The sequence below is a fragment of the Glutamicibacter sp. NPDC090743 genome (assembly GCF_044769125.1).
Taxonomy (GTDB): Bacteria; Actinomycetota; Actinomycetes; order Actinomycetales; family Micrococcaceae; genus Glutamicibacter.
Window position 1 is genome coordinate 339,554 of sequence record NZ_JBIVXE010000003.1, and the last position, 115,060, is coordinate 454,613.

Genomic DNA, 115,060 nt, shown 5'->3' on the forward strand with positions numbered 1-115,060 from the left:
AAGGCCTCAAGCAGGGCCTTGATGTCTTCTTCCGTGTTGTACAGATAGGTGCTGGCGCGGGTCGTGGAATTCACGCCCAGGGCGCGGTGCAGCGGCTGCGCACAGTGGTGGCCCACGCGTACCGCAATGCCGCGCGAGTCGAGGTACTGGCCGACATCATGCGGGTGCACCCCGATCACTTCAAACGGGACAGTACCGATACGCTGCGCGTCGGCCGGACCGAAAACGCGCACGCCTTCGATTTTCGAGATGCCCTCATAGAGCATCGCTCCGAGGTGCTCTTCCCAGGCCGCGATACGGCCCATGCCGATTTCATCCAGGTAGCTGACTGCGGTAGCCAGGCCGTGGGTCTGGGCGATGCGCTGGGTACCGGCCTCGAAACGCTGCGGCGATGGCATGTACTCTGCGTGCTCCATGTCCACCACGGTGATCATCGATCCACCCGTGAGGAACGGTGGCATTGCGTTGAGCAGTTCTTCACGCCCGTAGAGTGCGCCGATTCCGGTTGGGCCGAGCATCTTGTGGCCGGAGAAGGCCATGAAGTCAACGTCCAGGGCTTTCACGTCGACCGGCAGGTGAGGCACGGACTGGCATCCGTCCAGCACGGTCAGGGCGCCGACCTCGCGGGCAGCGTCAACGAACTTCTGGGTATCGGTGATGGTGCCCAGCACATTCGAAACGTGGGTGAAGGCAACGAGCTTGGTTTTCTCGGTAACCAGCTCATCAAGCAATTCGTAGCGCAGTGCACCGTCTTCGGTGACTGGCACGTAACGCAGCGTAGCACCGGTGCGGAAAGCCAGTTCCTGCCACGGGATCAGGTTCGCGTGGTGTTCAAGTTCGGTGGTGAGGATTTCATCGCCCGGGCCCAAGCGGAATCGGGCCGCGGCCTCTCCCCCGCGCCCCAAGGAGGCATTGGACATCGAGTAGCTGATCAGGTTCAGCGCTTCGGTGGCATTAGCAGTCCACACCAGTTCGTTGGTGCGTGCACCGATGAACTTGGCGACCTTCTCGCGGGCTTCCTCATAGATCTCGGTCGCTTCAACTGCCAAGGAATGCGCACCGCGGTGTACTGCTGCGTTGGCGTTCTCGTAGTAGTGCTGCTCGGCTTCATAGACGCAACGCGGCTTCTGGCTGGTGGCGCCGGAGTCCAGGTACACAACGTCAACGCCGTTGACTTGGTGCTCCAGAATTTCAAAGTCGGCCTTGATGCGCTCAACTTCTCCAGCTGTCAACGCCTCAAGGGCTTCTGGCTGACCGGTCATCGTGTGCACGTGGTCCTCCGAATAATTGTCATGGATGCCCGGCAGGCCGTGGCAAAGAATCGTCACAGGCCTATTAGGCAAGGGGTACATTGGGTAATTATTCCACTCCGGGCCTCGAAGCACATCTAAGTTAGGCCTTAGTAAGGAACGCCTCGGTCCATAGCTTTCTTAATTTAATGAAGTCGAGGACCGCTGCGGACCGTTCAAGTCCCCAGCGGTCCCCACTTGGCTTCACCGCGCCCCATAGGGATCAGCGGTCAGCTGATATGGAATTTTGCCTGGGCAGCTTCCAATCCCGAGTTCATCAGCAATTCCACTGCGTCAGCGCAATTGTCGATCAGAAACGGAAGATCGGCCTTTTCGGTCTTGGAGAAGTCCTGCAAAACCCATTTGGCAGTATCCATGCGGCCCGGAGGGCGCCCAACGCCTGCGCGCACGCGCAGGTAGTCCTTGGAGCCCATGGCCTTTGAGATATCCCGCAGGCCGTTATGCCCGCCTTCACCGCCACCGCGCTTGAGCTTGATGGTATCGAAGGGAATGTCGATCTCGTCGTGCACGACAATCAGCCGGGCGGCATCGATGCCGAAGAACTTCGCCGCGTTAGCTACCGGCCCGCCCGAAAGATTCATGAAAACCATGGGCTTGGCCAGCACGATGCGTGGACCGCCAACCCCCATGCGTCCTTCGACAACCTGGGAACGCGAGGAGTGGGTCTTGAATTTCGAGCCGACTCGATGAGCCAGCTCATCGAGCACCATCTGCCCGATATTGTGTCTATTGCCAGCGTAGCCGGACCCGGGGTTCCCGAGTCCGGCTACGAGCCAAGTTCCATCACTCATGACGCTCAGCTAAAACCTAGTTCGCTGTAATTAGGCAGCGATGATCAGGTCCATGTGATCAACGGTGCGGTTCAGCGCGTGGATCTGGATGTCCTTGATGGTGGTCTTCACGGTCTTGCCTTCGATGTTCAGAACCAGCTCAACACCGCGGTCGCGAACGGCCAGGGTGGTTTCGCGGCCTGGAAGCAGTACGTGCTGTGGCTCGGAGCCTGCACCGTAGACAACTGCTGGGATCTGGCCATCGCGGCGAGCCTGGCGGGCAGCGCCCTTGCCGAAATCGCTACGTACAACGGCGTCAAGGTTGACAGATGCCATGATAATTCTCCTTAGGAAATGAATGCTTCGTTAAGGCCCTTGCGTGGACTCGGGAAGCATCCAACATCTAGGAGATGAAAGAGCTTTTCCGGCCTTGTCGATAACGGTCCCACCATTGCTGGTGTTTCCCTCGCCTGGGCACAGTCAACAATTCTACCAGCTGCCATCGCCAACGGGAAAACCTGTAGCGAACGCCACTATTCCTGGATTCCGCTCAACGGCTTTGGAAAATAAAAGTATCGTCCAGCGTAAAGCCGTGGGCGTCATCGCAGCGATAACCGCGCAGCCACGGCACTCCATCCACCATCCGCAGATAGAATCCGCGCGGGAATTCCTGATTGCCGGGTGCCGCGGAAGCGACGGTCAACGAATCAGCCGGCTTCTTCCCATCACTGAGCACTGAATGGCTGGAAGACGCTTGGTCCAGAAAATCCAGTCGCAGATACGGGCCGGTCATGGCGGGGCATAGCTGCATTCCCCTGCTGACGGCGCGCTCGAATATCCGGGGCAATGTTGCTCCGGCGTCCAAGCCCAGCTGTTGCAGATTGCGGCTTATCAGGGGGAGGTTGTTCGCCGGCACAACCTCATTGAAAATCCGGTGGGCTAACAGCATTTTGGCGTAGTCGTTAAGCTGAACCCCTGCTAGGACCATGCGTTGCAGTAGCTCACCGCGTTCCAGCCCTCCCACAGCGATCTGGCGTATTCCAAATTCCATGCTGCCTCTCCTGGTGCTTGAACCACCATAAATAATAGTTTTCCGTGTCCGCATAAGGCACCTTCACCGGCATTTTCTCGGGCGGAGTATATGGCAATCTGAAATCTTTGAAAACTCGGAGTTTCAAAAATTAGCCGAGTCAAGATCACATATGTCCCGTATGACGAACGGCTTACGAGATGCTTTCACGCGAACTGAAAACGAGGCATCTACTTTTTGGGAGCGGCCATTTTTTCTCTTAGCCATTTGTCGACAGGTAACCCAGCGTTGCTACTGACGGCGATAAGAATTCCAAGCGTTGTCGGTTCAATTCCGACTTGTAATCCGATCAACAGCAGTGCTGCGGCGAAGGCACACACTAGTCCGGACAGTTCAAAGGCTTCAGTCCTAGACATTGGTTCAGTCTCGCAGATTAGTTAATAGCAGATCAACGTCGCTTTGGGAGACGTGCCCTAGTCGCCCGCCATCGCTCGCAGAGCAGCTAAGTGCCCGTCGAAGGCCCTCCGCCCTTGGGCTGTGAGCTTGACCGTCGTCGTCTGGCGAGCATCCTTGCGTAGCGGGGAAGCCTGCTTGCTAGTGACGAGATAACCGATTTCGACAAGATTTTTTACGGTCTTAGATAGGTTTGCTTCGCTGAGCTCGAGTGTTGTGGCAATGGTAGTGAAGTCCGCCTCGGCCAGCGGACGCAGCATTGCACAGAGGCGCAGCCGGGTTGGTGCGTGGATCGCCTCATTGAAGCAAGGCTCAGCCCGCACGATACACCTCAGCAGCATAAGCGCGGTCATACTGCACGACGATGAGCGCTGTAGCTGCACCTGTCGTAACTGCTAGGGCGAGAACCCAGCCGATCTGACCGAGCAGTGTGAGCACTAGGCTGATCATTAGCGCAAAGAAGAAAATCATCATTAGTGCAATCAATATCCAGAGCCCACGCGGACCGGCTGGGCGGGTGATACCTAGGCCGCTGCGTTTGCGGAAAAGCACCTCAACACCGACGAAGATCCCGATACTTAGCACCAGAGGCAACCATACCCATTCCAGCCCGAGAGCAGGGACCATGATGATAAGCGCAGCGCCCAGGCCCTGCGCTGGTGCGGTCCACCACGTTTCCGCCGTGACTTTTTCGCCGATCCGGGCACGGTCTGCACTGATCGCCCGAAGCGACTGGCGCACTGATTCCGAACTCTGAGCGTTCTCCGACTGACTTTCCATGCAGTAAAGTCAATCACTTTCCTTATGGTTGAGCAACCCTGAATTGTCATGGCGATCATCTGAGTGGCATTCGTTCCGCAAAAGGTTCCTCTTACGGGCACTGTCAATGATCGCTTAACCGCCTCTGGCCGGCACCCGAAGGTGCCGGCCAGAGGCTTTGCGAAACGAGGGCTGCTAGGCGCGGCCGTCAAACAGGTTCGTGACCGAACCGTCGTGGAATACTTCCGAGATCGCGCGGGCGATCGTCGGGGCAATCGAGAGCACGGTCAGGTTCTCGAAACGCTTCTCTTCAGGGATTGGCAGGGTGTTGGTGACAACAACCTCGCGGGCACCGCAATCAGCCAAACGCTGGGCAGCCGGATCCGAGAAGACCGCGTGGGTAGCCGCGATGATGACGTCCTTGGCGCCAGCTTCCTTCAGCACACGCACAGCGCCTGCGATGGTTCCGCCGGTGTCGATCATGTCGTCGATCAGGACCGCGATGCGGCCCTCCACCTGGCCAACCACGGTCTTGGACTCGGCCTGGTTAGGCACGGTCAGATCGCGGGACTTGTGGACGAAGGCCAGCGGGGTGCCGCCCAATCGATCTGCCCACTGCTCGGCAACGCGCACGCGGCCGGTGTCAGGGGAAACCACGGTGACTTCATTTACATCGACCTTGGACTTGATGTAGTCAGCCAGCAGCGGGAAGCCGAACAGGTGGTCCACCGGACCGTCGAAGAAGCCCTGGATCTGCGCGGTGTGCAGATCGCAGGAAATCACGCGGTCAGCACCGGCGGTCTTGAACAGGTCGGCAACCAGGCGGGCCGAGATCGGCTCGCGGCCGCGGCCCTTCTTGTCCTGGCGTGCGTAAGGGTAGAACGGTGCCACGACAGTGATGCGGCGGGCCGAAGCACGCTTCATCGAGTCAATCATGATCAGCTGTTCCATCAGCCAGTTGTTCGTTGGTGCTGGGTAGGACTGCAGCAGGAAAACGTCCTTGCCGCGAACCGACTCATCCGAACGCACGTAGATCTCGCCGTTGGCGAAGTCGTAGGCGTTCAAAGGCAGCAGTTCGGTGTCGAGTTCCTTGGCTACTTCTGCAGCCAGCTCAGGGTGCGCACGACCGGTGGCCAGCACCAGCTTCTTGTCGACGTTATGGCTGATTTCACTCATGGGGTTTGCTTTCTCGCTCGCTTCGCTATCACGTATGAGGTTGTTGTCGAGGAAATGAAGTCTGTAGCTGAATTACTCGGAAGCCGAAGAGTTCAGCGAGGACTTGAACGCTGCGTCAGCCGAGGAGGTGCCTGGGCGCTTTTCCAGCGTCCACCCCTCGGAGTTGCGCTGCGGTGCCACAGACAGTGCCAAGGCACCGGCCGGGACGTTCTTGCGGACGATGGCTCCGGCTCCGGTGTAGGCGCCGTCCCCGATTTCAACCGGGGCAACGAATACGGTGTTGGAGCTGGTGCGCACATGCGAACCGATCTTGGTGCGGTGCTTCTTTTCGCCATCGTAGTTTGCGGTGATGTTGCCGCAGCCGATATTGGTGAATTCACCGATTTCAGCATCTCCGGCGTAGCCGAGGTGCGAGAGCTTGGAGCCACGGCCAATCGTGACGTTCTTGGTTTCGTAGAAGGCGCCGATCTTGCCATCCGCACCGAGGTCGGTGCCGGGACGCAGGTAGGCGAACGGGCCAACCGAGGCGCCATCAGCGATGCGCGAGTCGGTGGCGTCGGTGCGCTTCACGGTAGCGCGCTGGCCAACAATCACGTTGGTCAGGGTGCTGTCCGGGCCAACAGTGGCATTGGCGCCGATGATGGTCTCGCCGTGCAGCTGGGTGCCTGGCTTGAGGGTGGCGTCCTGGCCGATCATGACGTCAGCGTCGATCCACGTGGTCGCCGGATCAACGATGGTCACGCCCTGGCGCATCCAGAATTCGGTCTTGCGCTCGTTGTAGATGCGGGCCAGATTGGAAACCTGGACGCGGTCGTTGGCGCCCTCGATCTGCCAGCGGTCAGCGATCTGCGAGGAGGCGACGCGGCCACCGCGTGCGCGGGCGATGGCGAGCACATCGGTCAGGTACATTTCGCCCTGCGCATTTTCGGTGGTGACCTCGGTCAGCGCCGAACGCAGGATCTGGGCATCGAAAGCGTAGATGCCGGAGTTGATTTCCTTGATCAGCAGTTCTTCTGCCGAAGCGTCCTTCTGCTCGCGGATTCCTGCAACCTCGCCCTGTTCATCGCGCAGGATGCGGCCGTAGCCGTTAGGGTCATCCAATTCGGTGGTCAGCACGGTCACGGAGTTGCGGTTCGACTCGTGCGTAGCAACCAGTTCCTGGAGCACCTCGCTGGTGAGCAACGGCACATCGCCATAGGTCACCACAACGGTGCCTTCAAGCGATGGGTCCACAGCTTCCAAGCCCAACTGCACGGCGCGGCCGGTACCCGGGATTTCATCCTGGTCGGCAATGGTGATGGAAGGGAACTGTCCCAGAATGTGCTCTGCGACCAGATCGCGCTGGTGGCGGACCACCGCTACCAGGTTCTGCGGCTCCAACGCGGAAGCCGCGTAGAGTGCGTGGCCAATCATGGACCGACCTGCGATTTCATGCATGATCTTCGGCTTCGCCGATTTCATGCGAGTGCCAGCGCCGGCGGCTAGGACGATGACAGCTACTGGTGCGTTGACCTGATCACTCAAGTGCATTCTCCTGCAAATTGGATTCAAGGTTTTGGGCAGAGAAGTAAAACCTCAAAGCAAGTCTATCGCGAGCTTCGGGGTGCGCTGAAACTGGTTAAAAAATAAAAGCGCCACTTGCGTGACGCTTCATCATTGGTTCCGCCCCTAGGATTCGAACCTAGAATGCACAGCTCCAAAGGCTGGCGTGTTGCCATTACACCAGGGCGGAAAATGGCTTGCTCAGGTCATGCCCGACAAGCACGCTAATTATTCTGCCATGATCAGCCCAATGTGCGAAATCGCAAAACACCGTAGCAAAACTCACTTTTATTCTCTGCTTTAAACTGCCCAAGCCCCCTGGCACGGCACACGCTCAGATGGTCCCGCCAGGGCCTCGATTTGCTCCCGGAACGTAAAATGGAAATTGTGGCTCATTTACTCGGGGGCGAAGCCCTACATCTGGAATATCCCACCCATGTCGTTTTCGACTCGGTAACCATCGGCATTTCCGATGGCGACCGCATCGGCCTGGTGGGTCGCAACGGCGAAGGCAAGTCCTCGCTTCTCGGCATGCTCTCCGACAGGATCGAGCCCAACTCCGGGCGTGTTACCAAGCGCAACGGCCTGCGCGTGGGCGTGCTGGACCAGTCGGACACCCTGGATCCCGAAGCGACCGTGCACTTCTGCGTGGTGGGCGAGATGGACGACCACGAGTGGGCCGGCGAAGCGCGCATTCGCGACATCATCTCCGGGCTGGTTGCAGACCTGGACTGGGAAGCGAAGGTCAGCACCCTCTCCGGCGGCCAGCGCCGCCGCGTGGCTCTGGCCGCGCTGCTGGTGCAGGACTGGGACGTCGTCATCCTGGACGAACCGACCAACCACCTGGATGTCGAAGGCATCTCCTGGCTCGCCGAGCACATCAATAACCGCTGGTCCAAGAACGCCGGCGGCCTGATGGTCGTCACCCACGACCGCTGGTTCCTCGACGCGGTCTGCACCACCACCTGGGAAGTGCACGACCGCCTGGTCGAGCCCTTCGAGGGCGGTTACGCCGCCTACGTGCTGCAGCGCGTGGAACGCGACCGCATCGCCGCGGTCACCGAAAACAAGCGCCAGAACATGATGAAGAAGGAACTGGCCTGGCTGCGCCGCGGCGCCCCGGCCCGTACCTCCAAGCCGAAGTTCCGCATTGAGGCAGCCAACCAGCTGATCGCCGATGTCCCGCCGGCACGCAACCCGCTGGAGTTGCAGAAGATGGCCACCAGCCGGCTGGGCAAGGACGTCATCGACCTGCTGGACACGGAGGTCTCCTTCGGCGCCAAGCAAGTACTCAAGCCCTTCACCTGGCGCATCGGCCCGGGCGAACGCACCGGCCTGCTCGGTGCCAACGGTGCCGGCAAATCCACCTTGCTGGGCCTGATCGCCGGGACCGTGGAGCCAACTGGCGGCAAGATCAAGCGCGGCCAGACCGTGAAGCTGGCCGTGCTGGACCAGCAGTTCCGCGAACTGGAGCAGATCGGCCAGGACAAGGTCCGCGAAATCCTCGCCCGCTACCGCACCACGTTCAACGTGGATGGCAAGGACCTGACCCCGGCCCAGCTGCTGGAGCGCTTGGGCTTCTCCTCGGCACACCTGTCGACCAAGGTTGCTGAACTCTCCGGCGGCCAGCGCCGCCGCTTGCAGTTGCTGATGATCCTGATGGATGAGCCCAACGTGATGATCCTCGATGAGCCCACCAATGATGTCGATACCGACATGCTGGCGGCCCTGGAAGACCTGCTGGATTCCTGGCCCGGCACCTTGATCGTGGTCTCCCACGACCGCTACCTGCTCGAACGCGTCACCGACCAGCAGTACGCGATCCTGAACGGCAACTTCCGCCACGTGCCCGGCGGCGTGGACGAGTACCTGTTGCTGCGAGCTGCCGAAGGTTCCACTGGCGGGTCCAATCCTTCGCAGGCTTCTTCCGAAACTGCCGCCAAGCCTGCTGGCCCTTCGGGCGCAGAGCTGCGTGCCGCGCAGAAGGAACTGAATGCCAATGAACGCAAGGTCGGCCAGCTAGAGGAAAAGATCGCCAAGGTCCACGCCAAGATGGCCGATCATGACCAGAGCGACTATGAAGGGCTGGGCAAATTCACCGCTGAGATCAACGAGTACCAATCGCAGATCGACGAGTTGGAAGAGCGCTGGCTGGAACTGTCCGAGCTGCTCGGATAGCGCTTCTGCCTTGACGCCGGCGAAGGGCTCGGAAACTTTCGGTTTCCGAGCCCTTCGCTGATCCACGAGTTTTTGCCCCATCCGCCAAAGATCGTGGCAGACTGGCGAACATGGGAATTGTGATCATGGAGGGCCGGTTGTTGTGCGCGGACGCGGCTGAGGCTGAATTGGTGGAGAAATTGCTGCCGGAGCATATACGCCTCACCAAGGCGGAAAACGGCTGCATTTCTTTCTCTGTCACGCAAACCGGCGATCCCTGGGTCTGGCTGGTGCACGAGGAATTCGAAGACAGTGCCGCTTTCCAGGCCCACCAGCAGCGGGCCGCGAAGAGCGAATGGGGCCAGGCTACCTCCGGATTGCAACGAATCTACAAGATCAAGGGCTTATAGCCAGGTACATTTTGAAGCCCACATGCGACGCGGTAAATCCTAGCCCCTCGTAAAAGCGGTGCGCGTCCTGGCGTTGCGCGTCGCTTGTCAGCTGGACCAGCGGAATTCTCTTGCTTTCGGCTTCGGAAATGGCCCAGCGGATCATTTCCGTTCCCAGGCCCCCGCCGCGCAACGCGCTGGCCACGCGCACTGCCTCGATCTGCATCCGCTTCGCTCCCCTGCGCGCAAGACCAGGCAACATGGTCAGCTGCATCGTACCGGCAATGGCTCCGTCATTGCCCTCCACCACGATCAGCGTATGCGCTGGGTCTGCGTGAATCTCGTTGAAAACCTCCAGATACTGTTCCCCGGCGTCCCCAGCGTCCGCATGCTCTGCAGGACGGATCTCATCATCTGCCATCAAGGCAATGATCTGGGCAAGATCCGTAGCCCGTGCTTCGCGCAGCAGGTAGTTCTGGCCGCGTGCCGACAAGCTGCAGGCGCCCATGGGCTCCTCGCGCACCTCAGGCACGGGCCCTGGGCGCACGCGCCGCACCCACCGAGAAGGCCATGACGATGATTCCGGCCGCTTGCAGTGCCCAGCCAAGAATTCCGGCCTGCATCAGCGTGATCATCAAGACGCCAGAAATAATGAGCACAAGTGCTAGTGCGCACACATAGATTCCACGTTTATCAAGTCCCATGGCCACAGCCTATGCCCCAGTGTGCCAGCGCTCAAGGCTTTCCGGTGATTCTATCGGCCAGCACGGCCAGCGGCGAGGAGCTCCCCCGCCCCTTCAGTTCGCTTCGATCTGCGGCACCATAGGCTGCATAGAGCCCCTTGGTTGCCAGCCAGCGCAGTGGTTCCGGCTCCCATTTGCGCACCTGGTGATTGACCCACGGCAGATTGGCCAATTCAGTGCTTTCCCCGAGGATCAAGTCGCGCAAGGTTCGTCCGGCCAGGTTCGCTGCGCCGACCCCGGTGCCGACATAGCCGCCGGCCCAGCCCAGTCCGGTCGCCGGGTCCAGCCCGACGGTAGCGGCCCAGTCCCGCGGCACGCCCAGTACCCCGGACCAGGCATGATCGATTCTCGAATTCCGGGTCTGCGGGAACATGCGGTGCAGAATTTCCTGCAGTCCCTCCACAGTGCTTTGCGGCGTCTGGCCATCGGCATCCGTGCGCGAACCATATTTATACGGCACTCCCCGGCCTCCAATGGCAATGCGGTTATCCGCGGTGCGCTGGGCATACATGTAGACGTGGGCGTAGTCCCCCAGCACCTCGCCGTTGTTCCATGCCAGTTCGTCCCAGATGGATGGAGCTAGCGGTTCGGTGGCAATCAAGGACGAATTCATCGGGAGCCACAAGCGCTTGTGTCCTGCTAGCCCGGCAGTAAACCCTTCGGTGGCACGGATGATGTACTCGGCGTCCAATGACCCACCGTCGAATTCGATGCGGCGTGCGCGCAGTGTGGTGGCGCGGGTGTTTTCATAGATCCGTACGCCGAGCCGCTCCACGGCTTCGGCGAGTCCGCGTACCAATTTTGCAGGATGGATTCTGGCCGCGTGCGGATGCCACAGCCCGGCCCGGGCATTGGCGACGTTGATCTTGCCTTGCGCTGCCTCGGCTTCCAGCAATTCGGTCTGCGTGTGTTCCCATTGCGCGTCGGCCATGGCATCGGCGCGCAAGCGCTTTTCCTGGGCAGGGGTGTAGGCAACTTCGAGTTCGCCGCCCTGCAGGATATCTGCATCGATCCCCTCGGCAGCGCACACCTCGATGACCTCGGCGACGGTCCGGTTCATGGCCAGCTGGAAGTCATTGACTGCTTGCCTGCCATGGGATTTCAGGTAGCGTTCGCGGCCAGCGGTGATGGTGTTGGTCAGCCATCCCCCGTTGCGCCCCGAGGCGCCGTAGCCCACGTGCCGGGCTTCGAGGATCGTGATGCGAAGATCCGTGTTGGTCTTGGCCAGGTAATAGGCGGTCCACAGTCCGGTGAACCCGGCACCGATGATGGCGACATCTGCGGTGCCCTGACCGCGTAATTGCTGGCGTGGCTCTGGCAGGCCGATGTCTTCCCACCAGTGCGAAACGTGTCCATTGAGCATGTTGTATTCCGCCCCAGATCCAAAATGAATGGCTCTCAATAATTGCTTTGGGATTCAGCCTAGGGCCGGGCCCAGGGAGCAACAAGAGGGGTGGCGGAAAATGATGCAAGAAATCCCTGCCCGGCCCAAGGCCAGACAGGGACTTCCGGAAAAATTATTCGGAAACGGTAATGTGCGCTCCGGCCGCTGGAGCGGTCACCGGGATGGTAGCGACGCCCACCTCATCGCCCAGCTGGGCCATGACCTCTTCAGCATGCTCGGCATCTTCGACCAGCAGAGCCAAGGTCGGCCCCGAACCGGAAACCATGGCTCGCAGGGCACCGGCGCCTTCTGCCATATCGCGCATGGTGCCTAGTTCCGGGGCAAGGGCCAAGGAAGCCTGGGTCAGGTCATTGGCCAGTACCTGGGCCAACGCTGGCGCGTCCGAAGCCATCAGCGCTTCGATGACCGCTGGATCGATTTCCTGCGGGACTTCGATCTCCGTGCCGGAACGCAAGCGATCGAGCATGCCATAGACTCGCGGGGTCGACAAGCCAAAGCTGGCCGGGATCAGCACCCAATGGGTCTTGGCACGAGTCAGCAACGGGGCAAGCTTGTCGCCGATGCCCAGGCCGATGGCGGCCCCGCCCATCAAGGCGAAAGGCACGTCAGCACCGAGGCGTGCGCCCAAGCGGCCGAGTTCTTCCCGGTCCAGCCCGGTTCCCCACAATTCGTTGCAGGCTACCAGCGTGGCCGCCGCGTCTGCAGAGCCTCCACCCATTCCGCCGGCGATCGGGACGCGCTTGGCGATGTGCAGGTTCGCTCCGAGGCTGCAGCCCGTGTGCTCGCGAAGCAGCTGGGCTGCCTGGTGCACCAGATTGCCTGCACCCAGCGGAAAGCTTTCCGGTTCGGAGACCACAGGGGAATTCGGTTCCAGGCTCAGCTGCAATTCCCCGTCGGTGCGCAGCGTCGCTTCAATCTGCTCGGCCAGGGAGACCGCGACGTAGAGGCTCGCCACTTCGTGGTATCCGTCTTCGCGAGGAGGACCGACCTTGAAGTAGCAGTTGATTTTGCCCGGTGCGGTCGCGATGACACGCTGCTTAGACATGCTCATGCCTCGCTAGCTGGAGCTTCAGCGGGAATATCCTGTGCGGCACGGGCAATGTCGATGTACTGGTCAATATCCAGCTTCTCGCCGCGTTCCTTCGGATCAATGCCCGCTGCTACCAGGATCTGTTCGGCACGAGCACCGGAGCCTGCCCAGCCGGAGAGGGCAGCACGCAGCGTCTTGCGGCGCTGGGCGAAGGCTGCATCGATGATGGCGAAGACTTCCTTGCGATCCGGGGCATCGCTGCGGTCCTTGTCGCGGGTGAACCCCACCAGGCCGGAGTGGATCTTCGGAGCTGGCCAGAAGACGTTCATGCCGATCACGCCAGCCTTGCGCATGGTTCCGTACCAGGCGCCCTTCACCGATGGGACGCCATAGATCTTATTGCCCGGGGTGGCGGCCATCCGGTCGGCAACTTCGTCCTGCACCATGACCAAGCCATTGCGGATGGACGGGAAGTGCTCCAGCAGGTGCAGCACCACCGGGACGGCAACGTTATAGGGAAGGTTGGCGACCAGCGAGGTTGGCTCGCCGGGAAGTTCGGTGACCTTCATGGCGTCGGAAAGGATCACGGTCAGATCGTCTTCTCGGCCAGGGCGGAACTCGGCCATGGTCTGCGGCAGTCGCTTTGCCAGGGGTGGATCGATCTCCACGGCCACGACCTTGGCGGCGGCATCCATGATGCCCAGGGTCAGGGATCCTAGGCCCGGGCCTACTTCCAGCACTGTTTCGGATGGGTCGACTTTGGCGGCGGCGACAATGCGGCGGATGGTGTTCCCATCGATCACAAAGTTCTGCCCCAGCGTCTTGGTAGGGCGGATTCCCAGCTCTTCGGCCAGACGACGGATTTCGGTGGCCCCAAGCAGCGGCAAAGATTCCTTAGACATCACAAATCCAATTCTAGTTCAGCTAGATTGATCCAAACATAACAACGCGACGCATCCACCGTGATGGTGGACGCGTCGCGTTGTTATTCGGCTTTTGCTTTTAGCGCAGGCCCAGCTTGGACGAGCACGATGGCCAGTGGCCCCAGCCACCTGATCGACGCAGCACTTCAGCTGCAGCGATCTGCTCCTGCGGAGTTGCCTGGTGCGGCAGCGGTGCGTACTTGGTGCCACCCACATTGCGCCACGACGATGCAGAGAACTGCAGTCCGCCGTAGTAGCCGTTGCCGGTGTTGATCGACCAGTTGCCACCGGATTCGCACTTGGCCAGGGCAGCCCAGGTCGAGGAGATGCTGCCCGGGGTTGGAGTGTTCTTGGAAGTTGAAGTTTCCTTCTTCTCTTCCTTGGTGCCGACACGGATTTCCTCGGCAACGGGCTTCTTGGTGACCTTGGACTTGAGGACTTCTTCCTCGCCCTTCTTGCCGTTGCGGGTTTCCTGGCGCAGGGTCAGCTCACGCTCGCCCTTCTTGCCTTCGGTCTTGACCTCGGTGTCGCCCTTATCCAACGAGCTGTCCTTGACCTTCTTGGTCTCGAAGTCGATGTCGCGCGTTTCGTCCCACGTCTTGACCGTTACGTCGATCACCTCGACAGTGGTGCCCGCGGCCAGCTTGACGCTGTCCTTGACGTCCTTGTCGGTTTCGTCCTTGATCTTGACGTTGATTTCGTCGTTGCCGTCGAACTTGATCTTCTCGTCGGCAAGCAATTGCTTGACGGTCAAAGCAGTCGTTGCGATTTTCTTCTTCTTGTCCTTGACGACCAGGGTCATTTCCTTGGGCGTGATGACTTCCAATTCATCGCTCAAGGCTGCGAGCTGCATGTCCTCATCGAGGGAAACCTCGGAATCCTTATCCAGGTCGAGCTGTTCAACCACGTCGGCAACGGTCATGCCGGTAGTGTGCACAACGCGCTCGGTGCCATCCACGGTTACTTCGATCGACTTGTTGCGCTTGATATCAACAAGCTGCTGGTCGGCAAGCTCGGAATCCAGTGCTGCGGAGATCTCGTCGCGCTCAGCCAAGGCAACGTCCTGCTGTTCCAGCAGTGCGCCAACGGTGGCAGCACGGGTGGTGATTTCCTGGCGCTGGCCGTCCACCGACATGACGACCGATTTCTGGCCAGAAATATAGAAAACAGCACCGGCAATAACCACAGCTACGGCGAGCGCCTGAGCCAGGTATTTCACCCAGGTCTTCTTGAGCAAGTGAGTCACGGTAATGAGGTCCCCATCGTTTGTAGACCCAACTGCGGGAATCCTGTCAGGATCTCCGGTTGGGCCCGGCAGTGTTCGCTGCCTGTCCTTCAGTCAAAGTTGCGCCGTGTTTCCACTTGCAGCAAGGCGTGAGGATCAGGCTGTCCTGAACACACCGTGCCGAAAATAGGCGGGGGCGGTACCGGACATCTCATCCACCGTAACCGAATTGTTATATTTGTGGCAAGTGTCCTGTAACGAGACACACAACCTCCGGGTCTAGAATTCTCCGTACACTTCTCGCGTATTCGCATCGATCCGGGTGCAGAATTCGGCCAGATCGATCCCCTTGGTTTCCGCCAAGAACCTAGTCGTGTACGGAATCATGTAGCTGGCGTTCGGGCGGCCCCGGAAGGGGTGCGGCGTCAAGAACGGTGCGTCGGTTTCCACCAGAAGCAGTTCTGGATCCGCCAGCGCCAAGGCCTCGCGAAGATCATGCGAATTCTTGAATGTCACAGTTCCGGAGAACGACATGTACCAGCCGTTGTCGTTGCAGATCCGGGCTAATGCCGCGTCCCCAGAGAAGCAATGGAAGACCACTTTCCCCGGCAATGGCGCGTCCTTGAGCACACGAACCACGTCCTCATGGGCATCCCGGTCATGGATCTGCAGGGCCTTGCCCTGCTCCACCGCAATGCGCAGATGCTCCCGGAAAGAATGCTCCTGGGCGCCCCGTCCGTCTTCACCGGTACGGAAGTAGTCCAACCCGGTTTCGCCAATTGCACGCACCCGCGGATCCGCGGAAAGTTCTTCGATCCGCGCGATCGCTCCTTCCAGCTCCCCGCGTTCAGCCAGACGCGCGGCATCGTTGGGGTGAATGGCTACCGCGGCCAGGATATTCGAGTACTCGTTAGCTACCTGGACCGCGTATTCCGATGACTCCACGTCGCAGCCGACCTGGATCAGCCCTTTCACGCCAACAGCTGCCGCCGCCGCCAGGGCATCGGCAGCCGTGACCTTCACAGTTCCGTCAAGGAAATCCAGATGCGTATGGTTATCGACCACTGGCACTGGAAGCGCTTCTGGCGCTTCCGGGTACTGCAAATTGCGCTGGCTTCCGCCCTTTTCATTGCCAGAAGCACGCGACCGCTCCCCCTGCTCTGCTGCAGCGGCTTTTTCCGTCGGGCGGTAGGCCTCGGGAACCAGGGTGGGATCAGTGTGCTTCTTCTTGGACACGGTTATCCTTTGCGCGTGAGTACTGGGATCGAATCTGTGGTTAATTGTGGCACCACTAGGGGTAGCAACGACAATCAGGTGCTCAGCTCCCGGTAGTTAGGCTCTGTTGCTGGACAAAAGATCCCCATATGATGTGATGCAAGACCCAATTGAATGTATGCCGCGGCGATCGATCTTGCCAACGATTCGTTCTTCAGGAGGAACCGCGCATGAGTGCAAACCGAACAGTGCCGTCGCTTGATTCGGCATTCCAGTCCAATTGCCAGCGCATTTTCGATGCTGTCCAGAGCGTCATCACCGGCAAGCCGGAGGCGGTGACTAGCGCATTGACGGTCCTGCTGGCACAGGGCCACCTGCTGGTGGAAGACGTTCCCGGGGTCGGTAAGACCATGCTGGCCAAGTCATTGGCGCGCAGCGTCAATGGTTCGGTGCACCGCATCCAGTTCACCCCGGACCTTTTGCCCAGTGACGTCACCGGTGTCTCGGTTTACTCCCCGCAGACTCACGAATTCACTTTCCATCCCGGACCGGTCTTCGCCAATATCGTCATCGCCGATGAAATCAATCGCGCGAATGCCAAGACCCAGTCGGCATTGCTGGAATGCATGGAAGAAAAGCAAGTCACCGTCGATTCGATCACCCATCGGCTGGAGCAGCCTTTCATGGTTGTGGCCACGCAGAACCCGGTGGAATCCGAGGGCACATTCGCCCTGCCCGAGGCGCAGCGTGACCGATTCATGGCACGGCTTTCGCTGGGTTACCCACAACGCGATGCCGAAATCACCATGCTCACCGGCCGGCACCAGTTCGACCCATTGGAAGCACTGCAAGCCGTGGTGCAGCTGGCTGATCTGGGATACATGATTGAGCAGGTTAAAGCGGTGACGGTCACCGAACGGCTAGGCGCCTACGTAGTGGATCTGGGCCGAGCCACACGCGAGCACCCGCAGGTGGCGCTGGGGGCCTCGCCTCGCGCACTGATTCAGTGGGTTCGCGCGGCCAAAGCCCATGCCGCGATTCATGGACGCGACCACGTCTTGCCAGAAGACGTTCGCAGCGTGGCCCAGATGGTGCTGAACCACCGGTTGATCCTGACCCGGCGAGCGGTTGCGGACGGCTTGGATGCCAGCGCCGTGATCCAAGAGCTTGTTGCCAGCACCCCCGTGAGCTAACGGGCAGCCATGGAGAAGATTACCCGCTACGATTCGCGCGATGCCCTCTCCTGGACGCGCACCGAAAATTCGGCGACAGTCCTGCGGCGTTGGCACCTTGACCTGTTCACCGTGCGCGGTTGGTGCACTGCCGGAGCTGGCGGCCTGCTGGTGTTCGTGGCATATCTCCTGGGCCGGCACGAAATGATGGCTTTGGGCCTGGCCCTGGTGGCGTTGGCTTTGGCGAACTGGGGTTTGGCCTTGCGCCTGCGCGGACGCACGATTATCCACCGGGAGCTGCTCTCGGCGGTTCCCAGCGTTGGCGAGGTCAGCAAGTTCCGCTTGTCGTGTGCTGAGCGTTCCGTCATCCAGGAACAATTGCCGGAGGATTTCGGGCCCGGCCCACGATTCCAGGCCCCGGGTTCCATCGAATACGAATTGTTGTTCCGCACACGCGGGATCCACCTTGTGGGACCAGCCCAGCAAATAGTCGTGGACCCCCTGGGGCTGATACAGGGAATGGTGCGCACCGGAGCGAGCCTGCAGATCCCCGTGCGTTCCCAATTGCACCGGTTGGATCGTTTCGCCCCGCTCGGCGAACGAACGCTCACTGGCGATGCGAAATTCTCCAGGAGCACCACCACCGACTACTACGATGTCGCGACGCGCGACTACCAGCAAGGCGACTCCGTCCGCCAGGTGCACTGGAAAGCCAGCGCCCGGCACGGAAAGCTCATGGTCCGCCAGGAAAACCACGTGGCAACCGCGCAAGCGCTTCTGGCCCTGGACACTTCCTTCGAGCATTGGAATCACAGCGGATCGGATCTGAGGATCTCGTTGCCGCAGGCTCACGCCGAAGCACTCACCAGCAGCCGCCGCTTTGAAAATGCGTTGTCGTTGGCCAGCAGCATCGGCCTGAGATATGCCACTAGCGGCTACCAGCTCGCCTTCCGGGACCTCACCGGGGCCTCGTTGGCGCAACGAGACCCGCAAAGCGTCTCCGAGCTCGGCGCGCTGAACAGTTTTGAAGACTTCCATGCCGCAACTTCGGACCTGGCCTTGGCCAACGGAACAGTTGAAGCCAACGGTTCCGAGATTCTGGGCAATACCCTGCGCAAGGAGCTCTTGGTGTTCCGCGAAGAACCGGTCATCATGATCCTCGGAGAGCTCACTGCGCCGCAGGCAGCTTGGCTGGCTACGCTCTCGCGCACCGTGCGCAATGTCGAGGTTTTCCTGCTGGTCAGCCACCCTGAACGCTATGGGCAGATACAACTTGAATTGGCTCGCACCAGTTGGAAAGTGCATATTCTTCCCGGCGATATGGCGATAGACGAGATGTGGGGATGATGAGCGCTGGCCGTGCTGGGGCAAGCACTCTAGCCCCGACTCCTGAAAATCCGGACCCGAGCGGTGGCTCGGCTCCCGCGATGCGGCTTCTGCTCGTGCGGGTTGTTGCTGCCTGCTGCCTGGCAGTCGCTGTATTAGCGGGTGCCGCCTCGCTGTCCGGGGTCATTGAAGGCTCCAGCTGGTTCCCGGCCTTGGTCCTCCCGGTCTTCGCCGTGCACCTGTGCGCCGGTCTGCTGCGCGCAGTCCGCCGCTTGCGCTGGAGTGCTGTTCCTGCTGCGGCAATCGTCGCCGTGGCATCCATTGCGCTCAGCGATGCCCGGGAAAGCAACATCTACGGTTTGCCTCTCGCCCAATGGGTCTGGAATGTGCTTGGTGAAGCGGGAATCCAGCTAGCTACCCAGGTGCCGCCGGTAGCCAATTCCCGCTCTGTGGCTTTCAGCGTATTGTGCTTCACTTTGGCAATCAGCCTGATCGTGGAAATGCTGGCCAGCTCGCGGCGCATGGCCATGCTGATCATCATTCCCTTGTCTCTGGCACCGATCATCGCGTCGCTGTTCAAGCAGGAAGGCGCCGGAATTGGCTATCTCGCGCTGCTGTTGTCGGCAGTGCTCGGCTATATTGCGCTGATTCCGTATCTCTTTGCCCCTGCATCTTCCAAGCATTCCCAAGTGATGCTTCCTGCGCCCAGGACGCTGGGAATTCTGGGTGTCAGCGTGATGGCCTGTGTCGGTGCCCTCTTGGCGGCCAGCATCTGGATGCCTGGTTTCCGCAGCGGCATGTTCTCCGAGGGGCAACGTCCTTCGGGTGATCTGCTGGCCAGCAATGTCGATCCGCTGATCAACCTCGGAAGAGACCTCCGCTCGAACAGCGGTGTTCCCATCCTGGACTACTACACAACGGCTGAAGAAGCGCCTTACCTGCGCACTCAGGTGATCAAGGATCTTTCCTCAGACCGCTGGGAACCAAGCGAAAGCTCCATGCAGCACACGCTTGATGGCACCTCCGCGGTGTCAACGAATTTCAGCACGTTCAACAGCACCGACGAAGTCTTGCGAATGACTTGGCCTGATGGCATCAACAGTCCGGTCCTCCCTTTGCCCAACCAATCCTATTTCGTGCAGGGCATCGTCGGGGATTGGAACTGGACCTACGAGACCTCGGTGGCTAGGCTCACTGGCGACGCCATGGCATCGACCAACGACATTTCAGTGGCCTACGCGGATTTGGCCATCAGCACGCAAATGGTCCGCAACGTCGGGCACATGGGAGTCGACGCCAGCGACCAGCTGCCCGAGGAATACCTGCGTCTTCCGCAGGATCCTGACAACGGATTGGAACCGTTGCTGCAGCAAACCCTCGATGAGGTTTTCGGCAAGAAGGGGAAGCCTGCCAACGACATTGATACCGCCGTGGCTTTGCAGCATTTCTTCCGTTCCGGGAATTTCGTGTACTCCGAACGCACCCCGCTGCGCGAAGGCTACGACGGGGCCAATCGTCGAGTTGTTGAAGCATTCCTGGCCCGGCGCCAGGGGTATTGCGTGCACTTCGCCTCGGCGATGGCCCTGCTGGCTCGTGAAGCCGGAATCCCTTCGCGCATTGCCGTGGGGTATGCACCCGGTGAAGCCAGCGGAGACACTCTCGAAATCACCGGGGACACCGCCCAGAGCATGCTGGAACGGCGCCTGGAAGAAGGTACCGAGCTCACCGGATATACCGTCAGCGGGAAACAGTCCCACGCGTGGCCAGAATTGTATTTGAACGGGCTGGGTTGGATTCCGTTCGAGCCCACACCGGGTCGGGGCTACTCGCCAAGTTACGCGCCGGAACCAACTCCTACGTCGAACCCGCAAGAAAGCACTGCACCCCAAGTGCCCACCGAGCGCGGCAACCCGAGCCTGCCGGCCAGCGCCGCGCCTTCTGCGCCGGCACCGTCCGCAGATTCTGGGACCCAGGGCGCAAAGGCAGTGTGGCTGTTGCCAGCGGTCTTGTTGCTGGCCTTCCTCGCACTGGGTCTTGCTCCGTGGCGGCGCCATCGCCTGCGTGAGGAGCGGCTAGGACGCGTGCGCCGTGGCGGCGCTGATGCCGCTCCAGCTCTGCTGGCCGAGCTGCAGGCTATTGGGGCCGATTACCGGGGGCCGGCCGGCAGCCACGAGTCGGCCGGTGACTACACTACCCGGCTGGGCGAAGACCATCCCCAAGTCGCCAAGGATTTGCAGTCCCTGAAAACTGTCATCCAAGAGAGCTTCTACGCCAACAGGCATCCCAGCGCTGATGATGCCGCTCCGCTGCTTGACGCCTTGCACGCGATCCAGGGCAATTTGCGCGGCGAGCTGTCCTTTATCCAACGAATCAGGGCATTCTTGTTCCCTGCTTCGGTGCACCCGCGTCATTCGCGCTCGGAAGAATCCACGCGAATCGACATGTAGCCATCGGTTTAACCGGCCAAGGCCCGACCGGAAGAATCCGGTCGGGCCTCGGCGCGAGCTGGAGAATCTACTTCTTGGCTGCGTAAGGATCGGCAATGCCGATGTACTGCACGGTGGTGTATTCCTCCAGGCCTTCGGCGCCGCCTTCGCGGCCCAGGCCCGACTGCTTCACGCCACCGAATGGTGCCGCGGCGTTGGAGATCACGCCAGCGTTGAATCCAACCAGGCCGAATTCGATCTGCTCCGAAACACGGAACATGCGGTTGAAGTCCTGCGAGTAGATGTAGGAAGCCAAACCGTATTCGGTGGAGTTGGCCAGCTTGATAGCCTGGGCCTCATCCTTGAACGTGGTCACTGGTGCCACTGGGCCGAAGATTTCCTGGCTCAGGATCTTGGCGTCGTTGGCGACATTGGCCAGCACGGTTGGCTGGTAGAAGTAGCCCGGGCCGTCAACTGGCGCGCCGCCGGTGATGGCAGTCGCGCCGGCGGCGACGGCGGCTTCAACCAGCGAGTGGACTTCGTCGCGGGCCTTTTCCTCGACCAGCGGGCCTACCGTGGTGTCGGCTTCGGTGCCGCGTCCTGGCTTCAGGGCCTTCATCGCTGCAGCGAACTTGGCGGTGAATTCCTCGGCAACGTCCTCATGGACCAGGAAGCGGTTAGCAGCGGTGCAGGCTTCGCCCATGTTGCGCATCTTGGCTGCCATGGCGCCCTCGACAGCAGCATCCAGATCGGCATCCTCGAAGACGATGAATGGTGCGTTGCCACCCAACTCCATCGAGGTGCGCAGGACCTTGTCTGCGGCGTCCTTCATCAGCTGCTTGCCCACCGGGGTCGAGCCGGTGAAGGAAACCTTGCGCAGGCGGTCATCTTGCATCAGCGGGCCGGAGATCTTCGAGGCCGAAGCGCCGGAGACCACGTTCAGCACGCCAGCTGGAAGGCCTGCTTCCATCATCGTGGCTGCGAAAAGCTGGGAAGTCAGCGGGGTCAGCTTGGCTGGCTTGAGCACCATGGTGCAGCCTGTCGCTACTGCCGGGCCGACCTTGCGGGTAGCCATGGCCAGCGGGAAGTTCCATGGGGTGATCAGCAGGCATGGGCCAACCGGCTTGTGCTGGACCAGGACCTTGTTCTTGCCCTCGGGGGTGGTGAGGTAGCGGCCGTAGTGGCGTACGGCTTCTTCGGAGAACCAGCGCAGGAATTCGGCGCCATAGGTTACTTCGCCATAGGCCTCGGCCAGTGGTTTGCCCATTTCCAGGCTCATCAGCAGCGCAAAGTCATCCTTGCGCTCGGTGACAAGGTCGAAAGCACGGCGCAGGATCTCCGCGCGTTCGCGTGGTGCGGTCAGTGCCCATTCGGCTTGGACTGCGTCAGCTGCATCCAGTGCAGCCATTGCGTCTTCGCTCGTAGCACTGGCCAGCGTCAGCAACTTCTCGCCGGTAGCCGGGTCGAGCACGTCGAAGGTGCCACCGTCGGAGGCATCCCTCCATTCGCCATTAATCAATAGGCCGGTTGGCACCTTGGCAAGCAGTTCCGCTTCGCGCTGGGCAGTAATCGACATACGAGCATCTCCTGATAGAAAATAATGAAAACTAATCGTCTTTGATGTCTACGCTATTCCTGGCAGGTGGTGGCTGTAAATTGCCGTCTGCACGATAAACGCGAGCATTCATTGTGCATTTAGCCTATGCGACTTCGGCTATTTTCCCGCTTCGTGACGTGCTGCCAGAACAGCTTCATAAAGCTCGCGTTTCTGCACGCCGAATTTTTCGGCGACTTCGGCCACGGCCTGCTTCATGCGCATGCCTTCCTCCACGAGGGCTGCAACCTTGGGAAGCAAATCCTCGATGGATGCGGCCTCGGCTTCCGGGGCTCCGTGGACAACCACAACAATTTCTCCGCGCACGCCATCTTCTGCCCATGCGCGCAGATTTGCCAGTGAATCTCGACGGACCTCTTCAAACTTCTTGGTCAGCTCGCGGGCTACGGCGGCCTGGCGGTCTTGGCCAAATGCTTCGATAGCGGCATCAAGGAAGTCGCTCAGCCGGTGAGGAGCCTCGAAGAACACCATGGTGCGATCTTCGGCGAGCAAGGAATCCAGGCGCTTGCGGCGTTCCCCCGCCTTGCGCGGCAGGAAGCCTTCAAAGGTGAAACGGCCAGTTGGCAATCCGGACAGGGCCAGCGCGGTGAGCACCGCAGAAGGGCCCGGTACCGCGGTGACACGGATGCCAGCACTCAAGGCAGCGGCCACCAATGGGTAGCCGGGGTCCGAAACCGCCGGCATTCCTGCATCGGAAACCACCAGCACAGTCGCGCCCTCGGCGGCCAGGTCAATCACCTCGGAGAGCTTGTGAGCCTCGTTGTGCTCATGCAGACTCATCACCCTCGCAGTGATTTTAATGCCCAGGGCATGGGCCAGGTGGTGGAAGTTTCTGGTGTCCTCCGCGGCGATGATATCGGCACTGGCCATAATCTCCCGCAGACGCGGGGAGGCGTCGGACAAATTGCCAATCGGGGTGGCTCCCAGGACGATTACGCCCTCATTATCTGAGTTCTGCACATTCTTAAGCCTACGCGACGCAGGAAAAGCCCACTTTCTGGACTTTCCACCGGTAGCATGAATTGGTGATGGGCACCTCGGTTTTAGACACTCCGGACTCCGGCCACGTACGCTCGGCGCGACAGGCCTTCACTTTCGAGAGCCTGAAACAGCGGCTCCTGCCTGTGGTGGCTCCCAGCGGCCCGCTGATGTGGATCATTCCGCTGGTCGTGACACTCATTGCCGGCCTCTTGCGCTTCGTCAACCTGGCGCACCCGCACCTGCTGATCTTTGATGAAACCTATTACGTCAAGGACGCTTTCGCGATGCTGCAAAGCGGATACGAGCGCGAATGGGCTGACGACAGCGATGGGAAGTTCATCGCAGGCGACCCGCAGCTGGAAGCTGAATCTTCCTTTGTCGTCCATCCGCCGCTGGGCAAGTGGATGATCGGTGTGGGCATGCTCCTCTTCGGTGATTTCAATGGCTTCGGCTGGCGTTTTTCCACAGCGCTGGTCGGCACCCTCTCGGTCCTGCTAGTCACCCTGTGCGCCCGCTTGCTCTTTGGTTCCCACGTCCTTGCCGGCATCGCCGGTTTGCTCATGGCCATCGACGGCCATTCCATAGTCATGTCGCGCACCGCGTTGCTGGACATCTTCTTGATGTTCTTTGTGCTTGCCGCGTTTTATGCCCTGCTCAAAGACCGGATACACGGCAGAACCGTGCTTGCCCGGAAGCTTTCAGTACCCGAGGGTAACCGGCCAGATGACTTCTTGCTCGTTCATGGCCCCATGCTCTGGTGGCGCCCATGGCGGCTGATCGCAGCGATCATGCTCGGTGGCGCAGTTGGCATTAAATGGTCGGCGCTGTCCTTCGTAGCTGTATTCTGCCTCATGGCGGTGCTTTGGGACTTTGGTGCGCGGCGCACCGCAGGAGTTCACAAGTGGCAGTCGGCGGCATTCATCCGCGACGGAATCTATTCCTTCTTCACCATGCTGCCGCTGGTGCTGCTGACCTATTTGTCCACGTGGACCGGATGGCTGATCACCCAGGGCGGCCGATACCGCCATTGGGCCGAGGAGAATCCCGGCGAAGGCATTAGCTGGCTGCCCTCGCCGTTGCGTTCCTTGTGGCATTATCACCAGGCTGGCTACGAATTCCATACCGGGCTCGACTCCGAGCATGGCTGGCAATCCTCGCCGTGGACGTGGCCCTTCGCCGGACGTCCAGTGCTGTTCTACTTCGAAGGCTACGACAAGGGAGCCAACGGCTGCGGGCTGGAACGTTGCACCGAGGTCATTACCGACCTGCCTAACCCGTTGATGTGGTGGGCCTGCACCATCAGCATGTTCTTGCTGATTCTGTGGTGGATTGGCGCCCGTGATTGGCGCGCCGGAGCGGTCCTCTCATCGGTGGCGGCCGGGTTCCTGCCGTGGCTGATGTACCCAGAACGCACGATGTTCTTCTTCTACACCCTGCCACTGGTTCCGTTCATGGTGCTCGCGTTGACGTATATGATTGGCAGGTTCATTCCACGCGACCCTAATTCCAGTGCCGCGCACCGATCACGCATCATCGTACTCACCATATTCATGGCGCTATTCCTAGTCACGTCGGCCTTTTTCTGGCCGATATGGAGTGGGGAAATGATCGCGGATGACTACTGGCGCTTGCACGTGTGGCTCCCCAGCTGGGGCTAGGCCGCCCGTGGCTTGGCCACCTGTTTCCATGAAATAGGCCACTAAGACGACCATCAAATTCCAAAGGACAATTCTTCAATGCAAGAAGTAACCGTCGAGCTACTCACTGATCTAGCACCAGAAGTAAACACGACGAGCCTACTCCTTGATCGCGTAGCACGCGGGGCGCAACGACCACTGTTCAGCGTGCAGCGCGACGGCACCTGGCATGATCTCAGTGCCGGTGATTTCCTCATTGATGTCAAGCGCCTGGCAATGGCGCTGATCAATGATGGGCTGCAGCCCGGTGACAAGGTCGCCATTATTTCCCGTACCCGCTATGAATGGGCTTTGGCCGAGGAAGCGGTGTGGTTCGCCGGAGGCGTGACGGTCCCCATCTACGAAACCTCCAGCGCCTTCCAGATCGAATGGATCCTGCGCGACTCCGGTGCGCGCGTGGTTTTCGCCGAAAACCACGAGCTGCGCGCCAACGTCCGCCAGGCGGCGGCTCAGCTGGGCGAACCGGTACGCACACACATCTTTGAAGGCTCCGACACGGCGGACAAGACGCTTATTCCCTCCGCTGGCCTGCATCAGCTGATGGTTCCTGCCAACCAAGTCGATGAGCAGCTGGTCGAATCCCGCCGTGCTTCCATGACCCTCCAGGACGTGGCCACGATGGTCTACACCTCGGGTACCACCGGGCGTCCCAAGGGCTGCAACATGACCCACTCGAACTTTGCCATGGTGGCGCATAATCTGGCCGGCCATATGCTCGAAGTGCTCGGTGAAGAGCGCCGAACGCTGATGTTCCTGCCGCTGGCCCACGTATTGGCTCGTGCCGTCCAGCAGACCTGCATCCACGGCGGATCGGTGATTGCGCATTCCAGTTCCATGGCCGATCTGGTCGAGGACATGTCCGCGGTCAAGCCCGGCTTCCTGCTGGCCGTGCCGCGCGTCTTCGAGAAAATTCGCACCACCGCTTTGGCCACAGCCGAACGTGGCGGCAAGGCCGAGCTGTTCCTCAAGGCAGAACAGGCAGCCATCGAGGTTTCCAAGATCCGTGATGCGCGTGCGCGTGGCCTCAAGACTCGCATGCCCTTGGGCCTGCGTGCCCGCCACACCTTGTTCAGCAAGGTCCTCTACCCGAAGTTGCAGGCCGTCTTTGGCGGCCACTGCGGTTATGCGATTTCCGGAGCCAGTGCATTGAACCCGGACTTGGCGCATTTCTTCCGCGGCGCTGGCATTGAACTGCTCGAAGGCTACGGCCTGACCGAAACCACCGCCCCAGCCACCGTGAATCAAGCATCACGAATCCGCGTGGGCACCGTGGGTCGTCCGCTTCCCGGCACCTCCATCAGGATCGCCGATGACGGTGAAATCCTGGTCAAGGGCATTGGGGTTTTCGCGAGTTATCACAACAATCCTGCCGCCACGGCTGAAGTCTTCGATGAAGACGGCTATTTCAAGACTGGTGATACCGGTGTCCTGGATGATGGAGGATTCCTCCAGGTCACTGGCCGCAAGAAGGAACTGATCGTCACCGCCGGCGGCAAGAACGTCTCCCCTGGCCCGTTGGAAGAGATGGTCCGCGCCGGACGCATCGTCTCCCAGTGCGTACTGGCTGGCGAACAGCGCCCATTCATTACGGCCATGATGACCCTGGATCCCGAAGAACTGGTGCTGTGGGCCAAGGCCAAGGGGCTTGAATCCATGACCCTGGCTGAGGCGGCGATCAACCCAGCAGTGATCGCCGAAATCCAGAGCTACGTGGATACCGCTAACTTGACCGTTTCCAAGGCTGAGTCCATTCGCAAGTTCGTGGTCCTGCAAGAGGAATTCACCGAAGCTTCCGGGCACCTGACCAACTCGTTGAAGCTCAAGCGCCAGAGCGTTCTCGAAGAATTCGAAGGCCGCGTGGAAGCCCTCTACCGCCAGTAATTCCCACTGGGTAAAGCAATGGGGAGCAGTTCGCCATGAACTGCTCCCCCAGTGCTTTAAGCCTTGTGCCAGCTAGTTGCCAATGCCGAACGCACGGGCCTCCTGGCGCAGCCGGGCCGCCTCACGGCGGCGGCCGGTTGGCCAGCAACTGATCAATACAGCGACGATCGTGGCCAGCACCAGCACGGCGATGCCGATGGCGCTATCGAGCCAGTACTGCTCTGGGTACAGGCGGATCAGCGTATCGCTGACGTTGAAGGTCCAGGTGCCGTCGGAGAAGAAGAGGGCATGGAACTGGGTGAAGAAATTGTCCCATCCCACAATCGCGGAGACGGCAAGCGCAGCAATGCCCGCCAAGGCCAAGATCGCTCCCGAGAACAATGCACGCCGTACGCCGCCTGCATAGCGCTTGGCGAGGTACCAAACACCGATGATCAAGATGACCGCTAGAACAGCTCCGAGGATATAGGCGAACCCGATGAGGTTCTTCACGTCCACCATGTGCTGGACCTCCCCTTCGGTGAACATGCTTGAACCGGTGGAAAGCTTCAGGCCGGCCAAGTATTCGGGGCCGGCAAAGTTGTTCAGGTAATCCACACCGTAGCTGCCGTAGGTCAGGCGTTCAGAATCGGTGAAACCAAAGGAATCGCTTGGGAATCCAGGGCGGCCGTAGGACAGTGCCAGGAAAGCCGGCGTGGCAACCAAACGGATGGCAGCGATCAAGGTCAGCAACGGGAAGACCAGAGCCACGATCACCTGGGCAGTACGGCCCAGGGCCGGCTTCGAGTTCAGTGCCCGTTCGCGCGCAACCCGGCGCTTCACGGCCGCTTCGGAAGGTTCCGGTTCTGGCGCGTAGCTGCCAAAGACTCGGTTACGTGCTTGGGCAACGGCAGCCTTTGTTGTTGGCAGGGATCCGGTCTTCGGAGCAGCAGACACCGGTGGCACGCTTTGCGCGGTGGTTGCCTTCTCGCTGGCTTGCGGCTCAGCGGACTTTCCAGCACCGGCGGCGGCTTCGCTTTGCACCTGCTTCTCAGCTTCGATTTCGTGCGGCAGCTTGATGGCGCGAATGACATCTTCTACTGGCTCTTTAGCGGCCGGCTTCGCAGCGGGCGCCTTGGCGGCAGGCTTCGCGGCCGCAGGTTTGGCCGCAACTGGCTTGGCGGCTGCCTGCTTGGACGCCGCGGGCTTGCCGGGCGCTGGCTTGACCGGCTGCTTGGTTGCCGGGGCTTTGGCCGCAGCAGGCTTGGCCTCAGCTGACTTGGCCGCAGGTGTCGCGGCAGGCTTGTCTGCCGCTGGCTTCACGGGGGCAGGCTGCGCCTTGGCTGCAGGAGCTGCAGTTGGGTTCTTGGTCTCGGCGTCGGTTTTGCCGGACATCGCGCGGCGGATGGCCTCTTTGCGGGCTTCTTCCTTTTGGGCAGCGGCGTTTGCCTGGGCCTGGTTCTTGTGCTTTTCCAGGCGCGCAGTAAGCTCTTCAGCTTTTTGGCTCAGGCTGGTCTGTGGGCCTGGCATGTTGCCAGTGGCAGCCGGTGCCGGCTGGCCCGTAGTTCCTTGCCCTCCAGTGGGGTTTTTCGCCGCCTCAGCCATGAGGAGTCCTCCTGCAATTCGCGCGATGGTGTGCTGTTTTGGGGTTGCTTCACGGGCCGAGTACGGCCCATGCGCCTTTAGCATATCCAGCGAGTCGAGTCATCTGACGGATTACCACACCACAATTGGATTTCAGCTAGGACACAAAGAGGCGCTGCAGATGCCGCCAAAGTGCCGATGCAGGTTCAAGAATTCTTCGAGAAGAAGGTCTAGGCTTCTTCGTCGCCAGCTGGGAGCACAGCCAAGCGGACGCGAGTGTCAAAGCGCTGTGCACGGATATCGCGGGGACGGACTGAATCAATGGGCGAATCCGATGCGTGGCGAGGTTCGCGAACCTTTGGTTCTCGATCGCGGACGGCATTCACCAACGCGTTCAGCTCATCTTCTGGTTCAAGCACATCCGGGATGGCGCCACGGATCAGGCTCCACCCGCTGGGAACTGTCAGACGGTTCGCATGGCGGGCGCACAGGTCATAGCAGTGCGGTTCCGGGTACGTCGCCAAAGGCCCAAGAACAGCAGTTGAATCTGCGTATACGTAGGTAAGAGTAGCGCGGGCCGTTTCACGGCAGGCTGGGCGAGAACAAAGACGAAGACCTTCCACGTTTGCCATTCTACTCGGCTGGTCAGCACATCCTTGGGATCTTCGCCCAATTGCGGGCTGATGGGCACCGGCACAGTGTCGCAAGCGCTAGGCTGAGTTAATGAACTCCAAGTTGCCTGATCCGCCAAGCGGTTCCCGTCGCCACCGCCACGGACGCGGGCGGCGTGGCCCGCTGATGCCCATGCATCTTCCTGCTTACCGTTCACGGCCGGAACGATTTGATGATGCCGTGATGGCCAGTGCGCAAAGGCTCTCGGAACGCTGGCCCGGAGAAATTGAAAAGATCGATTTCCTGATTGATCCGGTGCCCAGTGACAAGCTGCTGGAACAGGCTGCTGCACTGGGCGAGCGGGTGCCGCTTGCATCATCAAAATCAGCTTCGGCTAGCCGCCCAGCGCGCATCATCATTTATCGCTTGCCCATTGAGCAGATTGCGGAAAACACCGGCGAACTCTTGGATCTGGTCCATCAGTGCGTGGTGCACGAGGTCGCGCAGCTTTGGATGAAACCCATCTCGGAAGTGGACCCCGCATATTTCCCTGAGGATCCGGACTACTAGGGCCATCTTCTCTAGCTGGCCTGGATCCGGCTTTCACGTCCCGGCGCATCGGAGGCCAGGCCAACGCGCACGGCACCGATCCATACCAGCGCAGCACCAACCAGGTGGGCGACCACAAGCAGCTCTGGCAGGCTGGTCATGGCCTGGATCGCTCCGAGCAGCCCCTGTCCGGCCAATACCCAGAGGTAGAGCTTGGCTTTGTGCGCCACGTCCGGTACTTGTTCTTTTCTTGCTTGACGCCACATCACCAAAGCAACAACCAGTGCGCCCACGGCTGCTGCGGCATGCACGAGAGTGATCTGCAGCCAGTCGAAGCCCATCCGCGGGACCTCGGCCGAGTCTCCGGCATGCGGACCTGAGCCGGTCACCCCGGTGCCAATGATGACGAGCAGGGCGCTGAGAACAACTAACCAGGTTCCCAGCGACTTCAGCGAATCCGTACTGGCTTTTGAGCCGGCGTTTCCCAGATTCTGCACCTTGTCCCAGGTGGCCGCAGCGGCAGTGAGCAGCAAGGTCGCAGCCAGGAAATGGGCGGCAACTACGTAGGGGTTCAGTTTCACCCAGACGGTGATCCCGCCAATGACCGCATTGAGCACAACAAGCCAGAACTGGAACCACGCCCATCGGGTGATGCCCGGAACTGGTTCGCGTTGCAGTCGGGCGGCAATGATGACCCAACCAACCGCTGCGCACAGGACAAAGGTGAGTAGCCGATTGACGAACTCGATGGTCGCGTGAATCCCCATTTCAGCGGTTGGCGCGATGGAGCCGCCGGTGCAGGTTGGCCAGTCGGGGCAGCCTAGTCCTGACCCGGTGACTCGAACGACACCGCCGCCGACAATAATCAGAATCGCTGCGATCATTGCCGATAGCGAAGCTGCCTTGAGCGAACTACGTTCCAGCGTGATTCGCTCAGCCAGCCATGCGAAAGGGGTCTTCAATTATCCAGTTCCTTAATGGCGGATTCCTAGCCGCCGATGTTCACCACAATGCCGTCGCGTCCGGCATTCGCCTGTGGCATGGCAGCCCAAGCGATGGAACGTTCGGAACCGAGCACCAGCTGGGCCAGGTAAGCGTTGGCATCTGTCGAGAAGATGACTGCTTGGGCATCTTCGGAGACAGATTTCGGATCAAAGACAACATTCTGCCCGGCCTTGATCTGGAGTTTCTTCGGTTCCTCCAGCTTGCCGTCCTTATTAACCACCACTGCTTCCACCGCTGAGTCTGCAGCTACGGCGGCGATGGCGAATTTCCCAGTGCCATTAGCCGACAGCGGCATGGCCTGCGTACCGGCTAGCGCGTTGGAGCTCACCGCCCAGGCAGTGTCCGAGGAGTCCTTCGGGTCCGCACCGCGAACCATCTTCACCGCTGCGGTGACCGGAGCATCGGACTCGACAACTACCGTGTAATAGCCACCAGCCAGCTGGGTCAGATCCACAATCTTCGTCGCGTCGGAGTCGACGGCGAGGTTATCGTCGAAGCTGGCGGCGACTTCGCCGTCTTCGCCCAGGACCTTCACCTTGAATCCAGCGCCCGAGGAGCCTGTTGCCGCAACGTGCAGCTGTGGAACCAACGACTTGTTGTCCTTGCTGAGCTTGGAAATATTCTCCTTGCTCTCGATCCACACTCCCGGAATCACCTGGCTATTGGAAGCCGTCGCGTTGGCGCTGACCAGTTCAACACCCGACGGGGTCAAACCGCGCAGGGCGGCCTGTTGGACCGATGCAGTGATTTTTCCGCCAACACTCGTGATTTCAGCCGAAACAGAATTCAGGTTCTGCGCGTAGCCGCCGAGCACGATGGCCCGGCTCTCCCCCGCTGCCAGGACAATGTTCTGCAGCGTCGAGGTGTCGATCAAGCCGTCTGGACCTCGAAGCCGCAGGGATACCTGGGCAGTGGTATGCGTTGGGTTGGCCAAATGCATCACGCTGGTGGATCCGGTACTTGTCTGCAGGCCGGTGAATCGCCAGTTGGACGCCGGGGCCTGGCACGTTGCGGCAGCAAGCCCTGCCAGGTCGCCATCCTTGGCTTGGTAGCTGCGCACGGCGCTGCCCTTCGAAGCGAGTTCGCCCAGTGGCTGCAAGGTGTAGACCTGGGCGTCATCGATATCGTTGGCAGTTGAAACCTTGCTGGCGCGGCCGGTCAGGCCCGCATCATCAGCGCCACGGGCCTCGGCAGCTTCATCCTCAGCGATGCGTCCAGTCAGCTCATGCGCGCCGCTGCCATCGAGCTTGCTGAAGGAGGAGCCCGGAATGCGCTTGGCCAGATCCGAAACGGCAATGCTGCGCAGGTTGCTGGAAATGTCCTTGGCACCTGGCGCAAACTGCGCATCGGTGCCTTCCACGCCCTTGAGCAGCTGCGGGGTTGCCGAGCAAACGCTGCTGGAGTCACCTGCGGGCAGGTTCGTCACGGCAGCTGGCAACGACTTTTCGGCCGGTGCCGGGGCAAAAATTGATCCGGCACCCACTGCAGCGCCGGCAGCCGCAACGGCAACCAGGCTGAGCAGAACCGCTCCGGTCTTCTTGCGCGTCGGCGCGGCTGCCGCATCCTTGGAGGCCGCGGCGCGGGCCTTGTCCAGCTTCTGGCGACGCTTCGAGACGTTGCCGTCAGCCGATTCCGCCTGCGGCCCGGCTGCAGGCGCAGCCAGCGCACTGGCAGCGGCAAGTTCTTCCTTCGCGGCGTTCCGCGCACGAACCTTCTCCAGCCGATGGCGGCGCTTGGCAGCCTTCGGATCTTCCGGTTCTGATGCCTTTGCGGCTTCTTCTCCAGGCTTCGGGCCGTCCGGCTGGTTCTTCTCAGCCTTGGTGGAACCAGCGCCCGCTGCGGCACCAGTGGCTGCCACGCCTGCAACTTGCGCAGCTGCGCCTTGCTGCCCCGAGGAGTCCCCGGCATCGTTCTGCTTCCCGGAAGCCCTAGCCGCTTCTGCGGCCGGCGGCTTGACTGGTTCGGGAACAACTACAGGGTCTTGGGCTGCAGGCTTCTTCGGTCCAGCGTCCTGGGCGGCACCAGGCCCCGTCTTGCTTCCAGCCGCGGCTGGGCCGGCGTTCTTGACAGGCTCGGCGCCCTGGGAGTGTTCCGGCTGCGCAGCTGCATCAGTGGTGCCCGCGGCGGCTGCATCAGCTGCAGGCAGTTTGGCGTGCGCAGCCTCGGGCTGCTCCGATCCGGCTTGAACGGAGTCCGGCTTGGGAGCCGGCTTCTGTTCCGCCGGTTCGCCTTGAGCCTTCGACTGGGCAGCCTGCGCGGTGGGCACCGTTTCCTTGGCGTCCTTGTTCCCTGACTTCGCCTCAGGCTGCGGCTTTGCCTTTGGTTCTTCCCGCTGAGCGGCCTTGGCTTCAGCCTTCGCCGCTTTCTCGGCGTTCTTCGCTTCGGCCTTGGACCGGGCCTGGGCTTCCTTGGCGCGGGCCTTGTCCAATTTGGCATCGACCTTGGCCCGGGCCTTGGCAGCCTTTGTCTCAGCACGCGATAGTGTCGCCGACACTGGGGTGGTGTCCTTGGCTTCTGGTTGCGCGGAGGCCGGTTTCGGGGCCGGGGTCTGTTCAGTTGGCTTGTCAGCAGAATCCGCTGAGTTCACGTTCTTCTCGTCGCTCACTACTTCTTCTCCTGCTCGGCATCGGCGTCCGAAATCCGGTCGCTGAGCTTCGGGGTCAAGTTCTCACGCATCTCGCTGGCGCGTTCGCGTGCCTCGCGTCGGCTCAGTGGCATGGTGCCGGTAGCCGGGCTCTGGACTTCGGCGGCCGCCAAAACGGCCGAGCCGTCGGCGAGTTCTTCATTTTCGTCGCGTGGTTCACGGAAGCGGTATTCGTTGTTGCGGTAGTTGGCGAATCGCCGCGCGCTTGGCACCGGAATGGCCAAGAGGACGGTAATCAGCAGAACTATCGCGCTGAGCACCAGAACCGGTATGGCCGTGGAGTCCTTGTGCGACAACGTCAGCTTGCCGCCCTCGGCAGGAAGCTCGTAAGCCTGGGCCCATCGAGTTTCCGAATCCTCGGGATAGGACACCGAACGCAGGGATTCGCCATCAACGCTGGCCCGCAGCTTCGGATCCGACGCTGTTGCAAGGACCAGGGTCCGCTTGGCATCAGAAGCCGGAATTTCCAGATTGGCGATCTTGCCACGCTGGGTCGGCAATACGCTCACGTCACCGTTTTCAGCGACAACGCGGGCAAATCCAGCGCCCTGATTCTCTTCATCGGCTTCAAAATCCACTCGCCACAACCAGCCGCTGTCGGTCTGGCCGACCGATGCCAGCCCAGTTGCCGCATCCAGGATGCGCACGGTCGCTGGGACAGATTCACCAGTCTCGTTGAGCACGACAAAGCCCACGCCCAAGTCGCGCAGCGATTCGCGCGAATCCAATGCAGACTCGGAGAGCAGCATCGCTACTGCTTTGCTCTGAACCTGCGCGGTGGCAGAAGCTTCATTGCGTTCAGGATCCAGCAGCGGTCCGGTTAGCTGCTTGACCTGCGAGTAGCGGCTGATGCTGTCCAGGGTTTCGCCGGAGCCCGAAACCAACTGGCTGTCGATTTCACCGGAGGAACGCGGGCTGAGCACCAAGGTGCGCTTCTGGAATTCGGAGCGTCCCGCATCGGCTGCCGTGGCAGGCAGGGTGCGAGGCTGGGAGCTGTGCACCTGCTGAGCCGAATTCAGGGAAGTCAGCGTTTCGGACTCCGCGGCAGGATTCAGCTGGGCACCAAGCAGCACGGCGCCGGAAGCGAGAACCGCGATCACGCTGAATGCGGCCATCAGGCTCATCGCCGGACGAGAACCCTGCGTCCGCATCGAGCGCGGCTGATCTTCATGGCGCAGGGCAGCTAGCGCGTTGGCGGCAGCTGCAAGCAATGCAAACATGGCAAAGGAGACGAACGGACCGGTGTAGGCGCTCACCGCGGTGTGCGAGTCCAAGGTGAACGGGACAAAACCGACGGCCCATCCCGCTGCCAGCGACAGGACTGCGCCCCACAGCAGGCGGCGGGAGTTCCGGCGCATGCTGGAACTGTGGCTGAGCGAAGAACTCAAGGTCCCGAAAGCAGCCAGCAAGATGATTGGAGCCCCGACCAGCAGTGCGGCGACCAAAGCCCACGGACCGGCGGGCAGGAAGTCCCAACCCACCAGCGAGGCGTTGGCGTCGAAGGATTCCGGGAAGCCCAGCAGCATCTGCCATGGGGCAGCTGGCGAGAACGCGCGCGCCGCGCCGGGCTCGGTGAACAGCAGCCGCAGATCGCCTAGGCCGGCAAACAGCAGCGGAAGATTCCACACGATTGCAGGCAGCGGGATCCACCACAGGCTGCGTGCGCGGCGCACCGAGAAGATGGCCAAAACGTAAATCAGGATGCTGGCGGTCAGGAAGAATGAAACGGAACCGGCGGAGATTACCCAGAGCAGCAAGGCGGCGCTAGCCGAAGCGGTCCATGCGGATACGGATTGCTGCTTCGGGTTCTTGGGCTTCGCGCCTTCGATGGCCACATGGGCATTCATGGCACGGATAATTGCCAGGAAGAACAGCGGCAGCAAGATGTGGATCAATACTGAGCCGACTCGTCCCGAGGCCAGCGAAGAGACCAGCGAAGGCAATAGGGCCCAGATCAATGCGGCGAAGAACCGGACAGCACGCGAACGGCTCACCGCGCCAATGCCCCACCACGCGGTCAGGGCGGCCAACGGCATCGCGGCGAAGAAGAGATAGATCGAAGCTTCGTTGGCATGGTTGAAAGTCACCAGCGAGAAAAGCCAGAACAGCACATCGGAGTTATCCGGCGGAGCGCTCAATCCGGTGGTGATGTTCTGCCACCACGATAGGGCGTTGGCGCCGATTTCCTGGTTGCTGTTGGACAGCGGGCGCAGCGCGCCGCCGGACAAAGCAGTGGATCCAAGCAGGCTGCGCCAAGCAACCAGCGAAGCGGCCCCGGAGAGCAAGAGCGCCAGAATCAGCGAGAGTACCGCGGTGGTGCGCGGCGGACGGGCGATTCGCACGAAGTCGGAGAAGTTGTCACCGCTAGGTTCAACCATCGCGTCGGCGCCACTGCCATCCCCGTAGACCTCGCCGTCGGCACGCCCGGTATTCACATTGCGGCGGTATTCGCGCACCTGTGCGCCGGAGACCATCAGCTTGCGGACCTGGCGGCGTGGAATTTCGCGGATCTGGGCGACGTTGCGACGTGAAGCGGCCAGCTTGCCCGGGGAGAACAGTCCGCGCAGGACCGAAGCCAGGTGGCTGAAGCCATGGCCCGGGTCCTTGGCCAGCAATGCTACGAGGAAGTGGCCGATGCCGCCGAGCAGCAATCCAATCCACAAAAACGGCAGTTCCAAAGGCGAAGCGAACTTCAAGCGCTGGAAGACTTCCGAGCGCTTGGCTTCGCGCGGGCCTGCCAGCGAGTCGACAACCTCGACTTGGTGGTACATCTTGGCACTTGGCACCACGACCACGCGGTGACCGGCCAGGCGGTTGCGCCAGCATAGGTCCACGTCGTCGCCACGGCCCGGAATTGCCGGGTCGAATCCGCCCAGCTGCTCAAAGACCTCGCGCCGGATAAACATGCCGGCCGAGGACACGGCGAAGTAATCGCTTCGTCCGTCGTACTGCCCCTGGTCGACTTCGTCGATATCGATCATGGTCAGGCGCTGGGCCTTGCGGTCCACGCTCAACCCCACCTCGACCAGATGGCGCGGGTTATCGATGTCCAGCAGCTTGCAACCGGCAATGGATACCGATTCGGAGGCCTCAACGGTCCGAGTCAGCTGTTCCAGCGCGTCGGGAGCAGGCATGGAGTCATCGTGGATAATCCATAGCCATTCATCACGGTCCGAACGCGCTTCAGGAAGTTGCGACACCGCTACTTCCAGCGACAGCCCCAGGGATCCTTCATCGGCCACCAGCAAGGCGGAGTTGGACGGCAAGTTCGCCCGCAGGACCTCTAGCGATGCGTCAGAGGACGAAGCGTCAACTCCGACGAAGCGTTCGATAGGCCGGGACTGGTTTCGCAGTGCGGCCAAAGTGCGTGGTAAAAAGTCAGCGCCATCGTGCGAAGCAACGATGGCGGTGACGTGAATTGGCGGACGAATTAGATTGCTCGTTTCCGTAGACGGCGACGTTCGCGCTCTGAGAGCCCTCCCCAGATTCCGAAGCGCTCGTCATTGCTCAAGGCATATTCTAGACATTCCGAACGGACAACACATGCGCCGCAGACGCGTTTCGCGTCGCGAGTCGATCCGCCCTTTTCAGGGAAGAACGCTTCGGGGTCAGTCTGTGCGCACAGAGCACGGGCCTGCCAGCCCAGCTCGCCCTCGTCAACTTCGCCGCCAACACCAAGCCAAACTGCCTTGATGGTTTCGCGCACTTCGTCATCCTCGTCGAGCTCAGGAGCCCACGAGCCAACCGAGGAGATTTCTTCGGTGTCGGATAACGTGTCGTGCTCTTTCAGGAAGCTGTCGGCCGCGGTCTCCAGATCGGCTGCAACTGCAACCCGTTCGGACTCACCGGCTTGAGGATCGACAAACCAGTCGGATGGTGCGTCCTCCAGCCCATATTGAGCCGACGCAACAGCCGAGGTCGAAAATTCGGAGTACCCCTGCTCCAGATTCGCCATGGTGATGTTGACCTTTCGATTGGTTTGAGGAGATCGGGCCGTCATTGCTCCCGATCCATCCGGCAGCATTTATTCCATCGAACTAGCGAAAAGTGATGAACCTGCCCGGACTCACCATCTAATTACAGCCGTGTAACTCCGCTAGAGTCAAGCGGGGAGGTCATTCTAAGAAGAGTTCTCAGGAAACTCCCGGCACAACACGCCGTCAAAAGACGCACATGAGGTGGGCGAGTCCCGTCTTGGCTGAATTCTCGGTGAATTCTCAGTAATTAAATTTAAGGACATCCAGTGAGCAATAGCCTACAATCACGAACATTTGTCGAGAATCTTCTCGCGCCGCGACGCAGTTCAGCCTCCCCATGGCTCACCTGGTACTCCGTCGGCGGGGAACGCATCGAGCTGTCCGGACGGGTATTTGACAATTGGGTCGCTAAAAGCGCCAATCTCTTGGGCGAGGTTTTCGACCTCGATGAAGACTCGATCGTGGTGCTCGATTTGCCGGCGCATTGGAAGTCCCTGGTCGTGGCCCTGGCCGCGCTGCACCATGGCGCCACGCTGGTCGATGCTGGGCATGATGATGCACAGCAGGCATCGGTGTGGGTGACAGCCCAACCGGATGATGAGCGCATCCCCAGCAGCTCTGAAATCCTTGCCGTGAACCCGGCAGCTCTCGCGCTGTCCTTCGGCTCGGATCTCGGCCCTGTCGCAGAAGACTTCAATGCCTCCGTGCGTACCTACGGGGATCAGTTCTATCCCTCGCCAGTAACTGGTGATGCCTCAGCCATCGCAACCAATGGTGACGCCCCGGTCAGCCTTGCTGCGTTATTCGATACCGAAGCTAAGGCGCAAGGAACAATTCTAGTGCGTGCGCAGCAACCCGTGCTCTCCTTGCTGCCCTTCGCCATTGGCCAGTGGGCAGCGGGTGACGGAATTGTGCTAGTAGAAGACGGGATGGAAGTGACCCAGCGCCTGCGCGACGGCGAACGCATTAACTTCGATTACCAACCAGCGGATTAGCGAGCCACCGTCGGTACCGTGCCGGTATCGGCCTGGCCAGCGGAATGCGCTGCGTCAGCGCCGGTATCGGCCTTGTGATTGCCCAGAACTTCGTGGTCGTGGGCGAATTCTTCCTCCGCATCCATCGCGCTGCCGAAGACCCAGAAACGGTAGGCGAAGAAACGGAAGATGGTGCCGAGCACCAAGCCGACTACCGAACCGGCAATGAACACCGAAGTCGGATCGGTCAAGCCCAACCAGTATTTGGTGACCCATACGCAGGCCGCGGCAATGCCCAATCCGATGGCATTCATGATGATGAACATCACGAGTTCGCGCACCACATTGGCCTGGCGGCGGTGGCGGAAGGTCCAGTAGCGGTTGGCCACCCAAGAGAACATCGTCGCGACGACGCCAGCAATGATTTTCGCTTTAACCTGGGAATCGCTCATGGAACCGTGCAGGAGCCAGACGTAGATCCCCGAGTCGATGATGAACGCAACGCCACCGACGACGCCGAACTTCGCCACCTCGCGCCACAGCAACGAGATGAGTCCGGCTATTTTGAGTTTGATGCGCTCGAGCAATTGTCCTCCAGGGAATATTGTTCCCGTCTGGCTAGCAGTAACAAGGCGCGCTAAGCACTACGAGAAGCGCGCGATCTTGCTATTTTATCGGCACTTTCTGGAAATTGACCGAATTGTGAGAGTAATCAGACAACGCGTATGCGATTCTCAACGTCGCTTTCGATACCCTTGTAATCGTGAGCTTTCCAAAAATTGGTGTGATTGGTGGCGGGCAGCTAGCCCGAATGATGGCCCCCGAGGCCCTGAACCTAGGTTTCGAACTGCATGTTCTTGCCGAAGGTCCTGATGTTTCGGCTGCGCGAAGCGTTCCCGACGCTCCTGTAGGCGACTACAAAGACCTCGAAACCCTGCGTGAATTCGCCAAGGGCAAGGACGTTGTCACCTTTGACCACGAGCACGTGCCCAACGAATTCTTGACCACCCTGATCGATGAGGGCATCAACATCCAGCCCCGTCCGGCTGCGCTGATCCATGCCCAGGACAAGCTGGTCATGCGCGAGGCCATCGAACGCCTCGGACTTCCGAACCCTGCGTGGGCCAAGGTTGACGATGTCGATGCCCTGATCGCTTTCGGTGAGCAGACCGGCTGGCCCATTGTGCTCAAGACCCCGCGCGGCGGCTACGACGGCAAGGGCGTGCGCATGCTGGACAATGCCCAAGACGCCAAGGATTCCGCCGACTGGTTCGCCCATGGCCCGCTGCTGGCCGAGGACAAGGTCGAGTTCTCCCGCGAACTTTCCGCGTTGGTAGCCCGCACCCCTTCAGGCGAGGCCAAGGCTTGGCCCGTGGTCCACACCATCCAGGTTGATGGAGTCTGCGATGAAGTGATCGCGCCTGCCCAGGATATTGACGAAGCCACCGCGGCCACCGCAGCCGATGCGGCCTTGCGCATCGCCGAAGAATTCGGCGTCACCGGAGTCATGGCCGCAGAGCTCTTTGAAACCCCGGGTTCAGGAGCCGGTTTCGTGATCAACGAACTGGCCATGCGCCCGCACAACACCGGCCACTGGACCATGAACGGTTCGGTCACCAGCCAATTCGAGCAGCACCTGCGTGCGGTTCTGGATCTGCCGCTGGGCGAAACCCGCGAGCTGGGCGTGACTGTGATGAAGAACTATCTCGGCGGCGCCAACCAGGACCTCTACTCGGCTTTCCAAGCCGCCTTGGCCGCCGCGCCAGAAGTCAAAGTCCATGCCTACGGCAAGTCCGTGCGCCCGGGCCGCAAGATCGGCCACGTCAACGTTGTGGCTAACGCCGGGCAAAGCGTAGATGAACTTCGTTCGCAGGCCAATAAGGTTGCCGCGCTCATCCGCGACGGCATCGAAGCCGCCGTCTAGACTTTATTTTGATCAAGAGCCGCTGCCGCGTACCGGGCAGCGGCTCTTACTAGAACACCGCAAGGAAATATCTCATGTCTGAAGCACCACTGGTCGGCCTCGTAATGGGTTCTGATTCCGATTGGCCGGTCATGCGCCTGGCCGCACAGGCACTGGCCGAATTCGGAATCCCTTTTGAAGCGGACGTCGTTTCGGCGCACCGCATGCCAGAAGAAATGATCGATTACGGCAAGAAAGCCCACGAACGCGGACTGCGCGCAATCATCGCCGGCGCAGGCGGTGCAGCGCATCTTCCGGGCATGCTTGCAGCTGTTACACCGCTGCCGGTGATCGGAGTTCCAGTTCCACTGGCTAAACTAGATGGAATGGACTCCCTGCTCTCCATCGTCCAGATGCCTGCAGGAGTCCCCGTAGCAACTGTTTCCATTGGCGGAGCACGCAATGCCGGCCTGCTGGCTGTGCGCATGCTCGCAGCGGGAACCGATGAGCTAGCCGAATCGTTACAGGTAAAGTTGCTTCAGTTTGCAGATTCACTGCGCGAGCAAGCCCATGCCAAGGGTTCGGCTTTGCGCGCTGAAGTTGCCAACGAGAATTTCGCTTCCTAGGGAAAGTCCAAAAGTACATGGGTTCTGCCAGTCACCGCGCACCAAGTCCGTTGCGCCAGCCAGAGACCATCAGCTCTCCGCAGCGCAGCAAGCGGGCTCTGATCCTGGTCCTGCTGACCATCTTCTTCCCCGGCGGCGCTCAGCTGGTCGCGGGAAATCGCAAGCTTGGACGGATCGCAGTGTCCATCACCATGGCCTGCTGGCTGGCCATTCTTGCGCTGGTTGCCCTGTACTTCATTGATCGTTCGATCATTCTCGGCTGGGTTGCCCACCCGAACTTCCAGCTGTTCCTGATCATCGTGCTCGGCACGCTGGCCCTGGGCTGGCTGATCATGTTCACCAACACCTTGGTGATTATCCGGCCCAAGCTGCTGGCCCCTGGCATGCGTGCCATCGTTACCATTTTCACCCTGGCAGCCGTGGTGGCCACCAGCGGTGTCTTCATCTACGGCGCCTCGCTGCTGAATACCGGACGCGAAACCATTGTGGCCGTATTCGATGAAGGACCCGCCTTCGAGCCAGTCGACGGGCGCTACAACATCGCAGTGTTCGGTGCCGACTCCGGTGCCAACCGCGAAGGCGTCCGCACCGACGTTGCGGCTCTGCTTTCTGTTGATGCCAAAACCGGCAAGAGCCTGCTGATCTCGGTGCCGCGCAACTTCCAGAGCGCACGCTTCGCCCCGGGCTCGCCCATGGAGAAGATCTGGCCCGAAGGCTACAACTGCGGCGACGAATGCATCTTCAACGCCATCTACCGCAATGCCGAAACCGAGCACGCGGATGCTTTCCCCGAGACCGTGAAGAACGTCGGCGCGCAAGCTGCCATGGACGCGCTGGAAGGCACCACGGGGCTCCCTGTCCAGGGCTACGTCATGATCAACATGGCCGGGTTCGAGCAGTTTGTCGACGCATTGGGCGGGGTCACCATCGACTCCGGCGGATGGGTTCCCTACAACGGGAAATACCACGAAAACAGCACCGTGCGCACGCACTGGTTCGCACCGGGCACCCACGAATTCACCGGCAAGCAGGCATTGTGGTTTGCTCGCTCACGCGACTTCACCGATGACTACCACCGCATCAAGCGCCAGCAGTGCTTGCAGCAGGGAATTATCAAGCAGTTCAAGCCGCAAACGATCCTGAGCAATTTCACTTCGATCATGTCCGCCGGTGAACAGCTCGTTGAAACCGACATTCCAGCAGGTCAGCTCGGTTCCTTCGTATCCCTGGCCGAGAAGGTCTCCAAGGAGCCGATGGCCCGCTTGACCCTCGGTGCGCCGGACTTCGAACGCAGCTTCTCCACCTACCCCGACTTCGACAAGCTGCAAGAGCGTATCCAGACGTTGATCGCAAAGCAGAACGAGCCGGAGAAGAAGAAGGAAAAGAAGAAGGACAATCCTGAAAAGAGCGAGGACACCTCCAAGTCCTCGGCTCCGGAAGAAACAACCCAGGCTTCCGAAGAAGCGCCGGAAACCACTGACGTGAACAATGCTCCGAAGCTGTCGAAAGAGGACAGCCCGGAATTCACCCAGCCAGATGGCAGCCCGATCACCGAAGAGTACTTGGTGCAATTGGAAATGGCCGGCTACCGCACGTTGATTTCAGAGATCGCGGCCAATAACGACGAATGCTCGGTTCCGTAAACGGTTAAGACCCCCCGACCGCCATGCGACCCAACTACCGCTCCTGAAAGGCTATGGTCAAAAGACGTGTTCGAGTTGAAAAACGCGATTAGGGACTACCACTGGGGATCTGCTTCGCAGATTTCCGATCTGCTCGATCTGCCCGCGGAAACCACCCCGCAGGCCGAGATGTGGCTCGGTGCCCATCCCGGGTGCCCGAGCCGGATCTCCGATAGCGGGACAGCGCTCAATGATTTCATCGCCGAGGATCCAGAGCACATACTGGGTTCAGCAGTCGCCCAGCGCTACGGACGTCTGCCCTACCTGTTCAAGGTGCTCTCGGCGACCCAGCCGCTGTCGATCCAGACGCACCCCACGCTGAAGCAGGCCCAAGAGCGTTTCGCCCAGGAAAACGCGGACGGCAAGCCTTTGGATGCTGCTGACCGCAACTACCGCGATGACAACCACAAGCCGGAGATGCTCTTTGCCCTCACCGACTTCGTGGCGCTATCGGGCTTCCGCCAACCAGCGCAGATTGTTGAAGACCTGCAGATCCTGGCCGCGCACCTGCCGGACTCGGCGCATGCCCCGATAGGCCAGCTGCTCGATCTGCTGCAGGGCACCGATCCGCTGGCCCGGACTTTCAAGCATGTGCTGACCGCGGGGGAGGAAATTTCCCAGCTGGTAGCGCAGATCAGCGAAGCAGTGGCAGGCAGCCCCGAATTGCACGGCAATGCCCATTTCGCCGAGCTAGCCTCGATCAACAAAATCTATCCTGGCGATCCGGGGGTCTTGGTCGCCCTGCTGCTGAATCTGATCTTCCTGGAACCTGGCCAGGCCATCAGCCTGGGTGCCGGCAACGTCCACGCCTACCTGCGCGGTTTGGGAATCGAGGTCATGGCCAATTCGGATAATGTGCTGCGTGGAGGCCTGACCAGCAAGCATATCGATGTTCCCGAACTGCTGGACGTCACCATTGCCGCCCCCTCCCCTGCCCCGATCCTGGAGCCGGTGGCCCTTGATACCCATGACCGCTTGTACAAGCCCGACTTCGAAGAGTTCCAGCTGCAGGTACTCGATCCCATAGAGCCGGGCCTTGCCGCTGATCTGCAGCTGCACGGTGCCGCAGTGCTGCTGTGCACCGCCGGTGAGTTCCTGGTAGCCACGCGTGAAGGCGAACGCAGCATCAGCCGCGGGCAGTCGTTGTTCCTCACCGCGTCCGAACTGCCAGCCACCGCCATCTTGCAGGGCACCGTTCCGGGCCAGCTCTTCGCAGCCAGCGCCCAGATCGACTAGCCGCACTGCCCTGAGGCCCTTCGTGGCACTATAGGGGACAAACGCAAAACTGCGAGCCATGGACTTGAATCAAGTCCATGGCTCGCAGTTTTGCAATCAGATGCGGATTAGCGGGTGTAGGCTTCCCACTTATCCTGGTGGTGCTCACCCTCGACGAAGCGGATGGTGCCGGACTTGGCACGCATGACGATCGACTGGGTGTGGATGCGGTTGTCCTTGTAGCGGACACCGCGCAGCAGGTCGCCATCGGTGATGCCGGTCGCTGCGAAGTAGCAGTTATCCGAGGTCACCAAGTCGTTAGTGGTCAGCACGCGGCCCAATTCGTGGCCGGCGTCGATGGCCTTCTGCTTCTCGTCGTCATCAGTTGGCCACAGGCGGCCCTGGATCACGCCGCCCAGCGCCTTGATAGCGCAGGCGGTCACGATGCCTTCAGGGGTGCCGCCGACACCCATCAGCGCGTCAACGCCGGTGCCTTCGCGGGTTGCGGCGATGGCGCCGGCAACGTCACCGTCCATAATCAGCTTGGTGCGGGCACCAGCCGCGCGGATCTCCTCGATCAGGCCAGCGTGGCGTGGGCGGTCCAGGATGGTCACAGTCACCTGGCTGACCTTCTTGCCCTTGGCCTTGGCGATCAGGTGCAGGTTCTGCTTCACTGGCAGGCGGAGGTCAACGAGCTCGGCTGCCTCTGGCCCGGTGACCAGCTTCTCCATGTAGAACACGGCGGAGGGGTCGAACATCGAACCGCGGTCGGCGACGGCCAACACGGACAGGGCGTTGTTCAGGCCCAGTGCGGTCAGACGGGTTCCGTCAATCGGGTCGACTGCGACGTCGCATTCGGCGCCGGTGCCGCTGCCAACCTGTTCTCCGTTGAACAGCATTGGAGCTTCGTCTTTTTCACCTTCGCCAATCACGACAACGCCGTTGAAGTTCACGGTGGACAGCAAGCCGCGCATGGCGTCGACTGCGGCACCGTCTGCGGCATTCTTGTCACCGAATCCGACCCACGGCGAGGAAGCGATGGCTGCCGCTTCGGTTGCACGCACCAGCTCCAGTGCTAGGTTGCGGTCCGGCTCCGCGTCGGAAACCGACAGTCGCGGAGAAAGGTGGGCATAATTGTTCTTTTCGGTCACGAAAGATCCCATCACTGAGTCGTAGTCATTGCGCCTATGCAAACAAGGACATTCTATCCTCTAGAGTTTTCGCTTTACAGTTCGTGTCGGGAGTGCCTGCTCATAGTTCGACGTGCGTTTGGGCACTCTGGTTCGAATTCCACAGAATCTTCGGGGAGAATGGAAGGCGTGCAACCTGAGAAGAACACCGAGAACAGCGTCCCGGCTACCGGCAACACGGCCAACGGTACCGAGACGCCTGCTGCGTCCCCTCGAAGCCTCGACGATCCGAATGCCACCTTCGAGGATCTGCCGTACAAGCCGCAGCTCACCGAGAAGCAGGCCAAGCGCGCGAACCAGACCTTCAAGGGCATGGTGCTGTCCATCGGCTTCACGGTTGCCATACTCATTCCGGTGCTCATGCTCAACCCGCCGCCCAAGGACGACGCGTTTGAAAGCGACGTCAACCTGCAGGCCACCGCGGAACAGACGGAACAGATTTCTGGCTTTGAGATCTTCGCCCCGGAACTGGGCGACAAGGCATATGCGAACTTCGCTCGCTGGCAGGCTAACACTGCACAGGGAGTGCCCTATTGGGAATGCGGCCTCGTCTTCGAAGACAAGAACTTCGTGTGGGTTCGCCAAGCTGCTGACGCCAACCCGACCTGGATAGCCCTGATCACCGATGCGGCGACACCAACCGAAACTCGCACCATCGGCGGAGCGCAGTGGGAAGTGCGCACCAAGGACCAGAGCACGTACCTGATCTCCGAGTTCAAGGACTCCACCGTCGTACTTTCCAGTGACACCTCGGCCGAACAGCTGAACAGTGTTGCCGAACAGGTCGCTAGCGAGCTGGATTAAGTCACGTTCACGGGAAAAGCCAGTCATATATTCGATATTCGAACAGCATCCCGTAGAATCTGAGTCATGCTCTCTGAATCAACACAACTGACCCTGACGCCTAAAGAGGCTTGGGAAAAGCTCAGCGCCGGCAATTTCCGTTTCGTCAACGAAGATACCCAGCACCCCAACCAGGACAGTGCTCGACGGCAGAAGTTGATCTCCGGCCAGGAACCTTTCGCTGTCATCTTCGGCTGCTCTGATTCCCGCCTTGCGGCAGAGATCATTTTCGATGTGGGTTTGGGCGACATGTTCGTGGTGCGTACCGCAGGCCACGTCCTGGATCCGGCAAGCCTCGGTTCATTGGAATTCGCCGTTGACGCCCTGAACGTGCCGTTGATCGTCATCCTCGGGCATAACTCCTGCGGTGCGATTACCAGCGCCATCCAGGCCAAGGAAACTGGCAACATGCCCAAGGGCTTCGTTCGCGACCTGGTCGAGCACATCACCCCTTCAGTCCATGCCGCCGAACGCAAGGGCATCACCGACGTGAACGGCACCGTTGTCGAGCACGTCAAGCAGACCACCGACCGCCTCGTCGACCTGTCCAGCATCATCGCGCTGGCCATCGAAGAGGGCCGCACCGCGGTCGCCGGCGTTGCCTACCACCTGCACGATGGCCGTGCCCAGCTGGTCTCCAGCCTGGGCCTCGACTAGAAGCTCCAAGCTTCAGGAAAAGCCTTGTAAAACGGCTTTTATTCCCAATTCGGTGAAGCGTCACTGTTGGTTGTGATGTTTACGTCAGAGACCTGTCATTCGATGACGGTTCGGGCGTACTCTGGGCTCATGACTAACAGTGACGATTTCCGTATCGAACATGACACCATGGGCGAAGTCCGAGTTCCGGCTCAGGCCCTGTACCGCGCGCAAACCCAGCGTGCCGTCGATAATTTCCCGATCTCGGGCAAGACCTTGGAATCCTCGCATATCAAGGCCCTGGCCCAGGTCAAGAAGGCCGCCGCACGAGCCAACCTGGCGCTCGGCGTTCTCGACGAAGAACGCGCTGAGGCCATTGTGGCCGCAGCCGATCAGGTCGCTACCGGGCAATACGACGAGCACTTCCCCATCGACGTATTCCAGACCGGTTCCGGAACCAGCTCGAATATGAACACCAACGAAGTTCTCGCCGAATTGGCCACCCGTGCCTTGAAGGCCCGGGACAGCGGCACCGAGGTCCACCCGAACGACCACGTGAACGCCTCGCAATCTTCCAACGACGTCTTCCCGACGTCCGTGCATGTTGCCGCCACCGGAGCTCTGCTCAATGACCTGGTCCCGGCCCTCGGAACCTTGGCTTCCTCGCTGGAGGCGAAGTCCGCCGAGTTCAAGGATGTGGTCAAATCCGGCCGCACCCACCTGATGGATGCCACCCCAGTCACCCTTGGCCAGGAATTTGGCGGCTACGCAGCACAGGTACGCTACGGCATTGAACGCATCGAAGCGGCCCTGCCACGCGTTGCCGAAGTTCCCCTGGGCGGCACCGCGGTAGGCACCGGCATCAACACCCCAGACGGCTTCCCGCAGCAGGTCATCGAGTTCCTGCGCGAAGACACCGGCCTGCCCATCACCGAGGCGCGCAACCATTTCGAAGCACAGGCCAACCGCGACGGACTGGTCGAGGCCTCCGCAGCTTTGCGCACCATCGCTATCTCGTTGATAAAGATCGCCAATGACCTACGGTGGATGGGCTCCGGCCCCAACACCGGCTTGGGAGAAATTGCGATCCCTGATCTGCAGCCAGGATCCTCCATCATGCCCGGCAAGGTCAACCCGGTCATTTCGGAGGCAACCATCCAGGTAGCAGCCCAGGTCATCGGCAACGACACCGCCATCGCTTGGGCCGGAACCAACGGCGCCTTCGAGCTGAACGTGGGCATCCCGGTCATGGCCTCCAACCTGCTCGAATCCATTCGCCTGCTGTCCAGCACCTCAACGGTGATGGCCGAAAAGATGATCGACGGCATCAAGGCCAATGTGGAACGCGCGCGCTTCCTGGCCGAGGCTTCCCCATCGATTGTCACCCCGCTGAATAAGCTGATCGGCTATGAAAACGCAGCCAAGATCGCCAAGAAGGCTGTTGCCGAGGGGCTGACCGTACGCGAAGCAACCATCGCTTTGGGCTTCGTTGAACGCGGTGAAGTCACCGAGGAACAGCTCGATCAGCTTCTGGATGTTTCCACCATGGTGGGCAAGCACTAATTCCCAGGCGCTCCACCCCTGCTGCTACCGCGGTTCGATGCTCGGCATCGGGTCGCGGTAGCGTACTTTAACCCGGAAAAACAGACTCCTACTTGCCGGTAACATCTGCTAGCCTCCACCTATGACCCGCACCACATCTCGCTCTTTTAAACGTCTTGGCCTCTGGATTTCCGGCACGCTCGTAGTCCTCTTGGCCGCATTCTTCGCTTTTGCTCCCGGCATCGTGGAAAACACCCGCAATAAGATCGAGGCCGCGGGTCTGCCAGCGGTCGGCGACGACGCCTCGGAACTGCATTCGCGCTTGCAGATTGCCGACATGCATGCCGACACCTTGATGTGGGACCGTTCGCTGCTCAAGCGCTCGGACCGCGGCCATGTCGACCTGCCGCGCATGGAAGAAGGCAATGTCGCCCTGCAGGTCTACTCCTCGGTTTCCAAGTCGCCCGTCGGCCAGAATTACGACTCCAATAGCGCCGAATCGGATAACATCACGCTGCTGGGCATTGTCCAGCTGCAACCGCCTCAGACCTGGTTCTCGCTCCTGGAGCGTTCGCGCTACCAGGCCAAGAAACTGCGCGACGACGCCGCCGACTCGCAAGGCACCCTGCGCACCATCACCACCACCGCCGAGCTCGACCAGCTGTTCAAGGACCGCAAGAGCGGCCAGCAGGTCACCGGAGGCCTCTTCTCGGTAGAGGGCCTGCATAATCTTGAGGGCGACGTCAGGAACGTGGATGTCCTGTTCAACGATGGCATGCGCATGGCCGGGTTCACGCACTTCTTCGACAACTCGGTGGCCGGCTCCAAACACGGGGTCGAGAAATCAGGGCTCACCGACCTTGGCCGTGCTGCACTCAAGCGCATGGAAGAGCTGGGGGTCATCGTCGACCTGGCGCATTCCAGCGACGCGGCTTTCAATGAAGTCCTCTCCCTGGCTACTGAACCCGTGGTATTCAGCCACGGCGGTGTCCAAGCCACCTGCGATGTGAACCGGAACCTCACTGACGATCAGATCCAGGCCATAGCCGGGACCGGCGGCGTTATCGGAATTGGCTACTGGGACGCTGCGGTCTGCACCCTGGATGTGGATTCGGTGGTGGATGCGATGGAGCACGTCATCAAGGTCGCAGGAATCGAACACGTCGGTTTGGGCAGCGACTTCGACGGAGCAACTACCGTCGCATGGGATGCCAGCCAGATTGCTGTCATCACCCAGGAACTGATGAATCGCGGCTATTCGGATACGGAAATCGCGGCCATCATGGGCGGAAATACGTTGCGCGTATTCCGCGAGGTGCTTCCAGCGAACTAGCTCAGTTCAATCCAATAGCGTCGCAGGTCCTCGGTGGAGCCGAAGCGGGGCCCGATTTCGGCAACCGGAGTGACGCGTTCGAGGACTCCGCCGCAAGCTTCGATGGTTCGCGCCGAAGCAGTATTGGAGTCGTTGCAGGTAAGCAGGACCCGCGGCAGGCCAAGGCTGCGGGCTTGTTCGAGGGATCCGGCGAGCGCGGTTCTGGCCAGGCGATTGCCACGGGCGCTCGGGCGTATGCCGTAGCCGATGTGCCCGCCGACTTCACGAAGGAAATCATTGCCCAGCTCGTGACGCAAGCTGACCGCGCCCAAGTACTCATCGTCGTGCGCTAGCCACAGGGTGCTTTGCGCAACGAAGCCTTCCGGTGGCGTGAAGTGCGGCTTTTCCAGATCCTTGAGCAGCTGGACCCACCGCGCGAAGTCTTCTGCATTGCGCAGATCCCAACCGTATTTGGCAGCGTAGAAGACCGAGGCCCCGTCCTGCTCCGCCCCCGCCCATTCGGTTGTGCTCCGCATGAAGGAAGCATGCAGTGCGGCAGAAGGTTCAATCAGTCCAATCCCGGTCATGGAGCAAGTCTAAGCTCATGCCGGTGGCATTCACGCATGCCACCGCGGAGTTGAAGGCAGGAAGCGTCAACTGGCGAAATAGCCACCGGGCCGAGGGTCCATCGCCCATTGCAGCGCCCGTTCGTGCAGCGGCGGGAGTTCTGGCCGGTCAGCCAGTTCGAAGTACCCCACTTCCAAATTCTCGTCATCGTTGACCTTCGCGGTGCCGGAAAGGTGCCGAGCCTTGAAAACTACATCCAGGTACTGCGCGTGATCCCCATTGGGATACACCGTGGGAGCTGTCACCCCGACCCCCAACAGGTCCGTGATTTCGCATTCAACGCCGGTTTCTTCCAGCACTTCGCGGTGTGCTGTATGCGAAGGCTCTTCGCCTGGATCAATAATTCCTGCTGGCAGGGTCCATTTGCCATTGTCGGCACGTCGCACCAACAGCACCCGGCTGTCGTGGAGGACAACTATTTTCACCCCGGAGAGCCATAGCAGTTCATGACCGATGCGTTCTCGAAGATGGGTTACGAATTCTGGAGTTGCCATGATTTCATCGTGCCATAAGCAGCACTGCTAAAGACCCAATGAGCATGAAGGGGCCGAAAGGGACCGCTGATTTCAGCGTCAATTTCCGCACGGCCACGCCCCCGATAACCCAGCCGGTGGCCAGCAGGAAGGCAAGCAAGGTCGCGAAGAACAAGCTGGGCAAGGAATAGTATCCGAGATTCATGCCCAGCACGCCGGCCAGCTTCACATCGCCCATGCCCATTGCCCCAGCGGAAATCAGCGCGAGGAGCAGATAGCCTCCGCCAAGCAGCAGCAACCCCAAAAGGCTCATCAGCAGCCCATGCCCATCAGAACGGAAGATCCCCAGCAGCGCGATCACCACGATGCTGGCCGCCAACCAGTAAGCCAGTAGCCGGTTGGGCAAACGATGCGTCGCCATGTCTTCCTTGGACAGGAGGAACCCGAAACCAAGAAAGCAGGCTAGCTGGAGGAGAACCAGTGCTGCGGCGGTCGGGCTTTCCTGTGCCACGTTCCAAATTTCTGACATGCATAGAGCATAGGCACCTCATTGGATCTTCGGCAGAGGGGTCTTCCTCTTGTGAATAATTCAGCCGCTTCTACAATTGGAGTATGGACGTTCCAGCAGTTCCAGTTCTTTTCCCCGGGCACTCCGCCCCTGAGTCGGCGGCCCGTCGTCGTTTCCGTGCCTTGGCCCGGTCCGCCCCATGGCTGAGCACCTCCTTGCAGTTCCAGGTCCAGGTCCCGGAGCATTACGCCCAACCGGGCGAAGGCCTGGAAGGCCAGCTGACCGCCATCCTCCGCCAGCGAGAAGCCATAGCCGTGCGCTCGGCCGAGGGGCAACTGGTGTACCAAAAGGAGAAGTTCACCGCAGATCGGAGCCGAGGCTACGTCGCAGCCACCAATTCCTCATGGAAGCTGCCGGCCTCGCTGACCTCCCCGGTTTATACCTCAGACCACCTGATCTTGCGCCGTCCACAAATTTCTGGCTTCAATGGGTTGCTGCCCTTGGAGCATTGGGAACCAATGCTCGATCCGGTGGAACTTGCCGGCACCGAGCCTGCCGCCCATGATCTCGCTTTCGACCACCCCACCTACATTCACGAGCTCGCAGAGATCACCCATGGCAACCGGCCTGCTCTAGCCGCCGTTCTCACTGCGGGACACAACTACCAGCCCGCACTGGCCAACTGTCCTCTCGTTCCCGCCGGGGCACGAACCCTCGTGGTACTGGATCTGGCAACAGGCGTCTGCCTAAGCCGCCGGGTGCTCTCCGCCCAGGCCGGGATGCCTGTGGCCCCGGAGCTGTCGCTTCAGGTCCTGGCCCAGAACGAGTACTACATCGATTCCTTGTTCACCGCCCCAGCTCCCACGCTTACCGACGTGCGGGCGCCGATTCCGTGGGAGCTGCGCAGCGAGCGCCAATCCTAGGACAAGGTGGGCGAATCAAGCAGGTTGGTGACTAGCGCGGCGATAGCAGAGCGCTCGGAACGGGTCAGGGTCACATGCCCGAAGAGGGCATGTCCCTTGAGCTGTTCCACGACCGCGGCGACACCGTCGTAGCGGCCTACATGCAAGTTATCGCGCTGTGCCACGTCATGGGTGAGCACCACCTTGGAATTCTGCCCGATGCGCGATAGCACCGTGAGCAGAACATTGCGTTCCAGCGACTGGGCTTCATCAACAATGACGAAGGAATCATGCAGTGAACGCCCGCGGATGTGGGTCAGCGGCAGGACTTCAAGCATCCCGCGTTCGACCACTTCATCAATGGCATTCTTCGACACGATCGAGCCGAGGGTATCGAAGACCGCTTGGGCCCAAGGTCCCATCTTTTCTCCCTCGGAGCCCGGCAGGTAGCCTAGTTCCTGGCCGCCCACGGCATAGAGCGGACGGAACACGGTGATCTTGCGGTGTTCCCTGCGTTCAAGCACTGCTTCCATTCCGGCGCACAGGGCCAACGCCGATTTACCGGTTCCGGCGTTGCCGCCCAGGGAGACGATGCCCACGGATGGATCCATCAGCAGGTCCAAGGCGATGCGCTGCTCTGCACTGCGTCCATGCAATCCGAAGGCCTGCTGGTCGCCGCGCACCAGCTTCAAGGTGTTCGCATCAACCTTGCGGCCCAGGGCGCTTCCGCGCGGGGATGTGATGACGAACCCGGTGTTGATCGGTTCATCGGCGACCGCAGGGTGGTTCAGAAGCTGTTCATGTTCGTAGAGCTTGGCCATGGTCTCTTCGCCCAGTTCCAGCTGCTGTATGCCGGTCCACCCGGTCGAGGCGATCAGCTCATTGCGGTACACCTCGGCATGGATGCCCATGGCAGAGGCCTTGATGCGCATCGGCAGGTCCTTGGTGACCAGCGCAACGTCGAGGCCAGCATCCAGCAGGTGCTTGGCGACAGCCAGGATGCGTGAATCGTTATCGCCTGAGCGCATGCCCACCGGCAGGACTTCCGGGGCGATGTTGTTCAGTTCAATGCGCAGCGTTCCACCAGTTTTGGACACGGGCACCGCTTGGGCTAATCCCCCATGGCTGGCAATCAGCTCGTCCAGCACACGCAAGGCATGGCGTGCGAAGAAGCCCAGATCAGGATCCTTGCGCTTATGTTCCAGCTCGGTGACGACAGTCAGCGGGATCACGACATGGTGCTCATCGAAGTGGAACATGGCTTTCGGGTCAGAAAGCAAGACCGAAGTATCAATGACGTAGGTTCGTACACCCTGTTCGGCTGTTCGTGTCATGGCAGCGCACCCATTCTCGAATCCGGCGTGGGGACTCTCCCCACGCGTAAGTGGGGAATCCCGACACCGGATGTCCAAGGCGATTCCGGCAATTGCTCCGGCTGGCGCTGCATTTGGTCATCTAGTGAGGAACCCTTCGATCAGCTGGGTCTTGTTGCCCCGGCCTTATGATCACCATAGACCTTGAAGCGCTACCGGGGGACTACGTTCAGGTAACGATTAGCTGAACAGCTGAGCCGGGTGCACGATTAGGGGCTCAGGTGCCGAAGCGGCGCTGGCGATCAGCAAAGTCGCGCAACGCACGCAGGAAATCCACGCGGCGGAAATCCGGCCACAATGCCTCGCAGAAGTAGAACTCCGAGTACGCGCTTTGCCAGGTCAAGAAGCCGGAGAGACGCTGTTCCCCGCTGGTGCGGATCACCAAATCCGGATCTGGCTGGCCCTTGGTGTACAGTGCCGATTCGATGTCTTCAGTGGACAGTCCGGCGGCAAGTTCCTCGACCGTGCGTCCATCCTCGGCGGCCTTGCAAAGCAGTGACTTGAAAGCATCAAGGATTTCACGGCGTCCGCCGTAGCCGATGGCCACATTCACATGAACGCCGGTGCGGTTGGCCGTAACGGTTTCCAGCGCGGCAAGCTTCTGCGCCAGGTCTTCAGGCAGCAGGTCCTTGGCTCCCACCTGCTGGACCTTGACCCGGTTGGTCTCTCCCAGACGGTCCAGGGTCGTGCCGATAACTTCCAAGAGGTCGCGCAACTCGCTGGCTTCTCGATTAAGGTTGTCGGTGGAGAGCATGTACAAGGTAACCATCTGGATGTCCAGGTCCTCGCACCAATCGAGGAACTCCAGGATCTTGTCCGCACCGGCCTGGTGGCCTGCCATGGTCGGGGTGCCGGCCAGCTTGGCCCACCGGCGGTTGCCATCGACCATCACGCCAATATGGTGCGGAAGCTTGTCGGCAGGGAGGGACTTCGCCAAGCGCCGTTCGTAGTAACGGTACGCAAGGTTCGGAAGCTGCACCTTGTCCCTGCCTTTCGATAGATTCCAAAAACTCTAGGTTCTAAATCTACCGCTATTTATCGCCCAGCATGGGTATCTGCCCGCTTCACCGCGTCCACGATGGACACATTCTCCCGGGCTCAGGCACCCTTTCCGGAAGCGAACAGCGAGAACAATCCGTCCATCCCGGCTACAGGCATCTGGCAAAGCTCTTCGCGGCAAGGCTGGATCTGGACGGTCTGGGCCGCACCAGATAGCGACGGATCGTGGCGCACATTCAATCCGAGGCTCAACGCCACCGAACGCACGCGCTTGGCTTCTGCCGAATCCCACTGCGACAGCGCAAGATACTGGACCGGGCTGGAAACTATGCACTGCACTTCCAAGGCGGTCGCTACCTGTGTTGGCGCGTCGCTGGCCAAAGCCAGGGCGTGGGCAGAAAGTACGCGGGCGCTTTCCAAGTCCGCCGCATCTGCTTCGGTGTAGTCTCCCGCCGCCATGGACTGCAGGGCATGCATCGCCAGCGCCTTGGCGTAGAGCGCACCCGAGGCCGGCAGCGCATCATCAAGCACCGTGACGGCAGCAATGTTGCTGCGCTGGGCTGCGATGCGCGCATCGGCTTGGACCGCGTCACGCGGCACCCCGGTTTCCGGGTCTACGAAGTTGGCAGCGCGTCCCAGTAAGCGACTGGCACGCTCAGCCCACTGCTTGTGCCCGCTGGCTTGGCCCAACGCCAAGAATCCCAGGGCCAGGGCGGCATAGTCCTGCAAGGTGCCTTCATTGCCGTGCTCAGCACGATTGGCGAAGCTCACGCGAGCCAGCCGTCCGGCATTCTCATCCCACTGCATCGTCCACACCGAGGTTGCTGCCCTCTCGGCGAGCGCCAAGGCTTCTGGCTGGTCCAGGAGCAGCGCGGCTTCAGACAAGGCTTCGATGGCCAGCCCGTTCCAACCGGCGATCACCTTCTCATCGCGGACCGGCATAATTCGCGAGCGGCGCAGCGTGCGCATTGCATCCCGCAGTTCATGGAGAACACCGATTTCGTTCGTTTCAGGAACCCTCAACAGCGAGAAGCAGAAGTTCTGCGGGTCCTCGGCCACCGGCGCGAAACGCAACAACCCCTTGGGCAGCCACTGAATCAAAGGGTCGGTGACCAGTGCGATTTCCTCGCGGCTGAAGGTGTAGTACGCGCCCTCGATCTGGCGGCCATCACGGGATGAATCGGCATCCAGGGAAGCCGCGAAAGCTGGAGCGGCCGAAGATGCGGTGAGCAGTTCCTCGTTGAGGAAGTCGATAATGCCTTGGGCGCTGCGCTGGGCGAGCCAGGCGAGATTCTGCGCGCGCTGGGCTATCTCCCCTTCGGACTTGCGGGCGAATTCTGCCGCCAGGACACTGGTGCGAGCCGCCAGTGAAAGCAGGCCGGCATTGTCGTAGAGCATCTTCTCGAAGTGCGGGACCGACCAGTACTCATCAACGCAGTAACGGGCGAAACCGCCATCAATATGATCCTGCAGGCCGCCAAGGAACATCGCTTCGAGATGGGTGGCCGCTGCGGCGAAGGCCTCGGTGGCGCGGTTCGGGGTGGTGACCACTGCACGCCACAGTGTCTTCAGAGCCCAGGTCGGCGGGAATTTAGGCGCCGGGGTGAAGCCGCCTTCTGGTTTGGTGGCGGCAACCCATCGATCAAGTGCTGCGCCGAAGGCCTGCTCTGCTGGCTGCTGCGACTGCAGCGACAACAGCGAGCTCTGGCGGCTTCCGAGTTCTGCCAAATGCGCGGCGAGCATCTGGGCCTGCTCTTCCAGCGAATCGCGCTTGGTTTCCCAGGCCTCGTGGACGGCGTTGAGCACTTGGCGGAAGCTCGGAGTCTTGCCACGGGGCGTCTTCGGATAGTACGTGCCGGCATGCACGGTACGCCCGTCAGGAAGGGCAAAAATCGTCATCGGCCAACCACCGGCACCGGTGAGCGCCTGGGTAGCCAGCATGTAGGTGTCGTCCACGAGCGGATGCTCTTCGCGGTCCACTTTGATAGCTACGAAGTTTTCGTTCAGCAGCGCCGCGATTTCAGGATCGTCGAAAGACTCGTGGCTCATCACGTGGCACCAATGGCAGGCAGCGTAGCCGATGGAAAGCATGACCGGTACGTCGCGCAACCGGGCCTGTTCGAAGGCTTCGTCCCCATAGGGGAACCAGTCGACAAGTTGGTGCGAATGCTGTCTGAGGTATTGGCTGGATGAGCCAGCGAGTCGTTGAGCCACGCAATCATGCTATCGCGCAGCTCACAAAGCGCCTACTGCTGTTCGTCGGTCTTCGGGTCGTGCGGCTCTTCGGATTCCTGAAGCTTGCGTTCTTCCCCCTTGGCCACCATTTCCTGCTGCTTTGCCTCGGCTTCCGAGGTGTAGCGCACGCGGCGCACTCGACGGACCATGTCGCGAATCAGGAAGATCACGGCAACCACCAAGGCTGCGGTGAAAATGAACCCAAGGAATCCTGGACCGTATTCGCTGCTGGTCTCCGTACCGACACCGAGGGTCGAGGAAGTCAGAGCCAGGGATTCGAAGATCGTATTCACGATGTAAAGACAACTCTTTTCTAGTACTGGAAAGCGCTTAGTACTATCTTAGTCCGGCAAACAGGTCGGTCTCGGGCAACTCGGTTGCTACCTTGGAGGAAATCAGCGTGTAGTCTTCCCACGGCCAGTGCTCCGCGTAGACGTGTTCCGGTACGGCGAAGAAGAAACCTTCCGGGTCGATCTGGGTTCTGTGGGCCAGCAACGCCTGATCGCGCTGCGAGAAGAAATCCGCGCAGTTGATCTGGGTGGTCGTGGTGTGTGGGGAAACCCACTTGAACATCTGGTTTTCCTCGTCCGCTTCCCACAGCGCAACGCGCTCGGTGTAGGGGGACTCGTAACCTGCTTCCAGCATCGCGTAGTGCAAGGTGCGGAAACGATCCGGTGCGAAAGCACGGTCGTAGTACAACTTGCTCACCGACCACGGCGCACCCAGTTCCGGGTACATCTGCGGATTAGCCGCGTGCTCAAAGGCAAAGGTTGAAACCTTATGGCAGTGGATGTGGTCCGGGTGGGGGTACCCGCCGTTTTCGTCATAGGTCGTGATGACGTGGGGACGGAATTCACGGATCAGCTTGATGATGCCGGCAGCAGCGATTTCTACTGGCTGCAAGGCGAAGGCGCCAAAGGGCAGCTCCGGCAGCGGATCCCCTTCCGGCAAGCCGGAGTCGACATAGCCCAGCCAGCGGTGCTTGACGCCCAGCACTGCAGCGGCCTCGGCCATCTCGGTCCGCCGGACGCCTGCCAGGTCGCGGTGCGCATGGGCGAGTTCGCCAGCGGCGGCGTTGAGAATATCCCCGCGCTCACCGCCGGTGCAGGAAACGACCATCACTTCGGCGCCAGCATCAACATAGGCAGCCATCGTTGCAGCACCCTTTGAAGATTCGTCGTCCGGGTGCGCGTGAATAGCCATGAGCCGCAGACCCTGCGAAGGAGCAATTTTCTTCACGTCGTGAATCTCCACTTATCTTCTTTCCTTATGCCACGTTTTTGGACGGCCCGAAGCTTCGAATCTGTCCGTCATCCATAACAACTCACAGCCGACCACCGGTTATTCCCCCATGCTGAAAGACGGTAAACTTGAGTAAGGAACCAACGTACGGCATTCCCAGTTCAAATGCCGCCAGGCAAGAGAGTGGTGCAAGGCAAATAATGTCTGATCCAAGCTTAACGGCTCGCTACAACAACCCCAAGAAACGCAGTCTTCCCAGGAAAACGCGTAACTGGCTAATTGCTGCCGCGCTCTCCGTCGGCGTTGCGGGGGCCGCCTATGTCGGCTTCAACAACTACAGCGCCATCAGCGCGCAGGACATCGAGTTCGAGGTCATTTCCGCAACGAAGGCCAAGGCCATTGTCGCAGTCGAATACAACACCAAGCACCGCGTGCAGTGCGATATTCGTGCGATGAACGAATCCAAGGCCATCGTCGGATACGACACCATTTTGCTTGATCCTGGAGAAGCTACCGGGCACATCACCCAACGCCTGGAGATTGACCTGCACACCGACAACCTGGCGACCACCGCTGGCGTGGAGTCCTGCTACGAGGTTCCGCAGGAATACAAGGGTTAATATTTCAGCTTCTTCATCCCCTAATAGCTGAATCTATTGGGCTTAAATCGTTTTGGCGACTACTATCGTTGAAAAGATACGTTTCGCCCCGCATCGGCGCATGGTTCTAGCTGAGTACTAGGACATGAGCCTGGCGGGGTCTTTGCTTGCATCGCCCATAACGTGTGAGCCCTCAGATCCGTACCGAATCCGACTTCGTCGACGCCACCGTTTCGGTGGCTTTCGGCTTTAGGACCACTTATCGGTCCCAAGGCCAAGCGAAGTCCTAACTGACCAAAGGAAGTACAACGTGAGCACCAACAGCAACGAACCTGTCGTTTGGCTGACTCAGGAAGCCTACGATCGGCTCCAGGACGAACTGACTTTCCTCTCAGGCCCGGGACGTGCCGAGATCGTTGCCCGTATCGAGCAGGCACGTTCGGAAGGTGACCTGAAGGAGAACGGCGGTTACCACGCCGCCCGTGAAGAGCAGGGCAAGGCCGAAGCGCGCATCCTCTACCTGAAGGATCTGCTGCGCCGCGCCGATGTAGGCGATGCTCCTGCCGATGACGGTGTTGTTGAGCCAGGCATGCTGGTTGTCGCCAATATCGCTGGCGACGAGACCACTTTCCTGTTCGGCTCCCGCGAAGTTGCCGGCGACACCGACCTCGAGGTCTACTCCGAGCAGTCCCCTATTGGCGTTGCCGTGCACGGCGCAAAGGTCGGCGACAAGCTGTCGTACTTGGCTCCAAACGGCCGCGACATCAAGGTTGAGATCATCTCTGCAAAGCCTTACCAGTCCTAGCAACTAGGCTGCAATGCAAAGTCCGAAGGCCGCCAACCCATCTGGGTTGGCGGCCTTCGGACTTTGCTGCTTATGCGCTAGGCGACTGAACCGCCGGCAGTATTGGTGATCTGCGGGTCGAAGCCTTCGGCGCGCAGGTTATTGAGCACCGTCTTGGAATGCTCATGGCCCTTGGTTTCCAGGTCGATGGTGATCGCGACATCGCCCATGGACAGCGAACCACCGATACGGGTGTGGTCCAGACGGGTGACATTCGCATCCGATTCGGCGATGATGTTGGAGATCTGCGCGAGCGAGCCGGGGCGGTCTGGAAGCATCATGCGTATGGTCAAGAAGCGGCCGGCCGCAGACAGGCCACGCTGGATCACCTTGAGCATCAGCAGCGGATCGATGTTGCCGCCAGAAAGAATTACCGCGGTGGTTGCCGGATTGATCCCGTGCGCTTCCAGCTTGTTCTCCAGTAGTGCCGCGACGCCCACCGCACCGGCTGGTTCCACCACGAGCTTGTTGCGCTCCAGGAGCACCACCAGAGCTCGTGCGAGCGTATCTTCCGATACCGTCACCACGTCATCAACCAATTCCTTGATGATCGCGAAAGGCAGCTGCCCTGGCTTGCCTACAGCGATGCCGTCGGCAATGGTGTGCACGTTATCCAGCGGGACCAACGCGTCAGCGGCCAGGGATGGCGGGTAGGCCGCGGCGTTCTCCGCCTGGACACCCACCACCTTGATCTCGCGGCCCAGTTCGCGGGCTTTGGCCTTCAGCGCGATGGCGACGCCGGCCAGCAGTCCACCGCCGCCAACACCCATCAGCACGGTGTCCACCTCAGGAAGCTGTTCGAGCAGTTCCAAGCCGATGGTGCCTTGGCCGGCAATGATGTCCGGGTGGTCGAAAGGATGCACGAAGACTGCCCCGGACTCGTCGGCAAAACGCTGCGCCTCGGCCAGCGCTTCATCCACGGTGTCACCGAAAAGCACGACTTCTGCACCATGATCACGCGTCGCGGTCAGTTTCGGCAAGGCGACGCCCCGGGGCATGTAGATGCGCGCCTTGATTCCGAGGTGGCTGGCGGCCTGGGCAACGCCCTGCGCGTGGTTGCCTGCCGACGCGGCGACCACGCCTCGGGCCTTCTCGTCGTCGCTGAGCTTGGACATGCGTACATAGGCACCGCGGACCTTGAAGGATCCAGCGCGCTGCATATTCTCGCATTTGAGGAAAACTTCGGCGCCAACATGCTGGGACAAAACACGGGAATGCTCCACCGGGGTGCGGGCAATAACCGGTTTGAGTACTTCAGCGGCGGCTTCGATATCAGCCAGCGTAACCGGCAAAGTAGGTTCGGTGCTCATGGATTATTCCTCATCTGCTGTGGACTCAGGGTGCCGGGTTTCCGGCGAAGCTGTTGGTGCGGCGGCAGGTCCTGCAGCTGCAGCCGGCGGGTCGGCCTTCGCTGGGTCGCTCGCCTTAGGGCTCTGCGCCACTACTTGGTTTCCGTAGTGCTCAATCACGAATTGGTCGGTTTCCCAGGTTCGGCCCGACAGGTATTTCACGACCGCGTTGACCACCGCCAGCAGCGGTACGGCGAATAGCGCACCCGGAATGCCTGCAAGCATGGTGCCGCCGGCTACTGACAAGACCACTGCCAGCGGGTGCAGGCTCACTGCCTTGCCCATAATCAGTGGCTGCAGGATGTTGGACTCCGCCTGCTGGACCAGCAGCACTACGGCCAGCATGATCAATGCGTTGACCCAGCCATTGGCTACCAACGCGAGCAAAACTGCCAGGGCACCGGTAAACAGTGCACCGACGATCGGGATGAAGGAGCCGATGAAGACCAGGACGCCCAGTGGCATGGCAAGTGGCACGCCCAGGAAGAATGCACCGAATCCGATGCCGATGGCGTCGATCAGCGCAACGATCATCTGGACTCGCACGTAGGTGACCAGCGAGGCCCAGCCCCGGGTCAAGGCGCCGTCCATCGCCGGGCGGGCGCGGCGCGGCAAGAGGTTCACCAGGAACAAACCGATCTTGCGCCCGTCAAGCAGCAGGAAAATCAAGGCGAAGACGGCCAGCAATGTGCCTGTCAGGATCTGCCCGATCGCGGAAGTCCAGCTGATTGCTTCACTTAGGATGTTGGTGGCATTGCCGCGAAGCTGGACGAGGGTATCGTCCAGCACCTTCTGCAGGTCGTCGTTGGTCAGCTTGAGCGGGCCATTGAACAGCCAGTCCTGGACCTGCTCGATGCCCGAAAGCGCTTGGGTCCACAGGGCGGTAAAACCGGCCGAAAGTTTTTGCCCTGCTACCGATAGCCCTGCGGTGACCAGCGCAAGGAAGCCGATGAGAGTAATGCCGACGGCCAACCCGCGAGGTACAGCAAGCTTGGAGTTCATCGTATTCACAACCGGTGAGAGCAGCCCTGCTAGCAGCGCTGCGATGAAAACCGGGATGACCAGCAAGGAGACTTTTGACAGCGCCCACACCAGCACGCCCAAGGCTACGACGATGATCAGGAAACGCCAAGCCCACGCTGCTGCCATGCGCATGGCATACGGCATATCCTCGGCGCTTTTGAAATCCGTCAGATCTGGCCCTGGTGTGGCAGGAGTTTCCGCCGGCTGACTCGGAAGTGAAACACGAAAACGGCGTAGACGTTCCAACCGGCTCTTCTTCATGGAACCACGCTATCGCGTTTGCCAGACAGCTTCTTGATCCATGTCTCAATTGTGACAAAAACCAAGGACCAGTGCCCGATATGGGCACTGGTCCTAGAAATCTAATTCAATATGTTTATTTGCCCTTGCCGAGGGTAACCAGATTGCACAGGCTGCCTCTTATTGCTCACGCCAACTTGAAAACACGGCTCATCAGGCGCTTCGCACATGCTATCTCCGGCGGCGCATGACCGCTTCAAGGACCCTCTCCTCAGCGTCTTCACCGGGCTTGATGCCCGCGGGTACCTTGAAGAAGAAAATTGCCCCCAGTGCCCACCAAATGGCGAAGATGGCCCACGGTTCCCAGCTCAGCGAGGCCGGCATGCCGGGCATGTAGAGGCTGAAGAGCGCAGCGGTGAGAAGGACTGAAGTCCAGCCGATGATAGTCCCAGCAATTCCGTTGCCGCCAACGCGCAGCGGCCGATCCATCATGGGTTCGCGCTTGCGCAGCACGAGGAAGGTGACCGAGACCAGGAAGTATGCCACGATGATGCTTGGCGCTCCCGAATCCACGAGCCACCCCAGCATTTCAGCGCCGAAGAATGGGGCCAGCATGGAGATTCCGCCGATGAAGACCAGGGCGTTGGCTGGAGTGCGGTATTTGGGATGCAATGTGCCAAACCAGGAAGGAAGCATGCCGCTTCGAGCCAGCGAGTAGACCAATCGCGAAGCTCCCAGCAATAGAGAGTTCCATGAGGTCAAGATGCCGGCGATGCCACCAGCAATCAGCACCTTGGCCATCAGCTCCGAACCGAACATGGCCCCGAAGGCATCCGCCGTTGCAATGTCAGCTCCGGCCAGTTGAGCAGCTGGCATGGCCGACGATGTGGTCAGGACAACCATGACGTACCAAATGGTGGCCAAGACTACGGAGACGACTACGAGCTTGCCAATTTGCTTGGCCGGAATATTCACTTCTTCCGCGGACTGCGGAATCACGTCGAAACCGATGAACAGGAATGGCACCGCCACCAGCACGGCGAAGAAGCCGCTGGTTCCTGGGGTGAAGAACGGTTCCATGTTCTTGGCTTCGCCGCCGGCAAAGGCGCCGGCAATCATCAGGGCGCCGATAACCATCAGGAAGAGCACCACGAAGGTCTGCAATACGCCAGCTTGCTTCACGCCGCGGATGTTGATCCAGGTGATCACCACCGCTGAAAGCACGCCTACCAACGCCCAGGTCAGGTTTACTTCAAAACCGGCAACAGTCCACAGGGGAATCTGGCTCATGCCCGGGAAGATGTATTCCACGGTCCGCGGCAAAGCGACCGCTTCGAAAGCCACGATAGTCACATAGCCGCCGGTAATTGCCCAGGATCCAATAAACGAAGGCCGGGCTCCCAAGGCGCGCAGGATGAAGTTGTGCTCGCCACCGGCTTTTGGCATGGCCGCGGTCAGTTCGGCATAGGTCAGGCCAACGACGGCCATGATGCCACCACCAACGAGCATGGCCAGGACCGCCCCCATGGTGCCCGCGTTATCCAGCCACCCACCGGTGAGCACTACCCAGCCGAAGCCGATCATTGCACCGAACCCTAGGGCCAGGGCATCCAAGTTGCCCAGGGATTTCACCAAGCCCGGCGGCTTTCCTGATGTTTGATCGACTCTCATTGCGTTCTTCCTGCCAAACTTGTTGTGAGTTGAGTAACTGAATCGCTACAGGAGAATCTAACCAAAGTTTCGCATGACTGCCCAATCAGCTGTCATTTTCCACGGCAACCGCGGTGCAGCCGATCATAAAAATTCATATTTGGACAGGCAATTAACGCACAAGGACCAGTGCCCGAAATGGGCACTGGTCCTTGCGAGCTATGCTATTGCGGCTAGTCGTCGCCACGCAGGATCGCGAGAATACGCAGGATCTCGGTGTACAGCCAGATCAGGGTCATGGTCAGGCCGAAGGCGCCGCGCCATGCCATGATGGCTGGAGCACCCTGGTCGGACAATTCCTCGATCATGGTGAAGTCGGCAACCAGTGCGTAGGTTGCCAGCAGAACGGCAACTACACCGATAACCAAGCCGAGCACTCCGCCGCGCATGCCGAACATGCCATCGATGACGCCGGTGAGCATCAGAACCATGTTGAGCAGCGAGAAGACGATCAGGCCGACCATGCCGATCATGAACATCTTGTTCAGCTTGGGAGTCATGCGGTACTTGCCCGAGCGGTACAGCGCCAAGGTTACGCCGGCAACACACAGGGTAGCCAGCACAGCCTGGATAGCGATTCCCTCAAGGCCCGGCCGGCTTTCAAGGAAGCCGGAGAGACCACCAAGGAACAGGCCCTGGGCCGCGGCATACAGCAGGATGAGCACAGGCGATGGGCGCTTCTTGAAAGCGTTAACCAGACCGAGGACAAAGCCAACCAAGGCACCTGGCAACATGAGGGCCGGCATGCCCCAGCCAATCGCGGCGCCAACAACAACCAAGGCCAGGCAGAGCACGGTCTTGTTGATCGTGGTTCCGATGGTCATGCGGCCGGTGTCGGCGCTGGTTGCAGCAGGCTGCTGGTACATCTGCTGCAGCTGGTCTGCGCTCATATTTGCGGTGTCACGGAATCCAACAGCACTTCCAGGCTTGGTTCCCCAAGCATCAGAGCGGCTGCTGGAACCAAAAATTGGATTGCCCAATGTCATTCCCCCATAGATTGCGATTGCGCCGGCACGTGGCTAGCTGAAGATCTTTTGCTTAATCCTATTGAGCATTGCTGTGAAATCACTCAGTCGGAAGGATGATATAGGGCATTTTTCCGAAGAAAAACTACTCTGTCAGCGATATTCTTGAAAGTTCTACCATCAAGGTTGCCTTGGCAGCCGATTTTGGTGGAATGCACGATGCCTGAGGTTGAACGATGGATGCGCTCCCACTTTTGGCAAAAGAAAAGACCACTGCTGACCGGAAAATCCGGAACAGCAACGGCCTTATTCTGTACCCCCAGTGGGACTCGAACCCACAAGCCTTTCGGCAGCTGATTTTAAGTCAGCCGTGTATGCCAATTCCACCATAGGGGCAAGACTCTCAAATTTTACGTGATCGGCAAAGCAAATAGAAAATCCTTCTTTGCTGACGTACGCGAGGGGCCAATTGCTTGGCCCCTCGCATCATCGTCGATCAACTACGGCTCAAGCCTACTTCTTCGGCTTGGCCGACTCTTCGAAAGCAGTGCGTGGTGCTTCGAGGTTGTTCAGCTGCAGGGCATCGCGCTTGAAGACCAGTGCAACCAGCCAGTCGCCAACGACGCGGAACTTGCGCTCGAAGGTCGGCATGGCCATGCCGTGGTAGCCGCGGTGTGCCATCCATGCTGGCCAGCCCTTGAGCTTGATGCCAACAACCTTGGCAACGCCCTTGTTGCGGCCGAAGCCGGCAACTGCGCCCAGGTTGGAGTGCTTGTATTCCTTGATGGTGCCAACACCGTAGCGCGCAGCGTACAGGTTCTTGGCCAAGAGCTTGGCCTGGCGCACTGCGTGCTGTGCGTTGGGAACGCAGGTGCCGTCCGGCAGGCCGCCGGTGACGTCCTTGACTGCCGAGATATCGCCGGCTGCCCAGGCGCCTTCCAGAGGTTCGCCGTTGGCATCCTTGATACGAAGGTCCGTGCGGGTCTCGATGCGGCCGCGCTGCTCGATTGGGAAATCGGTGGAGCGAACCATCGGGTTGGCCATGACGCCAGCAGTCCAGATCAAGGTGTCGGAACCGAACTCGCCCGCTGGGGACTTGTCGGCCATGTTGATCAGTTCCAGGTTGCCTTCTTCGGCATTGTTCAGCGAAGTGTTCAGCAAGACCTCGATGCCGCGGCTGCGCAGGTGATCGACAACCCACTCCGCCTGCTCGGCGGTGACTTCTGGCATGATGCGGCCCATGGCCTCGATCAGGACGAAGCGTGCTTCCTTCGCATCGATGCGGTCGTTGAGGCCGATCAAGTGACGGGCCATGTCTTCCAGCTCGGCGATGGTCTCGATGCCGGCGAAGCCGCCGCCGACAACCACGAAGGTCAGGGCGCGCTTGCGTGCAACTGGATCAGTCATGTTCGAAGCGGACTCGATGCGCTCGGCAACCTTGTTGCGCAGGGCGACGGCCTCTTCGATGGTCTTCAGGCCAATGCCGGTTTCAGCCAGGCCAGCGATGGGGAAGGTACGGGTGACCGCACCAGCGGACATCACGACATCGGTGTATTCCAGCTCGAACTGCTCGCCGTTGACCGGAGCAATGACAGCCTTCTTGTTGGCATGGTCGATGCTCAGCACGCGGCCGTTGACCAGCTCGGAGTGCTTCAGGTGCTGACGGTGCGAGACCACAACGTGGCGTGGTTCAATCTGGCCACCGGCAACTTCTGGCAGGAATGGCTGGTAAGTCATGTACGGGTTCGGGTCGACAACGGTGACGATGCCGCCGTGTGCCTTGACCTTCTTCTGCAGCTTCATCGCGACGTACAGGCCTACGTAGCCACCGCCGACGATAAGAATGCGCGGACGCTTCTGGGAGGTTTCGATGATCGACATACTGTTGATTCTACGCGGATTTTTCGAGTTAGTGAAAACATTCACTAACTATTTCCGTTCGGTGTGTCACGTCGTCGCCAGGCATGGGCGTTTCCGACTGCCGAGGTTCGCACCAACCTGTCGAATTAAGCATCGGAAGGCGCGAAAAAGCGGGGTGGATCTTCAGTTTCCACCCCGCTTTGTCCGCTATTTACTTCTCTTCTTCGGGAATCTCGTCGAACAGATCCCGGCCGCCAGCTTGATCCGGGACTTTCAATGAACTCAAGGAAGCCGAACCAAGCCGCGCCGCAGCCTTCTCGCGTCGACGACGCACCAGGGTCTGGGCGATGCCTGCAATGATCACCAGCAGCAAGAGCACTCCCCCGCCGACGATCAGCAACGGCTGAAGCGCCGGTGCCGAGTCATCGGGAAGAACCGGATCTGGCGCCGCGACCTGCTTGAGGTCCGATTTCTCCATCGAGACGCCCGGAGCTGGGGTATCAGCAGTCTTCTGGGTGTCGCGGCGGTGCACGCGAATCCACTCGCTGATCGTGCCCAGCGGGTTCTCGGATACCGAGGGGACGCTCGCCGTCACTGCCGCCTGCGCATCGATGATTCCGTAGCCGTAGAGGTTGTCCACGCCGGCTGTGCCGGTGTCCTTGGCGGTCTTCAGGATGCGATTGATGACCTCAGGAGCTTTCATGTTCGGGTATTCCGAACGAATCAATGCGGCCACGCCCGCCACCAAAGGAGCCGCGCCGGAGGTACCGGACCAGCGCGCGTAGCCGTCATCTGGCAAGCCGCCGACCAACTGCTCGGCAGGGGCTGCAACGCCGATGGAAATGCCTTCGGTCGAGGAATCCTGCGAAGCCTTGCCGCTGGCATCAACGCCGGCCACGGTCAGCACTCCCGGAATGGTGGCCGGGGCGCCCACCTGGCTCATGCCGCCCGAACGGTTGCCTGCAGCGGCAACAATAACCACGTCATGGTCTTCTGCGTACTTGAAGGCGTCATCCCAGCTTTCCGGCCATGCCGGGCTGGTTGAACCGAGAGACATGTTGATGACCTTGGCCCCGGAATCCACGGCCCATTTCACGGCACGGGGGATCTGGGTTTCCACTGGAATCTTCGCCGGGTTGCCTTCGCCCATCCACAGCGACACAGACAGCAGGTCTGCTGCCGGAGCGACGCCGAGCACGCCGTCCTTGCCGCTCTTCAGCTTTGGCACCTTTTCGTACTCAGGTTCCTGGGGAATGTCCTCGTCTTCGTCTTCGGCGGTCTTCTTGGCCTTTTCCCACGCGGCCTTCAAGCGCTCGTTCTCGGATTTAACCCGCTTGATTTCGCCCTTGTTGTTGCCGCGCCCGCCGAGCAAGGTAGCCACCAAGGTGCCGTGCTCGCTCATGACGCCTATGGGCTTGTTGCCCTTGTCTCCGCCTGAGCCGGACATATCAGCACCGCCAACCACGGCACCCTTCAAGTCTGGATGCGCGGTATCAATGCCGGTATCAATGATCGCGACTTTGACGCCTTCGCCCTTTGTCGTCTTGTGCGCTTCGGCCACGCCCAACGACTTGAGCCAGTATTCGGACTCACGCATGTTGTCAGCGCGGGCAGGTACGCCCACGCTGAGCAGGGTGAAGGCCAACAGCGCTGCGACAAGCAGAGAGCCGAGCTTGAGGAAGCCCATTCTTTTCCTGGCACGCAAAGCTGAGCTCAAGACATCTCCTTGGGTCGGTGACTGGGTGACAGGTTCAGGCGGCGGCAGCTGAAGCCGCGATTCCGTCGAGAATATCGTGTTCGGAAGCAATCAGAACCATTTCGCGGTTCCCACTGGCCTTTTCAAGGTAATGAAGGATGCGTTGCACAATGGCTGCGCCAGCTTGGATCACATCAACTCGTCCCGGATGCATGAAGCCCAGTGCCGCGCGCTCTTCCCGGCTGTAGGAAAGCATGCTGGCGGTGGCTTGGCGCATCTGGGCGAAGCTCAGCTGCGCACCATGGATCTTTTCCGACTCGTACTGCTTCAATCCCAGGGCCTGGGCGGTGAGCGTCGTGAAAGTGCCTGCAACCATGATCACCGCGTCGACCTGCGCAACGTCAACCGATCCGGCCAAGGATTCCAAGGTGCTGTCCATGAATTCCAAGGCCTGGTCCGAACGCAATCCCGCTTGGTGGAACCGTTCGGTAACGCGCACACAACCCATGTCCAGGCTCTTGGCTGCCAACGGGCCGGTGGCATCACCGAGAACGAATTCAGTGGATCCACCACCGAGGTCGATCACCAGGCTCTTGCCGCTTTGCCCGTCCCGAACCGAAGCCGCACCGGCAAAGGACAGGGAGGCTTCTTCTTCACCGCTGATCACTTCCGGGGCGACGCCCAGGATCTTGGTGATCCGCTCGGTGAAGACCTCGCGATTCGATGCATCGCGGGCCGCCGAGGTCGCTGCGAAACGGATGGCTTCCACCCCATGCTCATCGCACAGCTTCTTGTACTCGCGAGCAGCTTCAAAGGTGCGCTCCAAGGCCTCGGGAGCGAAAGCGCCGGTAGCGTCAACGCCCTGGCCCAAGCGCACGATGCGCATGGTGCGCAGCACGTCGATCAGCTGGCCATCGGCCCCGATGTCCGCGATCAGCAGACGGATGGAGTTGGTTCCGCAGTCAATACCGGCCACGCGCATTAGGCATCATCCTGGTCAGCGCCCTGTGCGGATTCACGCACGGCACGCTTCCGGGCGCGTTCTGCGCGCTTGGCCGCTGGGTCCTGCTGTTCCTGGGTCTTCACGTGGCGCGAGCGGTCACGGCTCGGGGCCTCGGATTCGGTATCCCAAGCACCCACGCAGTAGCACTTGTCCTTGGTCCACCACTGGGCAATCCCAGCCAGTGCTTCATCACCCAGCGGGTTCACGCCCTCGCCGGCAGCCAGCGAGTGCCCTACCAGCACGTGCAAGCACTTGACGCGGGTCGGCATGCCGCCAGCGGAGACCCCAGCGATTTCCGGAACGGCCCCGGTTCCCGAGCGCTGGCCAATCGCATCGCGGTTGGCCAGGTACGACTCGTGGGCAGCTACATAAGCCTGCGCCAGCTGCGCGTCCTCACCCAGGCGGTCATTCATCTCGTTCATCAACCCGGCAGCTTCCAACCGCGAAACTGCCGCAGTGATCACCGGGTGCGCCAGGTAGTAGGTGGTGGGGAAGGGAATACCCGAGGAAAGGCGCGGTGCCGTGGTGGCTACCAGAGGGTTTCCGCAAACGCAGCGCGCACCGATCTCCACCACATCGCGCACCGGGCGGTTCAGCTGGCGGGACAGGGTGTCGAGGTCAGCTTCGCTGGGTACTCGTCCGGCGGCGTCAAGGGCTTCGCGGATTGGCTGTTCAGTCACGGTTATAAGTCTCTTCGTGTTTAAAGTGGTTAGTCAGTGGCAGAACGTCGAACGGAGTCGAGCAGAGCATCAACCCATGGAAGTTCCTGGCGCACCTCGAAGGTGCTTCCGTTGCCGTCGGCGGGCGTCTCTTCATCCTTAGGGCGTTCACCCACCACCATGTAGAGCTTTTCACCAGGCATTACCAAGTTTATCCGCTCGCGTGCTTGCTGCTTGATGTACAGCGGGTCATCCCAGCGTGCGATCTCTGCCTTGAGGTCATCGCGCTGCGTCTCCAGCGCTTCAATCGAGGCATTCAGCTCGTTCAGTTCCGCCATCTGCGTGCGGTAGAAATTCACCGTGGGCACGAGCATCACTGCGAAGAAGGCCAGGACCACGATCAAGGCGGCGATACGGCCGGAAAACCGGTGCGCAGCAACGGGTTCGCCCTCGGGGACGTGGTTCTGGCCAGACGGCTTCTGCCCCGGCTTGCGGCGTACGGCAGCAGAGAACTTCACCCGGTCATCGCGTCGGCGTTCGTTCTGCTTTTCCTTGGCACGTTCGCGCAGCGGCACCTTCGGCTTCGGCGCGTAATTTCCTGCAAATTTTTTCGGCTCACGTGACGCATCTGACGCTGGGCGTGCCGTCGATTTCGGCTGTGCTGCAACGCTTCTGGGCTTCTGCGCAGCGGGAGAGGCCTTCGGTGGGCGCGGCGTTGCAGGAGTTTGCCTGGCCTGCGCTTGTGGCCTGACGATGCGCAGAGCGTCGGTAGGCGGTTCAGCTTCGGAACCTGCGCCGTCATGTTTCGTCTGGTCAACCGGGGTTATTACGGCTTCTTCGGCCGGATCCGGAGTATTACGGCGAGGCATTCGCGGTGGTCGCTGAGCCATACTCCCCCAATTCCCGTGGTGCTTTTCGTGCGGTGTTGCCGTGGACTAGGCAAGATAATTCCATTAAATAACGAAAAGCCCGCCGGTATCCACTACCGACGAGCTTATTCGCTATTACTGAAAATTAGCTGTTGAAACGCGGGAACGCGCTACGGCCAGCGTAGACCGCCGAGGCGCCCAGGTCTTCTTCGATACGCAGCAGCTGGTTGTACTTGGCTACGCGCTCGGAGCGAGCTGGTGCACCGGTCTTGATCTGCCCGGCGTTGGTTGCCACGCAGATGTCAGCGATGGTGACATCTTCGGTTTCACCCGAACGGTGCGAGGTGATGGTGGTGTACCCGGCACGCTGCGCCATGGTCACTGCATCAATGGTTTCGGTCAGGGTACCGATCTGGTTGACCTTCACCAGCAGCGAGTTGGCGGTGCCCTTGGCGATGCCGTCGGCCAGGCGCTGCGGGTTGGTGACGAACAGGTCGTCGCCTACCAGCTGCACCTTATCGCCAATGGCGTCGGTCAGGGTCTTCCAGCCATCCCAGTCGTCTTCATCCAGTGGATCCTCGATGGAAACCAATGGGAAGTCGGCAACCAGGCCAGCGTAGTAGTCGCTCATTTCCTGGGCAGAAAGCGCCTTGCCCTCGAACTGGTAAGCGCCGTTCTCGTAGAACTCGGAGGAAGCGACATCCAGTGCCAGGGCGATGTCTTCGCCCGGGGTGTAGCCAGCGCGCTTGATCGCTTCGGTAATCAGTTCCAGAGCCGCGCGGTTGCTTGGCAGGTTCGGAGCGAAGCCGCCCTCGTCGCCCAGGCCGGTGGAGAGGTTCTTCTCCTTCAGCACGGACTTGAGGTTGTGGTAGACCTCGACGCCCCAGCGCAGGCCCTCGGAGAAGGTCGGCGCGCCGAGCGGGGCGATCATGAATTCCTGGATGTCCACGTCGGAGTCGGCGTGGGAGCCGCCGTTGAGGATGTTCATCAGTGGCACTGGCAGTACGTGCGCATTAGGGCCGCCCAGGTACTTGAACAGTGGCAGGTTGGCGCTCACTGCAGCGGCGTTGGCCACTGCCAGGGAGACGCCGAGGATGGCGTTTGCACCCAGCTTGGACTTGTTGGCAGTGCCGTCCAGTTCAATCATGGTGGCATCGATGGCGCGCTGGTCGGTGGCGTCAAGGCCCTCCAGCTCGTCGGCGATTTCGTCGATGACGGACTCTACAGCACCCAGTACGCCCTTGCCGAGATACCGGTCTTTGTCGCCGTCGCGACGCTCAGCTGCTTCGAAAGCGCCGGTGGATGCACCGGAAGGAACAGCAGCACGGCCATGCGAGCCGTCGGATAGCAGGACCTCGACCTCGACGGTCGGATTGCCGCGGGAATCAAGGATTTCGCGCGCGTGAATGGCGTCAATCAATGCCATGAGTATGGACTCCTTGTAGAAAAGGGGTGGTCTTGGGGCAGGTCAACCAGCGGTCGCTGATAAGACCGTCGGCGCCATTGCCTGTCTCTAGCCTAGCGCTTCGAAGGTGATTTGGGCGATGTTGTTGCGCCAGTTTCCGCGCCGTATTGCTGGCCCAGGGCCGCGCGCAGCACCGATTCGGCATCCAGGCCCAGCTCCTCGGCCCTCGCTGACAGGGCCATTAATTCCTTGGCCAGGGAGAACTCGTCGACGATTCGCTCACGAACCTGCTCGGTGACTAGCCCGGCCGCGGGCTGTGCCGATCCTGCTCTGGCATGGCGATCAAGCAATTTCTGCGCGAGCGCCAGGGACGGCAGCCCAGCGGGCAGTCCCGCGTTCTTCCGCTTCTTCGGCTGGCCGGCGCGTTCGGCCTGCTTCGCCGCATCCCACACGCGGATAATCTCATCCACATCCGTGATGACGTCCTGGCGGACCTGGCCCTGCTCGTCGAAAATATGCCGGTTGCGGCGCAATAGCTTCGCATTCAGCGTTTCGGCGACATCTTCCAGGCCGAAATGGTCTTGCTCCTCGGCGATCAGCGATTGCAGCAGGATCTGGAAGAACAAGTCCCCCAGCTCCTCCTTCAACAGATCCGGGTTCCGTTCAGCGATAGCGTCCAGCACTTCATAGCTTTCCTCGATGAGGTAGGTGCGCAGCGACTCGTGAGTCAGCGCGCCAGTCCAGGCGCATCTGCTGCGAAGGGTCCGTACGGTGGCGTTGAGCTGGTCTAGCTGCGTTCTGTTCTCCGGCATAGGAACATGCTATCGAAGCGGGCTTTCAGCCTGCGGCCAAGGAGCTCCCCATTGCTGCCCATTCGGGCTAGCATGGCCGTAGTTCATCCCGACGACGCGAAGGATTGCCAATGACCGTCCAAGACACCGCCCAGCTGGAATTCCTGGATCAGCTTCCAGCCAAACTCTTCATCGGCGGCCAGTGGGTTGAGGGGCGCTCCGAGCGCATCCTGCGCACTGCCAACCCTTTCGACGACTCGCTCCTGGCCGAGATCCGCCAGGCCTCGACCGACGACGTCGACGACGCCTATGGCGCTGCCGCCGCTGCGCAGCCAGGCTGGGCGGCGCTCTCCCCCGGCAAGCGCTCGAAGGTCCTGAACCAGGCCGCCGACTACCTGCAGTCGAACTTCGCGGGCATCCTGGCGCTGTTGACCGCCGAGTCCGGTTCCACGCAGTTGAAGGCGAACATCGAACTGGGCGGCACCATCGCTGCCATCCGCGAAGCAGCCACCTTCCCCACCCGCGTGCACGGCAAGATCCTGCCCTCCAATGCCGAGGGCAAGGAGAACCGGGTCTACCGCTAACCGGTCGGCGTGGTGGGCGTCATCAGCCCGTGGAACTTCCCGCTGCTGCTGTCGGCCCGGTCCGTAGCGCCCGCCCTGGCCCTGGGCAATGCGGTGGTGCTCAAACCCGCCTCGGATACCCCGCTGGTGGGAGCCTTGGTCCTGGCCAAGGCTTTCGCCGAGGCTGGCCTGCCAGATGGCGTGCTGAACGCAGTAGTTGGTTCCGGTTCGGAAATCGGCGATTACTTCGTGGCGCATAGGACCCCGTCGCTAGTTTCGTTCACCGGTTCGACTCCGGTGGGCAAGAACGTCGGGAAAATCGCGGTCAGCGGCGAGCACATGAAACGCGTGGCGCTGGAGCTTGGCGGCAACGCGCCATTCGTCGTGCTCGAAGACGCTGATCTTGACGAAGCAGCCAAGGCCGCGACCCTGGGCAAGTTCTTGCACCAGGGGCAGATCTGCATGGCCATCAACCGCATCATCGTCCAGGCTCCGGTCTACGAGGCCTTCATCGAGAAGTTCATCGAGCAGGTCGGCAAGCTCGGCTATGGCGATGCCGCCGATCCAGCCAACCTCGTGGGACCGATCATCAATGATGCGCAGTTGGCGTCGGTGAGCGGCAAGATCAAGACCGCACGTGGCCAGGGCGCCCGCGAAGTCCTGGCAGGTTCGATCACAGGCCGTGTGGTCTCTCCCCACGTCTTCGCAGATGTCACCAGCGGCATGGAACTGTTCCGCGAGGAGATCTTCGGCCCGGTCGTGGGCATCGCCAAGGCCGACTCCGAAGAGCATGCGCTGGAACTGGCCAACGACACCGAATTCGGCTTGTCCTCGGCCGTTTTCACGCAAAACCTGGAGAAGGGCGTCGCCTTTGCCCGCGGCATCAAGGCCGGGATGACTCACGTCAATGACATCACCGTCAATGATGAACCGCATGTGATGTTCGGTGGCGAGAAGAATTCGGGTCTGGGCCGTTTCAACGGCGAGTGGGCTATCGAGGAATTCACCACCGATCACTGGGTCGGCGTGCAGTCCACCAAGAAGCAGTACCCGTTCTAGGAACCACCTGCCCTTGGAACCAGCGAAGCCGCCCCTTGCTTGAGCAAGGGGCGGCTTCGGTGGTTGCCTGGCGGCTGGGTCCTGGAACTAGTCGGCGACGTTTTCGTATTCGTCTTCGTCGTAGTCCTCGTCATCCAGCAGGTTGTCGTAGTAGTCGTTGATGTACTCAACGAGCAGCTCGCGCATTTCCAGCGGGACGAAGGCAGCTTCGGCGGCGTTCAGCGTCAGATCCAGCAGATCTTCCAAGTCGTAGTCGAAGGCTTCTACCAGCAATTCGAACTCATCGGACAAGGTGGTGCCGGACATCAGGCGGTTATCCGGCGAGATGGTGACATTGAAACCGGTCTGGACCAGCAGGTCGATCGGGTGGTTCCCGATGCCTTCGCCGAATTTGGAGGTAGCACCGGTCTGCAGGTTCGAGGACGGGCAGACTTCCAGCGGGATGCCGCGTTCGCGGACCCAGTTCGCTACCGGGCCCAGCGATACCAGGCCGGTATCGTCGCTGAGTTCTTCGCCGTTCTCGTCGATAGCTCCGAACTCGATCTCGATGTCCTCGGCTACGCGGACTCCGTGGCCCAGGCGCTGGGCGCGGCCGATCAGGATGGCTTCCTTGATGGAATCCAGGCCGGCTGCTTCGCCAGCGTGCACGGTGGTTGGGAAGAGGTTCTCGGCCAGCAGGTCGAAAGCTTCCTTCATCACTGAGGGCGGGAAGCCATCTTCAGCACCGGCGATATCGAAACCGACGACGCCACGACCACGGTGGCGCAGGGCCAGCTTGGCGATTTCCACGCCTTGGTCGCTGTGGCGCATGGCGGTAACGATCTGGCCGATCTGCATCGGGTGGCCCTCGGCGTTGAGCTGCTCGCAGGCCTGGTCCAGGCCTTCCTGGATGGCGTCGACGACGTCGTCCAGGCTCAAGCCTTCGCGGCGGTGCTGCTCTGGTGCATAGCGGACTTCGCCGTAGATGACACCGTCTTCAGCGAGGTCCTCGACGAATTCGCGGGCAACGCGGATCAGCGCATCTCGGGTCTGCATGACCGCGACGGTGTGCTCGAAGGTTTCCAGGTAGCGTGGCAGCGTGCCGGAGTCGGCTGATTCACGGAACCATTCGCCCAAAGCTTCTGCTTCGGTCTCTGGCAGCTCGTGTCCAATCTCGGCGGCCAGCTCGATGATCGTCTGAGGGCGCAAACCACCGTCGAGGTGGTCATGGAGCGAAACTTTAGGCAGATCCCGGAAGTCGAATTCGGGATCGTAGTCAGTATGAATCATTTCTTCAGTCACACCACTGAGCCTAGTCGCATTTTCGCGGAACTGACAGCTCCAACGGGTAAAGATCTGCGAGCCACTATGTGACCCTGATCAATACGGGAGGTTAACCCTCGTCAGGGCTTGGCGGGACGGTCTGCCTGGCTGGTTGCACCGGGTGCCCTTCGCGCTTCGCCGCGCGCCGATGCAGGCGATCCAGCACCCAGCTGACGATCCGGTCGATGACGAATCCGAGCACTACGGCGATGACAATGGAAACTGCAATGCCCAGCAGCTTGTTGTCGTGCATCCAGTTGCCAGCCAGCGCACCGATGCTGACGGAGTAGGCAGCCCAGGTCAGTACGCCGATGGTGTCGAAGAGGGTGAAGCGCTTGTGGCTGAATCCGGTGGCGCCCGCGGTCAGGTTCACGGCCACTCGGCCAATCGGGATGTATCGGGCCGTGAAAATCAGCAGAGCTCCCGAGGTTTCAAGTTTCTTCTCGGCATAGTTCAGCACCCGCTGCGCGCGTTGCCCGCGCATCCACTTGAATCCCCTGGATCCGATCTTGCGTCCGATGGCGTACGTGATCTGGTCGCCGAGCAAGGCACCGCCGGCACCGAGCAAGCCGATCAGGACAAGGTTGGGAACACCGGTGTGGACGCCGACCGCGGCCAGTGAAACCAAAAATGATTCACTCGGGACGAGGGGGAAAATCGCATCGATCATGCAGAACAGAAACAATAACGGCAGGATCCACCATGCGCTGGCGGCCTGCGTGATTGCCTCATTGACTAATTCCATGCGTGCCTACATCTACTTTCCCAAGGCGCTCCATGCGCTGAATGTCTCTCCATTTTCGCTCGAGAACTCACCTGCGCGCATCCTGCTTACGTTGCGTTGTGGACAATTCCCATCTGCTACCCAGGTAGGAGTTAACTGACTAACGTTTGACTACGCCGTTATTGTTCCCGGGAACTTTCTGGGAACTTCCACTGCGGCAGCTGGCCTGGGAACCACCAGGATTCCAGGTAATAGCTACCGCGACTTCTAAGACGAACGGACCTGCACGGCCCTCCGGAAAGAAAAGCCCAGCTGCTGCAGGCAGCGAGGCCGGGGAAGAGCACTCGCAGGGCGACCAGGCTCCCGATATTTCTGGAGCGGGGCGCAGATTCCCAGCGGATCGGTCGCCGGCAAGCAAAAGAGCCGGGAAACACGGCAACGTGTTTCCCGGCTCCTTGAGCGCCAATCCGGATTCGGCTACTTGGCGGCGATGCGGTCCAGGATCAGGCGGGTGTCCGGACGGTCATCGGCCGAACCGATCATGATGGCGCGCTGGACCAGCTCGATGGCACGCTCCATCTTGGCCGGGGTGTCGGTCAGCAAGGTGGCAATCGGCTCGCCCCGGCGAACCAAGGCACCTGGCTTCACGTGCATGCGCACGCCGGCGCCGGCCTGGACGCTGTCTTCCTTGCGGGCACGTCCTGCGCCCAGGGTCCAGGCGGCCAGGCCGATGTCCATCGCGTCGAGCTTGATCAGCACGCCCTCGGCGGGCGCCACCACGGTGTGCGATTCCTTGGCTACCGGCAGCTTGGCATCCGGATCGCCGCCCTGGGCCACGATCATCTTGCGCCAGATGTCCATGGCCTTGCCGTTCTTCAGCGCACCGGCGACATCCACATCCTTGATGCCTGCCCCGGCAAGCATCTCGATGGCCAGGGCCACGGTCAGCTCCACGACGTCCTCTGGTCCGCCGCCGGCCAGGACCTCAACAGATTCCTCGACCTCGATGGCGTTGCCGGCGGTCAGGCCCAGCGGGGTTTCCATGTTGGTCAGCAGCGCCACGGTGTTCACCGACGCATCGGTGCCCAGGTTCACCATCGTCTCGGCCAGTTCGCGGGCCATGGCCTCGTCCTTCATGAACGCGCCGGAGCCGACCTTCACATCCAGCACCAGGGTGCCGGTGCCTTCGGCGATCTTCTTGCTCATGATCGAGGACGCGATCAGCGGGATGGCTTCCACCGTGGCGGTGACATCGCGCAGGGCGTAGAGCTTCTTGTCCGCTGGAGCCAGTCCGGTGCCGGCGGCGCAGATAACCGCGCCGACGTTGGACAGCTGGGAGAACAGCGCCTCGTTGGACAGGTCCGCCTTCCAGCCCGGAATGGCTTCGAGCTTGTCCAGGGTGCCGCCGGTGTGGCCCAGCCCGCGGCCCGAGAGCTGCGGGACGGCCACGCCGAAGCTGGCGACCAGCGGAGCCAGCGGCAAGGTGATCTTGTCCCCCACGCCGCCGGTGGAGTGCTTGTCGGTGGTGGCCAGCTTCTTGCCCGACGGGTCGGTGAGGGCAGAGAAGTCCATGCGTTCCCCGGAGTTGATCATCGCCGTGGTCCAGCGCGAGATCTCGTTGCGGTTCATGCCCTGGAAGTAGATGGCCATGTTCAGCGCGGACATCTGCTCTTCGGCGATGGCCCCGCGGGTGTAGGCATCGATGGTCCAGTCGATCATCTCGTTGCTCAGTTCGCCGCCATCGCGCTTGGCGCGGATGACTTCGACGGCACTGAATTGCTCGGTAGCCATATCAGGCACCTTCCATTCTGCTGTTGGCCGGTGTGCTCCGGCGCTAGAAGTTGAGATTCTGCGGCCCGAACGCGTCAGGCAAGAGGTCGTCGATTCCCACGATGCCGCGGGCTGTCTTGATCAGCAGCTGCGCCCCGCGGTGCTCGAAAAGCAGCTGGCGGCACCGGCCGCACGGGGTAATCAGTTCGAGCTCGCCCTCGCGCAGCTGGCCGAAGCACAGGAAGTATTCCATGGTGCCCCCGCCGGTGGCGAAGAGCTGGCCCACCATGGCGCATTCAGCGCACAGGGTGACCCCGTAGGCGGCGTTCTCGATGTTGCACCCGGAAATCAGGCGGCCGTCGCTGGTCAGTGCCGCCGCACCCACCCGGAACTCGGAGTAGGGCGCGTAGGCCTGGGACAGCGCGGCCGCAGCCGCAGCTTCGAGCTGCGGCCACGGCGCGTTGTTGCTATTCATGGGAAATCGCTATTCCTTCACGTAGGGTTCGCCCGCAGCTGCCGGTCCGCGCGAACGCCCCACCAATCCGGCCACCGCGAAGATGGTCACCAGGTAAGGCATCATGGCCATGAACTGGCTCGGTACCGGGGTGCCGATGATCGTCAGGATCACCTGCAAGTTATCGGCGAAGCCGAAGAGCAGGGCGGCCAGGAAAGCGCCGATCGGGTTCCACCGGCCGAAGATGACTGCGGCCAGCGCGATGAAGCCGCGGCCGCCGGAGATTTCCTTGGTGAAGGAGTCGATGGCCACCAGGGTGAAGAAGGAACCGCCGATGCCGGCCACGATGCCGCCGAGGGTGACATTCCAGAAGCGGATCGCGTTGACCTTGATGCCCAGGGTATCGGCTGCCTTCGGATGCTCGCCCACGGCGCGCACGCGCAGGCCCCACTTGGTCTTGAACAGGCCGAACCAGACCAGGAAGACGGCCAGGTACATCAGGTAGCCGATCACCGACTGCTTGAACAGGATCGGGCCGATGACCGGGATCGAGGAGAGCAGCGGGATTTCAATGACCGGCAGGTGCGCTGGCGAGTTGAAGCGCTCCGGGTCCTCCTGCATCACGGTGGTGAACAGGAAGCCGGTGATGCCCGAAACCAGCACGTTCAGGACCACGCCGACGATGATCTGGTTGACCACGTACTTGATGGAGAAGACCGCCAGGACCAGCGAGACCATGGCGCCGGCCAGGCCGGCGGCAACCAGGCCCGCGAACGCGCTCTGGGTCAGCGAGGCGACCAGTGCCGCGGTGAAAGCACCGCCCAGCAGCTGGCCCTCGATGGCGATGTTGACCACGCCGGCACGCTCGCACAGCACGCCCGAAAGCGAACCGAAGACCAGCGGCACGGCCAGCACCACGCCACCGGCCAGCAGGCTGGCCAGCGAAATGCTGTTGATGTTGGCGCCGGAGACCACCCAGATCAGGAAGCCCAGCACGAACAGGACCGCCGCGATGGCGACCATCCAGGTGGCCAGGATCCTCCCCTGCTTGCGCTGCATCCACGCGTAGGCGGCAATGGCCAGCAGCAGCACGCCGAACACGATGTTGGTGATGCGGCCCGGGAAGACCAGTTCGGGCAGCTCGAAGGCGTCGCCGGCGCTGTTCAGCGTGAAGTGGGCGGCTTGGTCGTTGCCCAGCAGGCCGAAGCTGAAGAAGACGATCACTGCGATCACCGAGAGGATGATCGGGGTCTTCTTGCTCGGCAGGACGTTGATTGCCGGCTGCAAGGTGGAAGAGGTCACTTGGCACCTGCCTTAGTAGGTTCGAGCTTGGAGCTGCGCTTCTTCTTGCGGTTCATGCCGAAGATGGCCTTGACCAGCGGCGGAGCGGCAATGAACAGCACGATCAGCGACTGAACCACCGAAACGATGTCGATCGGGGTGCCGGTGGTGATCTGCATGTTCACCGCACCGGCCTGGAACGCTCCGAAGAGCAGGCCGGCGAAGAAGGTGCCCCACGGGGTGGAGCGGCCCAGCAACGCCACGGTGATCGCGTCGAAGCCCAGCGAACCGGCGATGCCGCCGGTGAGCACCTTTTCGGTGCCTGCCACCTGTGCCACGCCTGCGGCACCGGCCAACGCGCCAGCCAGCGCCATCGCGATGATGGTGGTGCGGGCCACGTTGATGCCGGCGGTCTGCGCGGCCTCCGGGTTGTGTCCCACGGCGCGGAATTCGAAGCCCACGGTGGAGCGCTTGAACATCCAGGACACGGCCAGCACCAGCAGCACCGCCATCACGAAGCCCAGGTGCAAACGCGATCCGGGGATCGCCGGGAAGATGGCCGAGCTGTCCAGGATCGGCGAGATCGGGTTGGTCTCGCCGGGACGGCGGAAGGCCTGGGTGTTCATCAGGAAGTCGATCAGGTACACGGCCACGTAGTTGAACATGATCGTGAGGATCACTTCGTGGGCGCCGGTCTTGGCCTTGAGCAGGCCGACCAAGCCGCCCCAGATCGCGCCGCCGAGCAGGCCGAAGACGATCACCAGCAGCAGGTGCAGGCCGATGGGCAGGTGCCAGGCGAAGCCGATGTAGGCGGCCAGCACCGAGCCGATGATGATCTGGCCCTGGGCACCGATGTTGAACAGGCCGGCGCGGAATGCCACGGCCACGCCCAAGCCGGCGCAGATCAGCGGGGTGGAGACGGTCAGGGTCTCCAGGAACGGCTTGAACCCCTGCGAGGAGTTGTAGATCGAGCCGTTGAACAGCGCCACATAGCTTTCGGTGGCCGCACGCCAGAATTCGCCGAAGAAGGCCGAAGGCTGGGCGAAGAGGTAGCCGGCCGTTTCGCCCACCTTCTCATCGGTGACCGCAATCAGCAGGCCGCCGATGACCAGTGCGACGATGACGCCGAGGACCGAGACCAGGCCTGGTCCCTGGGTGATTTGGCGCAAGAGGTCATTGCCCGGCTTGCCGGAGCCGGGAACCACAGGTGCTTTCTCGCTCACTGCGCTTCTCCTTCCTGGTTGTCATGCTCGCTAGCTGGCTGGGCTTCAACCGGCTCGTTCTCCGCCTTCGCGAATTCGGCCTGGGCCAGGGCTTCTTCCTGCGAAACGCCGGCCATCATCAAGCCCAGCACCTCGCGGGAGGTGTCGCCCGGCACGATGCCGTTGATCCTGCCCTTGTAGAGCACGGCGATGCGGTCGGCCAATTCCATGACCTCGTCCAGCTCGGTGGAAACGATCATCACCGGGGTGCCCTTGTCTCGCTCGGCCACGATGCGGCGGTGCAGGAACTCGATGGATCCCACATCCACGCCGCGGGTCGGCTGCGAAGCGATGAACAGCTTCAAATCGCGGCTCAGCTCGCGGGCCATGACGACCTTCTGCTGGTTGCCGCCCGAGAGGCTGGAGGCAGGGTTCAGCGGATTATCGGTACGCACGTCGAAGCCCTGGATCTGCTGCGCGGCGTTCTTCTTGATCGCCTCCAGGTTCATCGAGATGCCCTTGCCGAAGGGCGGGCGGTCGTAGAGGTCCAGCACCAGGTTCTCCTCGATGGAGAACTGGGTGACCAGGCCGTGCACCGAACGGTCTTCGGGAACGAAGCCGAGGCCCGAGCGCAGGATCTGCTTGACCGACTTGCCAACCAGCTCTTGGCCGGCGAGCTTGACCGAGCCGCCCGTCACCGGCTGGGTGCCCAGGATCGCTTCGGTCAGTTCGGTCTGGCCGTTGCCCTGCACGCCGGCGATCGCCAGGATCTCGCCTGCATGGATATCCAAGGTGACCGAGTCCAGCGTGGTGGTGCCCGCCGGGTCGACGACCGTCAGGTCCTTGACCTGCAGTACCGCCTGCCCGGGAGTGGCTGCCGCCTTGTTCAGGTTCAGCTCCACGGCGCGGCCGACCATGAGGTTGGCCAGCTCGGTGGTGGAGGATTCCGGGGAGACCGAATCGATGACCTGGCCGCGGCGGATCACGGTGATCACATCGGACACGGCGCGCACTTCGCGCAGCTTGTGCGAGATGAAGACGATGGAGGTGCCGTTGGCCTTGAGCTGGCGCATGATGTCCAGCAGCTCGTCGGTTTCCTGCGGGGTCAGCACCGCGGTCGGCTCATCGAGGATCAGGATCTTGGCCTCGCGCACCAGGGCCTTGATGATCTCGACACGCTGCTGCACGCCAACGGGCAGGTCTTCGACGACCGCGTCCGGGTCCACGTCGAAGCCGTAGCGGTCGGAGATCTCGCGGATCTTCTTGCGGGTGACCTGCAGGTCAAGCACGCCGCCAGCCTTGGTGGTTTCTGCGCCGAGGGCAATATTCTCTGCCACGGTGAAGACCGGGACCAGCATGAAGTGCTGGTGCACCATGCCGATGCCCGAGGCCATGGCGTCGCCCGGTCCGGAGAACTCGACGGGCTTCCCGTCCAGCAAAATTTGGCCCTCGGTCGGCTGGTACAGCCCGTAGAGCACGTTCATAAGCGTGGACTTTCCAGCACCGTTTTCGCCGAGCAGACAGTGAATCTGGGCGTCATCGACCGTCAGGTCGATATCTTTGTTGGCGTAGAAAGAACCGAAGGCTTTCGAGATTCCTCGTAGTTCGAGTTTCACGATTCCACCATCTTCATTGTTCGTTTGGCGAGGTTCTTGCTTGCAGGTTGTTTTGGCCCTTAGGCAGGCATAAAGCGCGTCACCTGCCCACCGCTGTATTGCGGCGAGCGGTGACGCGCTCCATGGCTGGTTTGCCTAGACCTACTTGGGGCTGGAGGCCGATTCGATCTCCAGCTCACCGGAGATGATCTGCTGCTTCAGGGCATCGATCTCCTTCTTGGTGTCTTCGCCGATTTCCTCATCGAAGTTGTGGAACGGTGCCAGTGCAACGCCCTCGTTCTCCAAGGTGCCCACGTACGGGGTCGAGTCGAACTTGCCCTCGGCGTCGGTGCGGATGACATCTTCGACTGCGGTGTCCATGGTCTTCACGACCGAGGTCAGCATGACGTCCTTGTAGTCGGGAGCGGTCAGGAAGCCGTCGGAGTCGACCCACACGAGCTTGGCTTCCTTGCCGCCGTCGTTGGCCTCGACCACTGCAGCGCCAGCGCCCTTGCCCACTGGGCCGGCGACAGGCATGACAACGTCAGCGCCGGAAGCGATGAAGTTCTTGGTGATCTGCTTGCCCTTATCCTGCTTCTCGAAGTCGCCGGAGAAGGTGCCGTCCTGCTTCTTCTTGTCCCAGCCCAGCAGCTTGACGTCCTTGCCCTTGTCTTCGTTGAACTTGGCCACGCCGTCAGCGAAGCCGTCCATGAAGATGGTGACGGTAGGGATCTTGATGCCGCCGAAGGTGGCAACGGTGCCGGTCTTCGAAGCGGCAGCTGCTGCGTAGCCTGCCAGGTAGGCAGCCTGGGCCGTGTCGTAGATGATCGGCTTGACGTTTTCGATCGGCTTCTCGTACTGGAAGTCGACGATGGCGAAGTTCTTATCCGGGTTGGCCGCGGCAGCCTCAGCGGTTGCGTCGCCCAGCAGGAAGCCGATGGTGACGGTCAGGTCGCAGCCTGCGTTGACCATGCCGTTGAGGTTGGTCGCGAAGTCGGCGTTCGACTTGGATTCTGCATCCTTGGTCTGGATGCCCAGGTCCTTCTCGGCGTTCTTCAAGCCGCGGAAGGAAGATTCGTTGAAGGACTGGTCGTCGAATCCACCGGAGTCGGACACAATACAGCCAACGTAGTCCGGGAACTGGCCAGCCGAGCTGGTCTCTTCCGGTGCAGCGCCGCAGGCGCTCAAAGCTAATGCCGAGATGCCGAGCATGGCTGCAGCCATACCGGTCTTGCGCGATACGAAGCGCATCTGTTCCTCCAAAGAATCTTGCGAGATAATGCGGGAGGCAAGACACCTGACCCTCGTGCAAGGCTTCATTGCCTAGGCCTTACTCGAGCACACCAAAAGTCATAGCATTCCCATCGTTTCCATAGCCTATCGGAGATATGTCACAGGTAAAGACGATAAAGATTACAAACAGATAACTTACGGGCCGCAAAACGGCAAGCGCTTAACGCCAACGCCCAAGTCACTGACCGAATTGTTAAAGCGTCAAAGAAATGTTAAAAACTTTCGGGTTTGATGTGGCCAACGCCCTATTTGGCGTTCGCCTCGCGCACAGCCTGCATGGCGGCGGCCGCCATGATGCGAACCCCCACGCCAATGCACGATTCGTCCGGGATATAGTCCCCGCGGTGCAGGTCATAGGTTTTGCCGCCCGGGGTGCGGGTTCCCAGCCGCAGCATCGCACCGGAAACCTTCTGCGTCATCCACGCGAAGTCCTCCCCGCCCATGGACTGCGGAGTCAGCTCGATGGCCTCGGCCCCGAACTCGCGGCGCGCGGCGTCCTCGATCAATGCGGTCTCCGCCGGAGCGTTGACCACCGGAGGCACTCCACGGGTGTGCTGCAGCTTGATTTCCACTCCGTAGGGAGCGGCGATCTGGCGCACGGCCTGGTCCAGCAGCTCACCGGCCTCGTACCAGACATCGCCGTCCAGGCAGCGCATGGTGCCAGCCAGGTATCCGGTGGCGGGGATCGCGTTCGGCACGCTGCCGGCATGGATCTGGCCCCAGACCACCGAGACGGCCGAGCGCACATCGACCTTGCGTCCGAGCACGGCCGGGACCTGGGTGGCGATCTGGCTCATCGCGAAAACGATGTCTTCGGTCAGGTGCGGGCGCGAGGTGTGCCCGCCCCGGCCGTTGACCTCGATGCGGATGGTGTCGCTGGCCGAGGTGATTGCACCGATGCGGGTGCCGATATGCCCGGCGTCGATCCGCGGGTCGCAATGCAGCGCGAGCACCCGCGGCACGCCATCGAGCAAGCCCTGCTCGATCACCGACAGCGCCCCGCCGGGAAGCTTCTCCTCGGCGGGCTGGAAGATCACCCGCACGCAGCCATCGAGCTTGCCGGCGGCATGGATCCTGCCCAGGGCCAAGGCCACGCCAATCATCACGGTGGTGTGGATGTCGTGGCCGCAGGCGTGCGCCACGCCCTGGGTCATCGAGGCGAAGTCCAGGTTGGTTTCCTCCACCACCGGCAGCGCGTCGATGTCGGCACGGAAGGCGATGCGGATGGGCCCTTCGCCAATGTCCACGAAGGCGCCGGTGTCGGCCATTTTCTGCGGAGCCAGCCCGGCAGCACGCAGGGTCTCGAGAATCCGCTCGGTGGTTTGGTGCTCAGCAAAGGACAGCTCCGGGTTGCGATGCAGTTCCCTGCGGAAGCCGATCAGCTGGTCGATCAGCGGCTCGGTGAAGTCGCTGACGGAAGCCGGATTGCCATTTTCATTCACGGTGGACACCTTTTGAAGATACTCGGCACGGTGCAGAAAATGACAGTTTTCCGTAATGTTCGGGCGCATTGCGCAACATCAGGCAAGGGAAACGGGGCGCGCCGACCTATTGCCGGCCAGCTCGCCCCGTTCGCAATCCTGCTGTGCTAGAGCACCTCGGTAGCGCCGTCGGCCTTCAAGGCCTCCACGGTCTGCTTGACCTTCTGCGCATGCTCCTTGGTGGTCACCAGCAACGCGTCGGCGGTATCCACCACGACCACATCCTCGATCCCGACCAGGGCCACCACGCGCGGGCGGTCCGAATAGACCACGCCGGTAGCGCTGTCGGCATACACGCGCACCGACTCGCCGCCCAGGTTGATGATGCCCTCCTCGGCACTGGCCTTGTTCAAGCGGCCGATCGCGGCGAAGTCGCCCACGTCGTCCCAGTTGAAAACGCCCGGGATCACCGCGACATCGCCGGCCGCGGCGGCCGGCTCGGCCACCGCATAGTCAATGGCGATCTTCGGCAGATCGGCCCAGACTTCGCGCATCACGGTTTCGCGCTGATCGGTTTCCCAGGCATCGGCGATCTTCATCAGGCCCGCGTACAGCGCCGGCTCATTGGCTTCCAGATGCTTGAGCATCAGGCTCACCGGCGCGACGAACATGCCGGCATTCCACAGGAACCCGCCCGAGGCCAGGTACTTGCGGGCGGTGTCCTCATCGGGCTTCTCCACGAACTGCACCACGCCGCGCGCCGACGGCGCATTGGGCACCTGCAGCGGCTGGCCGGTCTGGATGTAGCCGAAACCGGTGGAAGGGTGCGTCGGGTGGATGCCGATGGTCACGATCTTGCCGGTCGCAGCGGTGTGGATCGCTTCGCTCAGCGCGGCCTGGAACACCTCAACCGGCTCGATGACCTGGTCCGCGGCGAAGGAGCCCATGATGATGCTCGGGTCGCGGCGGTACAGGATCGCGGCGGCCAGGCCGATGGCGGCGGCCGAGTCGCGCGGCTCCGGCTCAAGCACCAGGTCCTCGTCGCACAGCTCGGGCAGCTGGGACACGACGGCCCCGCGGTGCGCACGCCCGGTGACCACCATGATCCGTTCGCCGGCCAGCGGGACCAGGCGGTCATAGGTGGCGCGGATCAGCGTGGATCCGGATCCGGTCAGATCGTGCAAAAACTTCGGAGCGGAAGCCCTGGAGAGGGGCCACAATCGGGTGCCGACGCCGCCGGCGGGGATCACGCCGTGGAATCGGGCTAATAGGTCTGCATTCACGCCTTCCAGACTAATTCATTCGGTGGATAATCCTGTCCATTGAAACCTGTGCCACAGATTAAATACGAAAACATCGCATGAGGTATTACGGGCGGGATTTCGGCCTTTTAGCGCATAATTACCCCTTTTCGGTGAACATGCTCACAGGAACGAGACACGAAATAGATTGGAGCTAGCCAAGTGGTTTAGACTCGCACAAGGAACGCTCGCACAAGTGCGTCAAATCTCATTGTGTGCAATATACACATGCGCCGTTGCGAGCCTTGGAGGTTTAGTTCAGTGTCGAAGACTTCGTCAGGCACCCTATACCGCGGCCATGAAGGCATGTGGTCCTGGGTGGGACACCGAGTCACCGGTGTCGTTATTTTTCTTTATCTGCTGGTGCACGTGCTCGATACGGCCATGGTCCGTGTCGATGCCGGCGCCTACGACGCAATCATTAGCACCTACCAGACCCCGTGGATGGCACTTGGTGAAACCGGTCTGGTTGCAGCAATCCTCTTCCACGCATTCAACGGTCTGCGCTTGATCCTGGTCGACTTCTGGAAGCAGGGTACCAAGTACCAGCGCCAGTTGCTCTGGGGCGTATTGATCCTCTGGGTCATCGTCTTTGCGGGCTTCGCCATCCGTCACCTGTCGATCGCATTTGGGAGCCACTAAGCCATGAGCGTTTCTATTCCTGCTCCTCGCAGCCAGCGCATTGATCCAAAGTACAAGCGCGGACCAAAGTCCCGCGGAAGCTTCGAAATGCTGGCATGGCTGTTCATGCGCCTCTCCGGCGTCGTGCTGATCGTCCTGATCTTCGGCCACCTGATCTCCAACCTGATGGTCGGCGAAGGCATCTCCGGCATCAGCTTCGGCTTCGTGGCCGGCAAGTGGGCCTCGCCGCTGTGGCAGTTCTGGGATCTGGCCATGCTGTGGCTGGCCATGCTGCACGGCACCAACGGCGTGCGCACCATCATCAACGACTACGCAGAGAAGCACGCTACCCGTGCATGGCTCAAGGGCATCCTGTACGTCGCCACGATCTTCATCATCGTGCTTGGTTCCCTGGTGATCTTCACCTTCGATCCTTGCGTAGCCGGCAGCCAGCTGCCGCAGTGCTAATTGGAACTCCCCTAGTTCCAGCCAATAGCCACACAGATTTTTAGAAAAGAGAGCATCAAGAATGCAGGTACATAAGTACGACGTTGTTATCGTCGGTGCCGGTGGTGCAGGCATGCGTGCAGCGATCGAATCCGGTCAGCGCGCACGCACCGCAGTGCTAACCAAGCTTTACCCAACCCGCTCGCACACCGGTGCGGCCCAGGGCGGCATGTGCGCAGCACTTGCCAACGTCGAGGAAGACAACTGGGAGTGGCACACGTTCGACACCATCAAGGGTGGCGACTACCTGGTTGACCAGGACGCAGCCGAGGTCATGGCCAAGGAAGCCATCGACGCCGTGCTGGACCTGGAGAAGATGGGCCTCCCATTCAACCGAACCCCAGAGGGCAAGATCGACCAGCGCCGCTTCGGCGGCCACACCCGCGACCACGGCAAAGCCGCCGTGCGACGCGCATGCTACGCAGCTGACCGCACGGGCCACATGATCCTGCAGACCCTGTACCAAAACTGCGTCAAGCACAACGTCGAGTTCTACAACGAGTACTACGTGCTCGACCTGCTGATGGTCGAAGAGGATGCCTACCGCGAGGACGGCACCGCCTACAAGCAGAAGCGCGTTGCCGGCGTCGTCTCCTACGACCTGGCGACCGGCGAGCTGCACGTCTTCCAGGCCAAGTCGGTCATCTTCGCTTCGGGCGGCGCCGGCAAGGTCTTCAAGACCACCTCCAACGCGCACACCCTGACCGGCGACGGCATGGGCATCGCCTTCCGCTCGGGCCTGCCGCTGGAGGACATGGAGTTCTTCCAGTTCCACCCAACGGGCCTTGCCGGACTGGGCATCCTGCTCACCGAGGGTGCACGTGGCGAAGGCGCGATCCTGCGCAACTCGGATGGCGAGCGCTTCATGGAACGCTATGCGCCGACCATCAAGGACCTCGCACCACGTGACATCGTGGCCCGCGCGATGGCCAACGAAGTCCGCGAAGGCCGCGGTTGCGGCCCGAACAAGGACTACGTGCTGCTGGATCTGACCCACTTGGAACCAGAGCACATCGAATCCAAGCTGCCGGACATCACCGAGTTCGCCCGCACCTACCTGGGTGTCGAGCCATTCACCGATCCGGTGCCTGTCTACCCCACTGCGCACTACGCAATGGGTGGCGTTCCAACCAACATCAACACCGAAGTGCTGCAGGACAATGACACCGTCATTCCCGGCCTGTTCGCCGCCGGCGAGGTTGCTTGCGTATCGGTCCACGGCTCGAACCGCCTGGGCACCAACTCGCTGCTGGACATCAACGTGTTCGGCAAGCGCGCCGGCGTTGCCGCTGCCGAGTACTCCAAGACCGCCGACTTCGTCGAGCTGCCGGAGAACCCGGAAGAATTCGTCACCGCGCAGATCGACGGCGTGCTGAGCGGCAACGGCACCGAGCGCGTCTCGGACCTGCGCTCGATCCTGCAGGAGACCATGGACGCCAACGTCCAGGTATTCCGCGACGAGCGTTCGCTGAAGGAAGCGCGCGACGTGATCGAGGATCTGCGCCTGCGCTACAAGAACATCAGCATCCAGGACAAGGGCAAGCGCTTCAACCTGGATCTGCTCGAAGCCATCGAGCTGGGCTTCCTGCTCGACTTGGCCGAGGTCATCACCGTTGCTGCATTGCACCGCAAGGAATCCCGCGGCGGCCACTACCGCGAGGACTTCCCAGACCGCGACGATGAGAACTTCATGAAGCACTCGATGTCCTACCGTGACGCAGAAGCCGTCACCGAGGACATCAAGGGCATCCGCATGGAGACCAAGCCAGTGGTCTTTACCCGTTACCAGCCAATGGAGCGTAAGTACTAATGAGCACCGAACTGCCAGAACCACCGTCAAAGATCGACCTGAAGCCAGGCGTTGGCGGCGGCGGAGAGATCCCGAGCTTCGACATCACCCTGCGCGTTCGCCGCTACCTGCCAGAGGCTACTGCGGACGCATACTGGGAAGATTTCAAGCTGACCATGTACGGCACCGACCGCGTGCTGGACGCCCTGCACAAGGTCAAGTGGGAGCAGGACGGCTCGCTGTCGTTCCGCCGCTCCTGTGCCCACGGCGTGTGCGGTTCCGATGCCATGCGCATCAACGGCCGCAACCGCCTGGCCTGCAAGACCCTGCTCAAGGACCTGGACACCTCCAAGCCGATCACCGTTGAAGCCATCAAGGGCCTGCCTCTTGAAAAGGACCTCATCGTCGACATGGAACCGTTCTTCCAGTCCTACCGCGAGATCATGCCATTCCTGATCTCCAAGGGCCACGAGCCAACCAAGGAACGCTACCAGTCCGCCGAGGATCGCGAGATCTTCGACGACACCACCAAGTGCATCCTGTGCGCTGCTTGCACCAGCTCCTGCCCGGTGTTCTGGACCGATGGCCAGTACTTCGGCCCGGCCGCGATCGTCAACGCCCACCGCTTCATCTTCGACTCGCGCGATGATGCAGGCGACATGCGCCTGGAGATCCTGAACGACAAGGAAGGCGTGTGGCGTTGCCGCACCACCTTCAACTGCACCGAAGCATGCCCACGCGGCATCCAGGTGACCAAGGCTATCGCCGAGGTCAAGCAGGCAATTCTGGCGCGCACCGTCTAAGGACGCGCTGAGGGCCCGAACCATAGATGGTTCGGGCCCTTTTGCATCCCTTCAACGCCCCCGCTTCGCGTGGCATGATGGGCAGGACTCGCCCTTTTCCCAATGCACCACCTAGCTGAGGAGCAAACATGGCCAGTGAAGAAACCACCTCGACAACCCAAGCAGGAATCCCGGCGGCCAGCGACCGCAACTCGCTGACGGTGGGCGCCAACGGCCCCATCGTGCTGCACGATCATCATCTGGTCGAGACCCTGCAGCATTTCAACCGGATGAATGTTCCCGAGCGCCGCCCGCATGCCAAGGGTTCCGGAGCCTTCGGCGAATTCGAAACCACCGAGGACGTATCCCGGTACACCAAGGCGGCCCTATTCCAGCCTGGCGTGAAAACCGAAACGCTGATGCGTTTCTCCACCGTTGCCGGCGAGCTCGGCTCTCCCGACACCTGGCGCGATGTGCGCGGCTTCTCGATGAAGTTCTACACTTCCGAAGGCAATTTCGATCTGGTCGGGAACAACACGCCGGTGTTCTTCGTGCGCGACCCGATGAAGTTCCCGCACTTCATCCGCTCCCAGAAGCGGCTGCCCGATTCGGGGCTGCGCGATGGAACCATGCAGTGGGACTTCTGGACGCAGAATCCGGAATCCGCCCACCAGGTCACCTACATCATGGGTCAGCGCGGCCTGCCCAAGACCTGGCGCGAAATGAACGGCTACGGCTCGCACACCTACATGTGGGTCAATGCTGCCGGAGAGAAATTCTGGGTCAAGTACCATTTCCTGAACAAGCAGTCCGAGAAGTTCGAGACCATGCGCGGGGCCCAGGCCGAGGCACTGGCCGGATCCGACGCCGACTTCCACCGTCGCGACCTGTTCGATGCCATCAAGGCCGGAAATTTTCCCCAGTGGGACCTGTACGTGCAGATCATGCCCTACGAGGAAGCCAAGACCTACCGGTTCAACCCCTTCGACCTGACCAAGGTCTGGTCCAAGAAGGACTATCCGCGCATCAAGGTCGGCACCATGACGCTGAACCGGAACCCGGAGAACTTCTTCGCGCAAATCGAGCAGGCCGCATTCTCCCCCGGGAACATGGTCCCGGGCATGGGGATGAGTCCTGACAAGATGCTGCTGGGACGCAATTTCGCGTACGCGGATGCGCAGCGCTACCGCATCGGCACCAACTTCCAGCAGCTGCCGGTGAACAAGCCCAAGTGCCCGGTCCACTCGTACAACTTCGAGGGGAGCATGACCTACGATCACACCGGGGATCGCAGCGTCTATGCGCCGAACTCCTTCGGGGATTCATGGAGCGATGAAACCGGACCTGCGGAAAATGCCTTCGAGTCCGACGGCGAGCTGGTCCGCGAGGCCTACACGCTGCGCAAGGACGACGGAGACTTCGTACAACCCGGCATCCTGGTCCGCGAGGTGATGGATGATGCCCAGCGCGCCGAACTGGTGGACACCGTCACCGGGGCGCTGGATGGCGTCATCGAGCCGGTGCTGTCCAACGCGATCCAATACTGGAAGAACATCGACGCCGATACCGGAGCGAAGATCGAGGCCAACGTCCGCCAGAAGTGACTCGCCAGCCGACACGGAAAACGCCAGCCGCGAGGCTGGCGTTTTCTGCAGGGTGAACTAGGCAAGCGAGGAACCCAGCGGAATCTGCTCGCTGAAGTTCCAATCCCCGCCACGGGTATCGAACAAATGGATACGATCCGCTGCGAAGGACAGGTGCGCCTCGCCCAATGCTGCCTGCGCGGCGTCCAATTGCCGTGCAGCCACGTTCTGCGCGATGGTCAGGTGCGGATGGTAGGCGAAAGCCGATTCGTGCCTCAGCGCGTCGCCCAGCAGCGCGCGGTGCAGCTTCCAGCATTCGTCCGCTCCGGTTTCCAGCGGCAGGAAGACTACTTCGCTGGCCGGCCGGAAGGTCCGGGCCGGACCCAGATGGATGGTGAAGGGCTCCGTCGTGGCGGCCACCCGGCGCACCTGGGCAGCCGCCTTCTCCCAGGAATTCAGGTACGACCCGGACACCAAGGTGATATGCGGGGCAATCGGCGCGGTGGCCTCTCCCCCGTATTCCTGGCGCCACGCGCGCAGAGTCTCGCGGTGCGGCTGCGGCACCGGGATCACCACGCCCAGGGTGTACTCGAAAACCATTGGCTCTTAGACTCCCAGCGGCGGCAGGAAGCCGACCTTCTGGTAGACATCGGCAACGGTCTTCGACGCCACGACGCGCGCCTTGGCGGCACCGGCAAGCAGCAGGCGATCCAGCTCCGCCGGATCATCGAGCAGCTCCAGGGTACGGGTGCGGATGGGAGCCAGCTGCTCCACCACGGCTTCTGCCACAGCCACCTTCAGATGCCCGTACATCTTGCCTTCGAACTCGTTGACCAGTTCTGGCACATGCTTGCCGGTCACGGCAGCCAGGATATCGAGCAGGTTCGAAACGCCCGGCTTCTCGGCCTTGTCGTAGGCCACGACGGACCCGGCGTCGGTCACCGCGGACTTGATGCGCTTGGCGATCAGCTTCGGCTCATCCAGGACGTTGATCAAGCCGGCAGGGGATTCGGCGGACTTGGACATCTTCGAGGTCGGGTTCTGCAGGTCGTAGATGCGTGCGCCCTCCTTGGGGATGAACGCCTCTGGCACGGTGAAGGTCTGCCCGAAACGGTGGTTGAAGCGCTTGGCCAGATCGCGGGCCAGCTCCACATGCTGGCGCTGGTCATCGCCTACCGGGACCCCTTCGGGCTGGTAGAGCAGGATGTCCGCGGCCATCAGGACCGGGTAGGTGAACAGCCCGACGCTGGCGGCATCCGCGCCGCCCTTGGAGGACTTGTCCTTGAACTGGGTCATGCGGCTGGCTTCGCCGAAACCGGTGATGCAGTTCAGCACCCAGGCCAGCTGCGCATGCTCGGGGACCTGCGACTGGACGAACAGGGTGGACTTGTCCAGGTCGATGCCGCCGGCGATGAACTGCGCAGCGGTCTTTCGGGTACGCGCGCGCAGCTCCGCCGGATCCTGCGAGACGGTGATCGCGTGCATGTCCGGGATGAAGAAGAATGCGTCGTGGTCATCCTGGGTCTTGACCCAGTTGACCAGCGCGCCCAGGTAATTGCCCAGGTGCAGCGAATCGCCCGATGGCTGCATTCCGGACAGGACGCGGGGACGGGTTGTTTCCATGGTTTTCCTTAGAACTGGTAGTCGACGACCAGCGGTGCATGGTCGGAGAAGCGCAAATCGTAGGCCGAGGCACGGTCTACGTGGGACTTGATGGCCTTGGCGGCTAGCGCCGGAGTGGCCATGTGGTAGTCGATGCGCCAACCTGCGTCGTTGTCGAAGGCCTGTCCGCGGAAGGACCACCAGGTGTACGGTCCCTGCACGTCGCCGGCCAGCTCGCGCGCCACATCCTTGTAGCCGATCTCACCGAAGAACCCGTCGAAGTAGGCGATCTCCTCGTCCATCACGCCGGCGCGCTTGTTGTGGTTCGGCTTCCAGTTCTTGATGTCCTTTTCGGTGTGCACGACGTTCAAGTCGCCTACCACCAGGACGTGGTCCTTCTCGGTCTTCAATTCCATCAGGCGCACGTTCATGCGCTGCAGGAAACGGTACTTGTCTTCCTGCTTCTGGGTGCCCAGCTCGCCGGAATGGACGTAGGCCGAGACGACGGTGAAGCTCTCGCCGTTGATATCGAAGTCCGCCTCGACCCAGCGGCCGGATTCGGCGAAGTAGTCCTCGCCGATGTGCTCGCGCACGGCTACCGGCTCGGTGCGCGAGAGGACGGCGACGCCTGCGCGGCCCTTGTCCTTGGCCTCGGCATGCAGGATATGCCAACCCTCGCCAATCAGGTCGCGCAGGATCTTGTCCGGTGCGCGTACTTCCTGCAGGCACAGGATGTCCACGTCACGGGCGGCGATCCAGTCCGCCATATTGCGCTTGTAGGCCGCGCGAATGCCGTTGACGTTGACCGACGCGACGCGCAGCGCGCCAGCGTCCTTGTTGAGAATTTCCACACTGGTAGGTATCACTATTCCAGCTTACAAAATTATGCGATCGATTACGCGCTGATCTGGCCTGCGCCGGAACGCGGGCAACGAAAAAGGGCAACGCTTGCGCGTTGCCCTGGACAATTAGTCGATGATTTCGCCATCCATCGGCTTGGCCGGCTTGATCATGTCCCGCGCATTCGTCGCGGTCATCTGGATCGTCTCCAGCGCCCGGTCGATCATGCCCTCGTGATCCTCGCCCCGGCTCTGGCGCTGTTCGGCGATCACGCGTGCCTGGACCTGGACGATCTTGAACGAGTGATCCAGCTTCATGTCGCGCTGGCTGGTGGCTTCGTCAACCACCACGGTGCCGGGCTGGGCGCGCGGGGTGGCCGCCGCGGTGGCTTCGCGCAGCGAGTTGTTGATCTTCTCGGCGCCCCGCTTGAGGCCGAACATCATGAATGCGGCCAGCAGCAGCCAACCGGCGGAGATGACGACTACAAACCAGCCGACGATCTGGTTGGAGTTGGCAGCGAATACCACTGCCACCAGAAGGACGATGACCATGACGGACATTGCCAAAGTTGATGCGTTCAGGGTGACTTTCCTGCCCTGCTTCGCGCTGCTGCCTAGAGGTTCCATGCCGTCAATTCTCGCATCATTACCCCGCTTCAAGCCAATTGGAACCGTGCCCTTTCGCCCACAGCGTGGCTAGCCGAACAGGCTGTGCAGGTCCTGCCCGGAAAGGCTCGCGCGAATCAGCAGGTATCCGCCGATGCCCACCACCCAGCCAAGGGTTTCCTGGGCGTAGGCCGAGGCCTTGGCCCCCATTTTCTGCAGCCAGGCCTCGATGCGCGGCCCGGCGAGCGCAAGCGCGCCAACCAGCACCAATGCCGGGACGATCATCACCAGGCAGTAGCCGACCAGCGCGAGCAGCTGCAGGCCGGTGCCCCAGCCGGCGCCCTGCATGACGCCAACGGCTGCGAGGTAGGGAAGCATCGTGGGAAGTTCCAGCAGGCCGGCGAACAGGGCCAGGGCAATCAACCCGGTGCGGGTATCCAGCGCAGTGCCCAAGCGGCTGCGCAGGCGCAGCGGCACCTGGCCGGCGGGGTCCGCCGGTTCCGGCGCTGCCGATGCCGCCCCGCCATGCGCGAGAGCTTTCCGTGCGCTGGCTTTCCGTGCGCTGGCTTCCTTCTGCGCATCGGTGCGGTAGGTGAGCGCCCAGATGATCATCAGCGCCCCGGCGGCCATTGCCGCCAGCCGGAAGAACCGGTGCTCGAAGATGGCCGGGTCGATGAGCAGCAGTCCGCTGCGCAGCAGCACCCCGATGACCCAGTAGAAGCCGGCGATCACCAGCAGGTAGGCCAGGACCTTGGCGATGGCCTCACGGCGTCCCCGCAGCAGCAGCCACAGCGGAATGACCAGGGTGCCGATGCTGGTCGAATCGATCAGCGCCAGGATGAGAAGGGATAGTTCGGGATTGCTTGTCATGATGTCCATGGATTCCACTGTTCCGCGGCCTGCCGGATCGCGGTATCGGCCAGTGGGCTGCGCCTTCTCCTCCTTAAGGGGGATACCGGCGGGCAGCCAGTTCGGGGATGCTGGAAGCATGGACTTCATTCGGCGGATGGGCAGCGGCGACAAGGAACCCGAGGTCGTCGGCACCTATCTGGTGCTCACCGCCATCTTGCATCTTTCGGGACTGGCCAATCCCCCATGGTTCGCGATCCGCGGGTACGAATGGATCGTCTTGCTGCTCATCGGCTTGGCCGCTGTGCTGGTCCGTCGCCGTTTTCTCGTAGCCAGCTCCGTGGCCATGCTGTTCGCCGGCGCCGGCTTGCTGGCCGTGGGAAGCCTGGGCGGGTACTTCCTGGTCTTCGAATGCGTCTTCGGGTTGTTCCTGCTCGGTTCGGTGCGCACGCGGACGGTGGCGCTGGCGCTGCTGTGCTTGGCCGCCATCTCGCTGGCCATCGCCACCTGGCTGGGCACCGGGAATCCGCAGGAGGTGGTGCTGGCCCTGTTCATGGCCGGCTTCATCCTCTTCACCCCGATGCTCTGGGCCGAGAATGTGCGCACCGCCAAGGAGCTGGCCCGGGCCGAAGCCCAGCGGGCGCAGGCTGTCCAGTCGGCGGCCGATGCCCGCGAGGACCAGCTGGTCGCCGAGCACGACTTTTCCCGCGTCCAGGAGCGCACTGCGTTGGCCCGCGAGATGCATGACGTGCTCTCGGCCAGGTTCTCGTCAATCGCCCTGCTCTCCGGCGCCCTGCTTCCGGCCGCACCCCAGGAGGTGCGGGCTCCGTTGCAGAGCATCCGCGATGAGTCGGTGTCCGGCTTGGAAGACATGGCCGCGATGGTGCGGATGCTGCATGCCGGGGGCCCTGCGCTGCAGGCGCGGATCGAGGATCTGCCCGAGCTGGTGGCCGGATTCGGCAGCCCGGTGCGCTGGGAGTACCGGGTCGCGCATCCGCAGCGCTTCAGCCCTGCGGTGCATACCGCCGCGCACCGCACGGTCTGCGAGCTGCTGGTCAACCACGCCAAGCATGCGCCGGGCACTACCCTGGAACTGAGCGTGGTCCAGGACCAGGGCCTGGCGATCACGGCGAGCAATGGCCTGCGGCCCAACGCCAGCCGCGGCCCGGGGGCGGGCACCGGGCTGGAGAATATCCGCACCCGCGTCGCCGCGCTCGATGGGCGGTTCGGGATACGCACCGGCCCGGATTTCGAGGTGCGCGTCGAATTCCCCGGACCAATTGAAGCAATGGAGAAGCCGTGAAAGTCCTGATCGTCGATGACCATGCGACCGTGCGCATGGGGATCCGGCTGGTATTGCAGGCCGCGGAAGACCTGGAAGTGGTGGGCGAAGCGGCCGACGGACGATCGGCCATTTCCATGGCCCGTGCCCTATCCCCCGACGTCATCCTGATGGACCTGCGCATGCCGGTGCTCGATGGCATCGAGGCCACCAAGGCGCTGCATGGCAGCTGCCGCGTCGTTGTGCTCACGACCTTCGATGACGACCAGTACCTTTTTGGCGCGCTGCAGGCCGGGGCGCACGGGTTCCTGCTCAAGAGCGCCGAACCGCAGGCGATCATCATGGGCGTGCGTGCCGCCGGCCGCGGCGAATCGGTGCTGGATCCGCAGGTGACCTCGCGGATTCTGGCCCGGGCGCTGGCGCCGGAGCCCGGCACCGCGAAGCTGCCTGATAGCTTGACCGGCAGGGAACGCGAGGTGCTCGACGGGTTGGCCGAAGGGCTGAGCAACCCGCAATTGGCGCAGCGGCTGGGCATCGGGCAGAGCACCGTGAAGACGCATGTCTCCCAGGTGCTGGCCAAGCTCGGGGTCTCGACCCGGCTGCAGGCGGCGAAGATCGCCTACGCGGCTACCAGCTCACCAGGCAGAACGGGTGGTCTTGCGGGTCCAGATAGACCCTGAAGGTCTTGGACCCTTCGCCGGTCGAGCGCGCACCGAGGTGCAGCACCTGTTCTTCGGCCAGGTCCAGATCCTTGACCTTCACATCGATGTGCGCCTGCTGCGGGTGGACATGCCCGGGCCACTGCGGGGCCACGTACGGGCTGACCGCCTGGAAGGCGAGCGCAGGATGGTCCGGCGCGTCGCCAATGGATACCCAGTCGGGCTCGTTGTCGATGCGCACCATCCCGAGGAGCTGTTCATAGAATCCGGCCAGTGCATCGGGGTCCTCGCAGTCGATGACCATGGCCTGCCACGTGCCAATCATGTGGCCATTATGCGCGCCCCGGGGGGTGCGCGTCTACCAGGACTCAGCCATTGCGCAGGTGCAGTGGTCGATCAGCGCCTGGACGCGCGCGGGAATGCGCACCCCGCGCGGGGTGATGGCCACAACCGCATTCGGGTAGTTGGGAGCCTTGAGCTCGCGGAAGGCCAGCGGGCGGCCCTCGATGGAGACCTCGGCATTGTTCGGGCGGCGCATGAGCAGCCCGTAGCCCAGGCCGCGGCCCACCATCGCGGAGACCAGGATCATCTGCGGGACCGAGGCGGCGATCCTGGGCTGCAGGCCCTGGGAGGCGAAGAGCTGCTGCTGGTGCTCGGTGCTCGGGTCGGACTCGTAGATGATCAGCGATTCGTCGACCAGGTCGGCCAATTCCAGCGGCCGGGCGAGGTTGGCCAGCCGGTGCTCGGGATGCAGCACGACCTGCATCTCGGTCTGGTAGATCCTCTGCTTGTCCATGTCCGCGGGCAGCTGCAGGTCGTAGACGAAAGCGACATCGATCTCGCCCTCGCGCAGGGCCGGCAGCAAGTCCTCGTGGGTGCCTACGCGCACATCGAGCTGCACCTCGGGGTGGTCGAACCCTTCCAGCGTGGCCGGAATCAGGTGCGGAGAGAGCGAAGCGAAGCAGCCGAAGCGCACCGGCCCGCGCAGCGCTCCTTCGGTTTGCGGGAATGTTGCACGCAATTCGCCGACATCGGAAAGGATCTTCCGGGCCATGGCGGCGAAGTGCTGCCCGGACGCGGTGAGCCGGATCCCGTGGGCCTTACGGCGCAGGCACAACGTCTCCCCGGCATGCTTCTCGATGGCGGTGATTGCCTGCGACAAGGCCGATTCCGAGATTCTCAATTCGCTGGCCGCCGAACCGAGCGTGCTGTGGGCGGGAAGTTCAGCCATGATTTCCAGATGGCGCATCGAATACATAAGCCAGCCTTCAGAAGTTTTGCAGATATTTGAAGTTTACCTTACTTGTGCTTGGTGCCACACTGGAGTGACCCAAAACTCAGGTGCCAGTGATCGACGCCTCGGTACCACTCGCAAGGGAAGCACTATGACACAATCCAAGGCCGCCAAGGCCAACCAGCGCCGCGTAGCTTTCGCGACGGTCATCGGAACCACCGTGGAGTGGTACGACTTCTTCATCTACGCCACCGCAGCAGGCCTGGTCTTCAGCCAGCTGTTCTTCGAACCAGCAGGCCAGGAGATCGCGCTGCTGATCTCCTTCGCCTCGGTCGGCCTGTCCTTCCTCTTCCGCCCGCTGGGCGCATTCCTGGCCGGGCACTTCGGCGACAAGATCGGCCGCCGTGCGATGCTGGTCCTGACCCTGGCGCTGATGGGTGCAGCCACCACGCTGATCGGCGTGCTGCCGACCTACGAGACCGCAGGCATCTGGGCGCCGATCATGCTGCTGCTGCTGCGCATCCTGCAGGGCATCTCCGCTGGCGGCGAATGGGGCGGCGCAGTGCTGATGGCCGTCGAGCACGCCTCCGACGGCCACCGCGGCCGCGCAGGCTCCTACCCGCAGGTGGGCGTGCCGCTGGGCATGCTGCTGGCCTCGGGCACCATGGCGCTGATGACCGGGGTGATCTCCCCCGGCGATGCGTTCCTCGAATGGGGCTGGCGCGTTCCGTTCCTGGTGTCGATTATCCTGATCGCCGTCGGCTACTTCGTGCGCCGCTCGGTGGACGAGTCCCCGGTCTTCGAGGAAATCAGCGAGCACAAGGCTCAGACCGCTGTGCCGATCCTGGTGCTGTTCAAGAAGCACTGGCCACTGGTGCTCATTGCCGCGCTGGTCTTCGCCGGCAACAACGCCGCAGGCTACATGACCACCGGCGGCTTCTTCCAGGCCTACACAACCAACCCTGATGGCCCGGTCGGGCTGGAGCGCACCGACGTGCTGGTCGCTGTGGCCTTCGGCGCCGCCGTGTGGCTGGTCATGACCCTGGTCGCTGGCCTGCTGGCCGACAAGATCGGGCGCAAGCGCACCTACCAGATCGGCTTCATTGTTCTGGCAGCTTCGCTCTTCCCGGTCTTCGCACTGGTCAACTCCGGCTCGCTGGGCCTGCTCTACCTGGCCTTCGGCCTGTTCTCCATCGGACTGGGGCTGACCTACGGCCCGCAGGCGGCACTGTACTCGGAGCTGTTCCCGGCCTCGGTACGCTTCTCCGGCGTCTCGATCTCCTACGCGATCGGCGCGATCGTCGGCGGCGCGTTCGCACCGACCATCGCCCAGGCGCTGGTGCAGGCGACCGGCGGCACCACCGCGGTGGCCATCTACCTGCTGATCGTCGTCGCAATCTCGTTCACCGCGGTCTCGCTGATCCGCGACCGGGCCGGAATCGACCTGTCCTTCCGCAACCAAGCGGAGCAGGAAGTGGGCGCGCTGGTCTTCGACAAGCGCCGCGCTGAAGCAGTGAAGTCCACCCAGGACGCCTAATCTCCATGCAAATGGCCCGTTCCTTTTGGAACGGGCCATTTTTAGTGCAGCGCTACAGCTAATTCATGCATGGCGGCCACCGCACGCGATGGTCGCAGCGCCTCGGGACTCACCAGACATACCCGGACCTTGCTGACCACCGGATGAATGCCGCGCACGGCCAGCTCTTTGCCCTCATAGGAGCGATCTCCCTGCGGACGCTGGATCAGGATCGCGTAACCCATATTGCGCGCAACCATCGAACGGGTGGCTTCAAAATCGGTAGTCCGGTACCGGATCCACGGGGTCAACCCGGCGGCCGCGAAGAGCATATTCGTATGCTCGCGGCTGGGTTGCACATCAAGAAGGATCATCGGCTCGGAAACCAGTTGTGCCAAAGCGATCTTGGGCTGCTGCGCCAACGGATGCGCTGGCGGCAGGACCACGACCGGTTCGGAGATCTGCAGCACGCGCTGCTTGAGCCCATCGGGCATGCCGAAGTCATACACCACCGCCAAATCCAGCTCCCCGGCCTGCAATTTCCGGTGAATCTGCTCTTGGGTGCCGGCGAAGAAATCCACCTGCACCTGCGGGTAGCGCTTGAGGTACTCGTCGAGCAATTCAACTAGGACCGTCGGCGCCAGCGACTGGTAGCACCCAATGCGCACCCGTCCGCGCAGCACCGCCCCGGCCTCGGCGGCCATCGCGTCCAGGTCTTCGGCCAGCTGCAAGAGATTGCGCCCCTCTGTTAGCACATATTCACCAGATGCGGTCAGGCTCACGCCATGCGCTTTGCGACGGACGGTCAGTTGGGTATTGAATGCGCGGTCGAGCTCGTTAAGTGCACCGCTTACAGCCGAAGCCGACAGCATCAGTGCCTGCGCTGCGGCGGCGATGGAACCATATTGCCCCACGGCGCGCAGGCATTCGATTTGGCGCAACGTATATCTCATCATCACCTCACTAAAACCGCGGATGCTCATCGATAATAACCACTTTACCCGAGGTTATGACACGCCTCACACTGAAGTGAGAAGCAACTCCGAGGAGAACGAATGAATACCGTAACCTGCCCCTTCAGCGGGGCCACTGCCACCCCAGCCCCTGCGGCTGCCCCAGCCAGCACCCCCGGCCACCCCGCCCCGGTCGCCGACTGGGTACGCATCGAAGACCTGCACCAGGACCCGTTCCCGATCTACCAGCGCCTACGGGAGGAGGCACCGGTGCACTGGGTTCCGGCGGTCAACCGCTACATGGTGACCTCCTACGCCGCCGCGCATGAGATCGAACAGGATGAGGCGCGTTTCTCCGCAAACGAGCGCAACTCGCTGATGAAACGCTCCATGGGCCACTCGATGCTGCGCAAGGACAACCCGGAACACCAGGTGGACCGCGATGCCTATGGAGCGACCCTGCGTCCGGGCACCATCAAGAAGCACTGGATGGGCATTTTCGAAAAAAACCACGCCACCTGGCTGGCAAACCTGCGGGAGGCGGGTCCCGGCGCCGACTTCGTCTGGGACTATGCGGCTCCCTACACCGCGGAGAACCTACGCCTGATTTGCGGATTCCACAATGCCACCCAGCAGGATATGCAGCGCTGGAGCCAAACCATGATCGATGGCACCGGCAACTATGCCGACGACCCGCAGATCTGGGCCAAGGCAGCGCAGTCCTCGGCCGAGGTGGACGCCGCCATCGACGAAATGATCCCGTACCTCGCCGCCAACCCTGACCACTCGCTGCTCTCCAACCTGGCCACCGTGCCAATCCCGCTAGAAGCGATCCGCGCCAACCTGAAGATGACCATCGGCGGCGGGCTCAATGAACCACGTGACGTGCTGGCCAACACCGTCTGGGCGCTGCTGAACCACCCGGAGCAGCTGGCCGCGGTGCGCAAAGACCCGGCGCTTCACGCCAAGGCCTTCGAGGAGTCGGTGCGCTGGATCGCCCCGATCGGCATGTACCCGAGGGAGACGACCCAGGCGGTGGTGCTCGAGGGGATCGAATTGCCCGCCGGCGCCCGGCTTGGGGTGGTGCTCGGCGCAGCCAATCGCGACCCGCAGATATTCGAGGATCCCGAAAGCTTCAACATCTTCCGCGAGAAGAAGCCGCATTTGGCCTTCGGCGGCGGGGTCCACTTCTGCGCCGGCACCTGGATCGCCCGCGCCCAGGTGGCCCAGGTCGCTCTGCCCGCGGTGATCGACCAGCTGCCGCAGCTGCGTCTTGACCCCGAGCAGGCCAGCACCGATGCCGGCTGGGTTTTCCGCGGCATGACCAAAATGCCAGTACTTTTCTAAGAAGGAATTATGCCTACCATCATCTTTACCCAACCCGACGGCACTGCCACCGAGGTCGAGCTCGCCGAAAGCACCAACGTCATGCGTGCCGCGGTCACCCGGGGCGTCCCGGGGGTAGTCGGCGAATGCGGCGGCCAAGCCATGTGCGCCACCTGCCACGTCTACGTCGACCCGGCCGATGCAGCCCAGCTGCCTGCAATAGCCGACGACGAGGAAGAAATGCTGGACTGCACCACCGCACCGCGCTCCGAATTCAGCCGGCTCGGTTGCCAGATCTCGGTGGGTGCCGGCCAAAGCCTGCACGTGAGCATTCCCAGCGATCAGGTGTGAGCATGGAGCGCATCATCATCATCGGCGCCGGCCACGCCGGAGTCCAGCTGGCCGACTCGCTGCGCGAGCAGCAGTTTGCCGGCGCGATCGACCTCATCGACGACGAAGGCACTTTGCCCTACCAGCGCCCGCCGTTGTCCAAGGACCTGGTCAGCTGCGATGCCGTACTCCCGCTACGCGCGCCCGAGTTTTACGTTCGGCAGGCGATCACGGTGCATTCGATGACCGCCGTCGCGGTAGATACCGCCGCGCGCACCGTGACCCTATCGAACGGGAAGCTGCTGGACTACACGAAATTGGTCTTCGCCACCGGTGCCCGGAACCGCGACCTGCCCTGCCCAGGCGCTGAATTGGACGCGGTGTACCCCTTGCGCACCCTTGCCGATGCCAAAGCCGTGCGGGAAAAGCTGAAGAACGCGCAGCGTGCGGTAGTCATCGGTGCCGGCTTCATCGGGATGGAGTTCGCGGCGGTGGCAGCCGCACAAGGCATCGGTGTCAGCGTATTGTCTACCGGCCCCCGCCCGTTGAACCGGGCGTTAAGTTCCACCACCGCCGATTGGCTGGCGGCCGAGCATCGTGCCCACGGCGTCGACGTGCACAACGAAGAGGGCGTGGCGCGGATCGAGAACGTCGCCGGAGCACTCCAAGTCCACTCGACGCGGGGTCGAATACTCGATGCAGACTTGGTGCTTTATGGCATCGGGGTGCTCCCGAACACCGAGCTGGCGGCCGGCGCTGGCCTGCGCATCCAGGATGGCATCGTCGTGGATGCCACCTTGCAGACCAGCCACGCCGGGGTCTACGCTCTGGGCGACTGCGCCAACTACCCGTCCACAACGGGCAGGTGCCGACTGGAATCCGTGCAGAACGCCACCGACCAGGCCCGCACCTTAGCCCGCACACTCACCGATATACCCACCGAATACGGGCAGGTTCCCTGGTTTTGGAGCACGCAGAACAAGATCAAGGTCCAGATCGCCGGGCTCGGGGCACCGCAGGACACCCAGCTGGTGCTTGGAGAGCCGAGCACCGGGAAATTCTCCCTCGCCCTGTTGCGCGAGGGTCTGCTGGTCGCCGTCGAATCCGTCAACCGGCCCGCCGATCATCAGGCGGCACGCAAACTATTGGCCTCCGGCATGCCGATCACGGCAGAAATGCTCGAGCGCAACACGCTCAAGGAACTTCTCACCCTGGCTCCTGCCAGATAACCGCAAGGATCTGATTATGAGCTCCGCTCCTAGCACCAACCAACGCCGAGTGGCCATGGCCACGATCATCGGCACCACCATCGAATGGTATGACTTTTTCATCTACGCCACGGCCGCCGGGCTGGTCTTCGCGCACCTGTTCTTCGAACCTGCAGGCGAGCAGATCGGGCTGTTGCTAGCCTTCGCATCGGTGGGCATATCCTTCCTATTCCGCCCGCTTGGCGCATTTCTCGCCGGGCATTTCGGCGACAAGATTGGCCGGCGCGCCATGTTGGTGCTCACGCTCACCCTCATGGGGGCATCCACCACCTTGATCGGTTTACTGCCCAACTTTGAAACCGCTGGAATTCTGGCACCGATCCTGCTGCTAGTCCTTCGCATCCTGCAAGGCATCTCCGCGGGTGGCGAATGGGGCGGTGCCGTGCTGATGGCGGTGGAGCACGCCCCAGCTGACCGTCGAGCGCGCGCAGGTTCGTATCCGCAGCTGGGTGTGCCACTGGGCATGTTGCTCGCTTCGGCGGTCACCGCGCTGATGACCGGCGTCATCTCCCCCGGTGAAGCCTTCGTGGCCTGGGGCTGGCGCGTGCCGTTCCTGCTCTCGGTGCTACTCGTGGTTGTCGGCTTCTTCATCCGTCGTGCCGTGGATGAATCCCCGATTTTCCAGGAAATCGCAGACAAGAAGGCCCAAACCAAGGTGCCGGTACTGCTGCTGTTCAAGAAGCACTGGGCATTGGTGCTCATCGCGGCGCTGATCTTCGCGGGAAACAACGCCGCTGGATATATGACTACCGGCGGATTCCTACAGGCCTACATGACTAATCCTGAAGGACCGGTTGGGTTCAGCCGCACCGAGGTACTGTTGGCGGTCTCCTTCGGTGCCGTCATGTGGTTCCTCTTCACCCTGCTCTCGGGGATCATGGCCGATAAGATCGGCCGTAAACGCACGTACCAGATTGGCTTCACCAGCCAGCTGCTGTGCATCTTCCCGTTGTTCTGGATGGTGAACTCCGCCAGCCTACCGATGCTGTACCTTGGCTTTGCGTTGTTCGCAGTAGGTTTGGGTCTGTCCTACGGTCCGCAGGCGGCGCTGTACTCCGAGCTGTTCCCAGCCTCGGTGCGATTCTCCGGCGTCTCGATCTCCTACGCGCTCGGTGCAATTCTTGGCGGTGCTTTCGCCCCGATGATTGCCACCGCGCTGGTGCAGGCCACCGGGTCAACGGACGCAGTAGCGCTCTATCTGATCGGCATCACGGCGGTTTCGCTGATTGCCGTCAGCCTGGTGCGGGATCGAGCCGGGATTAACCTGTCCATCACCAATCAGGCCGAGCAGGAAGTCGGGGCATTGGTCTTCGACCGACGCGTTCCTCTCGAGGATAGGCAGCCGGTCGCCTAGACCCCTTGCGCAATCGCCAGCACATAGGCCAAGGGCCGGTTCCGCATGGAACCGGCCCTTGGGAGCTTTCGCGTTAGCGGGCGTTGCGCTCGGCGGCCTCGACCACGTTGTTCAGCAGCATCGCGCGGGTCATCGGACCCACGCCGCCCGGGTTAGGCGAGATCCACGACGCGACCTCGGCGGCAGCCGGATCAACGTCGCCGGTGACCTTGCCATCCACGCGGGAAACGCCCACGTCCAGCACGATCGCGCCTTCCTTGATGGCGTCGGCCTTGATGACGTGCGGCACGCCAGCGGCGGCGATGATGACATCGGCCTGGGCGAGTAGTTCAGGAAGATTGGTGGTGCCGGTGTGGGCAAGGGTGACGGTCGCGTTCACGTCGCGGCGGGTCAGCAGCAGTCCTACCGGGCGGCCGATGGTCACGCCGCGGCCCAGGACCAGCACGTGCTTGCCGTTCAGGTCGATATCGTGGCGGGCCAGCAGTTCCACGCAGCCCAGCGGGGTGCATGGCAGCGGGGAGGCCATCGGGCGGTTGACGTTGGCGACCAGGCGGCCCAAGTTCATCGGGTGCAGGCCGTCGGCATCCTTGGCAGGATCCATGGCTTCGAGGATGACATCCGTATCGATGTGCTTGGGCAGCGGCAGCTGCACGATATAGCCGGTGCAGTCCGGGTTCTCGTTCAGCTCGCGCACCTTGGCCAGCAGCTCGTCCTGGGTGGTTTCCTCGGGCAAATCCACGCGGATCGACTCGATGCCCACTTCGGCGCAGTCCTTGTGCTTGCCGCCGACATACCAGGCCGAGCCCGGGTCGTTGCCAACCAGGATGGTGCCCAGTCCGGTGGTGTGCCCGGCAGCCTTGAGCTTGGCAACGCGTTCGGCCAGTTCCTGCTTGATGGCGGCCGCGGTGGCCTTGCCGTCGAGAATGCGTGCGCTCACGCTGTTCCTTCCGTAGGTGCCCTGTTCCCAAGGCGGGTGGTGTGCAAACCCAGGCGCGCGGCTCGCACGATTAGCTCCCTGGTGGTTACCCACCTAACGCCAGTCACGCGTTCCAGTGTAGCGAAAATGGCTGCGGGAATGACTTTGAAGTGCGCAGGGTTACCTTAAGCGTGTACTCGACAATCGTGATCGGCGCAGGGCAAGCCGGGCTTGCCGCCGCCTACCATCTGGCCAAGCGCGGCATCGACTTCCTGGTGCTCGACGCAAACCCTGCACCCGGCGGGGCCTGGCAGCACCGCTGGGATACCCTCACGCTGGGCGACGCGCATCATATCCACCCCTTGCCCGATTTCCCGCTCGAGGTGCAGGATTCCACCCGGCCGGCCTCGCAAGTGGTGTCCGAATACTATGCGGAATACGAACAGCGCTTCGCGTTGCCGGTACGCCACGGCGCACCGGTGACCTCGGTCGAAAACGACGGAGAAAACTTCGTGGTGCACGCCGATGCGGATTACCGGTCGCGCACCATCATCAACGCCACCGGAACCTGGAGCAATCCGTTCTGGCCGGTCTACCCCGGGCACTTCGACGGTCCGCAGGTGCACACGAATGGCTTCGTCTCCCCGCAGCGATTCGCCGGGCAGCGCGTTTTGGTGGTCGGGGCCGGCGCCAGTGCCACCCAGTTCATCGTGCAGTTGCGCGCTGCCGGCGTGGATACCCTGTGGTCCACGCGCAGCGCACCGGACTGGCGCGAGGTTCCCACCGGAGCCGAATGGGGCCAGCAAGTGGAGCGCCAGGTCAACGAGCGCACCAGTGCGGGACTGCCGCCGAAGTCGGTGGTGGGCACCACCGGGTTGCTGCTCACCGAGAAGATGCGTGCCGGGATCGCCTCCGGGGCGCTGGTTTCGCGGGGGAAGATCGACCATCTGGAATCCGACGCCGTCGTCTTCTCCGACGGGTCAGGCGAAAAGATCGATGCGATCCTGTGGGCAACCGGCTTCCGGCATGCCCACCGGCATTTGCGCGATCTGAAACTGCACACGGCTCAAGGCGGCATCCTGATGGAGGATGGGGTGGCCGCCGTGGCGGTGCCCGGGCTGTTCTTCGTCGGCTATGGCGCGTCGGCCTCGACTTTGGGTGCTACCCGGGCCGGGAGGAAGGCGGCGCTGGCAGCCAGCAAGTTCCTGTCCGCTATTGCGGTATAGCGTGCCCAGTTACTTCTTACTCACCTTGGTTACCACAGTGGTGTAGCCGGGTTTCGAGACCGTCACCCACACGCCCAAGGTCTTCCGGGCATCGGCTTTGACGACCTTGTAGTTCGGCTTGGTGGCCTTGGGGATGATCTTTCCGGAGCGCGTCCATTGGTAGGAGATCTTCACGTTTTTAGTGTTGTAGCTGCCTGCCGTGGCTTTCAAGGTCTTGCCGGTGGATTTCTTGCCGGTGATCACCGGCTTCTTCAAGACCTTGAGCTTGGCGGCTGCGATCTTCCCGGTCGCAGTGCTGGTCACGGTCTTGGTGGTGTAGTTGGTCTTGGCATAGGCCACCGAAACCGAGATCCGCTGGTTCAGATCTGCCGGTTTGAGCGTGTAGTTCTTTGCCGTGGCGCCCTTGATCTTCTGGCCGCTGCGCAGCCACTGGTACTTAGTGGACTGAGCGGCTGGAGCCGCTGTAGCGGCCTTGGCGGTGAGCTTCGAACCGACTTTTGCGGTTCCGGAGACCTGAGGCTTGGCAACCGTGATCGTACCCTTGACGACCTTGACTGCCGAGCTGGCCGGCAGCCATACCGATTCTCCGTCCGCCGCGTGCAGAGTTGCCCGCACGGCGATCTTGCGGTTGGCATAGGACTGAGGTGGGGTATAGGTTTTCGCGGTAGCCCGCGGAATCTCGAAACCGTCGACTAGCCACTGATAATGGCGTGTGAACTCCGGCAAGTATGCGGCGTCGAGGGAAGCGGTGAGCTTCTGTCCCACGATCTTGCTGCCGCTGATCGTCGGCTTGGCGATCGAGGCGACTGTCGCGGCAATCGGCGCTCCGTACTTCATCGTCCCCTGCGCCGAGGGGACCCATACTTCGCCGTTTTGACGAACTGCTTTCGTCTCATAGTTCAGCGCGATGACTTTCTTGGAGTCTTCGCGCACCAGCTGGTAGCTCTCTCCCACGGCACCGGGAATCGGTGCCCCGTTGCGGGTCCACTGCAGGGCCGTGTATGGGTAATTGGTTGTCGGTGCCAGCAGGGCATCTCCCACGACCGCCGCGTCATGGCCCGCCAGCGACGGGTTCCTGTTCAGTGAAATTCGGCCGAGCTGGGCAGTATCGCGCACGCCAATGTGCCAGCTGGCTGCGTAGCTGACAGACTTCAGATTCTCCTGTCCCGGGATCACCGCCTCGAAGTCGGTGAGTTCAGCCGCCACACCCGCGAATCCAGCTTTGTTCGCGGTGAATCCGGTGGGGCTGATCTGGCCCAGGATTCGTTCGCGGGTGTATTCCCACGGCTTGAGCACACTGCCATCCACCGTGATCACCGGTTCAATTTCCGTGCTGGCACCGATCTTCAGTTCGATGAGCGGCTTGGTGTAGCTGGCCAGATCCAGTACTTCGAGATCAGACAGATCCTTGGCCCAGCGATAATCCGTCGAACTCGTGGCGAGCACTTCAAGTTCCTTCAGGTCAGACAACTGTCCCAGCCCAGCCAGCTGCACCTGCTGCCCCTTGGGGAATGTCAATGACAGTGACTCCAGCACTGGCAGCTTGGCTAGTTCCGCGATGATTTCCTGTGGAGCCTTATTGATCCGCACCGATTGCAACTGGGGGTTGGCGGCCAGGACTTCCAGCCCACCGAGCGCCTGCTCCTTCTGGGTGTCGACGCCGATCCACTGGATATCGCGCGTCATCGGCAGTTCCTGCAACGATGCCACGTTCTTGCAGGACAAACCCACGACGACACTAGCGGTCTCATCCATGTACTCGAAGCAGTCTGCAGGGCTGATAGCACCGTGGGCTGGGGGCACGAGCCCGGCGAATACCAAGGCGGTGGCGCCTATAACCGAAGTAAAACGATGCAGCAGCCTCATGTGTTTCCCCAAGCGTGAAAATGCCAAATTTATAGACATCATGTCATAGCGCGGCCAGGTATTGATCATCAGTTCGCACGGTGTTTTTTGAAGACGCATAAAGCACCTCGGCTGAGTGCGGAAACCTGCTGATGATCCAGTAGCTTCGACGCCTAACTGTGTAACTCCACCGAGACGAATGTGCATGCAGCGCGCCAGCCGGTTAATCTCAATGCATGAACAATTTCATCGTCACCCTATCTTGCATCGACCGTCCCGGCATCGTCCATGCCATTTCCGGGGGTCTTCTGGGTGCCGGTTGCAATATCACCGAGTCCCAGCAGTTCCTCTCGCCCGAAACCGGCACCTTCTTCATGCGCATCGAGGTAGCCACCGAGCAGTCCCTGGAACAGATCCGCGCGGGGCTCGCGCCCATCCGCGACGATTTCCACATGTCCCTCCGTGTGGACGATGGCGCCAAGCGCACCCGCACAATGATCATGTGTTCCAAGGCCGGGCATGCGCTCAACGACCTGCTGTTCGCCCAGCGTGCTGGCACCTTGCCCATCGATGTGCCGGTGATCGTCTCCAACCACCTGGATCTGAAGCCGATGGCCGATTTCTACGGGGTGGACTTCGTGCACCTGCCGGTGACCAAGGAGAACAAGTCCCAGGCCGAGGCTGAGCTGCTCAAGCTCGCCGAGGACTACGGCATCGAACTGGTGGTGCTTGCCCGCTACATGCAGATCCTTTCGGATTCGCTCTGCGAGCGCATGGAAGGCCGGGTCATCAACATCCACCACTCCTTCCTGCCCTCATTCAAGGGCGCCAAGCCGTACCACCAGGCCTATGCCCGCGGCGTGAAGCTGATCGGTGCCACCGCGCACTACGTCACCGCGGACCTCGATGAAGGTCCGATCATCGACCAGGAAGTCACCCACGTCTCGCACACCCGCACCGCCGAGCAGCTCGTTGAGCTGGGCCGCAGCGTGGAGGGCCGGACGCTGACCCGCGCTGTGCAGTGGCATGCTGAGCATCGCGTGATGCTCGACGGCCAGCGCACCATCGTCTTCTCGTGACTCGCCCCGTGCGCCTGAGCCAATTAGAGTAGGTGGCATGAGCCACATGATTACTATTGACGGGTCGACTCCACAGGTCGGCGAGAACGTTTTTGTCGCACCCACCGCAGTGTTGAGCGGGGATGTCGTCCTCGCGGATCGCTCCAGCGCCTTCTATGGCGTCTCCGTGCGCGGCGATTCGGCGCCGATTCGTGTGGGTGAAGGCACCAATTTGCAGGACAACGTCGTGCTTCACGCCGATGAAGGTTTTCCTTGCACCCTGGGTGCGGGCATCTCGGTGGGCCACTCGGCTGTGGTGCATGGCGCCACCGTAGGTGACGGCTGCCTTGTGGGCATGAGCGCGACCATCATGAATGGCGCGGTGATTGGCGAGCAGTCGCTGGTTGCTGCAGGTGCACTGGTGTTGGAAGGCACGCAGGTTCCGCCGCGTTCACTGGTTGCCGGAGTTCCTGCCAAGGTCCGCCGCGAACTGAGCGATGAAGAAGTCGCCGGGTTGAAGACCAACGCTGATCACTATCTCGTGCTGGCAGCCAAGCATCTGGAAGCCAACGCCTAGAGTTTGCAAGCTCCTGGAAGCGCACTGCTTCCAGGACCTTGCGCCTTAAGCATTGTGCGTGTTGCTCATGGCTCGGCGATTTCGACGTCCAGCAACCCCGCACGCCACCGCGCAGTGCTCTCCTCCGCCAACGCCTCAGCCTCCAACCCTTCGGCCGGAGTCATGAAATACGTATTGACCCGCAATTTCTGCTCCGGATCCAACTCCGGCGGCAACAGCACCATCGGCCGGCTCCCAGGAATCTTCACCGCCTGGAACAACCCGCAATGCCTGGCCGTATGGTGAATCAAGCAATTCAACACCGCAGACTTGATATCAGTGCGCCCGCCCTTCTCCCACGGATCCAAATGATCCGCCTCGCACCGCTGCGCCGGCATGCTGCACCCAGGATACGAACACCCCGATAAACCGCCCGCAAAGCACGGACTTGCGCCTTGGAGAACAGTCGTTGGGTCCGCCCCAGATCCAAGGGCAGGCTCTTGCCATTGAGCACCACCGGCAAAATCCCCGCAGTGCACAGCGCTGTCCTGGCCTCGCCCGGGGACAGCAGGATCCCCGAGGACGTCACCGCGAAATCCTCCATTTTCTGTTGCAGCTTCTCCCAATCCAAAATGATGCTCACCTGAGCACCGGCAAGCCCAGCCTGCTGGCCCGGTGGTCTGCCGTTCGGTTTTCGTTCGCTCATCAGCAAAGCCATGAAACCAACGAGCCGCCGCCGCTCAGGTTTCAAATCCTCCCATTCACCGCTTGCCAGCTCCGGTTCGGAACTATCACCTTCTTGTTGATGACCATCATCTTCTGGTTGGTGATCCTCGTCTTCCCCTTCTGGCCGATGACCGTCCCCTTGGGAACGGGGATCCTCTGCGTCTGGATTGAGTCCTTCTCCCGGCGGGTCATCCTCGATGCCCTCGACGTCCTCGTCATCGGGTCTGCCTTTCGCCCAATCCGGTTTGCTGTCCTCATCATCCCAGCCACTAGTTTCCTCACCGGTGAACTGGGCATCCACGCCTTTCAACCCCTGCCGGTTCCCGGCAACGGTGGAAGGATTATCCAGATTCGCGAAATACGCCTCGATATATGCGGATTGCGAAGGGAGAACACGGATGAGGTATTCGACAACCCCTTTGCGCATACCGCGCTTGAAGATCCCAATACCATCCAGCAGTGCTTTGAGCGGGCGCTTGCCGGCCTTCACCTGCGCGACCAGGTCGTTGATGTGCTTGCGCGCCGATTTCGGCTCCGACCGCAGGAACGCCGCGGACTCGGCCTGCAGCTGCTGCTTCTTCGCTTCAGCGGCTTTCCCTTCGCCCAGGTCCTTGCGCACCGAATGCAGCTTCATCGCCGCCGAGGCGACCAGCCGCGGATCAATGTTCGAGTCCTGGAACTGTGCAGCGAGCTCGGGCAGCCATGGCTCCGTTGGTTCTCCTGCTTCGTCCACGCCACTGAGCAGGCAGTCGGCCTGCACCAACCGGGCGGCCGCGGTGCTGCGCGGGATATCCAGCCAGCCGGTCATCAGCCCTTTGGCGTCCTTGAAATGCGTGCGCCCGGTGGTGGTGCGCCCCTTCGCCTCTTCGATCTCCTCGATGGTGGGGTCGGGCTCGAGGTCGGTGATGGCCTGGAGGGATTCCTGGTCCAGCTTGTGCGCGCCGGTGCTCCGCAGTGCGGCAGCCGCGTGGACCTGGGTGCGGGTGAGTTCTTGGGTCATGTCTTCGGTGAGCAGCGCGAGATAGGCGGCCTGGCCTGCGGTGAGATCCGCGTGGGTCAGGCGCCGGGTCGCTGAAGCGGCCAACGCTTTGGCGTTGGCCAGGTCCTTCAGTGCTTGCGCGATGTCTGTGCTCATGGGAACCAGCATGCGCCGCAGATAAGGATCTGCGGGGCATGACTGTGCGGACTGTGGGCAAACCTTGGTTATCGACATCCGTTGGAACTCATAGGACGCCGTTCGCGCTCCTAGAGTCCGCGTTCCACCTGTAGCCACAACTCGCAGGTAGCGGTGCTGAAATCTTCGGCTCGTTCCAGCACCGCCACCATGGACGGGCCCTCGCGTAGCACCCACGGATTCGATGGGAACCACTGCTTTGCGGTGGAAGCCCAGACCTCCTGCAAAGCCGCTGGATACGGACCGGAGGTACGGAACACCGCCCATGTACCGGCAGGCACCGTGATGGCATACAAGTCTTCCGGCACCGATCCGTCCAGCACCCCGACACCGTGCAGGTAAGTCAGCTCGGATCTTTCCGTATAATCGGTCTCTAGATTGGAGGCGATCTGGAGCAAGTCGGCAGGTTCGGTGTTGCCCAATTCATTGAGCCTGTCATGCTCGCTGATCGGAAGCGAAGCAATATGCGCCTGGATCTTCGGGTTGGCTCCTTCATGGACCAACGGCACACGGGCTGGGTGGCCCACCAGTTTGAATTCCGGGCGTTCAACAATTCGGGCATCCGTGGCGACGATCCCCTCGACGGTCAGGCTGAACCTGAGTATTGTTTGGCTTCGAAGGGGTCCACCTGGACAGCGGGCTTCGCCCGGGCTGGCATCATGCGGCGCACGTTGCACACGGTGGTACCCGAGCCCTCCAGCAATTGGCCAAAATCTATTTCCGCATCAAGCTCCTGTTCGATCTGATCCATGAGCCGATTCAGAATTCCGATCATGTTCCCACCCTTCGCCATCAACTATCCCGAGGGGAGGCATCGTAGCGCCCGACTTTCGCGGTTCGCTCCGATCAGCTAGTCCGATGACGCCAGCTTGCGACAGTAGCCAATACGGGCGCATCGCTGCAAGAACTACTGTGCACCGTTTCCTGCCTTTCCTCGCCAGTCGGCTCCCGCAAGACAAAGTATCCCGGTTCTAGGCGACGTCGGCGCTGTTGCCGGTGGCTGGATCTGCTCAGCCGTCTTCGGTGAAGGAGTGGATCAGTTCTGGTCCTTATCCAGTTGGTTTCTGGCCATCAGCGGTTCGTTGATCGTACTGGTCATTTGGGGAGTGCTCACGCGCAAGCATGCCTAACTGCACCTGCAGAGCAACGGTCCACCACGGAATCGCGGTGGACCGCTGCTCTGCGAGGAAGCGCATCTGGCATGCCTGCGCCGGATGTTCATTGACGAGAATCAGACTCGAAGTCCCGATCCCGAGCCGAATCGACCCCGGGGCCAGCGTCCGCTCCTTTGGCGGAAGACTCGCCCTGTTCGAGCTCGTCAGTACTGTGCTCGTGAATCGTCTCGCGCAGACCCTCGACCTCCTTGGCTCGCCGCTCCCAGTATTCCGGCTCCAAACCGAAGCCATTGGCCGCCTCTTCGGCCATCCTCTTGAAACCATCTCGATGGTCCTCCAGAGCGTTATTCAGATCTTCGAACTCGTCATGGCTGACACTGACGTCAAGGTGCTTTCGTCGCATTTGCATCATCCTAACTTGTTAGACAGGCTAAATAATTTTGATGCTCCCACCCTACGGCCCCGGGTTATCCATGGCAGTAGCCATAAGCCTTTCCCCAGAAACCCGG

103 protein-coding genes, 2 tRNA genes and 3 pseudogenes (1 of these 108 only partly in view) are annotated in these 115,060 nt (G+C 61.5%); 38 read left to right on the plus strand and 70 right to left on the minus strand.

Annotation, left to right across the window (positions count from 1 at the left end; genetic code table 11):
• The 10 genes and pseudogenes from ACIQTS_RS08030 to ACIQTS_RS08075 all read right to left on the minus strand — a co-directional run.
• Positions 1-1,262 carry the 5' portion of a SufS family cysteine desulfurase gene (locus ACIQTS_RS08030; RefSeq protein ID WP_332504545.1) on the minus strand. The gene continues 31 nt to the left of window position 1, outside the view, so only the first 1,262 of its 1,293 coding nucleotides appear in the window; its start codon is at positions 1,260-1,262; the stop codon falls past the left edge of the window.
• 257 nt (positions 1,263-1,519) lie between these two features.
• Positions 1,520-2,101: an aminoacyl-tRNA hydrolase gene (gene pth, locus ACIQTS_RS08035; protein ID WP_105657104.1), complete on the minus strand. Its 582-nt coding sequence runs from the start codon at positions 2,099-2,101 to the stop codon at positions 1,520-1,522.
• A 42-nt stretch (positions 2,102-2,143) separates the two neighbouring features.
• A pseudogene (locus ACIQTS_RS08040) lies at positions 2,144-2,416 on the minus strand (50S ribosomal protein L25); the annotation flags it as partial.
• A 214-nt stretch (positions 2,417-2,630) separates the two neighbouring features.
• Positions 2,631-3,131: a hypothetical protein gene (locus ACIQTS_RS08045; RefSeq protein ID WP_402472538.1), complete on the minus strand. Its 501-nt coding sequence runs from the start codon at positions 3,129-3,131 to the stop codon at positions 2,631-2,633.
• Positions 3,132-3,340: 209 nt separating this feature from the next.
• Positions 3,341-3,526, minus strand: a complete 186-nt coding sequence (locus ACIQTS_RS08050) for a hypothetical protein (protein ID WP_332594715.1) — start codon at positions 3,524-3,526, stop codon at positions 3,341-3,343.
• 57 nt (positions 3,527-3,583) lie between these two features.
• Entirely contained in the window at positions 3,584-3,916 is a 333-nt protein-coding gene (locus ACIQTS_RS08055; protein ID WP_332594716.1) for a transcriptional regulator, read from the minus strand.
• Positions 3,876-4,343, minus strand: a complete 468-nt coding sequence (locus ACIQTS_RS08060) for a hypothetical protein (RefSeq protein ID WP_332730949.1) — start codon at positions 4,341-4,343, stop codon at positions 3,876-3,878. Before ACIQTS_RS08060 ends, ACIQTS_RS08055 begins: the two co-directional genes overlap by 41 nt.
• 174 nt (positions 4,344-4,517) lie before the next feature.
• Entirely contained in the window at positions 4,518-5,498 is a 981-nt protein-coding gene (locus ACIQTS_RS08065) for a ribose-phosphate diphosphokinase (RefSeq protein ID WP_332499429.1), read from the minus strand.
• Between the two features lie 72 nt (positions 5,499-5,570).
• Positions 5,571-7,022: a bifunctional UDP-N-acetylglucosamine diphosphorylase/glucosamine-1-phosphate N-acetyltransferase GlmU gene (gene glmU / locus ACIQTS_RS08070; RefSeq protein WP_402472543.1), complete on the minus strand. Its 1,452-nt coding sequence runs from the start codon at positions 7,020-7,022 to the stop codon at positions 5,571-5,573.
• A 133-nt stretch (positions 7,023-7,155) separates the two neighbouring features.
• A tRNA-Gln gene (locus tag ACIQTS_RS08075) sits at positions 7,156-7,230 on the minus strand.
• 197 nt (positions 7,231-7,427) lie between these two features.
• Here ACIQTS_RS08075 and ACIQTS_RS08080 point away from each other — a divergent pair.
• Positions 7,428-9,218: an ABC-F family ATP-binding cassette domain-containing protein gene (locus tag ACIQTS_RS08080; RefSeq protein ID WP_105661906.1), complete on the plus strand. Its 1,791-nt coding sequence runs from the start codon at positions 7,428-7,430 to the stop codon at positions 9,216-9,218.
• A gap of 110 nt (positions 9,219-9,328) precedes the next feature.
• Positions 9,329-9,607, plus strand: coding sequence for an antibiotic biosynthesis monooxygenase (locus tag ACIQTS_RS08085; RefSeq protein WP_332503802.1), 279 nt, complete (start codon positions 9,329-9,331; stop codon positions 9,605-9,607).
• Here the strand turns inward: ACIQTS_RS08085 and ACIQTS_RS08090 are convergent.
• From ACIQTS_RS08090 to ACIQTS_RS08120, 7 genes are all read right to left on the minus strand, one after another.
• Positions 9,594-10,094 carry a GNAT family N-acetyltransferase gene (locus tag ACIQTS_RS08090; protein ID WP_402472546.1) on the minus strand — a complete coding sequence of 167 codons (501 nt, stop codon included), beginning with the start codon at positions 10,092-10,094 and terminating at the stop codon, positions 9,594-9,596. The two genes, ACIQTS_RS08085 and ACIQTS_RS08090, sit on opposite strands and share 14 nt — an antisense overlap.
• Positions 10,095-10,110: 16 nt before the next feature.
• The gene (locus ACIQTS_RS08095; RefSeq protein WP_332727321.1) at positions 10,111-10,290 is read right to left on the minus strand and encodes a hypothetical protein; all 180 of its coding nucleotides are present in this window, start codon (positions 10,288-10,290) and stop codon (positions 10,111-10,113) included.
• 31 nt (positions 10,291-10,321) lie between these two features.
• Positions 10,322-11,692: an NAD(P)/FAD-dependent oxidoreductase gene (locus ACIQTS_RS08100; RefSeq protein ID WP_402472549.1), complete on the minus strand. Its 1,371-nt coding sequence runs from the start codon at positions 11,690-11,692 to the stop codon at positions 10,322-10,324.
• Between the two features lie 154 nt (positions 11,693-11,846).
• On the minus strand, positions 11,847-12,779 hold the full coding sequence (locus ACIQTS_RS08105; protein ID WP_402472552.1) for a 4-(cytidine 5'-diphospho)-2-C-methyl-D-erythritol kinase: 933 nt from the start codon (positions 12,777-12,779) through the stop codon (positions 11,847-11,849).
• Positions 12,780-12,781: 2 nt separating this feature from the next.
• Positions 12,782-13,666, minus strand: a complete 885-nt coding sequence (rsmA, locus tag ACIQTS_RS08110) for a 16S rRNA (adenine(1518)-N(6)/adenine(1519)-N(6))-dimethyltransferase RsmA (RefSeq protein ID WP_105657482.1) — start codon at positions 13,664-13,666, stop codon at positions 12,782-12,784.
• Positions 13,667-13,766: 100 nt separating this feature from the next.
• A complete protein-coding gene (locus tag ACIQTS_RS08115) occupies positions 13,767-14,933 on the minus strand; it encodes a transglycosylase family protein (protein WP_402472555.1) in 1,167 nt (388 codons plus the stop codon).
• Between the two features lie 258 nt (positions 14,934-15,191).
• On the minus strand, positions 15,192-16,148 hold the full coding sequence (locus ACIQTS_RS08120) for a TatD family hydrolase (protein WP_402472557.1): 957 nt from the start codon (positions 16,146-16,148) through the stop codon (positions 15,192-15,194).
• Between the two features lie 209 nt (positions 16,149-16,357).
• Between ACIQTS_RS08120 and ACIQTS_RS08125 the strand changes: the two genes are divergently transcribed.
• From ACIQTS_RS08125 to ACIQTS_RS08135, 3 genes are all read left to right on the plus strand, one after another.
• Positions 16,358-17,320 carry a MoxR family ATPase gene (locus ACIQTS_RS08125; protein WP_105657479.1) on the plus strand — a complete coding sequence of 321 codons (963 nt, stop codon included), beginning with the start codon at positions 16,358-16,360 and terminating at the stop codon, positions 17,318-17,320.
• Between the two features lie 9 nt (positions 17,321-17,329).
• A complete protein-coding gene (locus ACIQTS_RS08130) occupies positions 17,330-18,646 on the plus strand; it encodes a DUF58 domain-containing protein (RefSeq protein ID WP_402472560.1) in 1,317 nt (438 codons plus the stop codon).
• An 80-nt stretch (positions 18,647-18,726) separates the two neighbouring features.
• A complete protein-coding gene (locus tag ACIQTS_RS08135) occupies positions 18,727-21,072 on the plus strand; it encodes a transglutaminaseTgpA domain-containing protein (protein WP_402472563.1) in 2,346 nt (781 codons plus the stop codon).
• Positions 21,073-21,139: 67 nt separating this feature from the next.
• Here the strand turns inward: ACIQTS_RS08135 and ACIQTS_RS08140 are convergent, their stop codons facing one another.
• Both ACIQTS_RS08140 and rsmI read right to left on the minus strand, forming a co-directional pair.
• Positions 21,140-22,627 (minus strand): NAD-dependent succinate-semialdehyde dehydrogenase, encoded by a 1,488-nt coding sequence (locus ACIQTS_RS08140; RefSeq protein ID WP_402472565.1) that lies wholly within the window; start codon positions 22,625-22,627, stop codon positions 21,140-21,142.
• A gap of 138 nt (positions 22,628-22,765) precedes the next feature.
• The gene (gene rsmI / locus ACIQTS_RS08145; protein ID WP_105657475.1) at positions 22,766-23,626 is read right to left on the minus strand and encodes a 16S rRNA (cytidine(1402)-2'-O)-methyltransferase; all 861 of its coding nucleotides are present in this window, start codon (positions 23,624-23,626) and stop codon (positions 22,766-22,768) included.
• Between the two features lie 68 nt (positions 23,627-23,694).
• Between rsmI and ACIQTS_RS08150 the strand changes: the two genes are divergently transcribed.
• Entirely contained in the window at positions 23,695-25,305 is a 1,611-nt protein-coding gene (locus ACIQTS_RS08150) for a phospholipid carrier-dependent glycosyltransferase (protein WP_332488484.1), read from the plus strand.
• A gap of 78 nt (positions 25,306-25,383) precedes the next feature.
• Entirely contained in the window at positions 25,384-27,225 is a 1,842-nt protein-coding gene (locus ACIQTS_RS08155) for an AMP-dependent synthetase/ligase (protein WP_402472568.1), read from the plus strand.
• Positions 27,226-27,297: 72 nt separating this feature from the next.
• Here ACIQTS_RS08155 and ACIQTS_RS08160 read toward each other — a convergent pair whose 3' ends face one another.
• Together ACIQTS_RS08160 and ACIQTS_RS08165 are read right to left on the minus strand one after the other, a co-directional pair.
• On the minus strand, positions 27,298-28,809 hold the full coding sequence (locus tag ACIQTS_RS08160) for a TIGR01906 family membrane protein (RefSeq protein ID WP_402472570.1): 1,512 nt from the start codon (positions 28,807-28,809) through the stop codon (positions 27,298-27,300).
• 209 nt (positions 28,810-29,018) lie between these two features.
• Positions 29,019-29,420: a DUF3499 domain-containing protein gene (locus ACIQTS_RS08165; protein ID WP_208294212.1), complete on the minus strand. Its 402-nt coding sequence runs from the start codon at positions 29,418-29,420 to the stop codon at positions 29,019-29,021.
• A 91-nt stretch (positions 29,421-29,511) separates the two neighbouring features.
• Between ACIQTS_RS08165 and ACIQTS_RS08170 the strand changes: the two genes are divergently transcribed.
• Entirely contained in the window at positions 29,512-29,970 is a 459-nt protein-coding gene (locus tag ACIQTS_RS08170; protein WP_105657471.1) for a metallopeptidase family protein, read from the plus strand.
• A gap of 11 nt (positions 29,971-29,981) precedes the next feature.
• Here the strand turns inward: ACIQTS_RS08170 and ACIQTS_RS08175 are convergent, their stop codons facing one another.
• From ACIQTS_RS08175 to ACIQTS_RS08190, 4 genes are read right to left on the minus strand one after another with little or no spacing between them, the layout of a single operon-like run.
• Positions 29,982-30,911: a COX15/CtaA family protein gene (locus ACIQTS_RS08175; protein ID WP_332498485.1), complete on the minus strand. Its 930-nt coding sequence runs from the start codon at positions 30,909-30,911 to the stop codon at positions 29,982-29,984.
• Between the two features lie 26 nt (positions 30,912-30,937).
• Positions 30,938-33,559 carry a DUF5719 family protein gene (locus ACIQTS_RS08180; RefSeq protein WP_402472575.1) on the minus strand — a complete coding sequence of 874 codons (2,622 nt, stop codon included), beginning with the start codon at positions 33,557-33,559 and terminating at the stop codon, positions 30,938-30,940.
• Entirely contained in the window at positions 33,559-37,083 is a 3,525-nt protein-coding gene (locus ACIQTS_RS08185; protein ID WP_402472749.1) for a glycosyltransferase family 2 protein, read from the minus strand. The genes ACIQTS_RS08180 and ACIQTS_RS08185 overlap by 1 nt, the downstream gene beginning before the upstream one ends.
• A complete protein-coding gene (locus ACIQTS_RS08190; protein WP_402472751.1) occupies positions 37,029-37,553 on the minus strand; it encodes a WhiB family transcriptional regulator in 525 nt (174 codons plus the stop codon). The genes ACIQTS_RS08185 and ACIQTS_RS08190 overlap by 55 nt, the downstream gene beginning before the upstream one ends.
• Positions 37,554-37,841: 288 nt before the next feature.
• On the opposite strand from ACIQTS_RS08190, the gene ACIQTS_RS08195 reads away from it, so the two are divergent.
• A complete protein-coding gene (locus tag ACIQTS_RS08195; protein ID WP_332488459.1) occupies positions 37,842-38,570 on the plus strand; it encodes a TIGR03089 family protein in 729 nt (242 codons plus the stop codon).
• On the opposite strand, the gene ACIQTS_RS08200 is transcribed toward ACIQTS_RS08195, so the two are convergent.
• Positions 38,567-39,136, minus strand: a complete 570-nt coding sequence (locus tag ACIQTS_RS08200; RefSeq protein ID WP_105657466.1) for a GtrA family protein — start codon at positions 39,134-39,136, stop codon at positions 38,567-38,569. The genes ACIQTS_RS08195 and ACIQTS_RS08200 overlap by 4 nt on opposite strands.
• 176 nt (positions 39,137-39,312) lie before the next feature.
• On the opposite strand from ACIQTS_RS08200, the gene ACIQTS_RS08205 reads away from it, so the two are divergent.
• The 4 genes from ACIQTS_RS08205 to manA all read left to right on the plus strand — a co-directional run bounded on the left by ACIQTS_RS08205 (position 39,313) and on the right by manA (position 43,996).
• Entirely contained in the window at positions 39,313-40,473 is a 1,161-nt protein-coding gene (locus ACIQTS_RS08205) for a 5-(carboxyamino)imidazole ribonucleotide synthase (protein WP_402472578.1), read from the plus strand.
• A gap of 74 nt (positions 40,474-40,547) precedes the next feature.
• A complete protein-coding gene (purE, locus tag ACIQTS_RS08210) occupies positions 40,548-41,078 on the plus strand; it encodes a 5-(carboxyamino)imidazole ribonucleotide mutase (RefSeq protein WP_105657464.1) in 531 nt (176 codons plus the stop codon).
• Between the two features lie 17 nt (positions 41,079-41,095).
• Positions 41,096-42,721, plus strand: a complete 1,626-nt coding sequence (locus ACIQTS_RS08215; RefSeq protein WP_332594725.1) for an LCP family protein — start codon at positions 41,096-41,098, stop codon at positions 42,719-42,721.
• 66 nt (positions 42,722-42,787) lie between these two features.
• The gene (gene manA / locus ACIQTS_RS08220) at positions 42,788-43,996 is read left to right on the plus strand and encodes a mannose-6-phosphate isomerase, class I (protein WP_402472583.1); all 1,209 of its coding nucleotides are present in this window, start codon (positions 42,788-42,790) and stop codon (positions 43,994-43,996) included.
• Between the two features lie 107 nt (positions 43,997-44,103).
• Here manA and glpX read toward each other — a convergent pair whose 3' ends face one another.
• Positions 44,104-45,138: a class II fructose-bisphosphatase gene (gene glpX / locus ACIQTS_RS08225; protein ID WP_105657461.1), complete on the minus strand. Its 1,035-nt coding sequence runs from the start codon at positions 45,136-45,138 to the stop codon at positions 44,104-44,106.
• A 156-nt stretch (positions 45,139-45,294) separates the two neighbouring features.
• Between glpX and ACIQTS_RS08230 the strand changes: the two genes are divergently transcribed.
• The 4 genes from ACIQTS_RS08230 (at position 45,295) to ACIQTS_RS08245 (ending at position 49,519) form a co-directional block, all read left to right on the plus strand.
• On the plus strand, positions 45,295-45,969 hold the full coding sequence (locus ACIQTS_RS08230; RefSeq protein WP_402472586.1) for a DUF4245 domain-containing protein: 675 nt from the start codon (positions 45,295-45,297) through the stop codon (positions 45,967-45,969).
• Positions 45,970-46,035: 66 nt separating this feature from the next.
• Positions 46,036-46,665, plus strand: coding sequence for a carbonic anhydrase (locus tag ACIQTS_RS08235; RefSeq protein ID WP_400290132.1), 630 nt, complete (start codon positions 46,036-46,038; stop codon positions 46,663-46,665).
• A 129-nt stretch (positions 46,666-46,794) separates the two neighbouring features.
• A complete protein-coding gene (locus ACIQTS_RS08240; RefSeq protein WP_105657458.1) occupies positions 46,795-48,207 on the plus strand; it encodes a class II fumarate hydratase in 1,413 nt (470 codons plus the stop codon).
• Between the two features lie 121 nt (positions 48,208-48,328).
• Entirely contained in the window at positions 48,329-49,519 is a 1,191-nt protein-coding gene (locus ACIQTS_RS08245; RefSeq protein WP_402472591.1) for a dipeptidase, read from the plus strand.
• Here the strand turns inward: ACIQTS_RS08245 and ACIQTS_RS08250 are convergent.
• The 3 genes from ACIQTS_RS08250 to ACIQTS_RS08260 all read right to left on the minus strand — a co-directional run bounded on the left by ACIQTS_RS08250 (position 49,516) and on the right by ACIQTS_RS08260 (position 51,127).
• Complete coding sequence (locus ACIQTS_RS08250) at positions 49,516-50,085, minus strand: GNAT family N-acetyltransferase (RefSeq protein WP_402472594.1); 570 nt, start codon at positions 50,083-50,085, stop codon at positions 49,516-49,518. The two genes, ACIQTS_RS08245 and ACIQTS_RS08250, sit on opposite strands and share 4 nt — an antisense overlap.
• Before the next feature lie 66 nt (positions 50,086-50,151).
• Positions 50,152-50,619 (minus strand): NUDIX hydrolase, encoded by a 468-nt coding sequence (locus ACIQTS_RS08255; protein WP_400290128.1) that lies wholly within the window; start codon positions 50,617-50,619, stop codon positions 50,152-50,154.
• A gap of 4 nt (positions 50,620-50,623) precedes the next feature.
• A complete protein-coding gene (locus ACIQTS_RS08260; protein ID WP_400290126.1) occupies positions 50,624-51,127 on the minus strand; it encodes a prepilin peptidase in 504 nt (167 codons plus the stop codon).
• A gap of 83 nt (positions 51,128-51,210) precedes the next feature.
• Here ACIQTS_RS08260 and ACIQTS_RS08265 point away from each other — a divergent pair, with 83 nt between their 5' ends.
• Positions 51,211-52,029 carry a hypothetical protein gene (locus ACIQTS_RS08265; RefSeq protein WP_402472598.1) on the plus strand — a complete coding sequence of 273 codons (819 nt, stop codon included), beginning with the start codon at positions 51,211-51,213 and terminating at the stop codon, positions 52,027-52,029.
• Here ACIQTS_RS08265 and ACIQTS_RS08270 read toward each other — a convergent pair.
• The 5 genes from ACIQTS_RS08270 to mca all read right to left on the minus strand — a co-directional run bounded on the left by ACIQTS_RS08270 (position 52,026) and on the right by mca (position 57,818).
• On the minus strand, positions 52,026-53,342 hold the full coding sequence (locus ACIQTS_RS08270; RefSeq protein ID WP_105657452.1) for a PhoH family protein: 1,317 nt from the start codon (positions 53,340-53,342) through the stop codon (positions 52,026-52,028). The genes ACIQTS_RS08265 and ACIQTS_RS08270 overlap by 4 nt on opposite strands.
• Positions 53,343-53,598: 256 nt before the next feature.
• Positions 53,599-54,360: an isoprenyl transferase gene (locus ACIQTS_RS08275; RefSeq protein WP_332594729.1), complete on the minus strand. Its 762-nt coding sequence runs from the start codon at positions 54,358-54,360 to the stop codon at positions 53,599-53,601.
• Positions 54,361-54,479: 119 nt separating this feature from the next.
• On the minus strand, positions 54,480-56,594 hold the full coding sequence (locus tag ACIQTS_RS08280) for a thioredoxin domain-containing protein (RefSeq protein ID WP_402472603.1): 2,115 nt from the start codon (positions 56,592-56,594) through the stop codon (positions 54,480-54,482).
• A 32-nt stretch (positions 56,595-56,626) separates the two neighbouring features.
• Positions 56,627-56,908, minus strand: a complete 282-nt coding sequence (locus ACIQTS_RS08285; RefSeq protein WP_105657449.1) for a hypothetical protein — start codon at positions 56,906-56,908, stop codon at positions 56,627-56,629.
• A gap of 43 nt (positions 56,909-56,951) precedes the next feature.
• On the minus strand, positions 56,952-57,818 hold the full coding sequence (gene mca / locus ACIQTS_RS08290; protein WP_105657493.1) for a mycothiol conjugate amidase Mca: 867 nt from the start codon (positions 57,816-57,818) through the stop codon (positions 56,952-56,954).
• Between the two features lie 239 nt (positions 57,819-58,057).
• Here mca and ACIQTS_RS08295 point away from each other — a divergent pair, with 239 nt between their 5' ends.
• Both ACIQTS_RS08295 and greA read left to right on the plus strand, forming a co-directional pair.
• Entirely contained in the window at positions 58,058-58,477 is a 420-nt protein-coding gene (locus ACIQTS_RS08295) for a DUF4307 domain-containing protein (protein WP_105657448.1), read from the plus strand.
• Between the two features lie 289 nt (positions 58,478-58,766).
• Positions 58,767-59,261 (plus strand): transcription elongation factor GreA, encoded by a 495-nt coding sequence (gene greA, locus ACIQTS_RS08300; protein ID WP_105657447.1) that lies wholly within the window; start codon positions 58,767-58,769, stop codon positions 59,259-59,261.
• A 77-nt stretch (positions 59,262-59,338) separates the two neighbouring features.
• Here the strand turns inward: greA and ilvA are convergent, their stop codons facing one another.
• The 12 genes from ilvA to ACIQTS_RS08360 all read right to left on the minus strand — a co-directional run bounded on the left by ilvA (position 59,339) and on the right by ACIQTS_RS08360 (position 72,891).
• Positions 59,339-60,610 (minus strand): threonine ammonia-lyase, encoded by a 1,272-nt coding sequence (gene ilvA / locus ACIQTS_RS08305; RefSeq protein WP_105657446.1) that lies wholly within the window; start codon positions 60,608-60,610, stop codon positions 59,339-59,341.
• A 3-nt stretch (positions 60,611-60,613) separates the two neighbouring features.
• Entirely contained in the window at positions 60,614-61,804 is a 1,191-nt protein-coding gene (locus ACIQTS_RS08310; RefSeq protein WP_332498472.1) for an AI-2E family transporter, read from the minus strand.
• 339 nt (positions 61,805-62,143) lie between these two features.
• Positions 62,144-63,583, minus strand: a complete 1,440-nt coding sequence (locus tag ACIQTS_RS08315; protein WP_402472609.1) for an APC family permease — start codon at positions 63,581-63,583, stop codon at positions 62,144-62,146.
• Positions 63,584-63,795: 212 nt separating this feature from the next.
• Positions 63,796-64,512: a Bax inhibitor-1/YccA family protein gene (locus tag ACIQTS_RS08320; protein WP_332489193.1), complete on the minus strand. Its 717-nt coding sequence runs from the start codon at positions 64,510-64,512 to the stop codon at positions 63,796-63,798.
• A 389-nt stretch (positions 64,513-64,901) separates the two neighbouring features.
• Positions 64,902-64,983 (minus strand) — tRNA-Leu (locus ACIQTS_RS08325).
• Positions 64,984-65,100: 117 nt separating this feature from the next.
• Complete coding sequence (locus ACIQTS_RS08330; protein WP_105657442.1) at positions 65,101-66,468, minus strand: NAD(P)/FAD-dependent oxidoreductase; 1,368 nt, start codon at positions 66,466-66,468, stop codon at positions 65,101-65,103.
• Between the two features lie 190 nt (positions 66,469-66,658).
• The gene (locus ACIQTS_RS08335; protein ID WP_105657441.1) at positions 66,659-68,164 is read right to left on the minus strand and encodes a S8 family serine peptidase; all 1,506 of its coding nucleotides are present in this window, start codon (positions 68,162-68,164) and stop codon (positions 66,659-66,661) included.
• Between the two features lie 34 nt (positions 68,165-68,198).
• On the minus strand, positions 68,199-69,125 hold the full coding sequence (locus ACIQTS_RS08340; protein WP_400290112.1) for an exopolyphosphatase: 927 nt from the start codon (positions 69,123-69,125) through the stop codon (positions 68,199-68,201).
• Positions 69,125-69,826 carry a DUF501 domain-containing protein gene (locus ACIQTS_RS08345; protein ID WP_105657439.1) on the minus strand — a complete coding sequence of 234 codons (702 nt, stop codon included), beginning with the start codon at positions 69,824-69,826 and terminating at the stop codon, positions 69,125-69,127. The genes ACIQTS_RS08340 and ACIQTS_RS08345 overlap by 1 nt, the downstream gene beginning before the upstream one ends.
• 29 nt (positions 69,827-69,855) lie before the next feature.
• The gene (locus ACIQTS_RS08350; protein ID WP_332489195.1) at positions 69,856-70,695 is read right to left on the minus strand and encodes a septum formation initiator family protein; all 840 of its coding nucleotides are present in this window, start codon (positions 70,693-70,695) and stop codon (positions 69,856-69,858) included.
• A 124-nt stretch (positions 70,696-70,819) separates the two neighbouring features.
• A complete protein-coding gene (gene eno, locus ACIQTS_RS08355) occupies positions 70,820-72,100 on the minus strand; it encodes a phosphopyruvate hydratase (RefSeq protein WP_105661703.1) in 1,281 nt (426 codons plus the stop codon).
• A gap of 92 nt (positions 72,101-72,192) precedes the next feature.
• Positions 72,193-72,891: a MazG nucleotide pyrophosphohydrolase domain-containing protein gene (locus ACIQTS_RS08360; RefSeq protein WP_332489196.1), complete on the minus strand. Its 699-nt coding sequence runs from the start codon at positions 72,889-72,891 to the stop codon at positions 72,193-72,195.
• Between the two features lie 110 nt (positions 72,892-73,001).
• On the opposite strand from ACIQTS_RS08360, the pseudogene ACIQTS_RS08365 reads away from it, so the two are divergent.
• Positions 73,002-74,492 (plus strand): annotated as a pseudogene (locus ACIQTS_RS08365) (aldehyde dehydrogenase family protein).
• A gap of 87 nt (positions 74,493-74,579) precedes the next feature.
• Here the strand turns inward: ACIQTS_RS08365 and ACIQTS_RS08370 are convergent.
• The 10 genes from ACIQTS_RS08370 to ACIQTS_RS08415 all read right to left on the minus strand — a co-directional run bounded on the left by ACIQTS_RS08370 (position 74,580) and on the right by ACIQTS_RS08415 (position 86,817).
• Positions 74,580-75,761 (minus strand): adenosine deaminase, encoded by a 1,182-nt coding sequence (locus tag ACIQTS_RS08370; RefSeq protein ID WP_402472755.1) that lies wholly within the window; start codon positions 75,759-75,761, stop codon positions 74,580-74,582.
• Positions 75,762-75,864: 103 nt separating this feature from the next.
• Complete coding sequence (locus tag ACIQTS_RS08375; RefSeq protein ID WP_402472616.1) at positions 75,865-76,539, minus strand: DedA family protein; 675 nt, start codon at positions 76,537-76,539, stop codon at positions 75,865-75,867.
• 456 nt (positions 76,540-76,995) lie between these two features.
• Positions 76,996-78,309 (minus strand): thymidine phosphorylase, encoded by a 1,314-nt coding sequence (locus ACIQTS_RS08380; protein ID WP_402472618.1) that lies wholly within the window; start codon positions 78,307-78,309, stop codon positions 76,996-76,998.
• Positions 78,310-78,352: 43 nt separating this feature from the next.
• Positions 78,353-78,763 carry a cytidine deaminase gene (locus ACIQTS_RS08385; RefSeq protein WP_105657432.1) on the minus strand — a complete coding sequence of 137 codons (411 nt, stop codon included), beginning with the start codon at positions 78,761-78,763 and terminating at the stop codon, positions 78,353-78,355.
• 9 nt (positions 78,764-78,772) lie between these two features.
• Positions 78,773-80,044: an ABC transporter permease gene (locus tag ACIQTS_RS08390; RefSeq protein WP_105657431.1), complete on the minus strand. Its 1,272-nt coding sequence runs from the start codon at positions 80,042-80,044 to the stop codon at positions 78,773-78,775.
• Positions 80,041-81,246: an ABC transporter permease gene (locus tag ACIQTS_RS08395; RefSeq protein WP_332489200.1), complete on the minus strand. Its 1,206-nt coding sequence runs from the start codon at positions 81,244-81,246 to the stop codon at positions 80,041-80,043. The genes ACIQTS_RS08390 and ACIQTS_RS08395 overlap by 4 nt, the downstream gene beginning before the upstream one ends.
• Complete coding sequence (locus ACIQTS_RS08400; RefSeq protein ID WP_105657429.1) at positions 81,243-82,841, minus strand: ABC transporter ATP-binding protein; 1,599 nt, start codon at positions 82,839-82,841, stop codon at positions 81,243-81,245. The genes ACIQTS_RS08395 and ACIQTS_RS08400 overlap by 4 nt, the downstream gene beginning before the upstream one ends.
• A 141-nt stretch (positions 82,842-82,982) precedes the next feature.
• A complete protein-coding gene (locus ACIQTS_RS08405) occupies positions 82,983-84,071 on the minus strand; it encodes a BMP family protein (RefSeq protein WP_105657428.1) in 1,089 nt (362 codons plus the stop codon).
• Positions 84,072-84,358: 287 nt separating this feature from the next.
• On the minus strand, positions 84,359-85,555 hold the full coding sequence (locus tag ACIQTS_RS08410; protein ID WP_105657427.1) for an amidohydrolase: 1,197 nt from the start codon (positions 85,553-85,555) through the stop codon (positions 84,359-84,361).
• 146 nt (positions 85,556-85,701) lie between these two features.
• Positions 85,702-86,817 (minus strand): mannose-1-phosphate guanylyltransferase, encoded by a 1,116-nt coding sequence (locus ACIQTS_RS08415; RefSeq protein ID WP_332499238.1) that lies wholly within the window; start codon positions 86,815-86,817, stop codon positions 85,702-85,704.
• Between the two features lie 246 nt (positions 86,818-87,063).
• On the opposite strand from ACIQTS_RS08415, the gene sdhC reads away from it, so the two are divergent.
• The 5 genes from sdhC to ACIQTS_RS08440 all read left to right on the plus strand — a co-directional run bounded on the left by sdhC (position 87,064) and on the right by ACIQTS_RS08440 (position 92,138).
• Positions 87,064-87,477: a succinate dehydrogenase, cytochrome b556 subunit gene (sdhC, locus tag ACIQTS_RS08420; RefSeq protein WP_388025151.1), complete on the plus strand. Its 414-nt coding sequence runs from the start codon at positions 87,064-87,066 to the stop codon at positions 87,475-87,477.
• A 3-nt stretch (positions 87,478-87,480) separates the two neighbouring features.
• Positions 87,481-87,924, plus strand: a complete 444-nt coding sequence (locus ACIQTS_RS08425; protein WP_105661695.1) for a succinate dehydrogenase hydrophobic membrane anchor subunit — start codon at positions 87,481-87,483, stop codon at positions 87,922-87,924.
• Between the two features lie 61 nt (positions 87,925-87,985).
• Complete coding sequence (gene sdhA / locus ACIQTS_RS08430) at positions 87,986-89,773, plus strand: succinate dehydrogenase flavoprotein subunit (RefSeq protein WP_402472624.1); 1,788 nt, start codon at positions 87,986-87,988, stop codon at positions 89,771-89,773.
• Positions 89,773-90,555 carry a succinate dehydrogenase iron-sulfur subunit gene (locus ACIQTS_RS08435; RefSeq protein ID WP_105661693.1) on the plus strand — a complete coding sequence of 261 codons (783 nt, stop codon included), beginning with the start codon at positions 89,773-89,775 and terminating at the stop codon, positions 90,553-90,555. The genes sdhA and ACIQTS_RS08435 overlap by 1 nt, the downstream gene beginning before the upstream one ends.
• Positions 90,556-90,683: 128 nt before the next feature.
• A complete protein-coding gene (locus tag ACIQTS_RS08440; RefSeq protein WP_402472627.1) occupies positions 90,684-92,138 on the plus strand; it encodes a catalase in 1,455 nt (484 codons plus the stop codon).
• Positions 92,139-92,195: 57 nt separating this feature from the next.
• Here ACIQTS_RS08440 and ACIQTS_RS08445 read toward each other — a convergent pair whose 3' ends face one another.
• From ACIQTS_RS08445 to ACIQTS_RS08465, 5 genes are all read right to left on the minus strand, one after another.
• Positions 92,196-92,717, minus strand: a complete 522-nt coding sequence (locus ACIQTS_RS08445) for a 2'-5' RNA ligase family protein (protein WP_402472630.1) — start codon at positions 92,715-92,717, stop codon at positions 92,196-92,198.
• Positions 92,718-92,723: 6 nt separating this feature from the next.
• Positions 92,724-93,740, minus strand: coding sequence for a tryptophan--tRNA ligase (gene trpS / locus ACIQTS_RS08450; RefSeq protein WP_105661690.1), 1,017 nt, complete (start codon positions 93,738-93,740; stop codon positions 92,724-92,726).
• A gap of 8 nt (positions 93,741-93,748) precedes the next feature.
• Positions 93,749-94,585, minus strand: a complete 837-nt coding sequence (locus ACIQTS_RS08455) for an exodeoxyribonuclease III (protein ID WP_402472633.1) — start codon at positions 94,583-94,585, stop codon at positions 93,749-93,751.
• Between the two features lie 102 nt (positions 94,586-94,687).
• Complete coding sequence (locus tag ACIQTS_RS08460; RefSeq protein WP_105661688.1) at positions 94,688-95,185, minus strand: hypothetical protein; 498 nt, start codon at positions 95,183-95,185, stop codon at positions 94,688-94,690.
• Between the two features lie 69 nt (positions 95,186-95,254).
• Positions 95,255-96,043 carry a GAP family protein gene (locus tag ACIQTS_RS08465; protein ID WP_402472636.1) on the minus strand — a complete coding sequence of 263 codons (789 nt, stop codon included), beginning with the start codon at positions 96,041-96,043 and terminating at the stop codon, positions 95,255-95,257.
• 109 nt (positions 96,044-96,152) lie between these two features.
• Here ACIQTS_RS08465 and ACIQTS_RS08470 point away from each other — a divergent pair, with 109 nt between their 5' ends.
• A complete protein-coding gene (locus ACIQTS_RS08470; RefSeq protein ID WP_402472639.1) occupies positions 96,153-97,316 on the plus strand; it encodes a sensor histidine kinase in 1,164 nt (387 codons plus the stop codon).
• Positions 97,313-97,975: a response regulator gene (locus ACIQTS_RS08475; protein ID WP_402472642.1), complete on the plus strand. Its 663-nt coding sequence runs from the start codon at positions 97,313-97,315 to the stop codon at positions 97,973-97,975. The genes ACIQTS_RS08470 and ACIQTS_RS08475 overlap by 4 nt, the downstream gene beginning before the upstream one ends.
• Here the strand turns inward: ACIQTS_RS08475 and ACIQTS_RS08480 are convergent.
• On the minus strand, positions 97,923-98,279 hold the full coding sequence (locus ACIQTS_RS08480) for a VOC family protein (RefSeq protein ID WP_402472644.1): 357 nt from the start codon (positions 98,277-98,279) through the stop codon (positions 97,923-97,925). The genes ACIQTS_RS08475 and ACIQTS_RS08480 overlap by 53 nt on opposite strands.
• Positions 98,280-98,312: 33 nt before the next feature.
• Positions 98,313-99,212, minus strand: a complete 900-nt coding sequence (locus tag ACIQTS_RS08485; protein ID WP_402472647.1) for a LysR family transcriptional regulator — start codon at positions 99,210-99,212, stop codon at positions 98,313-98,315.
• 127 nt (positions 99,213-99,339) lie between these two features.
• Here ACIQTS_RS08485 and ACIQTS_RS08490 point away from each other — a divergent pair, with 127 nt between their 5' ends.
• The gene (locus ACIQTS_RS08490) at positions 99,340-100,725 is read left to right on the plus strand and encodes an MFS transporter (RefSeq protein ID WP_402472649.1); all 1,386 of its coding nucleotides are present in this window, start codon (positions 99,340-99,342) and stop codon (positions 100,723-100,725) included.
• 41 nt (positions 100,726-100,766) lie between these two features.
• Here the strand turns inward: ACIQTS_RS08490 and ACIQTS_RS08495 are convergent, their stop codons facing one another.
• Positions 100,767-101,660: a LysR substrate-binding domain-containing protein gene (locus ACIQTS_RS08495; RefSeq protein ID WP_402472652.1), complete on the minus strand. Its 894-nt coding sequence runs from the start codon at positions 101,658-101,660 to the stop codon at positions 100,767-100,769.
• 99 nt (positions 101,661-101,759) lie between these two features.
• On the opposite strand from ACIQTS_RS08495, the gene ACIQTS_RS08500 reads away from it, so the two are divergent.
• From ACIQTS_RS08500 to ACIQTS_RS08515, 4 genes are read left to right on the plus strand one after another with little or no spacing between them, the layout of a single operon-like run.
• The gene (locus ACIQTS_RS08500; RefSeq protein ID WP_402472654.1) at positions 101,760-103,004 is read left to right on the plus strand and encodes a cytochrome P450; all 1,245 of its coding nucleotides are present in this window, start codon (positions 101,760-101,762) and stop codon (positions 103,002-103,004) included.
• A 9-nt stretch (positions 103,005-103,013) separates the two neighbouring features.
• Entirely contained in the window at positions 103,014-103,334 is a 321-nt protein-coding gene (locus tag ACIQTS_RS08505) for a 2Fe-2S iron-sulfur cluster-binding protein (protein ID WP_402472656.1), read from the plus strand.
• A gap of 2 nt (positions 103,335-103,336) precedes the next feature.
• Complete coding sequence (locus ACIQTS_RS08510; protein ID WP_402472658.1) at positions 103,337-104,542, plus strand: NAD(P)/FAD-dependent oxidoreductase; 1,206 nt, start codon at positions 103,337-103,339, stop codon at positions 104,540-104,542.
• 16 nt (positions 104,543-104,558) lie between these two features.
• A complete protein-coding gene (locus tag ACIQTS_RS08515) occupies positions 104,559-105,935 on the plus strand; it encodes an MFS transporter (RefSeq protein WP_402472661.1) in 1,377 nt (458 codons plus the stop codon).
• 73 nt (positions 105,936-106,008) lie between these two features.
• Here ACIQTS_RS08515 and ACIQTS_RS08520 read toward each other — a convergent pair whose 3' ends face one another.
• Positions 106,009-106,872, minus strand: a complete 864-nt coding sequence (locus ACIQTS_RS08520) for a bifunctional methylenetetrahydrofolate dehydrogenase/methenyltetrahydrofolate cyclohydrolase (protein WP_402472663.1) — start codon at positions 106,870-106,872, stop codon at positions 106,009-106,011.
• Between the two features lie 170 nt (positions 106,873-107,042).
• Between ACIQTS_RS08520 and ACIQTS_RS08525 the strand changes: the two genes are divergently transcribed.
• Positions 107,043-108,077, plus strand: coding sequence for a flavin-containing monooxygenase (locus tag ACIQTS_RS08525; RefSeq protein WP_402472664.1), 1,035 nt, complete (start codon positions 107,043-107,045; stop codon positions 108,075-108,077).
• Between the two features lie 9 nt (positions 108,078-108,086).
• On the opposite strand, the gene ACIQTS_RS08530 is transcribed toward ACIQTS_RS08525, so the two are convergent.
• Entirely contained in the window at positions 108,087-109,832 is a 1,746-nt protein-coding gene (locus tag ACIQTS_RS08530; protein WP_402472666.1) for a hypothetical protein, read from the minus strand.
• Positions 109,833-110,158: 326 nt separating this feature from the next.
• Between ACIQTS_RS08530 and purU the strand changes: the two genes are divergently transcribed.
• From purU to ACIQTS_RS08545, 3 genes are read left to right on the plus strand one after another with little or no spacing between them, the layout of a single operon-like run.
• On the plus strand, positions 110,159-111,001 hold the full coding sequence (gene purU, locus ACIQTS_RS08535; RefSeq protein WP_105661680.1) for a formyltetrahydrofolate deformylase: 843 nt from the start codon (positions 110,159-110,161) through the stop codon (positions 110,999-111,001).
• Between the two features lie 37 nt (positions 111,002-111,038).
• Positions 111,039-111,557, plus strand: coding sequence for a gamma carbonic anhydrase family protein (locus ACIQTS_RS08540; protein WP_402472670.1), 519 nt, complete (start codon positions 111,039-111,041; stop codon positions 111,555-111,557).
• A gap of 54 nt (positions 111,558-111,611) precedes the next feature.
• On the plus strand, positions 111,612-111,842 hold the full coding sequence (locus ACIQTS_RS08545) for a hypothetical protein (protein ID WP_402472671.1): 231 nt from the start codon (positions 111,612-111,614) through the stop codon (positions 111,840-111,842).
• Between the two features lie 10 nt (positions 111,843-111,852).
• Here the strand turns inward: ACIQTS_RS08545 and ACIQTS_RS08550 are convergent, their stop codons facing one another.
• Positions 111,853-113,409, minus strand: coding sequence for a DUF222 domain-containing protein (locus ACIQTS_RS08550; RefSeq protein ID WP_402472673.1), 1,557 nt, complete (start codon positions 113,407-113,409; stop codon positions 111,853-111,855).
• A 98-nt stretch (positions 113,410-113,507) separates the two neighbouring features.
• Positions 113,508-114,122: pseudogene (locus ACIQTS_RS08555) on the minus strand (GyrI-like domain-containing protein); the annotation flags it as partial.
• Positions 114,123-114,398: 276 nt separating this feature from the next.
• On the opposite strand from ACIQTS_RS08555, the gene ACIQTS_RS08560 reads away from it, so the two are divergent.
• On the plus strand, positions 114,399-114,566 hold the full coding sequence (locus ACIQTS_RS08560; protein WP_400291519.1) for a GlsB/YeaQ/YmgE family stress response membrane protein: 168 nt from the start codon (positions 114,399-114,401) through the stop codon (positions 114,564-114,566).
• Between the two features lie 88 nt (positions 114,567-114,654).
• Here ACIQTS_RS08560 and ACIQTS_RS08565 read toward each other — a convergent pair whose 3' ends face one another.
• Positions 114,655-114,954, minus strand: a complete 300-nt coding sequence (locus ACIQTS_RS08565; RefSeq protein ID WP_402472676.1) for a hypothetical protein — start codon at positions 114,952-114,954, stop codon at positions 114,655-114,657.
• Positions 114,955-115,060 lie beyond the last annotated feature (106 nt).

Coding starts and splice junctions, on each gene's coding strand:
- sdhA (WP_402472624.1), top strand. CDS start 87,986: ATGCAGGTACATAAGTACGACGTTGTTATCGTCGGTGCCGGTGGTGCA.
- ACIQTS_RS08440 (WP_402472627.1), top strand. CDS start 90,684: ATGGCCAGTGAAGAAACCACCTCGACAACCCAAGCAGGAATCCCGGCG.
- ACIQTS_RS08105 (WP_402472552.1), bottom strand. CDS start 12,779: ATGTCTAAGCAGCGTGTCATCGCGACCGCACCGGGCAAAATCAACTGC.
- ACIQTS_RS08370 (WP_402472755.1), bottom strand. CDS start 75,761: ATGATTCATACTGACTACGATCCCGAATTCGACTTCCGGGATCTGCCT.
- ACIQTS_RS08465 (WP_402472636.1), bottom strand. CDS start 96,043: ATGGACATCATGACAAGCAATCCCGAACTATCCCTTCTCATCCTGGCG.
- ACIQTS_RS08405 (WP_105657428.1), bottom strand. CDS start 84,071: ATGCGCTTCGTATCGCGCAAGACCGGTATGGCTGCAGCCATGCTCGGC.
- ACIQTS_RS08435 (WP_105661693.1), top strand. CDS start 89,773: ATGAGCACCGAACTGCCAGAACCACCGTCAAAGATCGACCTGAAGCCA.
- ACIQTS_RS08445 (WP_402472630.1), bottom strand. CDS start 92,717: ATGGTTTTCGAGTACACCCTGGGCGTGGTGATCCCGGTGCCGCAGCCG.
- ACIQTS_RS08265 (WP_402472598.1), top strand. CDS start 51,211: ATGGACGTTCCAGCAGTTCCAGTTCTTTTCCCCGGGCACTCCGCCCCT.
- ACIQTS_RS08090 (WP_402472546.1), bottom strand. CDS start 10,094: ATGGGCGCCTGCAGCTTGTCGGCACGCGGCCAGAACTACCTGCTGCGC.
- ACIQTS_RS08550 (WP_402472673.1), bottom strand. CDS start 113,409: ATGCTGGTTCCCATGAGCACAGACATCGCGCAAGCACTGAAGGACCTG.
- ACIQTS_RS08095 (WP_332727321.1), bottom strand. CDS start 10,290: ATGGGACTTGATAAACGTGGAATCTATGTGTGCGCACTAGCACTTGTG.
- ACIQTS_RS08165 (WP_208294212.1), bottom strand. CDS start 29,420: ATGGCAAACGTGGAAGGTCTTCGTCTTTGTTCTCGCCCAGCCTGCCGT.
- ACIQTS_RS08320 (WP_332489193.1), bottom strand. CDS start 64,512: ATGAGCGCAGACCAGCTGCAGCAGATGTACCAGCAGCCTGCTGCAACC.
- ACIQTS_RS08565 (WP_402472676.1), bottom strand. CDS start 114,954: ATGCGACGAAAGCACCTTGACGTCAGTGTCAGCCATGACGAGTTCGAA.
- ACIQTS_RS08155 (WP_402472568.1), top strand. CDS start 25,384: ATGCAAGAAGTAACCGTCGAGCTACTCACTGATCTAGCACCAGAAGTA.
- purE (WP_105657464.1), top strand. CDS start 40,548: ATGTCTGAAGCACCACTGGTCGGCCTCGTAATGGGTTCTGATTCCGAT.
- ACIQTS_RS08505 (WP_402472656.1), top strand. CDS start 103,014: ATGCCTACCATCATCTTTACCCAACCCGACGGCACTGCCACCGAGGTC.
- ACIQTS_RS08060 (WP_332730949.1), bottom strand. CDS start 4,343: ATGGAAAGTCAGTCGGAGAACGCTCAGAGTTCGGAATCAGTGCGCCAG.
- eno (WP_105661703.1), bottom strand. CDS start 72,100: ATGGCATTGATTGACGCCATTCACGCGCGCGAAATCCTTGATTCCCGC.
- ACIQTS_RS08360 (WP_332489196.1), bottom strand. CDS start 72,891: ATGCCGGAGAACAGAACGCAGCTAGACCAGCTCAACGCCACCGTACGG.
- ACIQTS_RS08380 (WP_402472618.1), bottom strand. CDS start 78,309: ATGGCTACCGAGCAATTCAGTGCCGTCGAAGTCATCCGCGCCAAGCGC.
- ACIQTS_RS08495 (WP_402472652.1), bottom strand. CDS start 101,660: ATGATGAGATATACGTTGCGCCAAATCGAATGCCTGCGCGCCGTGGGG.
- ACIQTS_RS08045 (WP_402472538.1), bottom strand. CDS start 3,131: ATGGAATTTGGAATACGCCAGATCGCTGTGGGAGGGCTGGAACGCGGT.
- ACIQTS_RS08515 (WP_402472661.1), top strand. CDS start 104,559: ATGAGCTCCGCTCCTAGCACCAACCAACGCCGAGTGGCCATGGCCACG.
- ACIQTS_RS08215 (WP_332594725.1), top strand. CDS start 41,096: ATGGGTTCTGCCAGTCACCGCGCACCAAGTCCGTTGCGCCAGCCAGAG.
- ACIQTS_RS08530 (WP_402472666.1), bottom strand. CDS start 109,832: ATGGATGAGACCGCTAGTGTCGTCGTGGGTTTGTCCTGCAAGAACGTG.
- ACIQTS_RS08260 (WP_400290126.1), bottom strand. CDS start 51,127: ATGTCAGAAATTTGGAACGTGGCACAGGAAAGCCCGACCGCCGCAGCA.
- ACIQTS_RS08315 (WP_402472609.1), bottom strand. CDS start 63,583: ATGAGAGTCGATCAAACATCAGGAAAGCCGCCGGGCTTGGTGAAATCC.
- glpX (WP_105657461.1), bottom strand. CDS start 45,138: ATGGGATCTTTCGTGACCGAAAAGAACAATTATGCCCACCTTTCTCCG.
- ACIQTS_RS08140 (WP_402472565.1), bottom strand. CDS start 22,627: ATGTCGATTACTGCCCAGCGCGAAGCGGAACTGCTTGCCAAGGTGCCA.
- trpS (WP_105661690.1), bottom strand. CDS start 93,740: ATGGAAACAACCCGTCCCCGCGTCCTGTCCGGAATGCAGCCATCGGGC.
- ACIQTS_RS08100 (WP_402472549.1), bottom strand. CDS start 11,692: ATGCTCAATGGACACGTTTCGCACTGGTGGGAAGACATCGGCCTGCCA.
- ACIQTS_RS08310 (WP_332498472.1), bottom strand. CDS start 61,804: ATGCGCATGGCAGCAGCGTGGGCTTGGCGTTTCCTGATCATCGTCGTA.
- ACIQTS_RS08125 (WP_105657479.1), top strand. CDS start 16,358: ATGAGTGCAAACCGAACAGTGCCGTCGCTTGATTCGGCATTCCAGTCC.
- ACIQTS_RS08130 (WP_402472560.1), top strand. CDS start 17,330: ATGGAGAAGATTACCCGCTACGATTCGCGCGATGCCCTCTCCTGGACG.
- ACIQTS_RS08490 (WP_402472649.1), top strand. CDS start 99,340: ATGACACAATCCAAGGCCGCCAAGGCCAACCAGCGCCGCGTAGCTTTC.
- ACIQTS_RS08150 (WP_332488484.1), top strand. CDS start 23,695: ATGGGCACCTCGGTTTTAGACACTCCGGACTCCGGCCACGTACGCTCG.
- ACIQTS_RS08295 (WP_105657448.1), top strand. CDS start 58,058: ATGTCTGATCCAAGCTTAACGGCTCGCTACAACAACCCCAAGAAACGC.
- ACIQTS_RS08245 (WP_402472591.1), top strand. CDS start 48,329: ATGACCCGCACCACATCTCGCTCTTTTAAACGTCTTGGCCTCTGGATT.
- ACIQTS_RS08235 (WP_400290132.1), top strand. CDS start 46,036: ATGCTCTCTGAATCAACACAACTGACCCTGACGCCTAAAGAGGCTTGG.
- ACIQTS_RS08085 (WP_332503802.1), top strand. CDS start 9,329: ATGGGAATTGTGATCATGGAGGGCCGGTTGTTGTGCGCGGACGCGGCT.
- mca (WP_105657493.1), bottom strand. CDS start 57,818: ATGGCTATTCACGCGCACCCGGACGACGAATCTTCAAAGGGTGCTGCA.
- ACIQTS_RS08510 (WP_402472658.1), top strand. CDS start 103,337: ATGGAGCGCATCATCATCATCGGCGCCGGCCACGCCGGAGTCCAGCTG.
- ACIQTS_RS08170 (WP_105657471.1), top strand. CDS start 29,512: ATGAACTCCAAGTTGCCTGATCCGCCAAGCGGTTCCCGTCGCCACCGC.
- ACIQTS_RS08470 (WP_402472639.1), top strand. CDS start 96,153: ATGGACTTCATTCGGCGGATGGGCAGCGGCGACAAGGAACCCGAGGTC.
- ACIQTS_RS08375 (WP_402472616.1), bottom strand. CDS start 76,539: ATGGAATTAGTCAATGAGGCAATCACGCAGGCCGCCAGCGCATGGTGG.
- sdhC (WP_388025151.1), top strand. CDS start 87,064: ATGCGCCGTTGCGAGCCTTGGAGGTTTAGTTCAGTGTCGAAGACTTCG.
- ACIQTS_RS08050 (WP_332594715.1), bottom strand. CDS start 3,526: ATGTCTAGGACTGAAGCCTTTGAACTGTCCGGACTAGTGTGTGCCTTC.
- rsmA (WP_105657482.1), bottom strand. CDS start 13,666: ATGTCTAAGGAATCTTTGCCGCTGCTTGGGGCCACCGAAATCCGTCGT.
- ACIQTS_RS08190 (WP_402472751.1), bottom strand. CDS start 37,553: ATGGCGAATCTGGAGCAGGGGTACTCCGAATTTTCGACCTCGGCTGTT.
- ACIQTS_RS08460 (WP_105661688.1), bottom strand. CDS start 95,185: ATGGAACCTCTAGGCAGCAGCGCGAAGCAGGGCAGGAAAGTCACCCTG.
- ACIQTS_RS08350 (WP_332489195.1), bottom strand. CDS start 70,695: ATGGCTCAGCGACCACCGCGAATGCCTCGCCGTAATACTCCGGATCCG.
- ACIQTS_RS08255 (WP_400290128.1), bottom strand. CDS start 50,619: ATGGCAACTCCAGAATTCGTAACCCATCTTCGAGAACGCATCGGTCAT.
- ACIQTS_RS08500 (WP_402472654.1), top strand. CDS start 101,760: ATGAATACCGTAACCTGCCCCTTCAGCGGGGCCACTGCCACCCCAGCC.
- ACIQTS_RS08330 (WP_105657442.1), bottom strand. CDS start 66,468: ATGTCGATCATCGAAACCTCCCAGAAGCGTCCGCGCATTCTTATCGTC.
- ACIQTS_RS08135 (WP_402472563.1), top strand. CDS start 18,727: ATGCGGCTTCTGCTCGTGCGGGTTGTTGCTGCCTGCTGCCTGGCAGTC.
- ACIQTS_RS08425 (WP_105661695.1), top strand. CDS start 87,481: ATGAGCGTTTCTATTCCTGCTCCTCGCAGCCAGCGCATTGATCCAAAG.
- ACIQTS_RS08480 (WP_402472644.1), bottom strand. CDS start 98,279: ATGATTGGCACGTGGCAGGCCATGGTCATCGACTGCGAGGACCCCGAT.
- ACIQTS_RS08340 (WP_400290112.1), bottom strand. CDS start 69,125: ATGCGCGTGGCCGGTATTGACTGCGGAACCAACTCCATCCGTCTGCTG.
- ACIQTS_RS08270 (WP_105657452.1), bottom strand. CDS start 53,342: ATGACACGAACAGCCGAACAGGGTGTACGAACCTACGTCATTGATACT.
- purU (WP_105661680.1), top strand. CDS start 110,159: ATGAACAATTTCATCGTCACCCTATCTTGCATCGACCGTCCCGGCATC.
- ACIQTS_RS08065 (WP_332499429.1), bottom strand. CDS start 5,498: ATGAGTGAAATCAGCCATAACGTCGACAAGAAGCTGGTGCTGGCCACC.
- ACIQTS_RS08240 (WP_105657458.1), top strand. CDS start 46,795: ATGACTAACAGTGACGATTTCCGTATCGAACATGACACCATGGGCGAA.
- ACIQTS_RS08160 (WP_402472570.1), bottom strand. CDS start 28,809: ATGGCTGAGGCGGCGAAAAACCCCACTGGAGGGCAAGGAACTACGGGC.
- ilvA (WP_105657446.1), bottom strand. CDS start 60,610: ATGAGCACCGAACCTACTTTGCCGGTTACGCTGGCTGATATCGAAGCC.
- ACIQTS_RS08540 (WP_402472670.1), top strand. CDS start 111,039: ATGAGCCACATGATTACTATTGACGGGTCGACTCCACAGGTCGGCGAG.
- ACIQTS_RS08385 (WP_105657432.1), bottom strand. CDS start 78,763: ATGAATAGCAACAACGCGCCGTGGCCGCAGCTCGAAGCTGCGGCTGCG.
- ACIQTS_RS08250 (WP_402472594.1), bottom strand. CDS start 50,085: ATGACCGGGATTGGACTGATTGAACCTTCTGCCGCACTGCATGCTTCC.
- ACIQTS_RS08055 (WP_332594716.1), bottom strand. CDS start 3,916: ATGACCGCGCTTATGCTGCTGAGGTGTATCGTGCGGGCTGAGCCTTGC.
- ACIQTS_RS08485 (WP_402472647.1), bottom strand. CDS start 99,212: ATGTATTCGATGCGCCATCTGGAAATCATGGCTGAACTTCCCGCCCAC.
- pth (WP_105657104.1), bottom strand. CDS start 2,101: ATGAGTGATGGAACTTGGCTCGTAGCCGGACTCGGGAACCCCGGGTCC.